The organism is Paenibacillus polymyxa, from assembly GCF_001719045.1.
Lineage (GTDB): Bacteria > Bacillota > Bacilli > Paenibacillales > Paenibacillaceae > Paenibacillus > Paenibacillus polymyxa_B.
Map to the genome: position 1 here is coordinate 4,658,218 of NZ_CP015423.1, position 115,343 is coordinate 4,773,560.

Below are 115,343 nucleotides of genomic sequence, written 5' to 3' on the forward strand. Positions count from 1 at the left end.
TACCGGTAAAGGGAAATTGCTTGAGATTGGATCAGGTACCGGAGAATTTATCCATGCTGCCCTTCAAGCCGGCTGGGATGCAGTGGGCATTGAACCTTCCATAGACTCGCGTGCTTACGCCAAATACAAATATGACGTGGATTTATTGCCGGGTTACTGGGGCGATGAAGCCGAAGAAGAAACTCAAACCCAAGAAGCACATGAAATACAGGAATTGAATGAAAAACAAGAAGCCGAAGAAGATACTGATTTACCACTGGATTACAAATACGAGGCCGTAGCATGCTGGCATGTGCTGGAGCATATTGCGGACCCAGTTGCATTTTTGACAGATTTACGCGAACAGCTTCAACCTGACGGGACGATCTATATTACGGTGCCCAACAAAAATTCGTTCACTAATGAGGCTTATGGCGTTTACTCGCCTTTATTTACGGAGGAAGATCATTTGTATCATTATTCTGAGCATACGCTTGCGCTCTTACTGGCAAAGTCCGGCTTGCGCCCGGTGGCTTTGTTCACCCGCCAGCTTCCCTCTGGTTTAGATGCCTTGCTGCAAGCCCATCCTTTGTACGGTGAGCTTACCCTTACGGAGCAAATGGGATTGTTAGCCAAACTTCAAGGCGAGAAACGGGGTCATGAACTGTGCTGTGTCGCAAGGGTAATTTAGTCATCCCCAAAAGGAGGCAGTATCCATGAACATGTCTGATCCGTATCTGTCTCGCTTTTTTGTATATTCTGACCCCAACTCCTCCAACATGATTTACAGACTCCCCCAAAGCTGGTGGAGTCGCCCCTATGAGTATGAGTGGTGTCTCCAATTTATGTCTGGGCAAGACACAGTACTGGACGCAGCATGTGGAATCCCTCATCCATTCAAATTTGAGTTGGCCCGACGTTGCGCTCAGGTCTATGCCTGCGATCTGGATATACGGATCGTTTCCGTGGATGCCATTTTGGCCGAGGTGCGGCGGGATATCGGAGAGGAGGCTGCCGAACGCATTCAGGAGATTTTACCAGTTCGTCTCCACTCTGCACATGCCAATCTGACGGCTCTACCCTATGATGATGCCAGTTTTGACAAAATTGTATGTATCTCGGTACTGGAGCATTTAACGCCTGATGAATCTTTGGCAGCCTTACGTGAATTTCACCGGACTTTACGGGATGACGGAATGCTTCTGCTGACGTTTGATTATCCTACAGTGGACTTATCAGCGATGGAGCAATGGATAGAGCAGGCGGGATTTTCGTATTGGAATGGTGTGGATCTCAAGCTTCCACGGGGTGCTTTACACACGGATAGGTGGGGCGGTCTGTATTGTTTTAGGACTGTTTTAAAAAAATATAAGAGTTAGCGGTATGCGCAATGAGGTTTACACGGACCTCTCTTATTGCTTATCATGAGAGGGGTTAGAGTTGTAAACCTACATAGGAAAGGAATGACTGATAACTACATGAACAATGCACCTGTGTTGAAGAAACCTGAGGCTATGGTATTTGATATGGACGGTACACTTTTTCAGACGGAGACGCTATTGCTTCCTGCGTACCACAAGCTGTTTGATACGCTGCGCGCTGAAGGGCTTTATGAAGGAGAGACTCCTCCCGAGGAGCTTATTTTGAATAGTTTGGGTATGTTGCTGGATGAAATCTGGAGAAGAGTGATGCCGGATGCCAGCGAAGCGGCCCACAGAAGAGCGGACGAGCTGCTGCTTCAGCTGGAGCTGGAGGGATTGAAGAGCGGAAGTCATGCCCTGTATCCACATGTAAAAGAAACACTCCAGTCCCTTCATGAGCAAGGTGTCCGATTGTTCGTAGCCAGTAATGGCCTGGAGGATTATGTAAAAGGGATCGCTGCTGCGTATGAAATGGTTCCCATTTTTGAAGGACTGTACAGCGCTGGGGAGTACAGCACGCTTTCCAAAGTGAATTTGCTGGAAATTCTGTTGAGCAAGCACGCTATTTCGAATGTATGGATGGTAGGAGATCGCTCCTCAGATGTGGAAGCAGGCAAAAAGAACGGACAGACGGTGATCGGTTGTGCTTATGCTGGATTTGGCGTGAACGATGAGTTGAAGGGGTCTGATGCGATTATTACGGACTTTACGCAACTGCTTACACTTTATAAAAACGCCGAGTAACTGTGAAACACAGGTTAATGGTTATAAATAGGCTTGACGTACCATATAAATAAAACATGCTAGCACTGTCGGGCAGACGAAAAAGAAAGGAAGGCAGCCACTTTACGCGGAGCCTTCCTTTGTCTTATTCTCAGTCTTACTCTCTGCTTTATCTTCTGTTTTATCTTCTGCTTTGTAGTCCGTCTGAGGCTTTGGATTAATTTGTGTGTGGTAGACCCACAAGGCATATTCCATGGGCTTGGCGATAGAACGGCGATAGGTATCTTTTTCTCCAATACGTGAAAATACCTCGCGGGCTGGTTTCGGGTTGACTTCCAGCACGTATATATGACCGTCCTTATTAATTGCCAAATCGAGCGCAAGCTCGCACAATGCCCCGTAGCTTTCTTCCAGATACGCAGCGATGTCCAGTCCGAGTTTTTCCCCCTGCTTGATGATTTTCTCTCTACGGCCCTCATCACGAATCCATTGCGTCAGCAATTGGTTCATCGGTACCGCCTTGCCTCCACCATGCAGGTTGGAAGTGACACTCCGATGTGCCCCGATTCGCCCGGCGCATCCGGTTAGCTCCCATACTCCTTGGCTATTTTTCTGCACCAGCATACGGTAATCATGGACCCTGCCATTGGGCAACTGCACAGGAATGCCTTCCTGAACAATGTAGTTATCCATGTTCCAGCTGCTCAGACGCGGCTCCAGACGGTCTAGACGTACCCGCTGCTGGGGAATAATATGGCGTTTGCGATTGCGGCCTTCAATCAGATACAGGCCCCCTTGCTTGTTAACAGGCTCAATACGTAAAATGCCGCGTCCTCCCGTACCGTTAATCGGCTTGAGGTACACTAATGAATTCTGTTTGAGCATCCGTTTTACACTATGAAATCCATTGAACAGCTCTGTTGCAGGCAAATGGGGGCGAAAGGCAGACCTTCTCGCAAGCTGCTGATGAATGACCCACTTGTTACTCAGCGGTCGGTTTAAATATACAAGGTCTGTATACTGCAATCGAAACTGCTTTAACTGACGATATCGTTCACTTCGCTGTACTCGGCAACGGTCGAAAATCATATCTGGGAACTCTCGCCACTTTCGGCTCCATTTTCCGCTATGTGGATCATAGATTTGGGCAAGGAGCAGCCTGCGATCCTTATGGACATCTGCTGGAGTAAATACATACATATCCAGTCCCAGTCTTTTCCCTTCTGCAATCATGCGCTCATATATATCACGTTCCTCCAATTGCTTCTTGTTATTTAAATACAAGGTCATGATGCCTAGGACAGGTTTTGGCACAGCATTCCACCTTCCTCTGCCGTCTGCTTATCTTGGGATAACTCCCCGTGAAATATCAGCGTGGGTTTCCCTGTCGGTCCAGTCGTCATTTCATGCGCAACCAGTCCAGCACGGAAACAGGTTTTGAGACTGGCCATATTGTCGGCGGCTACGCTGCACGTCAGACGGCGCAGCTGTTTGAGCTGGGCGGACAGCAGTCTAGCGCCCAGTCTGCGGCCCCGGTAAAGCGGACGAACAATTACGATGCAAGCATCCTTCCCGTAATTCAGAGCGAGGGAAAATCCCGCAATCCGCAGTCCCTTCTCCGTGCGCACATATGCGCACAGGAGGGAGGAACCAGGGGTGTTCAATTGCTCCGGCGTCAAAACAGCCAACTGCCGCAGAGCATTACGAGTAATGCGCATGCCCCCTGAGCTGCGGGCCAGAAACAGTAACTGTCGTCGTCTCAGCAGCCAGCTCCGGGCAGGCAATTGTTGAACATCGCTAATTTGCGGCATGATTCCACTTCCTTGATTATGATTTCATTCGTCCGGCCAAAAAGGAGCTGTACTGGAATATGCGTCTAAGCGACTTTTGGCGGATTTCCGGCTCGTCAAATTTCATCGGTTTGGCATTGGCCTCAAAAAACCAGAGGGTTCCGAGCGTATCCACGCCCAAATCCATGGACATTTCGCCATGAGAAAGACCGGATGCGCGTTCAATTTGACGTGCAATCTGTATGGCCGTACTTTTAACTTTGTTCAGTAGATCCGTGCTGTCCTCAGGCCCAAACAGTGAGGACAGTAGCTTGAACGGGTCCTCTACACTCCCGCCACGCGGGACATGTGTGGTAATGCTCCCTTTACCCGCCAGTCTGGCACCGACCCCGGTTATACTCCAGGAGCCACGGATATTTTTTTGTACCAGGATACGCAGGTCGAAGGGTTTTTTCTGATAGGTTGCCAGATCGATACCCTGTTGAATGATATAAGGCGAGTTGCCCGCTTCCCGGCGGATACGTCCCCACAGCCGGGATAGCGATACAGATCTGTAGGTTACACTTTTTTTGTCATGCTGAATGGTCAGTCTGTAAGCCATTAGATGTTCTGGGCGGAATTTAAGAATCATAATCCCTTTTCCGGCCTTACCGTTTTCCGGTTTGAGATACAGGTATGGATACGCAGACAGCATTTTTCCTAAGGAAGACAGGTTGCTTAACCGTTTGGTTGCCGGAACAAGCTGACGAGTGGTTTCCGAGGTACGCAACCACTTGAACAGTTCCCATTTGTTAAAAAAGCCTGGATTGTACAGCTCAATGCCTGAAGCATGTGAAATTTCATCCAACTTTGTGCGTACAGAGGTTTTAAGTTCATAATTACGATTGGGGATGCGATTATAAATGACCTGTGGAGGTGGAAAATTCTGTTCCTCCCACGTCTGTAAGCTCTTGTTGAAAATGTAGCCCTTAACCGTTTCGTCTGCCAGTTTCAGGTCCCTAACGGTAACAATGTACACCTGATAGCCCATCCGTGTTCCCGTTTCAAGAATATCCCTGAAATTGCGCTGATTGCCCTTGAAGAATTGTTCTTCGTCGTGCACTGTCAATACAGCAACGACTGGCTTTTGCTCCGCCCGGGTATTCATAGTTCCTCTTTTCTGCGGAATTTACTGAGGTAAAGACAGTGGTCCAAAATATGCTCCACGGATGCTTTACCCTCCGCACGCAACGATGGATGCTGAAAAATGGATCGGCCTGGCTTGGAGTTGGCTTCAAACATCCATACCTTTTCATCCTGATCAATACCCAGATCAAAGCCGATTTCACCCAGTAGATGCTGGTGATGGTGTTCAATGGCTTCTGCGAGCGTAACTGCTACGTTTTTGGCACGTTGAAGCACTTCACCCGCCCGGTCTCCGAATACCCGGTTCAACGCCTGTTCAGGTGTCATAAGGGAGCCGCCGTTTTTGATGTGGGTCGTGACACTGCCGCGTCCGGCTTTTTTGGCTCCAATGCCGACGACGACCCACTGATTATTTCCATTTTTATGCATGTGAAACCGGAAATCAATCGGACAATTGTCAATCTCGATCAGCTGGATACCCTGTTGAATGACGTAACCCTTTAACATCTGTCCCTGATTGGAGTGAAGCATCCTGAGCATGGAGTTAAAAGAGGCGAATTTTAGCAATACATTGCTATTTTTCTTACGGTACCTCACAAAATAGCCTTGCTTGGGAACATGGGACAGACGGTAGATTCCTTTGCCTAGGCTGCCTCCACTTGGCTTGTAATAAGCAAATTGATGTCGCTCCAACATACCTCGGATACGTTCAGAGCTGGGATTCATATATGATTCAGGGACATAGCGGTTAACATCTGGATTATTTTCCAGCAGATTATAGATATCGGACTTATTGAAAAAGCTCCAGTTAAAGAAGGGAATTCGTTTGCGGGAAAAGCGTTCGCGTAGTTGATTGATCGCCGGGGAAAAATCAGAGCGTCGGCTCGGCAAACGATTATAAATTACGTCCGGCAGAGGTACAAGTTTACGTGTGAATTCCCCGCTGGAAGACAGAAAATAGCCGTTAATCGTATCATTTTGCCAGTTAATATCCCGAGGGGTGAAGGCAAAAATATAAGATTTTTTGCTGCCTTCCTTCAGCAGTTGCTTAATAAAGCCTGTGCGTGATCCGAAAGGGCGAGTGGTGGAGTTGGTACCGTCAGACAGCACGCCAATCAACGGCCCTAGCTGTATATCCCCATCCAGATTTCGCAAATAGATGGCCCCGCTTTTGGGAACACGGATTGCATTACGTAAGCCCGAGGTCAAGTATAGATGGCGTCCCGCCTTCTGAATTGGTTTTACTGTAGCGGGAATCTGATCCTTACCGAGCCGCAGACGTACGGACTTGGCTCCGGATAATTTAAGGCTTTTCAACAAGGAAGTGGATATATACGCCACCTTGTCGGGCTGCTGTGAGAAATGCACATTGCAATGCGTTAAACTCATCTGTTTATCCTCCTATACCGTATGTTCAAGGGAGGCGCCCGCGCCCTTTGGCCCTGTCGCTTTGGAATGGGTCATTAAATATCGAGCATATTCGAGCGGGCGGTTGACCGACTGGAAAGCGCACTCTGGCTGACGGGTCTGAAAAAAGGAGGCCCGGCCAGGTCGGGAATTAACCTCCAATAGCCAGATATTCCCGCTCCGGTCAATACCGTAATCAATTCCCAACTCGCCAAGGCGGCCATAACGTTCCTCCAGCGCCCTGGTAATGGTCAAGGACAGCGCCATCATCTGCCCGATGATGAGACGCGTGGTGTCCGCGCCAAATTGTTCACGAAGGTAAGGCTCAGCTGGATGGGCTTCGCCCCCACCGTGAAGATTAGAAGTCAGAGTTCCTTGTCTGCCTTCTCTTACGGCAAAGCCCGTCAGGCGCCAATAGCCGTTGCCATCCTTTTGCATGAGTGCGCGAACATCAAAGGGATGATTGCTTTGGCTTGTTAATTTCAAATAAGGCTGCACGATATAAGCGCGTTTGTGTGCAATTCCGTGGACCCATGACAATCCTGCATCCAATTCGTAAAACAAGCGCCGGAACGGGCGGTTACGGGAGTCTCTACCCTGTACAAGTAGTCCCTGGCCTCCTTCTGCCAGACGGAGATATAGTGTGCTCTTGCCATGTGTTCCGGTCTGTGGCTTCATAAACAGCTCCGAATGGCGTCGTAGCCATTCCACAAGCTGGATCGTGTCCCGGTATGGCGCCGTAGGCGGCACAAAGGGACGCACTTTATCTACCGCATGCAAAGCTCGATACACCTGCCATTTGCCAGGTAAGTTACGCGACCAGTAGATGAGCTTGCGCGATTTTTGCTCCGCCATATCTTCCAGTGTGCGCCTGACATTCTGGCTCTCGTGAACATGGAGACAGCGGTTATACACAATATCCGGCAACGGAAAGCGGCCGGATGTCCATACTCCGTTACGGTAAACATAACCTCGTATGGAGTGATCTTCAGGTGAAACTCCTTCGGCGGTAAACGCCATTACGCTAAGACCAGAGCGCCTGCCCAACAGACTTAGCCTGCGGCAAAAATCGGCTTCGGTAATAGGGGGAGTGGCGGCCTGATTCCGGCTAACAAGCACGCCCAGCGTGCCTGGCACAACAAGAGACACCGACAACAGCTCCTTTGGCAGCCAGACTCTGGAAGAGATGAATTCATTTGAAGCCGGCTGAATAACAGCAGTATTCAATCATTTTTTTTACGGACGGGCGAGTCTTCTGATCATTTAACGGCGTGTTGTCATTCTTCGATGGCTTCGAATTGACCTCCAGCAACCAGATGCGCCCCGTGCTGTCTATTGCCAGATCTATACCAAATTCTGCGAAATGGGCGGGAATCGCTTTTTCCACTCCGCTTGCGATATCCAGTGCTGCTGTTTTGAGAGAGATATGCCCATTCGATTTAACGGTTGCGGGCAGCGTGGTTTTGGCAAGTGCTTCCTTGACTGTACTCAGCGTGCCGCCTCTTGCCAGATTGGACACAAAGTGGCTGCCTCCTGCGATCCGGGCGACAATGGATGTTACGGTCCAGGTTCCGGACGAATTTTTCTGTACAAGCGCACGAAAGTCGACCGGACGCTTACCATGATCAATCAAGGTAAGTCCCTGTTGGAGTTGAAAGCGTGTTGTTTTCATTTTTCCCGCTAAGCTTTTGTACAGCTTATCGACGTTGGCATACATTTGCTTGCGGGGTGTGCCCGCTGTTGTGGATAGCACCGAAAAGGTACCATCCGTTTGTTTGTTAATGCGCATTATGCCTTTACCTAGGCTTCCGCGCACTGGCTTGAGAAAAACAGCGGGATACTGGTTGCACATTTTTTTGAAAACAGCAAAGGTTTGCAGCAAGTGGGACTCGGGTAAATACTTGCGCAGGGAAGAATTTGATTTAAGCGCATCAAATACTTCATTCTTATCCAGAAACTTTTCGTTAAAAATGGTCGTGCCGTACTGCGATTTTACTTCTTTCATGAAATGCTGTACGCTAGTTCTGTTCTCGAGTTTACGGGAGGTAAGACGATTATTGACGACATCGCCGGCAGGCATGACCGTCTTTTTCCAGCCTCCGTCATACACCCATCCCTGAACTCGCCCGGGCTGACTTCCGATATGCTCCGGGGTGAAAAAATACACATATGCTCCTTGTCTGCGGCATTCCCCGACTAGTTCACGGCAGAACAGGGTGATCGACCCGAAAGGCTTGTCGGGCTGTTCGGGATAGTCCCGACTGACCAGCACGCTAATAAGTGGGCCCACTCGAAGTGTCCGGCGACCTCGGCTGTAGGTTACTCGCAGATTACAATTGGCATGAAGCCCCATTTTTCGGGCTAGCACGCTTCCCACACGTAGGCCGCTGTAGCGGGGCACCGATATGACGGTAACCTCTTGGCGGAACGAACCGAAGGCGAGCTGAACGGGGTGGCCAGCGGATATTTTCCATTTGCGAAGCAGGGACTCGCCGACCATGAGTACGTCATCCTGCAAGATGCCCGATCCGATGATTTGAATCGTTGTTTTTTTGATGGACATCGTGGATCTCCTTCCGGGCAGCAACTTGATGTCTTGAAAGTAACGGGAAACGTGAATGGGCTGTAATAGCACTGATTCATCATATGAGGACATATATCCCTTGGTGATTGACGGACAATGTGAAATGTTGACACTAAACTTGTATTGGAGGAATAAACAATCATGAACATCTATGACAAAGCCCATGATTTAGCGAAAGCATTAAAGGAAAGCAAAGAGGTAGAGGAAATTACGTCAGCGATGAAGCTGATCGAAACCGATCCAGAAGCCAAGAAAATGCTCGACGATTTCCGTGAACGCCAAATGGAAGTACAGCAACGCATGATGAGCGGCGATATGCCAGCACAGGAAGAGATGGAAAAGATGGAGAAGCTGTTTGAGGTACTTAGCTTGAATCTCAACATCCGTCGCCTGTTCGACGCTGAACGTCGCCTGAGCGTGATTATTGAGGACGTTAACAAAATTATTGCAGACAGCCTTCAACATTTGTATGGTTCATCTCTGTAAGTTTGTCTCATATTCCTTCCTGTCCTCTCATAGACTAGATACATAGAGTCACAGGGAGAGGAAGGGATACGATTGGGTTCTTTCAAAAAATGGAAACACGGTTTGTACACACTCATTGCATTGGCTATGGTTTTGGTCGCGTTACCACGCATCTCGCTTGCAGGCGGTTTGAACTGGGTCAACGGCTTTGGGATGGTATGGGTACTTTTTGCGCTGCTAGTCATTGGAGCAAATATGCATTTTTTGCTGGGTGTGGATGAGGAAAAGCGCAAAACGCTGGAGCGTGTGCGACGGGCCAAAATGCAGCAGTGGCAGATGAAATGGGATAAAAAAGCTGACAAAGGCAGCATGTAGTGAGTTTTTTTAGCTTGTCCTGGGCTTGCCTCCCAGATGGCAAATCAATCATAGTAAGAAGCGATTCCTTGTAAAAGAGGGGATCGCTTTTTTTACTATTTGCGAAGCGGAGAACTCAAAATGAACAAGGGTCTAAAATATAGGGATATTGTGCTATAATAGATACAGAATGATACAGATTGAACGTTGGGGGTGTAACAGAGTTGGACGGGCTAGATGAAACAGTTACGAAGCATGAGCAGCTATTGCGACATATCGAGCAGTTGAAAATAGGCTCCAAAATTTCTGTGCGCAGGTTGGCTAAAGAAATGAGTGTCAGCGAAGGAACGGCCTATCGGGCCGTGAAGGAAGCCGAGAACCTGGGAATCGTCATTACCAAGGAACGGATCGGAACAGTACGAGTGGAGAAGCGACCGCGCGGCTTGTCCGAGCAGCTGACCTTTGCAGATGTCGTAAATATTGTAGAGGGACATGTACTGGGCGGAAGTGAGGGGCTGGAGAAGCCCTTGCACAAGTATGTGATCGGAGCGATGCGCGAGGAAGCTATGGCCCGTTATATTGACGCAGGTAGTTTGCTAATCGTTGGTAACCGTGAGGATGCGCATTCACTTGCATTGGAGCAGGGGGCCGGTGTGCTGATTACAGGGGGCTTCGGTACGAGCCGAGAGGTTAAGCAGCTCGCAGATCAGATTAGTCTGCCGATTATTTCCTCACGCCATGATACTTTTACAGTGGCATCTATGATTAATAGAGCCATATTTGACCGCTTGATCAAAAAGAAAATTATGCTGATTGAAGACATTACGGCAGGCAAACCGAAAACGTTGACCTTGAAAATCAACAGCACGCTTACCGAGTTTGAAGAACTTTCGGTGACGACTGGACATCATCATTTTGCAATAGTGGATGAATGGAATCGTTTAATTGGTATCGTCAGCCGCAAAGATGTGGAGGGGCTTCTACCTGAGCATACGATGGATAAATGTCTGATCCGCAATCCGATAACGGTCACCTACCAGACCTCGCTGGCTTCTGCTGCGCAAATGATGGCGTGGGAAGGTGTAGATTATTTGCCGGTCGTGGACCGTAACCGCAAGCTGCTTGGGTCCGTTACACGGCGTGAGGTGCTGGAGGCGCTGCGTAACGCCCAAAAGCAGCCACAACTTGGCGAGACGTTCGACCAGTTGATCTGGAACGGGTTTGCTGAAGAGCGTAATGAGGACGGATCGTTATTTTTTCGCGGTTTTATTATTCCGCAGATGGCGACCAATTTAGGTACGATCTCGGAAGGCGTACTGGTCAACGTGATGACACAAGCGGGCTACCGGGCAGCTAGAGACATGACCGGCAAAGATTATGTGCTGGACAATTTGACGACTTATTTTATTAGACCCGTACAGATAGAGGATGCTGTCGTTCTTCGTCCATTGCTGCTCGAGCTGAGTCGTCGTACCTGCAAGCTAGAAATTGCAATTTCACGGGAAAATCATTTGGTATGCAAAGCAGTGATGACGCTTCAATCCATTGAACATGGTTAGTCTACCTGTGGCTACCTATGGATCGGAGCAGGGTGTGAAGTCGAATAGATCGACTTAGTGGCTTTCAGGCAGTCTTTCTTTTGCTTCCAGCCAAATTTGCAGCACCCCTTCCATTACAAGCATCGTTTTGACCTGGATCGTATACTCCTTGTCACGAACGGTGTATTTTTTTTGGTGCAGCAACATACGTACCAGCTTGCTGTCAGAGTCAATCTCGAACATATCTCTGCCGCGCAGCACCTCCAGATCACGACTGACACGGCGAAGAAGTTCCTTCAGGTTGATAGAATCGATTTTTTCGGCCGAAGCTTCCTCCGCGATCAGCTTGATTTCTTTGACAACGGTTTGGCGCTTGCTGTATTTGCGCAATGTTTTGTTGTCTTCCTCGGCTTGCTGGAGCTGGAATTGAAGATCCTGGTTATTCGTCCACAGCTGATTGAAGCTGGCATGCCAGATGGCATTGTAGATCATTCCTCCCGTAATCATACCGAGTACAAAGACGGAGGATAATTGCATAAAAGGGCGCAGGCGCTCAAAAGGGGGGACTCTCATAGTCGTTTCACCTCACGGTCGTCCGTTGCCGCATACCCACTTGACCAGCTCTGCACCCATATGAGCGCCTAAAAAGGCGAAAATCAAATACAATATCTGCTTAATGGCAGGTGACAAATTACCATCCAACATATTGCTTTCAATGACCCGGATCGGGTCCATCGTTCCCCCCACAGCGGCGGCAAGCGCCCATATTTTAATTCTTCCGGCAACCTCCAGCATCGTCTGGGTTGGCGGCTGAAGCGATACCACAGCCCCCATTCCGCCGAGCATGGCTCCCCCGAGCACGATGCCAAAGGCAATGAAGAAGTCGAGAATCGCTTTGGATATAAAAGTGCTCATGCTCTTTTCCTCCTTAGGTATACGAATCAGGACCGCGCTTGTCCGCCGAGGTCTGTACTTTTATTCTATGGGCGCTACTAACGCGGATATGATAAAATAGTTTGAAGAAAATCTAGCGGTGAAAGGAAGAGAAGCGCATGAGTTCATTTGTGCATTTGCATGTTCATAGCGAGTACAGCCTGCTGGACGGCGCGGCTCGTACCGCGGAGTTGGTCAAACAGGCATCAGCTTACGGAATGAAGGCGCTGGCCCTTACAGACCACGGGGTTATGTACGGTGCCATTCCTTTTTATAGAGCGTGTGTAGAGAACGGCATTAAGCCGATTATCGGGTGTGAGGCCTATATGACGGCAGGATCGCGCAAGGAGCGTGGCAGCCGGAAGGATCAGCCCATATATCATTTGATTTTGCTCGCCAAAAATAAAACAGGCTATCAAAATCTGATGAAGTTGTGCTCCATCGGCCATTTGGAGGGCTTTCACTACAAGCCGCGCATCGACATGGAGGCTTTGGCTGCCCATCATGAAGGCATCATATGCCTGAGCGCTTGTTTGGGCGGTGAAGTGCCGCAGCATTTACTGCATGGTCGGGAAGCTGAAGCACGACGAGCAGCGGAACGGTATCGTAACATTTTTGGCGATGATTTTTATCTGGAACTCCAGGACCATGGTCTTTCGGAGCAAAAACGTGTAAATCCTCTCTTGATCGCACTGGCGAAGGAACTGAATATTCCACTGGTGGCGACGAATGACGTGCATTACTTGACTGAGCCAGATGCGGACGTGCAAGACGTTCTGATCTGTATCGGGACAGGGAAGACAGTTGACGATGAGGAACGCTTGCGTATACCAACACGTCAGTTGTATCTGAAAAGTCAGGAGGATATGGCTCGTTTATTCCCGCATGTGGCAGAAGCCATCGCCAACACGGTGCGTATTGCTGAAAAATGCGAACTAGAGCTGGAATTCGGTCAATCCATTTTGCCTGAATATCGCCCGCTGCCGGAAGGAATGACCTCTTCGTCCTATTTACGCAATCTGTGCGTGCAAGGGCTGGAGCGTCGCTATGGAAGCGATCCCGGATGGGAGCAACCAGAGGAACGGGAAAGGCTGAACCAACGGCTAAACTATGAGTTGAATACCATTGACAGTATGGGTTTCAGCGATTATTTCCTGATTGTATGGGATTTTATTGCCTTCGCTCATAAGCATAAGATTGCAACGGGACCGGGGCGGGGTTCCTCAGCAGGCAGTTTGGTTGCCTATGTGCTTAACATCACGAATGTCGATCCGATGAAATACAACCTGCTCTTTGAACGGTTTCTGAATCCAGAACGAATTAGTATGCCAGATATAGATATTGATTTTAGTGATGAACGGCGTGACGAGGTTATCGACTATGTAGTACAGAAGTACGGAAATGAGCATGTAGCGCAAATTATTACATTTGGAACGCTGGCGGCAAGAGCCGCTGTCCGTGATGTCGGTCGTGCATTGAACGTGCCGTATGGCGAGGTGGACAAGGCAGCCAAGCTGATTCCGGCGCAGTTAGGTATTAATATCCGTCATGCGCTGGAAATCACCCCGGAGCTAAAAACGCTATATGAAACGAAGCCCAAGACACGTGAACTGCTGGATATGGCGATCAAGGTTGAAGGAATGCCTCGTCATGCTTCGACACATGCAGCAGGTGTTGTCATTTCGCGGACTCCATTGACCGATACGGTTCCGCTTCAAGAGGGGAGCGAAGGGGTTCCTTTGACGCAGTACTCGATGGAAAATCTAGAGCGCATTGGTTTGCTTAAAATGGATTTCCTTGGGCTGCGTACGCTCTCCATTATTGAACGGTGCATACACTGGATTGCGGAAGAGCATGGAGAAACGCCTGATTTTAGTCGTATTCCCGATAATGATCCGCATACCTATGACTTGCTGGGCAAAGGAGATACAGGAGGCGTATTCCAGCTGGAGTCGGCCGGTGTACGCCGGGTACTCAAGGATTTGAAGCCGAGTGTATTCGAGGATATCATTTCTGTCCTGGCTTTGTATCGTCCGGGCCCGATGGGCTTTATTCCTAACTTTATACAGGCCAAGCATGGTCAGATTGAGATTTCTTATCCGCATCCTGACCTGGAACCGATCTTAAAGGATACGTACGGTATTATTGTGTATCAGGAGCAAATCATGCAGATTGCTTCGCGCATGGCGGGCTTTTCCCTGGGAGAAGCCGATCTGTTGCGCCGGGCTGTGTCCAAGAAAAAGCGCGAAGTGTTGGATCTGGAGCGCGGGCATTTTGTCGAAGGCAGTATCAAGCAGGGATACACGGAGGAGGAGGCCGGAAGGGTTTACGATATGATTGTCCGTTTTGCTGACTACGGCTTCCCGCGTGCCCATGCAGCTGCTTATGGTGTGCTAGCATTTCAAACGGCTTATCTAAAGGCCCATTATCCGGTACAATTCATGGCTTCAATGCTGACAGCCGTGATGGGAAGTCATCGGAAAGTGGCTGAATATGTCGTCGAATGCCGTCGTATGGATATCGCAGTGTTGCCGCCTGATGTGAATGAGAGCGGGGTGTTGTTTACTCCTTTACAGCAGGGAGGCATCCGCTTCGGCCTAGCAGCGATTAAAAATGTCGGCACACAGGCGATGGAGAGCATTCTCGCTGTTCGCAAGGAACGGCCTTTCGACAGCCTGCTCGATTTTTGTCGACGTGTCGATTTGCGGGTATGTAATAAGAGAGTAATTGAATCGCTTATTCAGGCAGGAGCCTTTGATTCATTGACGGGTCATCGGGCACAATTGCTTGCCATGCTGGATGAAACGGTGGATGCAGCCGTCAAGTGGCGCAAGGAACGAGATGACTTACAAATTGATATGTTTGGTTTTGTGGAAATGCCCAATTGGGATATCGAATATCCCAATGTACCCAAATTCAGTGCCAGTCAGCAGTTAGAGCTGGAACGCGAACTGCTGGGACTGTATTTATCCGGGCACCCGTTGGATGATTTTGAGTCGCTGTTGGAAAGCAGCGAGGCGGATCGTTTGATGGAGCTGGGCGATGTGCCAGATGAAACGGTTGTTGTGACCGCAGGCATGGTAGTGTCACTAAAAACGATTACGACCAAGCAGGGTAAGACCATGGCCTTCATTGAGCTGGAGGATCAGATTGAGCGCTGTGAGGTTGTGCTGTTTCCTGAGGTATGGAAGCGAAGCCAGCAGTGGATTGAAAAGGGAGCTTTGCTTACGCTTCGAGCCAAGATGCAGCAGCAGGACGAGCACTTCAAGCTCCTTGCGGATGAGACCGCCCCGCTGGCAGAAGACTCGCTGGCCCGGCTCCTCCAGCGCCGACGTGCCAGTACGCGCTCGTCCGCCGCTGGAACATCCGTGCCAGCTGCTGGCTCTCCTGCTGGCGGCCCGGGCGGGAGAGCGGCGCGCGTGTCGCCCCCGCCTTCGGCAGCCAATGCATCTGCTTCGCCTCAACCGAAGGCGGCCCGTCCCGTGATGGCTGCTTCACCGCGTGGAGCCGAAGCGGCTCGAGGTGAGCAGGTGCCAGTCCCGCGCAGCTCGGAGCCGACCACTCATCAGCGGGTGTTTGTCAAAATCACCCGCCAGGCCGAGGAGGACGCCAGCTTGCTGGTCAGTCTCAAGGCACTGCTCCAGGAGCATCCCGGTGCTATGCCTACCGTACTTTTTTATGAGAGCAACCAGCGTCTGCTGGCCTTGAGCGATGCTTACAGCATTAAGCCCTCTCCTCAGCTTTTTGATCAAATGGAGTCGATGTTGGGTGAAGGTACGGTGAAAGTCAAATGATAGGCACACAGCAAACCGCCCTTATTGTAACGGTTTAATGAACATTTTCCTTCCTTCCCGCATACACTTGGAAAACTGGCGGAACAGGAGATTCAACACGTACCCTGCACCATAAGGTCCCGTACGGTGAAAGAATAGACTGCACGGTGAAAGCGGGAGGGAAATTATGTCCTATGAATATGCAGAAACTTTGTTAAATCGCAGAGGCATTCGTATCGAGTCCATTGCGGACATTGTTTTTCAGCTTCAGCTAAAATATTATCCTCATTTGACGATGGAAGAATGTATAGACAGTGTCAAAGCGGTTTTACAAAAGCGTGAGGTTCAATATACGTTGCTCACAGGTATTGCGCTCGATGAGCTGGCCGAAAAAAAACTTCTCCCCCAGCCATTGCAAGCCATTATGGAGGCTGACGAACCGCTGTACGGAGTGGACGAGACACTGGCTCTTGGAATTACGAGTGTGTACGGCATGATCGGCTTAACCAGTTTTGGTTATCTGGATAAGGAAAAGACGGGGATTATTGAACAGCTGAACCAAAAAGGCAGTGGTATTCATGTGTTTTTAGACGATCTTGTCGCCGGACTAGCTGCCGCTGCTTCTTCGCGCATTGCACATCGGAGTCTCCATGCCAAGCATTATCCTGCATCATTGGACGCTTAATTGACCTGTGTAGACAGAGTTGATGATTTTCTAGGCCCTCCGACGAACTTGAATGATCAGGAGGGCTTTTGTTGCGGGAAAAAAGTAAGGTATGTTATCATGAGTCTATTATATGGGCTCAAAACTTGAGGCTTAGGGGGTAGAAACAAGGCATGTGGACGGTGATTTATATTGCACCGACGGCCAGACTGGCTGACATGATTAAGCTCAAACTGTCTGAAGAAGGTTTTATGGTGCAGGCCCGGGCCATCAGCGCGTCCAAGCAACAGTTTGAGATACTTGTGCCTTCGGGTGAAGTCGAAGAAATACAGGAAGTGCTTAATTCGATTTTGCGCCCTTGAGTCCGGAACGGCGGAAGTGATACAGCAGCATGAGTGGAACAAAGGATGCACGATCGGCGGTAAAGTTTTAGTAACAGGCGTTGACGTGTGTATGAACATAATGCTTAAAGGTGCCGCATAGACGGCAGAGGACCTTGTATCGGTTACGGCTGACAAATAAACGGCTGGAGAGGTGTAGTTGTGTTTAAAGATTTATTCCAAAAGAAGCGTAAATACGCGACCATCCCTTCGGAACGGGCGCTGAGCGGCGATCAAGCGGACATGCCGGATCGTCCCAAACGGGAAATTCCCGAAGGTCTTATGACCAAATGTGGCAAGTGTGGAAGTATTCAATACAGCAAAGAACTAGAGAAAAATTTGAAAGTGTGTCCGGTGTGCGGATACCATATGCGTTTGAATGCTATGGATCGCATTCGCATGGTGCTCGACGAAGACACGTTTACGGAATATGATGCCGATATGATTTCGGTTGACCCGCTGGACTTTCCGGGATATGCGAGCAAGCTGGAGCAACAGACCCTGAAATCTGGCTTGCGAGAGGCTGTCGTTACGGGCGACGGCCTTATTTATGGACATCCTGTTGTCGTTGCTGTGATGAGCTTTGACTTTTTTACTGGCAGTATGGGTTCGGTCGTAGGAGAGAAAATTACCCGCGCCATTGAGCAAGCAATAGACAAGCGTTTGCCGCTAATTATTTTTTCAACTTCCGGCGGGGCACGTATGCAGGAAAGTATTTTAAGCTTGATGCAGATGGCCAAAACAAGTGCTGCTCTTGCTCGTCTGGATGAGCAGGGCTTGCTGTATATTTCTGTTATCACCGACCCGACTACAGGTGGAGTGTCCGCCAGCTTTGCTACGCTTGGAGATATTAATATCGCGGAGCCAGGAGCTGTATTCGGCTTTGCAGGGCGTATTGTAATTGAACAGACAATCAGACAGAAGTTGCCGGATGATTTTCAAACATCCGAATTTAATTTGCAGCATGGACAATTGGATATGGTTGTACACCGCAAGGAACTGCGTGATACCCTCGGGCAACTGCTTGATCTGCACAGTGTGAAAGGGGTGGAATAGATGGCTGGTGAATTGCCTTATGAAAAGCCCCTGGTCGAGATGCGACAGAAGATCGAAGAACTCAAGCAATTCGGACAGGATAAGCAAATTGATTTTACAGATGAAATCAACCGTCTCGAGGAACGTTATCTCGAGATGGAAGAAGAAATATATTGGAACATTACAGCACCACAAAAAATGCATTTGGCCCGTCATCATCAAAGACCAACGTCTCTTGATCTGATTGAGCAGGTGTTTACAGACTTTATTGAATTGCACGGCGACCGCTTGTTTGGAGACGATCTGGCGGTTGTGGGCGGAATTGCCAAGCTAAATGGTATTCCGGTGACCGTCATTGGTCAACAGCGTGGTAAGGATACGAAAGATAACATTGCACGTTTCTTTGGTAGTGCTCATCCGGAAGGATTTCGTAAAGGCTTGCGTCTTATGCAGCAGGCTGATAAATTCAAACGCCCTATTATTACATTTATTGATACGAAGGGCGCTTATCCGGGTAATACAGCAGAGGAGAGAGGTCAATCGGAAGCGATTGCCCGCAACTTGCGGGAGATGGCAAAGCTTTCGGTGCCTGTTATTTGTGTGGTCATCGGCGAGGGTGGAAGCGGCGGTGCGCTTGCGTTTGCAGTCGGTAACCGTGTGCTGATGCTGGAACATGCCATTTATTCGGCCATTTCTCCAAACGGTGCAGCTTCGATTCTATGGAAAGATGCTTCCAAGGCCGATCAGGCAGCTGAAGCCATGAAGATTACGGCTAATGACCTCCTGCGCATGGAAATTATCGAGGATATTGTGCCGGAGCCGAAAGGGGGCGCGCATCGTAACTATGAAGTGACTGCTGCCGCAATCAAGGAGCTATTGGAACGTCATTTGGCAGACCTTACGAATATGAGCTGCGATGAATTGAGGGAAGATCGGTATCAAAAATTCCGAAAAATAGGTCAATACACCTTCTTGAAGCCTTCGGAATCTGAGCCTATGTTGTAATACGCTGTAAACGGGTAACAATAAATATGACGAACTTCCTATACAAATAGGAAAAAGTGTAGTAGATTTAATTGTTGGAAAAAGATATAAAGAGTAGCACCTTTGAAAACGGAGGAAAAACCCAAATGCGCAAAACTAAGATTGTATGTACCATCGGTCCTTCCAGTGAGTCATTGGAAAATGTGAAGAAACTGATTTTGGCTGGTATGAACGTAGCCCGCCTGAATTTCTCTCACGGTGATTTCGAGGAGCATGGCAACCGGATTAAAAACATCCGTCAAGCTTGTAAGGAGCTTAACAAAAACGTTGCTATTTTGCTCGATACGAAGGGGCCGGAAATCCGGACAGGAAAGCTCGAAGTTGAACCTATTGAGCTTGTTCAGGACGAGTTCATTACGCTGACAACGGAAGAAATTCTCGGTACGCAAGATCGTATTTCCATTACGTACAAAGATCTTCCCTCGGACGTGGAGCCCGGCTCCACCATTCTGATCGACGATGGTCTGATCGGACTCACCGTTATTGAAGTATCAGGCACTGAAATCAAATGCCGCATTGTTAATGGTGGAACGATCAAAAGCAAGAAGGGCGTTAACGTTCCAGGCGTTGCTATTTCTTTGCCTGGTATTACCGAAAAAGATGCTAATGATATCATTTTCGGTATTGAGCAGGACATTGATTTCATCGCGGCTTCTTTTGTTCGTAAAGCAAGTGACGTTCTGGAAATCCGTGAATTGCTGGCGAAACACAACGCAAGTCATATCCAAATCATTTCCAAAATAGAAAATCAGCAAGGTGTTGACAACCTGGATGAAATTTTGGAAGCTTCGGATGGTCTGATGGTTGCCCGTGGTGACCTCGGTGTGGAAATTCCTGCTGAAGAAGTGCCTCTGGCGCAAAAATTGATGATTAACAAATGTAATGTAGCTGGCAAGCCTGTTATTACGGCAACACAGATGTTGGATTCCATGCAACGTAACCCGCGTCCGACTCGTGCGGAAGCAAGTGACGTGGCGAATGCTATTTTTGACGGAACAGACGCAATTATGCTGTCCGGCGAAACAGCAGCGGGTAAATATCCGGTAGAATCCGTATTGACGATGTCACGTATTGCAGAAAAAGCTGAGTCCTCTCTGAACTACCGTGATTTGTTCAAGAAACAAAGAACGGCTCAAGAAATTAGTATTACAGAAGCAATCAGTCAATCTGTTTCTATTTCTGCACTTGACCTGCATGCCAAAGCGATCCTGACGTCCACACAAAGCGGAACAACGGCGCGTATGATTTCTAAATACCGTCCTGAAGCTCCAATTGTTGCTGTGACAACACAGGAAAGAACAGTTCGCCGTTTGGCTCTGATCTGGGGCGTACATGCAGTACAAGGCAGACCAGTCGTTGACACAACAGATAGTCTGTTTGACAACGCACTGGAAGGCGGTCGCAAATCTGGCCTCGTTAAAGAGGGCGATTTGGTTGTAATTACTGCGGGCGTACCTCTTGGTGATTCCGGTTCTACGAACCTGATCAAAATTAGCTGCGTTCCAGCACAAGCGTAATTAAAGTCTCCATGACATAATAACGAAGCTGTATCGTTACAACAAGCAAAAGAGCATTCAAGTCAATAAGACTTGGATGCTCTTTTTTTTATGTTCTCTAGCTTTTCATTTCCAGTCCTTCTCGTCGTATGAAATCAAGAAATGCCTGTTGCATCAAGTTCATGTGTGTATCTTGTTGATACACGATGTTTATTTGATAATGGCTCCTTTGGTTATCAGCCTCGGGATAAGGGAGCCATTCCACCGAGGGAGCAGCATTTTCATTATTATCCACTCCGCTTGCAGGAAAGAAGGCAAGCGCTTCTCCGCCGCTTACGACTTGCTTTACCGCTTCCCAAGAGTTGATTTCCAGATGAGGCTTAACTAGCGAAGAATACTGATCTACAACTGATGAACCGCTATATTTTACCCATGTGTGCTTGTCCAGCACATCGGGTCCAGCGACCTCCTCTAATTTGAATGCAGGTGCAAGTGCAGATGCAGAACGGATAACTCCTACTTGATCAGAAGCCACTGGCTCTGCCACCGTATACTCTGGAAGAGAATCTCTATCGTCGAGAAAAGCAAAATCAATTTCCCCCTGTTTCAGTAGTTGCTTAATTGCATCCGGGGATTGAATATCCAACTGAATACGACAATCTGGATACCGCTCAGCAAACTTAGTCATCAAAGTGGGGAGGAGATACGTACCTGATATCGACTCTGCACTCAGATGTAATTGACCCTGTGACTCTTCTGTCAGTTCATCTACAGCTTGTCTAGCTTCTTGCTCCAGAGAGATGATCTGCTTTGCGTAAGGTAATAATTTTTTTCCAGCTTCCGTTAGTATAATCCTGCCTTGTTGAAGAGAGAATAGGGAAACACCCATTTCCTTTTCCAAGCTCTTCATATGAAAGCTGACGGTAGGTTGTTTGACTTGCAAAGCTTCGGCCACATCCGTCGCCTTATGGAATTTGTCGATCAGCATTAAAATACGCAATTTTAGAATATTCATGGAATCCAACAGCTCTCCTTATATGTCATTCATATGTGAATTTCAAACTATAGATTAATTATATACCGAAAAATAATTTATCTATCAATATTTTATATTTGTTTTACAAAACCACGTCGTTCGTCTAACATTCCAGGCCTACAATGTAAAAGTGTTGATGGTCATAAATAAAAAACCGTCACTTAACTAAGGGGAGGACAATAAAAAATGTTGAAAAAATGGCCGTTCATTCTGATGACTCTCACCATGGTATTTGCACTTGCAGCTTGCGGATCAGGTAACAATGCTGCACCACAAGGAGAAGCTGCTACAGGAACAGACAATAAAGCAGCTGCTGAACTGACAGGAAACATTCTGGCTGTTGGCTCCACTGCACTTCAACCATTGGTAGAGCAAGCGGGACAAAAATTTATGGCTGTCGATAAATATAAAGGCATTGCAGTTCAAGTGCAGGGCGGCGGTAGCGGTACTGGCTTGACTCAGGTTTCCGGCGGACAAGCGGACATCGGTAACTCCGACGTGTTTGCAAAAGAAAAACTGGAGAGCGGCGCAGATGAGCTGGTCGATCACCAAGTAGCTGTTGTAGCCATGTCAGCGGTAGCGAATCCTAAAGTAGGCGTTACAGACCTGAAAAAAGATCAATTGGTACAAATCTTTACAGGTAAAATCACGAACTGGAAAGAAATTGGCGGTGCGGATCAAAAAATCGTTATTGTAAACCGTCCAAGCAGCTCCGGTACTCGTGCAACATTTGAAAAATACGCATTGGGACAAAAAACAGAAGATCTGCCGGGCTCCATTCAAGAAGATTCCTCCGGTACTGTGAAAAAGCTGATTGCTGAAACACCGGGTGCGATTGGTTATCTGGCTCTGTCCTACATCGACAACACAGTAACTGCTTTGAAATACGATGGCGTTGAAGCTAACGTTGAAAATGTAGAACAAGGTAAATATCCAGTGTGGGCTTACGAGCATATGTACACTAAAGGTGAGCCAAAAGAGCATGTGAAAGCATTTCTGGACTACATTCTGTCAGATGAAATCCAAAAAACGGATGTCGTAGACTTGGGATACATTCCAGTAGCAGGTATGCAAGTGAAACGTGATGCTGACGGTAATATCACGAAATAAGGAGAGTCACACCTCCTGTTCGATGAACGCAGCTAACGCGAGTATATTCACGAAGAAGAGGCGGACTAGCGTCCGGCCTCTATTCTTCGGTTAAAGGAGTTACAGTATGGAACCAATTGAAGGGAAGGCATACATGGAACAGAATAAACGATCCCGAGTTATGAAAGAAAGACATTACTGGGAAGAATGGACCGGCCGCATATATACGTCGGTTTGTGTCGTTTTTTTAGTTGCAGTCATTGTCTCCATCGTATATTTTGTTGCCTCCAAAGGTGTAGCTACATTTGCGGTGAATGGAGTCAGTCTGCGAGAGTTTTTCTTTGGAACCAAATGGAGCCCGGATGGCGAACCTAAGTCCTTCGGCGCGCTTCCGTTTATTACGGGTTCTTTTGCAGTAACCATACTGGCGGCTTTAATTGCCAGTCCGCTCAGCTTATGTGCGGCTTTATTTATGACGGAAATCGTGCCGAAATCGGGTAAACGTATCCTTCAACCTGCGATTGAATTATTATCCGGTATTCCGTCTGTTGTATATGGCTTTGTCGGCTTGACCGTGATCGTCCCGCTACTTCGGAACGTGTTTGGAGGACAAGGCATCGGCATTCTGGCAGGCTGCCTAGTGTTGTCAGTCATGATTTTGCCGACGATTACGAGTATTATGGCGGATGCGTTGTCTTCCTTGCCGGGGGGGCTACGTGAATCCTCTTATGCTTTGGGTGCTACCCGCTGGCAGACAATTGCCCGTGTTATTATTCCGACGCTGTTGCCTGCTCTTTTGACAGGAATTATTCTCGGTATGGCTCGTGCCTTCGGAGAAGCGTTGGCTGTACAGATGGTAATCGGGAATGCTCCGCATATACCGCATTCCTTGCTGGAATCCGCTTCGACCTTGACCAGTGTCATTACACTAAGCATGGGTAATACAGCGATGGGCTCCGTTCATAACAATGCTCTCTGGAGCATGGCGCTTGTTCTTCTGCTCATGACATTCATTTTCGTGCTGCTGGTAAGGCTGCTTGAAAGGAGAAACCGGGTTTGATGAAAGCTAAAACGACCGACAAGATCGCTACATTTGTAATCTGTTTCTTCGCCTTGTTCATTGTTGCACTTTTGGTTGGATTACTGGGCTTCATTTTGGCCCGCGGAGTCAGTCATATTTCTTTTGACTTTTTAACCAGTGCTCCCCAAACATTACGTGCAGGCGGTGGTATTGGCCCACAACTATTTAATTCCGTATTTTTGTTAATCTTAACTTTGATTATCACCATTCCGATTGGCTGGGGCGCAGGTATTTACATGGCGCAATATGCAAAGCCGGGGAAAATTACGGACTTTATACGACTTGTCGTCGAAGTATTGTCCTCCTTCCCATCTATCGTCATCGGATTGTTTGGACTACTACTTATCGTAAATACGTTTGATTTTGGCTTTTCCCTCTTATCAGGAGCCTTGGCTTTGGCCGTATTTAACCTGCCGCTGATGGTTCGCACAACTGAGCAGGCTTTCCGAGCTGTGCCGAAGGAGCAAAAGGAAGCTGGACTTGCGCTTGGATTGTCCAAGTGGAAAATTATCACCTCCATTTTGTTGCCAGCTGCGCTGCCAAGCTTGATTACGGGTACCATTTTGGCCGCAGGCCGTATTTTCGGGGAAGCCGCCGCATTGCTGTTTACAGCAGGGATGAGTACGCCGCCGCTTGATTTTACTGATTGGAATCCATTGCATGCTAGATCGCCTATTAACCCGATGCGACCTGCTGAGACATTGGCTGTTCATATTTGGAAGGTCAACAGTGAGGGGATTGCTCCTGACTCTAAAGATATTGCTGCAGGCGCTTCTGCCGTACTGGTGCTGCTTGTGCTTGCATTCAACTTGAGTGCAAGATGGTTCGGAAGAGTTGTATACCGCCGTCTGACAGCTGCCAAACGTATGGATTAGAAAGGGGATGGAGAACAATGGAACATGTGATTACGCGAACGGTAAAAACCGCCGCACCAGCAACATCCGTTCAGTCTACGCGTTCGGAACAGCTTGCGGGGCAACCGCCGCATCCGTTCAGTACTGAGGATTTGAGTATTTATTATGGCAGCTTTGAGGCTGTGAAAAAAGTGAATCTGGCCTTTCCGGAACAGACAGTGACTGCCCTGATCGGGCCTTCCGGCTGCGGTAAATCGACCTTTTTGCGCTCCCTTAATCGGATGAATGATGAGATTGCGTCTTCCTCTACAACGGGGCACATCTGGATGGATGGACAGGATTTGACGGCACCGGAAACGGACGTGATCAAGCTGCGTCAGCAAATTGGCATGGTGTGGCAACGTCCCAACCCTTTTTACAAATCCATTTACAATAATATCGCCTTCGGTCCCAAATACCGTGGGGTGCGCAAGAAGAAACAGCTTGATGAAATCGTCGAAAGCAGCCTGCGTAAAGCAGCATTATGGGATGAGGTCAAGGATCGCCTTCACGACTCCGCTCTGGCGCTGTCTGGCGGGCAACAGCAGCGGCTTTGCATTGCACGTGCACTATCCGTTCAGCCGAAAATTCTATTGCTTGACGAGCCAGCTTCCGCGCTGGACCCTGTGTCTACAGGCAAGGTAGAAGAGCTCATCACCGAATTAAAAAAAGAACTGCGCATCGTTATTGTGACGCACAATATGCAGCAGGCTGCACGAATTTCCGATTATACTGCTTATTTTTATATTGGAAGTCTTGTTGAACATGGGAAAACGAACGATATTTTCACGAATCCTGAAAATGAGCTGACTCAGGAGTACATCATGGGTCGATTTGGTTAAGCGATGTTGCTCATCGACCTACTATATATGAGCTGCACGTAAAATCCTCTTACTAATCCAGCATTAGTAAGAGGATTTTTATTGTGTTCAACGTTTTGTAACTTTTTTAATCTATTAGTAAATTAAAATATATTGATCGTTTGGGTATATTTTCATATAATACAACTAACTATTTATCATGCATAAATAGTGGTTTAGTTCCCCTCGCTATCAAAAAGAATCTTCAGCAAGAATAAATAGGGTTAAACTGAACACAATTACCCAAATCAAAATAAGGGAGAGGTTCAAATGAAGAAGAAGATGTGTCCAACCGTAAAGATGATAGCGCTTTCAAGTTTGGCGATTACAGTAACGTCAGGACTCCTAAGTCCCTCATGGGCTGCGGCACAGGAGATGATGCCGACTACATATGATTCAGGACGTGAATCGGCAACTGCTTCTTATGAACTTACCACAGATTCAGCTGTGGGACGGGACGTTTATGGTAGTGATGTAAATTCAGGTGTTCTGGATCGTGAGCCATTATTTGGGCTGTCGGCTGTGGCGAAGCCAACCGCTGTTGTGAATACAGACAGCCTCCTGAACAAAATGCGCGACTTTAGCAAGTTTTCTACGGGGAATATATCCAAGGATACGACGCTTGCCTTAAATATTGTATCCTGGCAATTGCCGCATGGCGGATTCTTCAAAGCTATGGAAAAGAATTATAAATCCAAATGGGATGGCAAAGCTGCACGCTCCACATGGAAAAGCAAGGATGGTGTTGAACTCGGAACGTTTGATAACGAGGCCACGACAACCGAGATTCGCTTTTTAGCGGATGTATACAAAAAAACCAAAAATAAAGATATTAAGAACAGTGTACAAAAAGCAGTCGACTTTGTACTAACCTCTCAATATTCCTCAGGTGGCTGGCCTCAAGTATACCCTAAACGTGGTAATTATTCCGATGCTGTAACTTATAATGATGATGCGATGGTCAGAGTTATGGTTTTGGCTGACGATATTGTGAACAAGAAGCAGCCGTTTGATAGCGATATTCTGGATAACTCTTACCGCTCCAGACTTCAGCAAGCGCTAAACAAAGGTATCGAGTACACAATTAAATCTCAAATTGTAAATAATGGTACACCAACAATCTGGGGTGCACAGCACGATCCGGCTACTTATGCATCTGTTGAAGCCCGGGCATTTGAGTTACCTTCCAAAACAACTACGGAATCAGTAGGCATTACTGCTTTTCTCATGTCCCAGCCGCAAACCGCTGAAGTGAAAAAAGCGGCTCAGAGTGCTTTGAAATGGTTTGACGCGAACCGAATCGACGGTATCAAATACAATCGTCAAGGTCCGGAGTTCTTCCAAAAGGACGCATCGAGCGTAATGTGGTATCGGTTCTATAATGTGGAAGACAATAAATATTTCTTTTCAGACCGGGATGGCAAAAAGTATACCGACATCATGAAAATTAGTGAGGAAAGACGACTTGGTTACGCCTGGGCGGGAAGCCAGGCTAAGAGCTTGCTCAAGCTGGCTTCGGATAGCGGATATTATAAACTGTCCAAGCCGTTGCCACAATAATAAAGGCATTATTATATATGATTGGAGAGGGCGGACCGTTCGGTCTGCCCTCTTTTTGTTCCCGGGCTGTAAATATGGTTTAATGGAGAGAGGGCAAAATAGAGATAAAGATGCACAAAGATAGGAGAGCTTGTATGACTCAAGAGGAGAAACAAACGGAATTACGCTGGTATGGCGCACCGCTACGCGTCCGTTATCAGGAAAGCGACCAGATGGGGGTCGTATATCATGCAAATTATTTGAACTGGTTTGAGATCGGGCGTACCGAAATGATCCGACAGGCGGGTTTTAACTATCGGAGTATGGAGGAACGAGGAGTCTTGCTGCCAGTTATTGAAATCAATGCGAAATATGCGAGTCCTGCTCGATATGATGATTTAATTACCATTTATACCGCAATTACGGACTTCTCCAGACTGCGTCTAAACTATATCTATGAGGTTCGACGGGTAACGGAAGATGAGCATCAAAGGTATTTGGGAAAGGTATGGACCCAGGCAGACACGCTGCCGGGAGAGCTGCTTGTCACAGGGATGACACGGCACGTATGGTTGAACACCCAATGGAAGCCCGTTCGACTGGATCAGGCGCTACCTGAGCTGTACACTGCATTAAGGTTTGCTTTTACAGGCGGGGAGGGACAGAAGTCATGATGATGCGTAAACGTCTGTGGCTGTTGCTGCTGCTCATTCCTTTGGCGGAGCTGTACGGGTTTATATGGGTAAGTCACTGGATTGGAGCGGGCAAAACGATTTTACTCATCATTCTGACGACCCTAATCGGGGCTGCCATGATGCAATTTGAAGGTCGTAAGGTGATTGCCGATGCGAAAAATGAAATGAACCGGGGACAAATGCCCGGCCGTAAAATGCTGGATGGATTATGTGTCTTTTTCGGTGGGAGTTTGCTGCTTATCCCTGGATTTTTAACAGATATTATTGGTTTTACGTTGGTGTTTCCTTTAACACGAGCGTTGTACCGACGCTTTTTATTGAAGTGGCTGGAGAAAAAAATGAAAAACGGCAGTATTACGTTTCGGCGGTTTTGACGTGAGCTGCCGTTTTCCTATCCATGATCTAGCGGACTCTTCCAGCAAGAATATAGTTGCGCAAGTCCTGAATGACATTCGCGCGATTCAGTGCATCAACGACAATGAGTGATACAGGTCCGATAATTAGTCCTAAAACGCCAAACAGCTTGAGCCCGATGAACATACCGATGAGGGTGGGAAGCGGGTTCAAGCCCACGCTGCTGGCCAGCACCTTAGGCTCCACGATCTGTCGTCCAATCAACAGGATGATATAAAGGATCGACAATCCTACCCCTAGTGCCAAATTACCAGACATATACGCATACAGTATCCACGGAATCATCACAATGCCAACCCCCAAATAAGGTAGCAAGTCCACCAGCCCGATCATCAAACCGATGGTAAAGGCGGATTCCACACGCAATATGAACAGCCCAACAATGACCGTTAATGCCGTAATGGAGATGATAATGAACTGTGCACGCAAATAGCCGTACAGTGCTTTACGCAAATCGTGCCATATATCCGACAATGGCTTGCGAATCGTATCAGGAATCGTGTTTGAGAGCATCCGACTATGTCGGTCCCAATCCTTACTAATAAAAAAGGCTGCTAATACAATAACCATTAGAACTGCTCCCATATTAGGCAGAGAGGTCAGCAAGTTCAAAACTCCATTAAAAAATTGAGCGACTAGCGTAGTGACAGCCGAACTGACAGTTTGAGTTGTCTTATCAATATTACTGTTAATGGTATGTTGGTAATCCGGATTATCTCTGATAAAATGGTTAATTTCAATAATTATATTTTGAATCAAATCGCTTTGTGTCCAATCGATAAACAGACTTTTAAAACGCTCAATATGTCCGTCAAAAGTCATGGCCAACTTTATAACTTCTCGAACCATGCGGGTGATTGCCGCAGATAGGATAATTGCAATTCCACCTAAATATACAAATAATGAGACCGTGACAGCCGTCCAACGTGGCATACGGGCTTTGCTACGCAGAAAACCAACTAGTGGATTCATGGCATAAGCCACAAGCCAGGCGAATAGGAAAGGATAGACGAGAGGGAAAAGCACATATATGCCCAGTAACAGAGCTACAATCACGATTGCCACCCATAGAGCACGAAATATGCGATTCAAGATTAACCGGCTCAAGCTTTCACGGCTCCTTTCTTTTACGATAGTTTTTCATAAAATAAATGCTCTACTATACATATGCGGGAAAGGGGGAAGACAAGACCTGTGTAAAAAAGTGCAAATGAATCAATATTTTTTGTAAGGGGTTTCAAAAATTTATTTATGGAAGCGATAAAACATTTGAATGTGTTGGAATAGCCCTCAATGTTCACATAAACGACAAAATCCAGTATAGTGAAAGAAGGTTTAAATATTGACATATGGCGTTAACATTACTCAGCTATTTAAAAGACATATCTTACTTTTGAAAATGTTTACATTGCAAGTCCGTTCACAATGTTTTTACAAAGGAGAGATGTAACGATGACAGCGACTAAAGGTCTGGAAGGGATCGTAGCGACCACTTCCTCCATAAGCTCTATCGTAGATGGCGTTCTCACGTACCGGGGTTATAACATTGATGATTTGGCTGTTAACGCCGATTTTGAAGAGGTAGCTTATTTGTTGTGGTTTGGAAAATTACCTGATAAAGAGCAATTGCAGGAGCTTCGCAACCAGTTAAGTGAATACGCTGCTATTCCGGATGAAATTGTTACTCAATTAAAGTTATATCCGAAAAATTTGAGTACAATGGCTGCCTTGAGGTCAGCCGTATCGTCTCTCGCTTTGTATGACCCAGAGGCGGATAATATGTCGAGAGAGTCTAATGTGACCAAAACCGTCAAGCTTCAGGCGCAATTGCCTACCATTGTGGCAGCTATAGCACGTATACGCGAGGGCTTGGAGCCGATTGCGCCTAAAAAAGGTATTTCCATCGCTGAAAACTTTTTGTATCAGCTGACTGGCAAGGACCCGGAGGAGACGGCTATTAAAGCGTTCAATCAGGCTCTCGTATTGCACGCCGATCATGAATTAAATGCTTCTACCTTTGCTGCGCGTGTAACGGTAGCCACATTGTCGGATATTTATTCCGGAATCACGTCTGCAATTGGAGCTTTAAAAGGACCACTGCATGGTGGGGCCAATGAGGCTGTGGCCAAAACGCTGGAGGAGATTGGTGGCTTGGATCAGGTGGACTCCTATATTCAGGCGAAACTGGATAACCGCGAAAAAATTATGGGCTTTGGACACCGAGTCTATAAAAACGGTGATCCGCGTGCCAAGCACTTGCACAAAATGTCCCGCGAACTGGGGGAAATGAACGGCGACACAACGTTGTTTGATATGTCAGTTCGAATTGAGGGAATTGTAACAGGGCAAAAAGGTTTGAAGCCCAATGTGGATTTTTATTCTGCCTCTGTGTATACCCAGTTAGGTATCAAGAGAGACCTGTTTACACCTATTTTTGCTGTGAGTCGTGTATCCGGGTGGACCGCACACATTTTAGAGCAGTATGAAAATAACCGCCTGATTCGTCCTCGCGCCGAATATACAGGTCCAATGGATCAAAAATATGTATCACCAGAGTTGCGTTAACCCTTTGTCGAAGGAAGATTGAGGTTGTATACCCTGAATTTAAAAAATAAGGTACAATAGAGGGGACGACGAGAGATGTACGTTTTTGTCTGTGATAAAGATCATGTCTTTCGTCCTGTACCCATTCATATCTGAGGAGGAAAAGGAACTTATGGCGAAATTTGAAAAGTTTGAGCTCCCAACTGAAGGCGAAAAAATTACGATTGATAACGGTCAACTACGGGTTCCGAACCATCCGGTAATTCCGTTTATCGAAGGTGACGGCACGGGGCGCGATATCTGGAAAGCTTCCAAGCGCGTACTGGACGCAGCTGTAGAAAAAGCATATAACGGCAGCAAAAAGATTGCCTGGTATGAAGTATTCGCTGGTGAGAAAGCTTTCAATACATACGGCGAATGGCTCCCTAACGATACTTTGGAAGCCATCCGTGAGTATATTGTAGCCATCAAAGGTCCACTTACAACACCTATTGGCGGTGGTATCCGTTCGTTGAATGTGGCATTGCGGCAAGAACTGGATTTATACGTATGTCTGCGTCCTGTTCGTTATTTTAACGGTGTTCCTTCTCCAGTGAAACGTCCTGAATTGGTAGACATGGTTATTTTCCGTGAGAACACAGAAGATATTTACGCGGGGATCGAGTATGCCGAAGGGTCCGAAGACGTGAAAAAGGTTATTCAGTTCCTCCAACAAGAGCTGGGTGTGAACAAAATTCGTTTCCCTGAAACCTCTGGTATTGGCATTAAGCCAGTTTCTTCCGAGGGTTCAAAGCGTCTGGTACGGGCAGCCATTCAGTATGCTGTTGACCACGGACGCAAGAGTGTCACGCTCGTACACAAAGGTAACATTATGAAATTTACCGAGGGTGCCTTCAAAAACTGGGGTTATGAAGTGGCTGAGGAAGAATTTGCAGATAAAGTATTTACTTGGGCCCAATATGATGTAATCAAGGAAAAAGACGGTGAGGATGCGGCAAATGCAGCTCAAAAAGCAGCTGAAGATGCAGGCAAAATCATTATCAAGGATGCGATTGCTGATATTGCACTTCAGCAAGTACTGACTCGTCCTTCTGAATTTGATGTAATTGCTACGCTCAACTTGAACGGGGACTATCTGTCCGATGCTCTTGCTGCCCAAGTTGGTGGAATTGGTATTGCGCCAGGTGCAAACATTAACTATGTAACAGGGCATGCTATCTTTGAAGCTACACATGGTACAGCTCCAAAATACGCAGACAAAGACGTAGTGAACCCTGGTTCCGTAATTCTGTCGGGCGTAATGTTGCTTGAACACTTGGGTTGGAAAGAAGCGGCTGACCTGATTTACAAAGGGCTGGAGACGTCCATTAATAAGAAGATTGTAACTTATGACTTTGCTCGTCTGATGGATGGTGCTACACAAGTGAAATGCTCCGAGTTCGCAGATACCATTATTAGTAACCTGTAAGGAAGGGGAATACCACTTGTCCATTCAACGTAAAAAAATATCCATTGTTGGCGCCGGTTTTACCGGTGCCACTACCGCATTGCTGCTGGCTCAAAAGGAGCTAGGTGATATCGTACTGATCGATATTCCGCAACTAGAGAATCCGACCAAAGGCAAGGCGCTTGATATTTTGGAGGCCGGTCCGGTACAGGGATTTGACAGCCAGATCACGGGCACTTCCAGTTACGAGGATGCAGCTAACTCGGATATCGTCATTATTACTGCCGGGATTGCACGCAAGCCGGGTATGAGCCGTGATGATTTGGTAAATACGAACGCAGGAATTGTAAAATCCGTTTGTGAGAACGTGAAGAAGTATGCGCCGGATTCTATCGTCATTATTCTGAGTAATCCGGTAGATGCTATGACCTATACTGCTTATCAAACGCTTGGATTCCCGAAAAATCGGGTTATTGGCCAATCAGGTGTGCTGGATACAGCGCGATATTGTACCTTTATTGCACAAGAACTGAACGTTTCCGTCGAAGACGTACGCGGCTTCGTTATGGGTGGTCACGGTGATGATATGGTGCCCCTGGTACGCTATTCCAGCGTTGGAGGTATACCTATCGAAACCCTGATTTCGCAGGAACGTATCGAAGCAATCGTACAACGGACACGCGGTGGTGGCGGTGAGATCGTCAACCTGTTGGGTAATGGTAGCGCATATTATGCACCGGCAGCTTCGCTTGCACAGATGACAGAAGCGATTGTAAAAGATAAAAAACGGATTATCCCGGTCATTGCCTATCTGGAGGGAGAGTACGGCTATCAGGATTTGTTCCTTGGCGTACCGACACTTCTTGGCGGTAATGGTATCGAAAAAGTGTTCGAGTTGGAATTGACAGCCGAAGAAAAAGCAGCGCTCGATCAATCCGCCGAATCGGTCCGCAGTGTGATTAAAATAGTTACCGTATAGATTCAATTTTCTACTAAAACGGTATACTTTTACTTGAAGAGGTGTTCCCAAGCCATAGTCATGGCCACCGGACACCTCTTTTACTTTTAAACGGAAATAAGGAATCTATTCGTTTTCTTCCTTATTCCTTTGCTTTGGACCACTTCCCCGGTATAATAGAGTTCATATGCATTGATAGTTACATGAGGATTTTGCAAAAATCCTGACATAGAAAAGCATGTCCCAAAACACTGAAAAGATGGTAGTCATTCGTTGGAATATGATCGTTCTATGGAAAAAGAGTTTGTAAGAAAACAAAGAAATGGAGGTTGTGAAAAATGTCTTTTATTCACATTATTGGATCACTGGCGATGGGTTTTTATTTATTGCTCCCCTTCGTTGTGGGCAAAATCGACAAATTGGCTCCTAGCGTGCAGGAAGGAACGATATCGGCTGTTCAGCTATTGAATCGTTTAGCTCAATTTGTGCTGATCCTTGTGCTTGTTAGCGGTATCTATATGATTTTTGCCTGGGGGCCATATTCCGCAGCTTGGATCGTGGTCGTTTTATTGTTGTTTCTCGCCATTTCTGGTATCGCTGGGGCCATGGGTAAGCCGTTACGGCTGTCGCTGGAAGCGATTCGTAGCCAACAGCCTATTACGCAATACGCTGGCAAAATGCGAATGTTCAGTACGCTGCTTGCCGTCTTCTTGATCCTGATTACGTTTTTAATGATATATAGCGATATTATTTAATGAAGCATTTGGCGAGAGCCTATAATCGAATGATGATAAATGCTAAATTGAAAAAAACGGTCTGTGCTGAATAAGCATAGGCCGTTTTTTTGTGCGCTCAAATAACTACATTTTTCTTTTTTCGTTTAACGAATAACTTTGTGTGGTAAATCAGGAGTAGAGTGGATGCAAATGTTGCATCCTAAAAAATATCTAATTTTGAAGGGAGAATGTACAATGGCTAAAAGTAACCAACCTCAGCAAACCTTGCCCCCACAGCATCAGGACCAGCAACCGGGGATTGAATCCAAAATGACGCCTGCACCTCAATTTGAAAAACCAACTTACAAAGCAGCTGACAAGCTCACAGGCAAAGTTGCACTTATTACTGGTGGAGACAGTGGAATTGGGCGGGCTGTAGCTGTCACGTATGCCAAAGAAGGTGCGGACGTAGCTATCATCTACTTGAATGAGCATAAGGATGCGGAAGAAACAAAACGTCAGGTAGAGCAGGAGGGGCGCAAATGCGTATTGATTCCTGGCGATATCGGAGATGACCAATTTGCCAAAAAAGCGGTTCAACAGACGGTTAACGAGTTGGGCAAGCTCGACATTGTCGTGAACAATGCGGCAGAGCAGCATCCACAACAAAAGCTGGAGGATATCACCAAAGAACAGTTGGAGCGCACGTTCCGTACGAATATTTTCGGTATGTTCTTCCTGACGCAAGCAGCATTGCCGCATTTGAAGAAAGGGAGCACAATTGTCAATACAACATCGATTACCGCGTACGCTGGGAACAAGACACTCATTGATTATTCATCGACCAAAGGGGCAATCACATCCTTTACTCGTTCCCTTTCACTCAATTTGGCGGATCAAGGTATTCGGGTGAACGCTGTAGCACCAGGGCCAATCTGGACGCCGTTAATCCCGTCTACCTTTGATGCCAAGACGGTCAGCGAGTTTGGAGGAGCACAGCCAATGAAGCGTCCGGGTCAGCCGGAAGAATTGGCGCCAGCCTATGTGTACCTTGCTTCTGATGATTCTTCATATGTAAGCGGGCAGGTTATTCATATCAATGGCGGTGAAGTTATAAACGGATAAGAGGACAAAGGAAAGGCTGGGGCCGTGTTATGCCCTGGCCTTTTTTCTTTTCACAGTGGAACATAATGCAGGTAGCCTGTAGAATGAGACTTAACTTACATAAAGGATGGGCATATTTTATGAAATCGTTTCGTTTCAGGCTTACCCTGATCATGCTGATTTTGATTGGCGTATCTGTCCTTGCTGCTGGAATCACGATGGGACAAATCTTTAAAAATTCGAATATGAAGGTGCTAGAGGAGAACATGGGACGGGAGATCGACCTGCTTCGCGCTACATTCCCTTTTGTGAATGCAGATGCCCTGTCCAGTACGGATTATGTATCTTATTATTCTCAAAAGGCGAAGGAAATTGCCCGTCTGACGGAATCGCGGGTGACCTTCATTCGCAAGGACGGGACGGTGGTTGGCGATTCGTTAAGCGATCCGCGTAAGATGGAAAACCACGCATCTCGTGAAGAAATTCAGCAAGCCTCAACAGAGAGAATCGGACGCACGATTCGTTACAGCGAAACCTTGCAACGGAACATGCTATACGTTGCAGAGCCTGTTGTATCGGACAAGGGCTTTGACGGATATATCCGTTTGTCCATGAGTCTGAAAGCGGTGGAGGAGGGAGTGCGCCGCGGCTGGACGGCTATCGGGATTGGACTCGTGTTGCTATTTCTTGCTGCTGGATTGGTGAGCTATCGTATTGCCCGCAGTCTGACCTCGCCTATTGAGCATATTACAGGGGTAGCCAACCGCATTTCAGGACTGGATTATGACGCAAGGGTTGGTGTGCAGCGTCGGGACGAAGTAGGGCAACTGGGGGAAGCCATTAATCGTATGGCTGACAGTCTCCAAAACCAAATGAAAACGATACGTGACAATGAGGATCTACTCCAGAGCGTCATGAGTAATATGACAGGCGGGATTCTAATGATTGATGCAAGTGAGTGTATTGCGCTTGTAAACCGTGAGTCTGAGCGAATGCTCGGTGTCGTGGGTAAACGGGTTACGGACAAGCCGTATCATGAGCTGAAGAAGCACTATGAGCTCACAAAGCTAATTGAGGGCAGCATACAAAGCCGAGAAAGGCTGCATGGTGAGGTTCATTTGTACAATCCCGAGGAGAGACTCGTGTTGCTAGACGGTGTTCCGATGTATGAGGATGAAGGCGGATACCGGGGGATGCTGTTCCTTTTACAGGATATTACGGCTATTCGACGGTTGGAAAATATGCGGAGCGAATTTGTGGCAAACGTTTCTCATGAGCTAAAAACACCAATTGCCGCAGTCAAGGGTTTTGCCGAGACGTTACTCGGTGGCGGGGTTAAAGATGAGGAGACGGCCCGTTCATTTTTGCAAATTATATATGATGAAAGCGAACGATTGAATCGGCTGATCGGTGACATTTTGGAGCTATCCAAAATTGAATCCAAGCGTTCTCCGCTGGATTGCTCGCCAGTGCACGTTTCGTCGTTCATAGAATCATTGCTGGAAAAACTGAACAATGTAGCTGCCAAAAAAAGAATTACGCTGCACATGGATATCCCGGATGAGCTGTTTATGGAGGCAGATGAAGATAAGCTTCAGCAGATTTTCCTGAACCTTTTGTCTAATGGTATCAACTATACACTTGATGGTGGCAAGGTAAAGATTAAGGTTTTAACGATCCAGCGGGAGAATGACACGGAAAAGGTCGTATTTACAGTCAGTGATACAGGTATTGGAATTCCAAAGAAGGACCTGCCACGTATCTTTGAACGCTTTTACCGGGTGGACAAAGGACGCTCGCGTAACTCTGGCGGAACGGGACTGGGATTGTCGATCGTCAAACACTTGATCGATTTGCATCATGGCACCCTTTCGGTGGAAAGTGAGCTTGGATTGGGTACCACATTTACAGTTGAATTACCGCTATTGCAACAGGAAGAATGAACTATAACCTTTTTTACATTCTGTTAACAATGCCGTGATAAAATAAACGGGTGTCGCATGAGTATGGAAAAGGTTTCAGGATTTTGACCAATGCGCCTTTAACAGGTAAACAGGAGATGAAGTTATTTATGGGACAACGCTTGCTGGTTATTGAGGATGAACCAACGCTTGCCAGATTGCTATCCTACAATTTGATACAAGAAGGCTTCGAAGTGGACACGGAGGATCATGGCAGTGCAGGGTTTGAAAAAGCCTCCAGAGAGTCCTACGATTTGATCCTGCTGGATTTGATGCTGCCGGGAATGAACGGACTGGACATTCTGAGCAGACTTCGCCATCAGGGGCTGACAACGCCTATCATTATTTTAACGGCCAAAAACGGCGAGGCCGAGGTTGTCCAAGGGCTGAAGTCGGGTGCAGATGATTACATCACGAAGCCTTTTGGCGTTTCTGAGCTGTTGGCCCGTGTAACGGCTGTGCTGCGAAGAACTTCCGGCGGGGATGAAGGAGTGCTGTCTGATCAGAAAGATAGCTCCAAAATTCAACTGGGCGAGCTAGAGATTTACCCTGAGAAATATGAGGTCATTCTTGGAGGTCAGTCCATCAGCCTCAGACCAAAGGAATTTGAGGTACTTCTTTATTTGTCCCGCAAGCCGGGTGTGGTATTGACTCGGGATGATCTGATGAATGCTGTCTGGGGTTTTGACTACATTGGCGGTCAACGAACCGTGGATGTGCACGTCAGTTCCTTACGTAAAAAGTTGGAGCTGGATCCCGACTCGGTTCATATCGATTCGATCCGTGGAGTGGGGTACAAGCTGGTTGTAAATAAAAAAAGAAGCGCTTCTCATTTATTATAAATGAGGAGCGTTTTTCTTTATCCAGGGAAGTGTCCGACGACTTTTGTGTCCATTTCGTGATTTTACATTTCATTAACAAAAATAGACGCTAGAATCAACAAATGACCGATATGATGTTCCCGTCACTCCAAGTAGTTAAAAAAAGGGGACTTCAGAACGATGATAACGGAACCAAAGACCCAGCCGAGTTCCACTGCCGTGATTGAACGTGAAGCATACAAGCCGATTACTACCTATGTGCCATGCCGGGAGGTTCCGATCATTGGTACGGATATGTCTTGTAAAGAATTGTTAGCACTTATGAAAACACAGGAAGACATACCTTGTGTCATTGTTGTGGATAAAAATGATCTTCCATTGGGCATTATTATGAGAGATGCGTACAATCGCCATTTTACAGGCAGATTTGCTGCGGCGTTGTTCTATGATAAGCCTGCGGCCATATTTGCCGACCCCGATACATTAATTGTGGATCTAAAAAGCCAGGCATCGGACATTGTGGAACTGGCGATGCTGCGCGAAGATCAGCGTTTTTACGATTGTGTGTTGATTAAGGAAGGAACACGGTTACTCGGCGTACTCACGATTCGTGATATCCTGTCCGTCGTGCAGCGAATGCAAAGAGAAGCAGACGAAGAGCGGGGCGATGTGATTCGGCATAGCTATGACGGAGTCCAGCGTATTCAGCTCACTGTGCTGGATGCAGCTAAAGAGGCCGACGACAGTGTGCGGCTAACCCGCTCAATGAGTGAATTATCCCGTCGTGGCAAAGTAGAACTGGAGGATGTTTTGCTCTCCTATCGTGCAGTCACGGAGCAAATGAAGCGCCAGCATGAGCAGATGACGGCGTTGACCCAATCGCTGAATGACATTGCGCGCATGGCCTCATCCATTCGTGCACTGGCAGATCACAGCGGACTGCTAGCGATCAACGCGTCCATTGAAGCGGCGCATGCTGGCGAACACGGACGAGGCTTCCAGATTGTGTCTCAGGAGGTGCGGAATATGTCACTCCAGACGAAAGCCTTTTCCACGCAGATTACAGGCTTACTCACCCATATCGAGCAAATGCTGCGTGACACCGCTGAACTGACGGATACGAGTATGCAGCAGATTCATACAGGCTCTCAATATATATCTGCCGGAACACAAACTTTTGCCAAACTACTGCGGGCTGTCAATGAAATTGAAGCCAAAAACAGCGAAATGTCCCGTTCCGCAGAGGAAGCGGCTTTGAATGCATCCGAAATTGCGCAGGAGCTTGAGCTCATGCTAAGTTCTTGATCATTTTACATACCGTTAACAAATCCACCACACTAAATTTACACACAGCTTATATAATCTTCATATTGTGCAAATCAGGTGCAATGCTTGAGGATCATAACTGCAACACGAAGGAGATCATAAATCCATGAATGATTCCGTAATCCGGATTGATAAGCTGAATTTATATTATGAGAAATTTCACGCGCTGAAACATATAAACCTCGATATTCCTGAAAAAACGGTAACTGCCTTCATCGGCCCGTCCGGCTGCGGCAAATCAACCCTGCTGCGTACGCTGAACCGGATGAATGACATGATACCGGGAACGCGTATTGAAGGCACTGTGAGTATCGCAGGTCAGGATATATACGGCGATACTATGGAAGTAGAAACTCTGCGTAAGCAGGTGGGAATGGTTTTTCAACAGCCTAACCCATTTCCCAAATCCATTTATGATAACGTGGCCTACGGCCCGCGTCTGCATGGAATTCGGCAAAAGGACAAGTTGGACGAATTGGTTGAGCAAAGCCTGCGGCAGGCGGCACTCTGGGAAGAGGTCAAGGATTTTCTGAAGCGTTCTGCTCTGAGTTTATCCGGTGGACAACAGCAACGGTTGTGCATTGCCCGGGCGCTTGCTGTACAGCCAGATATTTTGCTTATGGACGAGGCGACATCTGCGCTGGATCCGATCTCCACGATGAAAATTGAAGAACTGGTTCAGGAATTGCGAGACACGTATACCATTGTCATGGTGACGCATAACATGCATCAGGCAGCCCGTGTGTCCGGTCGAACTGCGTTCTTTTTGAATGGTGTTGTGGTGGAAGCAGCGGATACAGAGACAATGTTTTCCACGCCGCAAGATTCACGTACAGAAGATTATATTTCAGGGCGATTTGGCTAAAGCCTACCAGATGAATATGCCAGAAGGGGTGACTTCGAAATGATACGTAGAAAAGGTTTTGATGAAGGGTTAGATGAACTGAGAGCCGTACTGCGCGAAATGGGTGCACACGTTTCGAAGGCGCTCGATCAGGCCATTGAATGTTTGCAGACCAAAAATACAGAATTGGCTCAGCAGGTGGTCAAAAATGATGCATCCCTCAATACGCTGGAAGAGAATATTCTCGATATGGGTTCCAAGCTCATTATTACCCAGCAGCCGGTAGCGAAGGATTTGCGCCGGATCATTGTTGCATTTAAAATTTCCAGTGATCTGGAACGAATGGGCGATTTGGCGCTTGATATTGCCAAGGTGACACTTCGCTTGGAAGGGCAGCAGATCATTAAGCCGCTGGTGGATATTCCGCACATGGCTTCCATTGTTAAAGAAATGATAGATGATGCGATCAAGTCCTATTTGGATGAAAATACAGATCTGGCCTACAAAATGGCCAAAGAGGATGATCGTGTGGATTCCATGTATAGCCACATGATCAGCGATCTGTATGCCTTTATGGTAGAAAAGCCGGCAGAGGCTTCACAAGCCATGCTGCAGTTGCTTGTAGGACGATACATTGAACGAATTGGTGACCATGCTACGAATATCGGTGAAAGCACTGTATATCTCGTGACAGGGGAGAGACCAGATTTGAACCAGTAGAGCTTTCAGGTATATAGCGGTTGTTTCTGACCCAGACTTGTCTTTGAGCAAAAGGCAAATTTGGTTAGGAAGCAGCCGTTTTTTTCTGAAAAAGGAGTCTTGTATGTTAAGATAGGAAGAGGAATGCGTAAAACGTAAGAACGTTACGATGCATTGATGAACTTGCGAGGTGCTAAATGGATAAACTCATGCTTATAGATGGTAACAGTATCATTTACCGGGCGTTTTTTGCTATGCCACCGTTAACGAATTCGAGCGGGCAGCAGACGAACGCGGTGTACGGATTTACGACGATGTTATTGCGGCTCTTGGAGGAGCACAAACCAACACATATTCTGGTTGCCTTCGATGCTGGTAAAATAACGTTTCGCCATAAAGGATACGAGGATTACAAAGGTGGACGGGAGAAAACACCGCCAGAGCTGTCCCAGCAATTTCCGTTGCTGAAAGAGCTATTGACCGCTTTTGGCATTGCTCAGTTTGAACTGGATGGCTATGAGGCGGACGATATTATAGGCACCCTCTCCAAGACAGCGGACGAAGCCGGTTTCAATGTGCTGGTCGTGACCGGGGACAAGGATATGCTTCAATTGGCTTCAGATCATGTCACAGTCGGCTTGACCCGCAAAGGGGTTACTGAGGTGGAGACGTATGGACCTGAGCAAATTCAGGAACGATATGGCCTGAAGCCGCTGCAAATTATTGACCTTAAGGGTCTGATGGGCGATACGTCGGACAATATTCCTGGTATTCCCGGCGTGGGTGAAAAAACAGCGCTCAAGCTGCTGCATCAATACGGTTCAGTTGAAGAAGTGCTGGCGCACACGAATGAGCTGAAGGGCAAAATGAAAGAACGCGTTGAGACACATGCTGACGATGCGCGAATGAGCAAAGATTTGGCGACCATTTATCGGGATGTAACGTTGGACAAGCAGCTGGAAGATGTGGCCTTTGGTGGGCTGCAGGCAGAAACGGCCGGGCCAGCTCTGGCGAAGCTAGAGTTCAAGTCCTTGCTGGAGCGTTTATCCTTTTCAGGTGAGGTTGGCAGTACTGGGGTAGACGTAGAGGAAGCCGCGGCTGACGTAACAGTGCTGGATGAGCAGCGGATTAGCGAATTGGTAGAAGTGTTGGATCATGTGGATGTGCTGCATGTAGAGACGCATGGTGATAATCCGCATCATGCTGACATCGTAGGTCTGATATTCGCTGCAACGGGGCAGCAGTATTTTATGACGCTGGATGTACTGCAAAGCGATGCAGCTTCATCTATTCGCGAATGGCTTGCTGACCCTGAACGCAAAAAACGTGGTCATGATCTGCATCGTACGGATTTGGCTTTACACTGGCATGGAATTGAGTTTGCAGGGGCCGAGTTTGATGTGCAACTGGCAGGGTACTTGCTGGACCCGACCGATGCAAACCAGACATTGAGCGGATTGGCAGCCAAATATGGTTTGTCTTCGATCCGTCCAGACGAAGAAGTGTTCGGTAAAGGAGCTAAATATAAAGTCCCTGACGTGGATGTACTGTCCGATCATGTGGCGCGTAAGGCAGCGGTGATTGAAGCTTTGGTGCCTGTACAGCAGGCGGAGCTGGAAAAAACGGAAATGCACAAGCTGTTTCATGAGCTGGAGATGCCGTTGTCCCGCATTTTGGCGGATATGGAGAAGCAGGGCATTTTGGTGAACGTAGAAGAACTGCGCGCTTTGGGGAAAGAATTTGAAGCCCAGATTGCAACATTGGTGGGTGAAATCTACAGCATTGCCGGTGTAGAGTTCAATCTGAATTCGCCCAAGCAGTTGGGTGAGATTTTGTTTGATAGACTGGGTTTACCTGTCATTAAAAAGACGAAAACGGGGTACTCGACCGATGCGGAGGTATTGGAAAAGCTGGCCCCCTATCATGATATTGTGCAAAATATTTTGCAGTACCGCACCATTGCCAAACTCCAATCGACGTATGTCGAAGGATTGCTGAAAGAAATTTCGGAGAAAACGGGTAAGGTGCATACGTATTTCCGGCAGACGGTTGCAGCAACTGGACGCTTGAGCAGTCAATTTCCGAATTTGCAAAACATTCCGATTCGTCTTGAAGAGGGTCGCAAAATCCGCAAAGTATTTGTTCCGTCCGAACCGGGCTGGTCTATTTTGGCGGCAGACTACTCACAGATCGAGCTGCGGGTGCTGGCTGATATTTCGGATGATGAACGTTTGAAGGAGGCCTTTGTCCACGATATGGACATCCATACCAAGACCGCATCCGATGTGTTTGGGGTAGCAGCGGAAGATGTGGACTCCAATATGCGGCGTTCTGCGAAGGCAGTCAACTTTGGGATTGTCTATGGGATCAGTGATTATGGTCTGTCACAAAATTTGAATATTACGCGGAAGGAAGCGGCTCGTTTTATCGACCAGTATTTTGATGTGTTCCAAGGCGTTCGCCGTTACATGGATGATATTGTGAAGGATGCGAAGCGGGACGGCTACGTAAAAACGCTGTTGGAACGCAGACGCTATTTGCCGGAGATTAACGCCAGCAATTTCAACCTGCGTTCATTCGCTGAGCGTACAGCGATGAATACGCCGATTCAAGGTACCGCAGCCGATATTATCAAGTTGGCGATGGTACAGATGGATGAGGCCTTACGTGAACGTAAACTTCGCAGCAGAATGCTGCTCCAAGTACATGATGAGCTTGTGTTCGAGGTTCCGCCTGAGGAAATGGAAACGATGAAAGAGCTTGTCCCGGCTACCATGGAAGCCGCATTAAAGCTGGCTGTGCCGCTCAAAGCCGAAGTAAGCTATGGCAGCAATTGGTATGAGGCCAAGTAATATATTTCAATGAGTAGATAGTCCCAATTTGACGCTGCTTCCGTTATAATATAGGGTGAGGTGAAGACATCATGCCGGAATTACCGGAAGTAGAAACCATTAAACGAACGCTAAACGAGCTTATCGTTGATAAACATATAGATCATGTCACCGTTAATTTGCCGCGGATCATTCAACGGCCCGATGATATCCACGCTTTTGCGATGGAATTGGCCGATCACCGGATTACAGGGGTTGAGAGACGCGGAAAGTTTCTGCGGATTTTGCTGGACGGGCTGGTGCTGGTCTCCCATCTTCGAATGGAAGGGCGATATGGATTGTATTCGCAACATGATCCTGTGGAAAAGCATACCCATGTCATCTTTCATTTTAAAGATGGTACGGAGCTGCGTTATCAGGATGTGCGCCAGTTTGGCACAATGCACTTATTTCCGGCAGGACAGGATTTGCTGGAAAAGCCGCTGAACAAGCTCGGTTTGGAACCGATGGACGAGGCCTTTACACCCGAAATGCTGCGTGTCGCTGTTGGAACTCGTTCGACTTCGATCAAGGCAGCGCTGTTAAACCAGTCATATGTGGTGGGCATTGGGAATATTTATGTAGATGAATCGTTGTTTAAGGCGGGGATTCATCCAGCACAGCCAGCCAAAAGCCTAACGGATAGCCAATTTCATGTCTTGCATGAAGCTATTGTCTCCACGCTGGGTGCGTCGATTCAGGTTGGAGGCTCGTCCATTAAATCGTTCGTTAATGGACAGGGTAAAACGGGCGACTTCCAGCATCAATTGCAAATCTATGGACGTAACGCGAAGCCTTGTGTTAACTGTGGCACATTGATCGAAAAATCTGTCGTAGCCGGACGTGGCACACATCATTGTCCGGTCTGCCAGCCTCTGCGCTAAACAGGCACAGTCACCCCAAGCCCATCCCTCTCATATATTGTTCCAAGTACCAATACTGCGGAGGGTTTCGGTTGTTATAAGGCCCTGCCTTCGCAATGGGAGGGAATTGGAGTGGCTAATCATTGGGGAGCCCTGCTGTTACTGGCATTTGCGCTAAGTTTGGACAGTTTCGGAGTCGGTGTTACATATGGTCTGCGCAAAATGAAAATTCCACTGTTGTCGATTGCTATCATCTCCGTATGTTCAGGTTTGGTGATCGGCATATCCATGCAATTGGGCGCATTACTATCTCATGTTCTGTCTCCTGTATATACGACCGTTTTCGGCGCTGTCATCCTGATCTGTATCGGCTGTTACTCTTTGATTCAAGCTCTGCACCGCAAAGAGGATTCGCCAGAGGATTCAGCGGAAGCCTCTCGGCGGCTGCTTCTTACAGAACAGACTGATCCAGTGAGCAGATCTGTTCTTGGAGAGAAGAAGAGTATAGAGGATGCTGATACAGAGTCTTTCCTTAGCTCAAGAAAAGATCTGTCGGCAGAAGCTTCTGTGGAGCAGCAGGAGCGAACGCTATTTTCTCTGGAGTTCCGCAAATGGGGACTTGTTATTCGGATTCTTCGAAGTCCGTCTGCTGCGGATATGGACCGTTCCGGCAGTATATCTGCTACCGAAGCGGTTTGGCTGGGCATTGCATTATCGGTCGATGCGTTCGGAGCGGGACTCGGGGCAGCTATGCTTGGTTTTCAACCACTGTCTACTGCGCTGGCTATTACGTTATTCAGTGGAACATTTTTAATTGCAGGGATGAAGGCAGGCTTCTTTCTATCAGCATTTCGATTTATGAAGGCGCTGGGTGTATTGCCGGCATTATTACTGATTATGATGGGCATATTGAAGCTGTTATGAGGTGAAAGAGCATGAATATCGGATTAACCGGAGGTATTGCTACCGGAAAAAGCACCGTGTCGGCTCTTTTGGTCGCCAAAGGTGCGCTGCTGATCGACGCAGATGCCATTGCCCGGGAAGTCATGCTTCCGGGGCATCCGGTGCTGGCGGCGGTCATACAGCATTTTGGACAAGCTATAGTGAACAATGACGGAACCCTGCACCGCAAAAAACTGGGTGAGATTGTATTCGGAGACCCTGCCCAGCGGCAGGCACTTAACGATATTACACATCCTGCTATTCGTGAGGAAATGCGTATGCGCATGGAAGCATATGAACGGGAACAGCCGGACAAGCTTGTTTTGGCAGATATCCCGTTACTGTACGAGTCCGGGCTGGAGAGCTTGTACGAGGAAATTATGGTTGTGTACGTACCACGTGATATTCAGCTCCAGCGTCTGATGCTCAGAGACGGTCTGACGGAGGAGCAAGCTGGACTTAGGCTGTCCGCACAAATGGATATTGAACAAAAGAAAAGCTTGGCCGATATCGTTATCGATAATAGCGGAACACAGACTGAGACGAAGCGACAAATTGATCAATTTTGGCAGCGGAAGGGACTTGCATGAATATTTTGCGAAAGAAAAGAGTCCTGCTCACTTTGTTTGTCGGGTTTGTCCTGATCCTGTTCCTTAATTCAAATTGGATGTCCTGGTTTTATCCAATTCAATATAAGGATGAGATTCGGCAGTATTCACAAACGTATGAAGTGGACCCATTTTTGGTGGCGTCTATTATCCGTGTAGAAACCAATTTTAAAACCAGCAAGCAGTCGCATAAGGGTGCACTGGGCCTGATGCAGATTATGCCGAATACGGCAAATTGGATTATGGACAGCGCCCAGATTCAAAAGGTTCCGCTGGACAGTGTCAAGCACGAGCCTGGCACCAATATTGAGCTGGGAACCTGGTATTTGCATAACCTATCCATAAAGTTTCAGGATAATCCTGTAGCAATCGTAGCTGCTTACAATGCAGGGCCGGGTAAAGTTCAAGAGTGGCTGGATAAGGGAGTGTGGGATGGAAAAGAAGAGTCCATTAAGCAAATCCCTTTTGGTGAGACACGACATTATGTACAGCGGGTCATTTATTACTACAGGCAATACACGAAAATTTATAATGATTTTTAAATGACAAGTTAATGACATGATGAGCCTTTTCGCTTTAAAATGAAAAAAGCGCAGGACAGGCTGTTTTTAGCAGCCCATCCATACACTTTATCTTGTTATTTCTGCATTATTACCGCGATTATTGGTATTGACCTGCCAATTGTTGTTCGGCGATCGTTACGAGGCGTTTTGTGATGTAGCCCCCGATCGAACCGTTCTCATAGGAAGTCATGTTACCTTGGTAACCATCTTGAGGAATGCTGATACCCAGCTCTTGAGCGATTTCATATTTCATTTGCTCCAGAGCGCCGGAGGATCTGCTGACTACCAGATTGTTGGAGTTGCCATTGTTTCCTTGTGCCATTGTTGTTCACCTCCTCGCGATATGGTAAACATATTATGATCCGTTTTGACAAAATTATTACTAAGAATCTTCGGGAATTTATTGGAAAAAGAAAGTGGTGAGATTATGAAATGTCCGTATTGTGCCTACAACGGCACGAAAGTGTTGGATTCGCGACCTGCGAATGATAACAAGTCCATCCGTCGTCGCCGTGAATGTGAACAGTGTGCCAGGCGTTTTACCACCTTTGAAATGGTGGAGGAAACCCCGCTCATGGTTATCAAAAAAGACGGCAGCCGTGAAGAGTTTAGTCGTGATAAAATGCTGCGCGGTCTCATTCGGGCCTGCGAGAAGCGCCCAGTATCCGTCGAGCAACTGGATATGATCGTATCCCAGGTAGAGAACGCTATCCGCAACACAGCAGCCACAGAAGTGGATAGCCAGCAGATCGGTGAGCTGGTCATGGAACAGCTTTACCCAGTGGATGAAGTCGCCTACGTACGTTTTGCTTCCGTCTATCGTCAGTTTAAAGACATCAATATGTTTATGAAGGAACTGAAAACACTATTATCTAAAGATACAGCCAGCGACTGATCGCTGACTGTATCCTTCTTGGGACAAAGTGGGAAGATGATTATATTTTTTTTATAAAAGTATTGACACAGGAATAAAAATTTTATATGATATAGAAGTCGCTTGAAACGTTGAAAAAACTTACTTACGATGGGGCCTTAGCTCAGCTGGGAGAGCGCATCGCTGGCAGCGATGAGGTCAGGGGTTCGATCCCCCTAGGCTCCACCAAACTTTTATTATGGACTCTTAGCTCAGTTGGTAGAGCAGTTGACTCTTAATCAATTGGTCCAGGGTTCGAGTCCCTGAGAGTCCATCCTTTAGAAAAAACGGCAGAGATGCCGTTTTTTTGTTGTTTATAGATCTTTTCCCAGTCTAACCGAGAATAGTTATGGGGTTTCCATTGATTGACATAATCGGCAAGGATTTTGAGATACTCGTCATTCACCAATTTTCTTGGGGCGAATACGGCTGTTAAAAAAGTTAGAGATTTTGAACGCGCGATTTTTTCATCCATCATGGAATGGTCGGCTTCAGGTAAATGAATCACGGACAGTAGCTCTGCGGGTATTTTCTGGCGGTAGACTCGCTCGGTATCCTTTACATCAACATTAATATCTTTGCCAGCCAGAACCAAGAGTACAGGAGAATGGAAGTGACTTAATTCTTCGGTGGAATCAGACCGAAAATTTTTGCCTATAAAGCTCCATCTTTCTTTGGAGATCATATCCTCAGGATCGGCTATGCTTAGGTATTCTTCGTAAAAAGCATGTTTTTTCAGTAACTGTAGAATCTCTTGATCGTAGTTCAATGTCTTTTGAATTTCTTGAGGAGTAGCTCCTTCTTGCTCCATTTCTTTTCTGGTATTAAATTGTCCTTGGGAAATCCAGTTCACGGCAGGCGATACAAGGATGCTGAATGCAATATCATGTTCCTCTTTAACGATCTTCGGAATGACCCATCCTGCTTGACTGGCTCCCCATAGGCCGATTTTTTGCGTATCAATCATCGGCAAGGTTCTCGCCCAGTCTATTGCATATCGGATCTCCTGTGCGCGGTCCTCCATGCTTTGATCCAGCCAATTGCCAGGGGCACTATTAATACCGGGCTTATTCAATGACAGGGAGGCATAACCCTTGGAGGCGAACTTTTCCCACAGTGGTTTGTATCCATCATCATATGTGTCATTAATAGGACCATCCCCATGGACAAAAACAACCAATCCAACCTTTTCCGAGTAGTTCTTAGGCAAAGCTAATGTACCTGTTAACAGCCCTTTAGGTGTCGTGATTTGTATTTTTTCTTCTGTCATCTTGTAGGAATTTTGATATAGAACAATGAGTATCAAGGCAACAGCCAGAGCTGCCGCAATATCCAAAGTAAGCTTGAATGTTTTTTTCAATGGTGCTCTCTCCTCGATTGCAATTTCGTTCCTTTCCAACTCATCAGATGCCATACAGGCTCCTTGAACCAAAAATGCCGTAACCCATTATACTTGGATTGTTCTACTTCAAACGCCAGTTTGTGATACAAACGGATAGCCCCTTGGTTCTTATGCGCTACATGAAGCGTCAATGTATGAAAACCAGATTCAACCGTAAATTGCTGTGCGAAAGCTAGAAGACGGCGTCCTATTCCCTGGTTACGATGACTTGAACGAATTGCCAGATGATCAATGTAACACTCATCTGCAGCGGGGGGATACTCCAGCGCATGCATACCTGTCAAAAATTTAAATATATTAAAGCAACCAAACTGTTTTATGAGCGGAGCCAAAGAAATGGGGGTTGTTTCAGGAAGTGAAGAGGAGGAGGGTTTCCATTTAAGAGAAAGAACACCGATAACTTCTTCGTTTTCTTTGGCTACAAATTGTTTCATAGATGTAGAATAAGGATTTTGAACCCAAACCTGCATTAACAACTGCTGTATAGCTTGATCCTCCAGTGTAACAAGAGATTGAAATTTTGCTTTAAACGATTCAACTAAAAGACTGCAAACAGCTTCATGGTCTTGTTTCTGGTATGCAACAATGTCAAAGGATTTTGCACTCATGTAACGCCCTCCAAGATTTATTCTACTTTAACCTGAATTTCGTATTGCAGCTTATTGCTGTCGAACATCGAAAGATAAGATTTTTCTACTAGGACAATCTTGCTTTGGCAGTTATATTGGTGATGAGCTACATATCGTTCCAATTGTTTGATTTCATAATCAATCTCAGGCTCTTCAATGACGGAAAGATGCTTATAAAGATAGCTGCCTTCTTCCAGAATATAGTCAGCCACATCCACCGTTTCATAACACAGCTTCACCTGTCCGGCATCAGACAAGTAATGCAGGTCATTTTCAAATAATCGAGGTGGGGCAGGGCGATGTTTAAATAAGTTTCCGGCAGTAAGCTCTTGACCATTCTCCAATGTAAACCATAGCTTTAAATGACGGGGACCTAATCGTTTTACCTGATATTCATCATTTCGCTGAGTCAGGCTATCATGTTCTTCTAGCACTTTGTGAATAAACTGTTCATGCATTTTCAAGTTAGCTATTTCAGCCTGTACCTTCTGCAACGAATGCTCTAAAAGCCGGTTATAATCATCGGCAGCATAGGAAGTCATACATTCTAGAATCTGGCCGACAGGGACGTTTAATTTGCGTAATAATAAAATATGCGAAAGCTGATAAATCTCATGAAGCCCGTACATCCGATATTGATTTTCTTCTGTATGTGATGGATACAGGATTCCCTTTTCTTCAAAATATCGCAGTTGATGTACAGATACATTCATGAGCTGAGCAAGCTGGCTGATCGTAATGTGTTCTTTCAATGACAGGACTCCTTACTGATAGTTGAATAACTCCACTATAAACCTTAGGTCAGACTTAAGGTCAATAGAAAATATCAAATCAAATCTTGGATAGGCATAGGTGTCGAGCATTTGATGCCCACACCAAGGGGAGGCTGGAGAGTTTACCTGTCGGTGATAACCCGTTATAATCATAAGATTAGTGAGCATAAACAAGATGCTCAGGATGAAGGTTAGAATGGGGAAATCATGTTGAAAACTTTTAAAAAGGTATACATTGAGATAACGAGCATTTGCAATCTTGCATGTAGCTTTTGTCCTCAAACACAGCGTGTCAAAAAATTTATTGATCCGGAAGTCTTTCGAAATGTGCTTGATCAGGTCAAACCACATACGGATTACATCTATTTGCATGTAAAAGGAGAGCCGTTGCTCCATCCGAAAATTGATCTTTTGCTGGAAAGTGCTCATGAGAAAGGCTTGAAGGTCAATATAACCACCAATGGTACCTTGCTGCCGAAGACCGGACATAAGCTGCTTGGGCAGCCAGCGCTGCGTCAGATGAACTTCTCTCTCCACAGTTTTGACGGGCATGAAGGCTCCGTGGATCGAGAAGGATATTTGGGTAATATTTTCACGTTTGTAAGAGAAGCGGTGAAACACAATGTCATTATTTCGTTCCGTCTCTGGAACCTGACTCAGGATAATTTGACTAATGTGCAGCGTCAGCGCAACCGGGAAACGCTTGAACGACTGGAGCAAGAGTTTGGACTGGACTATCGGATTGAGGAAAAGGTGATACCGGGCAGTGGGGTCAAAATCGCACCAAATGTTTATTTGAATCAGGACCATGAATTTGAATGGCCGAGCCTCAGTGCCCCGGAAGATGACGGAAAAGGCTTTTGCCATGCACTCCGTAGCCAGGCGGCGGTATTGGTGGATGGAACAGTGGTCCCTTGCTGTCTTGATGGAGAAGGTGTCATTAATTTAGGTAACGTCCACGAACAATCTTTTTCCGACATTGTGGAAGGGGAGCGTGCAAACCGTCTGTACTTCGGATTCTCCAAGAGAGAAGCGGTAGAAGAGTTATGCCGAAAATGCGGGTACCGCAAACGATTTGGAACATAATCATACAGGTGAGCTCTAATCAACAGTAGAACGAATCGCAAGAAAGATGGCCCTTTTGCAGGGCTTTTTTACTTATATTTTGATATATACATACATAATCAATGGTTTTGAACTGTTCAGAGGAAGTTAGATACAATCGATTGCTTGTGAGAATGATTATCAATTATAATAAATTTAATTCTGATAGAGCGGAATAAGAAGTGAAGGAACGGTTTGGATGGAGGCTGAGCAGTAGTAATGAAGTTGAACGATCACATTTTGCTGTGGAATCATGTTTTTATACAGGTGATGGATGTTCGTCATTAGAAGATCGAAAAAGGGGAGGAGCTACGAACCTATCGACTTCCTGTTAGTGCGTTCTTGTATGCTGTGCGTGGAAGCGCACGGGTACGGTTGGATAACAGTATTCACAGGGTAGAGCGTTTCTATGTACTGCATGGCGGAAAAGGAATGTGCCTGAGTATCCTGGCGGAAGAGGGGCTTGAATATTTCATCATTTTGTACAAGGCAACGTTGGCCCTGCCTAGTCGTAAAGAGATTGCACAATTGCTGGAAAAGGAAAATCCCTTTCAGAATCAGTATGCTTTCGCACCTCATTACCCGCTGCCCCTGTACGATCAAGTGAAGCTGTTGGAGCAAGAATGGCGTGAAGCTTCTGAACTTGGCAAACTGCATGTTAAAGCCTTATTTCATCAATTTGTATATGAGTTGTTGCAGCAGTTGTATGGGCAGGGCATCGAACCTCTTAAGCCCGACCTTGTATCGCAGGCTGTAGTCTATATGCGTGAGCATTTTAGTCGGCCTATGACACTTGATTCCATTGCGGAGGAGCTGGAATGCAGTACTGGACATTTATCAAGGTTGTTCAAAAGTAAAATGCATACCAGTCCGATTCATTACTTGGGCCAAGTAAGAGCAGATCGAGCGGCAGAACTGCTAATGCAGACGGACGCCACTTTTATTCATGCACGGAAGAGTCAAAATAACGGTCATGATGATTATGTTGTGTTTATCATTGATGCTGGGAGCTTGCTCGGCTCCGACGAATACAAATGGAAGCTCGCAAACGAAGGCTAATCATACAGCGACATCATCCAACAGCGATGGACAAGCGGCAGTGCAAGCACAGACAAGAACGGTTAAGACATTAAAAGGCGATGTGGAAGTACCTGCAAACCCGAAACGAGTGGCATCGGATCAGTATATGGGGCATCTTTTGAAGCTGGGGATTATTCCGGTGGGGGTCAGAAGCTATATGCTGAATGAGGCTTGGATTGATCGATCGGGATATCCCAAAGAGAAGTTGGCCGGAATCAAGGATCTCGGTGATTTTCCTATGGATTTAGAGGAACTGACCGTTCTGCAACCGGATTTAATTATCGGTTCAATCGAAAAGAACATCGACAGCTACCAAAAGGTGGGAACGACTGTGTTCTTGCCGTATTGGGAGGGCGAATCTACAGCGGGGCCACTGGATAAATTCCGTAGAATCAGTGAAATCTTTGGCAAGCAGAAAGAAGCCGAGCAGTGGATTACTGAATACGAGAAGAAAGCTGCAGAGGCCAGAACGAAAATTCAAGGTATCGTTAAGGACGGAGAGACGGTTTCAATTGTACAAATCGCCAATAAATCGATATATGTTTTGGCAGCGAAAGGCGGCAATTACGGAAGTCCGACCATTTATCAGATGCTAAAGCTGCCACCTACCAAAAAGGCATTGAACATGAAAGAAGGTTTTGAAAATATTTCGCTTGAGGTTTTACCCGAGTATATGGGAGATCACATCTTTGTATACGGTTCAGAAGATGAAGGGGCTAATCAGATTCTGCATAGTGAGCTATGGAAAGACCTTCCGGCTGTAAAAAAAGGACGGGTTTATATGTACGGTTCATTCAGCGATAAAGAGGATGAGTTTGTGATGGAAGATCCTTATTCATTGGAACTTCAATTGGATACGATAGTTAATCTCTTATTAGCCCACAAAAAATAAAGCTGAATACAGCTATAAAAATCGAAAATACGTTACCGATGAAACACATGATATATAGAAAAATAAACTGCTAAAAACGAGGGTAAACCTCTGTGTTTAGCAGTTTTTTTGTCGTAATTTAACAGAGGGCACTCTCTCACCTCAGTCGCTTATGGTAGTCGTTACCGCGCCATTAATGACGGCCGTTCGCTGCAACGCTCCCGTTTACAAAAAACAGTGACTATTCTCACAAAAAACGACATATTCCGACACTGGAATGCCATATTATAGGAAGTGTTGATAGGCTATAATCGTAGCAGTGAAAACGGATGGTCACAAAAATTTATTAGAGTCAGGATTGGTGGTTCAAATAATGAAGCTGGCAACAAAATTAACCTGGATGATGTTCATCATACTGCTTCTCGTAGGTTCCTCCATTGGATACTTCGGATATCGTACCGCTTATCATCAAGTGGATGAAGCTGCTGGGATCGAGCTGGTGGGTTGCGCCAATATTACGACTGGCCTTATAGATCCTGCGGATATATCGGCTCTGGTCAGTGGAGATAACAGCAAACTTGCTGCCATTGAAAACCGGATCGGCTGGATTGTAGCACATAAGCCTATTTTTAAAGAGGCTTTCATTATCTCCTTGGATGGAAAAATTCTGGCCGCCGATGCCAACTTCAAGCAAAGAGGCTATCAAGCTGGCGATTCCTTCTACTTCACAGACGAAGACAAAAAAATGATAACTACCATGAAGCATTCAGCATATTCCAAGGTTTATACATATGAAGGAACCTCGCTCAAAACCGGATATGGCCCCATTTATCAGGACCATGATCCCACCAAGCCCATTGTTGCACTGATGGCCATCAATTTTGACGGTTCGTTAATTCAGGAACGGACGTTGGATATTATTGTTCAGCCCTTTATTATTGGCGGCTCCATTTTCATCGTGGCTATCCTTGTTGTTTACCTGTTGATTCGCCATATGGTAAGTCCGCTTACCAAGCTGTCAGCCTCTGTGAATACCATAACCAAGGGCAACCTTACTCATGAACCGCTTCTTTTCAAAAGCAAGGATGAAATCGGGACGCTGGCCCGCGACTTCAACGATATGACAATGAACCTGCGCAACCTGATTACTCAGGTCAATGACACCTCTATGCTGGTCGCTTCTTCCTCTCAAGAGCTGTCTGCCAGCGCACAGGCAACGAACCGTGCTGGAGAGCATAGCGTGAATGTTACCATTGAGTTGGCCGATGGGGCGCATACCCAACTGGAGAATCTGGAAGGAAGCTATAAAGCTGTTCAGGATATGTCACGCTTCATCAGCGATATTGCCAGCAATGCAGACATCGCAATGAACAAGGCCGCGGATAATGTCCAGAAAGCACGTCTTGGCCGGGAATCGATGGATTCCACCACCTCCCAAATGGGAGTTGTCAGCGAAAGCATCGGCGATCTCTCAAGCATTATTCATACGCTTGGCAGCCACTCTAAGGAAATTGAGAACATTGTCGGCACCATCGCCAGCATCGCCGAGGAGACCAACTTGCTGTCTTTGAATGCAGCGATAGAAGCTGCGCGCGCCGGAGAAGAAGGTCAGGGGTTTGCCGTTGTCGCTGGCTCTGTCCGCAAGCTGGCCGAACGTTCTGCCAATTCTGCCACACAAATCAGCGAGCTGATCAGTCTGATTATCGCCCAAATGGACAAGGCAGGAGAAACTATGAAGCGTTCCACGGACGAAATGATGCAGGGCAAAGAGTTGATCATATCAGCCGGACGCTCCTTCTCCGAGATCGAGGTCTCCATCTCCGATATGTCTTCCCAAAGCGAGCAAATATCAGCCACAGTTCGGGATCTGGCGCTGATCTCTGAAGGGCTCGTTGAAGCCATTCAGAATACCGTAATGGTCTCTAACCATACGGCTGAAGGGGCAAAGTCCCTGTCAGCCTCTTCGGAGCAACAGCTTGCTGCCATGCAAGAAGTGGAATCCTCCGCAGCGCTTCTCTCATCACTTGCCGAGAAGCTTCAGGTGCTTGTGGAGAACTTCAAGATTTAAATATTCGGGGTTCAAAGAGAAATAAACCGCTAAAAGACGAGGGTAAACCCTGTGTTTGGCGGTTTTTTTATAGTGATTTTACCATTGCATTCTCTCAGTCGCTTATGGTAATCGTTACTGCACGCAGTCGTGGCTCTTGTTATTTTAAAATACAGCGCTAGTGTACACAGGTGGCTAATGCTCATCAGGAATGGTTACGTATGAGTTGAATGAGATTTAGAGTAGCGGTAGATAGGGGTTCGTTTTTGCGGGTACAGATGGCGATTGAATTGAGAAGCTGGATGTCTTCTACGTATACCCGGCACAGCTCGCCACGTTCTACATATTCACGCACGACCAGTGAGGACACAAAGTTGGCACCATATCCGGCAATAACTGCGGTAATCGCCTCATGAAGCCCTGTGAAGTTTAGGGTGACCTGGGGGGCGGGGGCATTATAGGTTCGACATAAGGAAAATAATCTCTCCCGTGTCGAGCTCCCCTTTTCACGCATAACAAAGGGTTCATGCATCATTTCCAATAAAGAAACCTGCTGATTTGCATACCGATGATCTGGAGCCACCACGAACCACAGCTCATCACGAAATAATTCTTCAGTCTGAATCGTATCGGGGTACTGCTCAGGCAGTCCTCCGTAGATAGCCAAATCCACTTCTATATTTAATAGCTGCTGCAAAGCATCGTTGGAATTTGTAGTGTTAATCGTCATTTCAACATGTTCATATTGTTGTTTGAATTTTGCAATCCAGGCCGGAATGAGAAAATGAGCCGGTAAATAAGTAGCCGCTAGCCGGATATGACCATGAGCTCCATCACGATAATCTTGTGAAAATTGTTCGATTTGCTGTTCGACAGCAAAGAGCCGTCTGGCGAGTACAGCAAGTTTTTCACCAGCATCCGTTAAGGCAATCCCTCTTCCTAGCGGCATGAGCAGTGTGAGAGATATTTCTTTTTCAAATTTTTTAATCTGGGCAGTAATCGCAGGTTGACTAATATTTAAAAGTTCAGAGGCACGTGTCACACTCCCTGTAGAGGCGACCACGTGAAATAAGCGTAATGCATGCAGGTTCAAGACCATACTTCCTTTCCGACAGATTCATATATGTAGATTATGAATAGAGCAAAAACATATATTATTTTTATAATAATAATTCATTTACAATCAAATTGTAAGTTAATCCAAAGGAGAGTGGAGCGAATGAATCAAACGAACACGTGGGATCAAGTAGACCAGTATATCTCGGAGTGTCTCATTCCGCATGATGCTGTCTTGGAACAAGTATTGGCTGCTAATCAAAAGGCGGGATTACCTCCGCATGATGTATCCCCCAATCAGGGAAAGCTATTAAATATCCTTGCTCAAATGCAGGGAGCGCGACGTGTGCTGGAGATCGGTACTTTGGGAGGCTACAGTACAATCTGGTTGGGAAGGGCGTTGCCGGAGGATGGAGAAATCGTTACGCTGGAAGCCAATCCGATCCATGCTAAAATTGCCCGGTCGAATATATCGTTGGCTCAGTTGGATGGAATAGTGGAACTTCGGGAGGGAGACGCTTTAGAGCAGTTAGCACAGATGAAAGAGGAGAGAGTTGACCCCTTTGATCTTATTTTTATCGATGCGGATAAACCCAATAATCCATTTTATCTGGATTGGGCACTTCGTTTTTCACGTCCTGGCACCGTTATTATCGGTGATAATGTTATCCGTGAAGGAGAAGTGGTTCAAGCTTATAGCACAGACCCTCGTGTGCAGGGAGTAAGAAAGTTTTATGATATGCTAGCTGAGGAATCAAGAATTACAGCTACAGCTATCCAAACCGTGGGGAGCAAGGGGTATGACGGTTTCGTCATTGGAATCGTTAAAGGCTGAACGCTAAGCGTCTCGATTGGCTAAACACAAAGGGGAGCAGTCCTCGTGTTTAGCCTTTTTCTGAGCAGTAGAGAAGGTGGGGACGAATTGTGCGCATAATGGTAAAATAGTACTGCTGGAAGCTTTAGAACGTTTTTGAACGTTTACTGCTGAATTCCTATGTAAGAAGAATGAATTTACATAAAAGCAGATGAAATTTCTTTGAAATGTAAACGCAATCATGCTGATTAGAGCAGGAATTCACCATTTTGTAAAAAAATGAAGTCGGAATGAATTTTTTTGAATCTTTTTGAAGAAAAATGATTGTTTTTTGTCAAGTTTGTGGTACGATATGAACAGTTGGGGGAATGATGATGCTGACGGAAGAAAGATACAAGTTAATAATACAGCGCTTACAAGAATGTGGGGTTGTAAAGTTGCAAGAATTGGCTGATCTGTTGGGAGCTTCTGAGTCAACGATTCGGCGTGATTTGATAGATCTTGAGAGCCGTCAGTTGCTCAAGCGGATTCATGGCGGGGCAACCTTGCTGAATCAGAAAAGTCAGGAACCTGGCATGGAAGAAAAAACATTCAAAAACGTTCAAGAAAAAAATGCAGTGGCCCGTATAGCAGCCAAAGAAATTTTGGATGGCGAATGTATTTATCTGGATGCGGGAACAACAACGATGGCGATGATTCCTTACATTGAAGCTAAAGACGTGACGGTCGTGACGAATGGACTATCCCACGTAGAAGCACTGGTAAGCAAAAGAATCAGAAGCTATCTACTGGGAGGGATGATGAAAATTCATACCAAAGCCGTAATCGGGAGTATTGCCCTACAAAATTTGGACAATTTTCGATTCGACAAGTGCTTTCTGGGAACGAACGGGGTGGATATGGAAATGGGGTATACAACTCCTGATCCCGAAGAGGCGCTGATCAAGCGACGTGCTCACCAGCTGTCTGGCAAAACGTATGTGTTAGCCGATTCCAGCAAAATTGGAGAAGTAACCTTCGCCAAACTGTTCGAGCTCAAGGAAGCTATACTTATTACTGAATCGATGCCAGAACGGTCACGCCGATCCATCGCTCAGAAAACTAAGATAATCGAGGGATAACAATGATATATACAGTAACGCTGAACCCTTCCATTGATTATATCGTGGAAGTTGATGATTTGAAGCTTGGTGATTTGAACCGGATGAAACGTGATTTAAAACTGCCAGGTGGTAAGGGAATTAATGTATCACGTGTACTGAACCAGTTGGGGGCAGATAGCACGGCGATTGGTTTTCTCGGAGGATTCACAGGCAGGTTTATCGACGATACATTGCGGGAAGAATCCATTAAAACTGATTTTGTAATGATCGAAGATGACACGCGGATTAACATTAAGCTCAAGCATGGCGATGAAACGGAAATTAATGGTTTGGGACCTGCGATTCGTGAGCAAGAGGCCGATGCGTTGGTGCAAAAGCTGGCGGGACTCCAGAAAAATGACATTGTCGTCTTGTCGGGAAGTATTCCACCGTCACTTGGAGGAGACTTCTATGATCGGCTGATTAGCGTATGTCAGCAAACTGGCGCTGAATTCGTCATCGACACCACAGGTGAGGCGTTGATGAAGGCACTGGTTCATAAACCGCTGCTCATCAAACCGAATCACCACGAGCTGGCTGAGTTGTTTGGCGTAACGATTCATTCAAAGGAGGAGATCGTCACTTACGGTCGTAAGCTGCTGGAAGCAGGCGCAAAAAATGTACTGATTTCCATGGCAGGAGAAGGGGCTTTGTTCATTACGGCAGATGAAGTGTATCACGCAAATGTACCAGCAGGTACGGTGAAAAATTCTGTAGGCGCAGGTGATTCAATGATTGCTGGATTCGTGGGTACGCTGTCTCTTCATGGCGATCCGATCGAAGCATTCCGTGCAGGAGTGGCATCCGGAAGCGCAACTGCGTTTTCCGATGATCTGGCTACTAAAGAGAAGATTGAACAATTACGGCCGCAAGTCACGATTTCAAAACGGTAATTCGGCTGCATCATGAGCTTATTATGCGTGTATCGACACGCTGATCGAACTTAGGAGAGTGTGAAAAATGAGAATAACAGACCTGATGATTAAAGAAACGATGATCATGGACCTGCAGGCGACGACAAAAGACGAGGCGATTGAGGAGCTTATCGCTAGTCTCGAAGCAAGTGGACGTATTAATGACCGTGCCTTGTTTAAAGAAATGATTTACAAACGTGAAGCAGAGTCTAGCACTGGAATCGGCGGCGGCATTGCGATGCCGCATGCCAAGACTAAAGCCGTGAATGAAGCGACTGTCGTTTTCGCCAAAAGCAGTAAAGGCGTAGAATTCGAATCGTTGGACGGTGAGCCGGCAAAAGTGTTCTTTATGATTGCGGCTCCAGAGGGAGCAGCAAATACGCATCTTCGCACACTAGCGGCTCTTTCCCGGCTTCTAATTGATACCGATTTCATTGACAAACTGATGAATACGCAAACACCGGATGAAGTATCCGAGCTGTTTGATACCAAGCAGGCGGAAGAAGAAGCAGCCAAGAAAGCAAAAGAAGCAAAGAAAGAGGCTGCCAAAGCACAGAAAACGCCGGATGTTATCGTTGGTAACCCGAATTCAGACGAGTTTGTGGTTGCGGTGACTGCCTGCCCTACAGGCATTGCGCATACGTTTATGGCTGAAGACGCTCTCATTAAGAAAGCGACAGAAATGGGTGTTAACATCCGGGTAGAAACGAATGGCTCGGAAGGTGCGCAAAACGTACTGACAGCGGATGAAATTCGCCGTGCCAAAGGTGTAATCGTTGCTGCTGACAAAAAGGTTGAAATGGCCAGATTTGACGGTAAACCTGTATTGCAAAGACCGGTAAGCGACGGTATCCGTAAATCTGAGGAACTGATCCGCAAAGCGCTGAACGGCGATGCCCCCATTTATCGTAGTGAAGGTAAAAGCAGCGCTGAAGAGTCGAAAGCGGAGAAGAGCAGCGTGGGCAGTAAAATCTATAAGGATTTAATGAACGGTATTTCTCATATGCTGCCATTCGTTGTAGGCGGGGGGATTTTGTTAGCAATTTCCTTTTTGATTGAACAAGTGGCAGGAGAAGACAATGCATTGTTCCAACTGTTGCAGACAATTGGCGGTGGAACAGGTGCGTTCCACTTCCTGATTCCGATACTGGCCGGATTTATCGCGATGAGCATTGGAGACCGCCCGGCACTGATGCCAGGTATGGTTGGGGGTCTGATGGCTGTAAACTCTAATGCAGGCTTCCTTGGCGGTCTGGCAGCTGGTTTCATGGCTGGTTATGTGGTGATCTTCCTGCGTAAAGCTTTTGCAGGTCTGCCGAAAGCACTGGATGGTTTAAAACCAATCTTGTTATACCCTGTATTTGGACTTCTAATTTCAGGCGCGATTATGTTCTACCTGTTCGATCCAATTTTCGGTGGTATTAATACGTGGCTTGTTAATGTTCTGAACAATTTGGGAACAGGTAATGCAGTTATTTTGGGTCTGATCCTGGGCGGAATGATGTCGATCGACATGGGTGGTCCTTTTAACAAAGCAGCTTACGCATTTTCGATCGGTGTCTTTACTTCCAGCGGTAACACGAACGGTGCCATGATGGCGGCTGTTATGGCGGCTGGTATGGTACCTCCGCTGGCGATCGCATTAGCTTCGACGTTCTTCAAAAATAAGTTTACTGAGCAAGAGCGCAAGTCTGGCTTGACGAACTATGTACTTGGATTGTCCTTCATTACAGAAGGAGCCATTCCATTCGCAGCTGCCGATCCTCTGCGTGTCCTGACCTCTTGTATTGTAGGTTCAGCGATTGCTGGTGGTCTGACGCAGTTCTGGCAAATCAATCTTCCAGCTCCACATGGCGGAATTTTTGTAGCAGCTCTTGCCAATCATGCTTTGCTGTTCTTGCTTGCAGTCGTGATCGGCTCCGTGATTTCCGCGCTCATTCTGGGACTGTGGAAAAAACCGCTCGAAGCGAAATAACGGGTATGTCAAGAGTATAAAAATTAAAAGAGGGCCACATTTCTTTAGGCCATCAAAATAGTAAAGCCGCTAAACATCAGGTTTTCTGAGTGTTTAGCGGCTTTCTTTATGCAAAGGTGTCGGCTTTGCCTATATAGCTTAATTAGTAGTTATTGCATTGGAGCTATAGCCTATAAAGCCCCTTAACCAGCTGTATAAACAGCTTTCGGGCCGAAGACATATACTGCTGGTGATGGTTGTTTTGTAGCAGTCCAATAGGAATATTCGGGTCTGTTAACTGGAGGGGGACGGTAACCAGTTCCTCCGGCAAAGGCATTGACGATAGAACCACTCCAACTGATGGAATCGTTTTTACAAATGTGGCGATCGACGAGATTTGACTGACAGTATAAAAAAACGGCATCGATGGAAAGCGGGAAAGCTCTTTCTCCAGTCGTATATGGTACAAGCAGTTCTTACCTCCGACGATAAGCGGGTACTCGTACAGATCTTCGAGATAAAGCTCACTTTTTACCGCAAAAGGGTGATTACGGGACACAATAAAGGCGATGTGTTCGTGATATACGGGTTCAAAGTGTAAGGAAGGAATCGAGTGAGGTTCCCCGGAGATTGCAAAATCCAGCTTACCGTCCACCAAAGCATTTGCGAGTGCATCCGTGTTTCCAACTGTAAAATGGCACGTAATATTCGGTTTATGCTCTCGAAACTGCTGCAGAACCAAGGGCAGTACGGTAGCCGCCACCGTTTCAATCACACCGATATGGAGCGTGCCAATCTCCTCCTTTTTCAGAGACTTCGCCTGGTCCATCACAAAATTCCAATGCTGAATAAGCCCGTTTATCTCCTCGGCATATAGTTTGCCTGGGGACGTTAACTCTGCATCCCAACCCCTTTTAAAAAGCTGAAATCCCAGCTCTTTCTCTAGCCTCTGGATTTGGTTCGTGACTGTAGACTGAGCGTAGTTTAATTTGGCAGCAGCTTTTGAAAACGTTCCTTCTTCGATTATGGTACGAAATGTAGTTAATTCTTTCAGATCCACGCATGTTCATCTCCATCGGTAAAATTGAATATATTTATGATTATTTTCAATTATACAGATGAAAATAAGAGGAGTACAATCATCTTATCCCAGCGAATAGGAGAGATGAACATGCCATTTGTACGAATTGGCTACATGGAGCAGCAATACACAGAGCAAGAGTTGCCTTGGATTAGTCGCTGTATCATGAATGCTTTGATCGAACATTTTCAGGTTCCGGAAAAAGATTACTTTCAGGTTTTTCATGCCCATAAGCAGAGCGAGTTTTATTTCAGTCCAGATTATTTGAATGTATCCAGAACAGACAAGCTACTGTACATCCAAATTACGATGGGATCGGGTAGAAGCACGGAACAAAAAAAGAGATTTTACCAAATATTAGCCGAACTCTTATCTATTGAATGTGAGATTAGACCGGAAGATGTATTTGTGACACTGGTAGAGACTGAATTAGAGGATTGGTCCTTTGGCAACGGACTTGCTCAGATGATTGTATGAAGCATAAATTGATCAGATCGAGTGTTCGGGAAACGATCGGTGATTTTGCTCCCGCTTTTGTAGGTTATACGGAGGATGTCCTTTTTGGAGATGTATGGAGAAGAAGTGAGCTATCTCTAAGGGAACGGAGTCTCATTACAGTTGCCGCTCTGGTAGCGGGTGAGCATATAAATCAACTCCCTTATCATCTGATGCTGGCCAAGGAGAACGAGATTTCGGAGGAAGAACTGGTTGAGGTCATTACACAGCTTGCCTTTTATGTAGGATGGCCCCGGGCAGCCTCAGCCATTCAGGTTGCCAAAGAAGTGTTTTGCAAAGAGAAAGAGAGTTAAGCATGAACCTAAAAAACTGCTAAGCACAAAGGATTGCGAGTGTTTGGCGGTTTTTTGGCATGATTGTATTGTTATTCTGCATTGTTACTGATAAGCAGGCGATACCCAAATAATGACTAATTGAATCGAGCAGATTCAACTGGCAATTACAGACGGTGTAGAAGTATTCGGCTTCTGTCCGTGGTCTGCGATTGACCTTGTTAGTACCAATCAGGGCTTCAGCAAACGTTACGGGTTTATCTATGTGGATCGTGAGGAGTTTGATCTCAAGGATCTGCGTCGTATTCGTAAACAAAGCTTCTATTGTTATCAAAAGCTGATTTCCACAAACGGTGAAATTCGTTAATTAAAGCCGCCGTGAAAAAGCACCTTGAGGGGGTGTTTGTATTTATAGCCTTGGGGAGAGTCTGAATTCATTCAAGCATCCAATTACTCCTTTCCCAGAAGTGTGATCGTGTATTATATAATAGAAGAAACACAAACGGAAAGGACATCATGCATTGACTTTACAACAATTAAAATATGTCATTGAGGTTGCCAATCGCGGTTCCATGAATGAGGCGGCAAAGCGGTTGTTCATTTCCCAGCCCAGTCTGTCGAACGCGATTCGTGATCTGGAGGAAGAAATTCATATCACCATTTTTGAGCGTACCAATAAGGGGATTTCTTTGTCCAAGGAAGGCGTGGAATTCCTCGGTTATGCACGTCAGGTCGTTGAGCAGGCGGAGCTGCTGGAAAGTCGCTATCTGGATGCCAAGCCTTCACCACAGCATTTTGCTGTGTCCACGCAGCATTACGCTTTTGCTGTAAATGCATTCGTAAATCTGGTAAATCAATATGGTCAAGAAGAGTATGAATTGGCTTTGCGAGAGACCAAAACCCATGAAATCATACAGGATGTCAAAAGCCTGCGCAGTGAGATCGGAATCCTGTATCTGAACGAATTTAACGCCAAGGTCATTAACAAGCTGCTAAAAGATGCGAATCTGCAATTCAACAGCCTGTTTACGGCTAAGCCACATATTTTTATCAGTGCCAATAATCCGCTATCCCGACAGTCTATCGTGACCATTGACCAGCTTCATCCGTATCCGTATTTGTCCTTTGAGCAAGGAGAGTACAATTCCTTTCACTTTTCCGAGGAGATTCTCAGTACGTTATCGCATCCCAAAAGCATTCGTGTCCATGACCGGGCTACCCTTTTTAATCTGCTCATTGGCTTGAACGGCTATACGATTTCTACCGGGGTGATCAGTGCGGATCTGAACGGTAACGATATTATTTCCGTCCCTCTGGAATGTGATGAGTCTATTAATGTGGGATGGATTTGCCATAAAAACGCTGCGCTCTCCAAGCTGGCCACTGTCTATGTAGAAGCGCTGCATGAGGCGATAGGGGAATAAAAGGTTTGGTATAGCCTTAGGCTATAACTAGCTATAGTTTATTGGAGTTACCTTATAACTGAAAATGTATGTTATCTTTCTTACAAGAACTTCACTACAGAAGCGAAAAAGGAGATAACCTTAATGAGCAGCATCCTTGATAATGCATCCCAACGTAAAGTGACCCCTTTTAGACACGATATGGTCGGCAGCTTTCTGCGCCCGCAAGCGATTAAAGACGCCAGAATTCAATTTCAAAATAATGAAATCTCTGCGGACGAGCTGAGAAAGATTGAAGATAACGAAATTATCAAGCTAGTGGAAAAGCAAAAATCCGTAGGACTTCAAGCCGTGACAGACGGTGAATTCAGACGCTCCTGGTGGCATCTTGATTTTATGTGGGGTCTGGACGGTGTGGAAAAGGTACAGCTTTCGAACGGCTACCAATTCCAAGGTGTGGAAACAAGAGCGGAAACCGCACGCTTGTCCGGTAAAATTGGACATTCCCGTCATCCTTTCATTGAAGATTTCAAATTCCTGAAGCAAGCCGCAGGTGAGGATGCGATCGCACGCCAAACGATCCCGGCACCTGCGCAATTCCTGGCCGAGCTGTTGCGCGGAGAAAATAAAGAAACAACCGATACGTATTACAGCAATCTGGATGAGCTGGTGACGGATATCGCTAAAGCTTACAAATCCGTGATTCAAGCGTTGTACAATGAGGGCTGCCGCAGCTTGCAACTGGATGATTGCACATGGGGTATGCTCTGTGATAAAAACTATTGGGAAGCTAGACAGCATGCGGGTGAGAATGTGGAAGATACCAAAAAGCTGTTTGCCCGCGTCAATCAGGAAACGGTGAAGGATCTTCCAGCCGATTTGGTCGTTACGACCCACGTATGTCGTGGTAACTACCATTCCACCTGGGCATCTTCTGGTGGCTATGAGCCTGTAGCCGAAACCCTGTTCGGCATCGACAACATCGACGGCTACTATCTCGAATTCGATACCGACCGTGCAGGTGACTTCACACCGCTTAAGCATCTGAAAGATCAAAAGCAGGTCGTACTGGGCCTCGTTTCCTCCAAAACGGGTGAACTGGAAGACAAGCAGACGGTCATTAACCGCATTAAGGAAGCGACTCAATTCGTCGACATCAACCATATCTGCCTCAGCCCACAATGCGGCTTCGCTTCGACAGAAGAGGGCAATATTCTGACAGAAGAGCAGCAGTGGAAAAAGCTTGCTTTCATTAAAGAGATTGCGGACGAGATTTGGAAATAAGGGGTTAGTTTAGGGGAATTGAAAGGTTCTATTAGTTAAAGATATTTTATTAAAAAACACGTCATATATGACGTGTTTTTTGATCTTTACAAGATTAGGTGGGCGTATTCTTTGGATTGAATTCCATAACATAAACAACATGGTCATATGGTTTCGCCAAACTGATAGCGGGAAACTCTAAAAAAGCATAATTTCTGAATATCCTAAAAAAAAGGTTAAGACTCTTTTATGTTTGTCCACTTCCCTTTTACAACTCTTGCATACAATGGATTGTAGAATGGCATTAAGAGGGAGTGAAAAAAAATGAGTCTTTATTTTCGAAACAGCACCAATTCTACCGTACAAGTAGCCATTTTCTATCACGCGAGTAGGTGTGGGTTTGTCTTTGTGGGACAAACTGGTATATTGGCTACCTGGTACCGTTTGGCGCCTGGTCAAACGAGGGAAGTTGTTACTAGCAACGTAGGGGATAGAACAATATATTATTACGCTGAGAGCGTATCAAGAAATCTTGTGTGGTCAGGTAATTTCCCCATACATGTTCCTAATTATAATTTCAGTGGATGTTGGATCTGGAATATTAATGGTAATCTATGCAATAATTGTAGAAGAGTTGGTTTTAAAACACTTAACATCCAACGCGGTTTCGTGAACTTTACAGTCAACCTTATTACAAATAATGCTCAAAGAAAAACGAAGCTAAAAAATGTTCGTATGGTATTGCCCACAAAAAGGGTAAAAAGAAAATCTAAATTGAATGACCGCAAGAAACTACCTAGAAGCCAATAATTTCCTAATGGATGGGAATCCTTTGTGATTTCGTATTCAATTCAGTTCGCGCTTTTATATAAGAAACTTGAAATTAAGTTAATAGTGGCTATATATATATTATTTTAATTTTCGATAGGGTATTGAACTTACGTAAAACAATAGTGCAATAGGAACTGCCTTGTTAACTAAAGGTGGCTCCTTTATTTTTGCTAAAAAATCCTTTTAATTTGTAATCTCCCGTATCACATTCCTCGCCAAGCGTACTTTCTCTGGACTCGACTTTTTGAGCATCGTAATAATTTCTATAATATCTTCATCAGACTCCACAATTTTGGGGTCCTCGCTTACATATGAAAACAACTGAACTAAGTTTACGTCTAGTGCTTTTGCAATTTTAGCTACATTTATCAAAGAAACATTTTTTTCTCCACGTTCGATCTGTCCAATGTATGTAAAATGGAATCCACCTTTTTCCCCAAGAGCTTCTTGTGAGAGGCCTTTTTCTTTGCGTAACACTCTTATTCTAGCCCCAACTAGCTTTAGTACTTCTTTGTCCTGCATTTATCTACACCCCTTCATACTAAAAAGTGTAGACAAGATTTTATTGGGTAAACATGAGATTAAAAATCGTATATTTAGCATGTATTATATCTATAAGTATTATTTTAGAGTATAATAAGACTAATCTTTAAATTCTCTGGAGGAATAGATATGAAAGAAGCTCCTTCTACCTTTATTCCAAGTCCCACTCAACCGTCCAGACCCTCACAACACCTACATAATTCAATAACGGATTTTCACACTCTATCCCAATACCACATGAAACTAGCCCAAATCCTGTACAAGCACAATCAAGTCCAATGCTGCATTATCCTATGTGACTGGGCTTTGACCTCCATGTTAAAAGCACTATATATGAAAGAAAATAACAGCCGTTTCCCTCCCGGATTACTGTCTATGACTGATCTGCTGCACTTATTACATACCGAAACCAACCCGGGATTGGATGTTGTTGTATTTATAGGCACCACTCAATTTCTTTCATCCCAGTTAGAAACCCCGCTCCTTCAAAAGATGAAGCACAAGGATGTGAGCAGGCTACTGCGAAGAACGGACGACATTCTCTGCCAGTTGTCATCCAGAGTCATTAGCGATCTATCTCAAACGTATCAGTCCATTTTCTGAGTAGTCCTTCCATGGCAAATAAACTTGCCGATTCGCCCTGTCGTTATCCGCTTTTCTTCATACGATAAAAGTAAGCTTTAACGCAAGGAGGGATTCAGACATGGGTGAAGTAGGTTACGGTGGAGCATGGACATCCACAGGAGCGATTTTGGTATTGTTCATTTTGTTGGTAATTATTACTAAGTCTTTTCTGATCTAACAGCAGGTTAGCATCGCTTAAATCCACAAATCGGCCTTCTTTCACGACATCGTGAGGGAGGGCTTTTTATGCAGAATAGGTGTTAGCCCAACATGTTGTCTGGCCCTGCAAGCATTGTTATACTTTACATACAGGGAGATTTTCCCTCAAATATATGGCAATACGGATAGCGTAAGACGTGGAAAAACAGAAATTCGTTGACCACAATCAGGAGGATCGCATGATGAATACGGCAAGCAGTCCATTTCAATTTACGACAGACACGGCGACTCTTTGCTTATTTGATACGCAAGCTCTTAAGCACCGTTTGGACGATGATCCGGATTGGTGGTCCATCGAAGAGGACGAGCTGGGCGAGTTGAACAAAGGAAATGTAGCTTTTTTGAATCTGGGAGCGGACGGGACCTATGAGGTTGTGATGACAGATCATATCGACAAGCCTACTGTGCGGCTGTTTTTGAAGGTTCCCTCAGGCAACCTATTTATTGGAGCAGGGGAGGAAGCCACAAGTGGTGGACTGGAGCCTGAATGCGTATGGGGAGGGACGTTCCTTTCTGTGCAACCGGGATTTTATGAATGCTTGGCGAGCAGAGAAGACAATCGTATTTATCTTTCTTTAAAAAAAGGAAGCGAAGGCAGCAATAGCTTTACAGGTCTGATTCGATTGTAGGTTGTAGGCAACCCGTAACGGCCCATACAAGCCGCCTGAACAGGTGGAGGCCGGACAACCTAAACTGGGGAAATAGAAAAAAGGCTATCCCCACGGCTTACACATCCGTGAAGACAGCCCTTTATCTGTCTATTGATACTTTACAATAATGGCATTGCTGATTTGGCGGCCGGGTGTGGTGAGGTAGGAGCCGTTGTAATACAGCCCGCTGGAAGCACCGCCGTCCAGATTCATGGCCTGATAAGCGCCAGCCTGCTTCATCATTTGGGCGAGCTGCGGTATAGTCGCTCCACTTGTGGTCAGGAGGATCAGCTTATGATCCCGACTCATCCCGAGTGCGCTGCGGGCGCCGCCGCCTGTTAATATTTTAGGGTCCTTGAAGCCTTCGGCTTTGACATTTAGGGAAACCTGACCGTTCGTGACCAGACGAGGCCCGGCTTGAAGGGCACCTTCGACGCTACCTTGGCTTAAGCGTTGTTCAAAGGCAGAACCCGACATTAACTCGGATAAATGGTTGGCATCGTAGGTGAAGACCGTCCGTTGGTCGCCAGAGCTTTTTTTCAACATCTTTCCGTGACTGACCAGGTAGCCGTAAGGCGTTTTGTAAGAGCTTTTGGTATAGGCATCAAAGAATGTACCATTGATGGCTACAACCGCTTGGTTACGTTTGGCGAGACTACTTAAGTCTTCCACTTTACCAATGGAATCGCCTGCCAGTGCCACGTCCAGGCTTACCTTGGGATGGAGCATAGAGATGGTGACCACCTTAGCGGAAAATGTACGAGACCCGACCTTGAAGCTTTTATGAGCTGTCGTAATGGGTGTAGTGTTTCCGGGTAGCTTGCCAGTATGTACCGGAAGCGTGACGGACGTTGCACCTTGCTTAATGCGTACTGCTGAGGTTTCCTTTTGCCATGAGACTTGCAGGTTTAGATATTGACTGATGAACTGCAAGGGGACATAGGTCGAACCGTTATCGGTAAAAGGAGCATTTTGCAAATGGACCGTTTGATCATTCACTTTGGCAGTAGATTTCCCGGCAAATAGGGTGATCCGAGTATTGCCTTGCGCAATTTCTATTTTTTTGTCCGCTGCCGTTAAATTGAATGTGATCCCTTCATAGCTGTTCAGAAGACGAAGCGGGATGAAGGAGTGGTTACTCTGGTCCACATAGACCAGCATAGGTGCTGGGGCAGCAGCGTAGATCGGGGATACCAGTAATAGCAAGGACAGGATAACAAGTGCGGTGATTCTTTTCATGAATAGATCAATCTCCTTATGTAGTCTTGACACTTTACGAGGTGCTTGTAATTATATCGGGTTTTATAAGTTGTAAATGTATGTTATGCGAATTTTGAGTGTTTAGCTGATATAGGAAGCGGGAGGTTGGAGATGAGCAGGTATGAGACAAGACTTGAGGATTACCGTCGCAGAGAGCGCCCGTCTTATCGTGTATTTGAAGGATTGCAGGAATTGGTGCGTAGCGTGGGGCAACTGCATAATAACTGGTTATATGTGAATGTGGATCAATGGGATCAAGACCCTGTTCACACACCGATTTATTATTGGGATGAGCATTGGCTAGAGGAATGTGCAGAGGAGGGTACAGTCGTAACCAACGAACAGGACGAGTATATTCCCAAGTGGGTGCCGGATCGTCAGGTTCAAACCTGGTTTGAGTTGGCGACCTTCGAAAGTATTGTGGAAGTCCTTAAGGCTGCCGGACAGCCAGTGACGCTTCAGATGGTGATTATGGCGGTAAAATACTATGACAAACGAGATGCCTATCTGGACTATGAAGAGGTGAAGGCAGTGACAGACCTGTGGTCTGTGCTGACAAAGGTGAGAAACCACCTAACAGAATGAACAAAGTCTGTAGAACAAACAGGGCATACATACACTGGATGGGAGAAGCAAATGAGTTGGTTGAATCATGAAATGGCAGCAAAGTGGCGACAGGAAGGAAAAAGGTATGCCGCAGATGTGAATGAATTTGTCAGAGTCGGCAGGAAAGTGAATGGCAGCAGGAGCAATCAGAGCCAAACCAGGACGAACGCCCCAAGATGGCCAAAGATATTTTTCGTATGATTCAGGAGGCGAATCAGGCTGGTGAAATGGAGCAGTTACGTCGAGAGATTCCAGCCGCGTCTTGGCCGCTTACACCAGCGTTCGAGGAGGCTTTGCAAGCCGTTAGGCCGATAGCTTTTGTGAATGGAGGCAATGAAGTCATTCTACATGCGGGCAATCCTCGGGAACGTGGGACGATCTATGTGACGGGAAAAGATAGAATCTTGCAAATCCCCGGACTGCATCGAGTAGGCTGTTCGCCGGACGGGACTTATTTTGCGTTGGTGGATGGACAGGGGATTCGGATTGTTCGTCAACCGGACTTAAATCTGCAAGGAGAAGAGACAGCACATTTTCAGTGGAAGGATATACAAGGCCGCTTAAAAGCATCCATTCCTGATCTGGAGTGCTTGGGAGATGAGGAGCATCCTGAAGATATATTAGATGAAGTGATTCCGTTTGGCGATGGACAGCGACTTCTGCTGGTTTGCGGTTACGGCGTTTATTTGCTGGCTGGTGATCTGGTGGATTTGATCCATCCCAAGGCGTCTGAACGAAGAAAACTAGAGTTGGAAGACACGATTGTGGATATGGCGCATGGAGCTGTGTCGAAGGATGGACGTTGGATTGCTTACGGTAGCCAGATGAGTGAGCATATGCTTATGGATCTGTCTGATAAGACGGTGCATACATTGGAGCCAAGTTCTAGTTATCCGCATTATGCTCTATTTTCCAAAGATGATCTGGACGTCTGGTACAATGCCTGTCATTTCTACAACGGTGCCACCATTCAAGTGTCGATTGCTGAGGTGGAGCAGGGTCTTGCTCAGAATAAGGAAGAATGGCCGATGATGAATGAAGAAATGCGAGTATACGCTGCAACAGCGCTGACACAAGGATCTATTTTGGGTGATGCCTACGGTTATCTCCGTCTGATTGACAGGGAGGGCCGTGAACTTTGGCGCTATTTTGTCGGCAGTACGATATCCGGGCTGGCAGTTACACCTGATGAAAGTATGTTGGCGGTTGGAACGTATGGCGGTATGCTTCATTTGATTGATTTGCAGAGCGGCACGAAGGACGAATATAGCATTGGCACCGCGCCAATTCACGAGACAGCGCGTTGGGTGATCTGGCGGAACTATGAGCCCTTGCGCTGGTAATACTAATATTCCGCAAATGGTGATAAAAGCAAGTTCTGATAAGCTGAACTTAAAAAGCGTAGCAGCACATGATTACAATGCTATTTTCAGATAGAGGGCATTTGGCATTAACCCATGATGCAAAATGTGAATAGAGAGGAAAGAGGTGTGAAGACATGGACAAGAAAGCGGATATTCGTACATCCATGAAGGAACTATTTGCTCAGATGGATGAAGCCTTTTTTATGGATGTGGAAGAAAATGTACCGATGGAAATGCGTGATGGGAATGTTGACGAGGAGGGATGGATCAAGTGGAAGCCTCTCCTTTCACAGATTACTGAACAGGAAGTTCGGGAGATGGAGGAAAAATACCATTTTGAGCTGCCGCCCCTGCTGAGGAGTTTTATCATGTCCTACCATTATGTATCTTTACAATTCGATAATGAGTCTATCCCGGGAGTATACTGGAGCGATTGTACGTTTGTTGAGTTCCCACGTCTGCCTGTAGGTCAAGGCTTAAAGGCATTTTATGATTTGCTTGATCAATGGTCACCTCTTCTGTCAGCAGGCTACATTCCTTTTGCAATAGCAGAGGACGACCAGGGTCCCGTTTGTTTAAATGCAGGCAGCAGACATAAGGACGGCGATTATCCTATTGTTTGGTTCTTTCATGAGGACCTACAGCATTTGAATGAGGATGAGCTACGGATCAGGAGTAATCTGCTTCCCCATGTACAGGGGCTGTTTCCATCTTCTGTCGAAATGTTTAACGTGATGTTTAAGCACATTAGACACTAACGATTTCCTGAAATGTAATTTTAATGTTTAGTCGACCGAGATATTGACATAAAAAATGAGGAATGATATAAAAAAGGTAGGCTAGCACTCGAATGATGGGAGTGCTAACAAAGTTGAATCGTTTGCATAGCTCATATCCGCTGGCCTTACATAGGTTCATATTTGAAAGGAGATATCCGAATGGAGAAAAAACAGTTTCAGGCTGAGTCCAAGCGTCTGCTCGAAATGATGATTAACTCGATTTACACGCAAAAGGAAATTTTCCTAAGAGAGCTGATCTCCAATGCAAGTGATGCGATTGACAAAATTTATTACAAAGCATTGACGGATGATCAACTGGTCTTTGACAAAGAAAATTATTATATCAAAGTAACTGCCGATAAGGATAACAGAACGCTAACCCTGCGTGATACCGGGATTGGTATGACCAAGGAAGAGCTAGAAAATAACCTGGGTGTTATTGCTAAAAGTGGTTCACTGGCATTCAAAAATGAAAATGAATCCAAGGATGGTCATGACATCATCGGTCAATTCGGCGTTGGCTTCTATTCAGCTTTCATGGTAGCAGATGTGGTTACAGTGACTACCAAGGCTTTGGGAAGCGATACTGCATATAAATGGGAATCCACAGGTGCAGACGGGTATACCATTGAGGCAGCTGAGAAGGACGAGGTCGGAACAGAGATAGTTCTGAAAATCAAGGCAAACACCGAAGATGAGTCCTACGACGAATATTTGGACGAGTACCGTTTAAAAGCACTGATTAAAAAATACTCCGACTTTATCCGCTATCCGATTAAAATGGATATTACAGGCAAGCGTCTGAAAGAGGGAAGCGACAACGAGTTCGAGGATTACGAAGAAGAACAGCGTATTAACAGCATGGTTCCTATCTGGAGAAAAAACAAAAGCGAGCTGACCGACGAGGATTATCAAAATTTCTACGCGGAAAAACGCTATGGCTACGACAAGCCGCTCCAGCATATCCACGTCAGTGCGGATGGCGCGGTAGTGTACCAAGCTATTCTGTTTATTCCTGAAAATATTCCGTTTGATTTCTACTCCAAGGAATATGAAAAAGGGCTGGAGTTGTATGCCAACGGTGTGCTGATTATGGAAAAATCTTCTGATCTGCTGCCGGATTATTTTAGCTTTGTCAAAGGTATGGTCGACTCCGAAAGCCTGTCGCTCAACATTTCCAGAGAAATGCTGCAGCATGACCGTCAGCTGAAGCTGATTGCTAAAAATATCGAGAGCAAAATCAAAGGCCAATTGCTGACCTTGCTCAAAAATGATCGGGAGAAATATGATCAATTCTACAAATCATTTGGCAGACAATTAAAATTTGGTGTCTACAACGATTACGGCAGACATAAAGAAACTCTCCAGGATCTGCTCATGTTCTACTCTTCTACAGAGAAAAAGCAGGTTACTTTGGACGAATACGTATCGCGTATGCCAGAGGATCAGAAGTATATTTATTACGCTTCCGGGGAGTCCAATGAGCGTATTGAAAAACTGCCGCAAACCGAAATGGTGGCTGACAAAGGCTACGAAATTCTGTATTTCACCGATGATATTGATGAGTTCGCTATTAAAATGCTCTTAAGCTACAAAGAGAAAGAATTCAAATCTGTATCGAGCGGCGATCTGGGCATTGAGCCTGACGAAAACGAGAAAGAATCAGAAGCAGAACAAAACGACAACAAAGAGCTGTTCGAGTACATGAAGGGCTTGCTGGAAGGCAAGGTATCCAGTGTTAAAGCCTCCAAGCGCTTGAAGACACATCCGGTATGTCTGTCCGCAGACGGCGAAGTGACGATTGAGATGGAAAAAATCTTGAACGCCATGCCTAATAACGCCGATGTCAAAGCGAATAAAGTGCTGGAAATCAACGTAAACCATGCGGTGTTCAACTCTTTGAAAGAAGCTTTTGACAAGGATAAGGAGAAGGTAAACCTCTATACGGCATTACTGTATAATCAGGCTTTGCTGATCGAAGGCTTGCCACTGCAAGATCCGGTTGAATTCACGAACGATATTTGCAAAATCATGGTTTAACAAGCTTTATTATTGTATAGAGCCGTTCCCATACTGGGGACGGCTTTATTTATCATAAACACTTCTTAAAGCCCCATAATAGGTCATATAGCGCTTACAGAAGAAGGGATGGGCCCACACAATGCCGATCATACTCAATTAAAGGAGGGCAATTATATGAGTCTGGATCAAGCCAACCAGGAACTCCAAAATTTAGACCGAAATGAGCTTATAGAGTTAGTGGAAAAAATCATCAGAGGTGAGGGAACAGAAGAGGAAATCGACAGCATGCTGACCATAGTGATGCAAAATACGCCCCATCCGGGGATCAGTAATTTGATCTACTGGGATAATCGTGATTTGAGTGCGGCAGAGATCGTAGATGAGGCATTACGCTATCAGCCCATTATTTTACCACCCCATGAATCTTCTCCATAGGATGCGGAGGGGTGGTCTTTTGTTTAGAAATAAGATAGTATTAACTCTTTAGGACTATGAGCATTAGATTCAAAAAAACTTCCGTTAAATGCGTGCTGACTTCCCTGGAGTGTATGGGGTAATGTTGGTTTTCTGCACACTTTACGGAGTTTTTATTCCTAATTTTGGCATTTGTAAAGTTTTTGTGACATGTTCCTGTGAATTTTGATACAGCAAATTGTCGTTTTTCTTGATTATTTGGTGGGATGTCTTTATAATCATTTTGTTTGCAAGAATGATTAGCGATTAGCGTATGGAATAAGGAGGTTATTTATTTTGGGAAAAGCATTGATTATTGGCGCCGGTGGCGTGGCCAGCGTTGTGGTGCATAAATGTTGCCAAAACCCAGATGTATTTGAAGAAATTTGTATCGCAAGCAGAACTGTTGAGAAATGCGATGCGCTTAAAGAGAAGCTGGGTGGAGGTCGTACGAAGATCCAAACGGCTCAGCTTGATGCTGACAACACCGACATGGTCATTGACTTGATTCGAAGCTTTCAACCGGATGTAGTTATCAATGTGGCTCTCCCTTATCAGGATTTGACGATAATGGATGCTTGCCTTGAGACAGGTGTTCATTACGTTGATACGGCGAACTATGAACCGCCGGATACGCCGAAGTTTGAATACAGCTGGCAATGGGCCTACAAAGAAAGATTCGAAAAAGCAGGAATTACAGCTCTGCTGGGCAGCGGTTTTGATCCAGGCGTAACTGGAGTATTTACGGCTTATGCTCAAAAGCACTACTTTGATGAAATTCATACGATTGATATTGTGGATGCGAATGCAGGGGACCACGGATATCCTTTTGCAACTAACTTTAATCCGGAAATCAATATTCGTGAAATTACGGCGAAGGGCCGTTACTTTGAAAACGGAGAATGGATTGAAACTGAGCCACTTTCTGAGAAAAAGGTATACGACCTTCCTGAAATTGGACCGAAAAATATATATCTTTTGTACCATGAAGAACTGGAATCTCTTGCAGTGAATATTAAAGGCGTGAAAAAAATCCGCTTCTGGATGACGTTCTCGGACAATTATCTGAATCATTTGAATGTACTTCAAAACGTAGGCATGACTTCGATCGAGCCTATTGATTACGAAGGACAACAAATCATTCCACTGCAATTCCTGAAAGCTATTTTGCCAGACCCGGCTTCTCTGGGACCAAGAACAAAAGGCAAAACGAACATTGGTTGTATCATCCAAGGTGTGAAAGATGGAAAACCAAAAACGTATTATGTTTACAATGTTTGTGATCATGAGGAATGTTATGCAGAGGTTGGCTCCCAAGCCATTTCTTACACAACTGGTGTTCCTGCCATGATCGGCGCAATGCTTATCATCAAAGGTATCTGGAAAAAACCAGGCGTTTACAACGTTGAGGAATTTGATCCAGATCCATTTATGGAAGCACTAAATAAACACGGATTGCCATGGCAAGAGAACTTTACGCCAACGTTGCTTGATTGAGGTCTGCGATGAATATTGATATTACAGGACTTCCATCACCTTGTTATCTTGTTGACGAAAGACTTCTTGTCAAAAACCTTGAGGTCTTAAATTCCGTTCAAGAGCGGACAGGCTGCAGTATCTTGCTCGCTCTTAAGGGATTTTCGATGTTTTCGACCTTTCCTCTGGTTGGCAAATACTTAAAAGGCGTAACCTCCAGTTCGTTGTTCGAAGCACGACTTGGTCGCGAAAAAATGGACAAAGAGGTTCACGTATACGCACCTGCTTATGTTGACAGTGAATTTGATGAGCTATTGGAGTATGTTGACCATATTGTTTTCAACTCCTTTGATCAACTGAAACGCTACAAAAACAGAGTGCAAGGCGTAACTTCCAAAAAAATCGACATCGGCATTCGGGTTAATCCAGAATATTCGGAAATCGAAACGCCGCTGTATGATCCTTGCTACAACAACTCCAGAATGGGTGTGACCCTGGCTAACTTTAGACCTGAGGATCTGGATGGCGTGGACGGTATTCATTTTCATACGATGTGTGAACAGAATTCAGATACGCTAGAGCGCACCATTAAAGTCGTGGATGAGAAATTCGGGCCATACATTAAGAACATGAAATGGCTCAATTTCGGCGGCGGTCACCATATTACCAGAGAAGACTATGATCTGGACACGCTGGTACGCTGTATTCAATATTTTCAGGATAAATATGGTGTGCAGGTTTATCTGGAGCCAGGCGAAGCTATTGCTTTGAATACTGGGTATCTGGTTGCTACCGTATTGGATACGATGAAAAACGGAATGGATATTGCCATTCTGGATACTTCGGCTGAATGTCATATGCCTGATGTGCTGGCTATGCCATATCGCCCGAACATCATTGATGCAGGCCAGCCTGGCGAGTATGCTTACACCTACAGACTTGGTGGACTTACGTGCTTGGCCGGAGATGTGATTGGTGACTATTCCTTTAAAGAGCCATTGAAGCCGGGAGACAAGCTTGTATTCTGCGACATGGCCCATTACACGATGGTCAAAAACCACATGTTCAACGGAGTCAACCTGCCAGCCATCGCCAGCTACAACGACGAAGAAGGCATCAAGGTAATCCGTCAGTTCTCCTACGAGGACTTTAGCTCACGTTTGTCGTAAGACTTACACAGGGGTAAAAGAACTGAGTGCACCAAATGGAATGACTGAACCACAAAAGCCTCGCCCCTTGAGAAAGGGGTGAGGCTTTTTGGCGTAGTTAGGGATTTTTTAGTTTTTATATGTGCCTGTTGCATGTATCCAATACGACAACGGGCATTAAATAATGATTCAATACTTGAAAAGTTATATAAATTTAGTTAGTCTACCTTACAGCTTCAGAAGAGAGTTTATAGTCAAACATTTTTCCTCCGAATTGAAGCCCGAGCGCATTGACGGCTAGGTAGTAATCTTTACCTTGCTCAAGAGTTGCATTTAAAAAATATTGACCATTTTTTGAACTTTTAATGCTTTGACCATTACTATCGAAAAGGGTTAGTTCCAACCAAGAGTCGGGATATCTGTGTCCCTGAATTGTAAAGTGAACTTCGCTTGATTTATTTTCTGCCATTATTTTATATACATCGTAGTTTTCCCACATCCCATGCTTCTCTTCACCGAGGGTTCCAATGACCGCATCACCTATAAAATAATAGTTAGCTTGTTCAAAAGTATCATTTGGCTCTTGTTCATCATATTCAAGTAAAGGGGCAAGAGTTGATTCCTTGGCGGCTGGTACGGAATTTGCTTCTTCGGCTAAAGCGACACTGGCAGAAGTACTTAGCAGAAGTGTAAGACCTAATGAAGCTAACAACGTTTTTTTCATGAGTAAACTACCTCTCTTTTTTGGGATTTATATTCATTTATATGAATATATTAGTAATTTGTTCCAAAATTATTTTTGTATATTATTAACTAGCTAAAATGATATACAAGAAGGAACAGTGTTCCCCTACGAGGATATAGCAGCGTTTGTGTAAGACAATAGGTGTTCAAGAATGTAAAAACGTGGTCCCTGAGGAAGGATCACATTTTTTGTTATACTCCAATTCAGCTTTTAATCTATTTAATCGTAGAAGTAATTTTATAGTCGAACAATTGTCCTAATTCAGCGTTGGGTGTTTCTACTACCAAGTAGTACCATTTACCAGCTTCAAGATTTTTGCCTAAAGAGTATTCACGATCATTTGCGTATCTAATGAAATGTCCGTTACTGTCAGCCAAACCAAGTCTCAGCCATGTGTTGGGATATATGTCTCCTTGAATGTTAAATTGATACCATCCAGACTGAAAAGCTTTAAATTTATAATAATCGGTAGTGTCATAATAACCTGCATAGCCTCCATCAAAGTGTCTTCCTATTTCCCCATAGATGTCAACTCCTGCTAGTATTTCACTGGCTTGATCAAACCAGTCATTAGGCTCTCTGTCGGTCCCATTCCCAGAAAGTTGGATAGGTTCCTTTTGTAATGCGGGTGCTGCTTCTTGAGCGGATGCAACGGCGGTGGATGTGCTTAATAGAAGTGCAAGACCTAGTGTGGAAAAAATCGCTTTTTTCATATTTATGAATTCTTCCCTTCTTTTATTTTGGGATTTATAGAATATGTATAACCAATCCCATCCAGTATTATATAGTATATTCCAATGTATTGGAACGTAAAAAGGATAATAATCAAAAAAATATATTTTTTTGTCACAATTATGTGTTTTTACAAATTTATTCACTAAACTTCGACATAAGAATTGATCAATTTACTTTATACTATAAAGTTCCATCTTAATATGATTTCGTGAAAAGGGGCATCCTATTTTAGGAGTAACAGAAGCTATGTTATACTCCATAATTGGAGGTGAAAAATATATGTTCGATCCGACGGTTTTTGATAATTTAAAAGTGGCCATGGAAAATACAGTATACGATCTGGATAATCTGGATTCACGTATTGACATTACGCAGCGAATCGACAGATTGGAAATGTCCGTGTTGTCACGTGAATTTGCTGTCCAATTCAGACTGAGAGAACACCCGAGTGTGACAGCAGAGATTCAACTGAAGGCGGATTTAAACAACTTGGCTGCGGAAATTTTGGAAATCAAAGATCAAATTCCGGGATGTGTCTTGTTGCTGAGTTTTTACATGGAAATTCGTGAGATTGGGTCACAATGCAGCCGGATTGAAAATATACTGACCGAAATTTGGAAGCCCGATCTTCGACCGGTACAAACGCTTAGTCAGATTTACGGAGAAAAGATGTCTACATACCAAAACAGGATTGAACTCCGATTTTCCAGACAAATTAACGAAGATCAGATGGAAGACATTCCAGAGCTGTTGGAACACATATTGCTGACGCTTATGGAATTAAACAAGGTCTAAAGGGTTAAGGCCCTAATGTAACTGACATTAGTAGACCGACAAGTTATGTTAGAGGAGTTGAAAGTATATGAATGAACTTGAATTCTCTCAAGTGTATGCGATTATGGAAGCTTCTTTTCCTAAAACGGAATGCAGGACATTCGAGTCACAGAGGACTCTGCTTCATCATCCGTGTTATCGTTTACTTACCAAAATGGACGAACAAGGGCAAACAATTGCTTTTTTGGCGGGATGGGAGTTTACAGATTTTCGGTTTGTAGAGCATATTGCCGTAGATTCGGCTATACGAGGTGGCGGGTTAGGTAAAGAGCTTATGAGCAAGTTTATTTCACAGTCCGGTAAACCGGTAGTACTGGAGGTTGAGCCACCCGTGGATGAATGGACTCGGAGAAGAATTGGTTTTTATGAACGTTTAGGGTTTCATCTGAACCATTTTGACTATGTACAGCCCCCTTTAAGAGAAGGACAGGCTGATCTGCGGCTTCAAATAATGAGCTATCCAGGTGCGCTGGCTGAACAGGATTTTGCTCCGTTTAAAGAGATTTTATATGCCGAGGTTTATGGCTTAAATAGGAGACTAGACACTTAGTTGTAATAGATAAAAGTAAAAGGCTCTGCTTACGCCGTATTTCTACGGGAGCAGAGCCTTTGTACTACTAGGCTAAAGGTGCTAGGTGCTTCAATATCGTTAATGTTTTTTCCATCCCATTACAAATTCTTTCTCGTCAGTTTCGGCATCAACAGATTCCGCTTGAATGGTAAATCCATTTTTAGTATAGAAGTTAAATGCTTTCGTGTTCGACTGGTATACCTTTAATTGAATCTCATTATGTTGCTTCTTCACCCAATCTAGTAGTAACTTGCCATAGCCTTTCCTTTGAGAACCAACACGAATAAACAGAGCCGCCAAGTATCCATCCAACATGGAGACGAAGCCGCCAATGCTATGATCATCTTGTATGATTACGTAGTTTTGAGCGAGAGGAAGGTACCTGTTTTCCATCTCGGTAACTTGTGATGCCCAATACTGCGGAGCAATAAAATGATGGGCTTCTATGGAAGCATCTAGCCAGATGGCTGCCAACTCGTTGAGCTCTTCCACATTTGCGGGTCTAATCGACATCGTATCTCCTCTTTCACAGTGCAGTATGTAATCTTATAGATGATGCTGAAATAAAAAAGACCGTCCGAGGACGGTCTTTCTACCCGTGGCGCTTATTTAAAGCTTTGATCCGTATCCCGCGCCTCCGTCAACTCTGTAAATTAGAGAATAACGGACCGGGTAAGGGATACGCTCAACATGTGATTATTGATGTTGACGCACCTCCTTTCCTGATGGACCCATTTTACCATATCTGGTTTGTGATATCCAGTGATTTTCTTATATTTACGGAAATGACTCATAGAAAATATAAGATAAAAATAACTTGATTTTATGTTCTATGGAAGATATAATCTAAATTACCGTGATTGAAAAACATCGGTGTGAATACATAATATGCGGTCGTGGCGGAATTGGCAGACGCGCACGGTTCAGGTCCGTGTGGGCTAACCCCCCGTGGAGGTTCGAGTCCTCTCGACCGCATCATAGCCTAACATTTACAGGTTCTTGGATTGGCTGGATGCCACCAAGAGCCTGTTTTTATATGGTTAAGATGCGCGTACCATTATAACTATTTTATTTATACTGAAATATATATTTAATATAGTCTTTTGCACTCTGATCAATGTCTTCGTCGCTTGCTTGAAACGAGGCTCCGAAGACAGCGAAATAGGGTAATGGTATCGCGCCAACATGCACTGCGCTTGCCTTAAAAGGTGCTATAACTTCATCTACAGTAAAAGAAACGGAACCAGTAGATAAGTAATTTTCTTTTTTATCGCCAATGGACATGGCTATCCCTAGCTTCTTTCCTTCTAACTTATCACCCTTTGAACCATAAGCCCATCCATGGGTAAAAACATCATCGAACCACTTTTTTAATAAAGGAGGGTAACTATACCAATACAAAGGGAATTGAAATATGACATTATCGTATGCTTCAAGTAGCTGTTGTTCTTTCAAAACATCAATGCTCCAGTTTGGATACTCTTTATAAATCTCATGAATTGTAATTTCATTGGTATATTGAAGTAATTCTCGTTTCCATCTGTTATTTACTCTAGAATCTTCGATATTGGGATGAGCTAAAATCACAAGAGTTTTCATCATAAATCACCTTTCTTACGTAACATATTTGCCTTTGTAGATGCTCTATTATTATTCTGTATGCTTCAAAAAAAGTAAATACACACAATAAAGTAAGATAGTTACTTGAAAGTATGCATTGGACTTAAAGTGAAGATATGCGATTATAGAATTAATTAGATAAACGTTGTTATTTTTAGCGTTGAAGAGGTGGTACTATGAAACAATATAATTTAGGCATAGAAGCAACACTTGAGATCATCGGAGGTAAATGGAAATCATTAATCATATGTTTATTAATGTCTGGTAGAAAAAGGACAAGTGAATTACAGCGTAGTATTTCAGGCATTTCTCAAAAGGTTCTTATACAGCAACTTCGCGAACTTGAAAAGGATGGTATCATAGGTAGACATGTGTATAATCAAATGCCTCCAAAAGTGGAGTATTATATAACGGAATATGGAATTACAGCAAATGAAATTATTGACTTAATGTGTTCTTGGGGAAGGGCTAATATCCAAATAAGACAACAGCAAGGAGAAGATGTGATGATGTTAGAAAATGATTCAAAATGAATAGTGGAGTAAAAAAGCGTTGCAGACTATGATGTTTACGGTAGTTTTCTTCGGCTGTCTTCAAGTGTTATGTTATGTGTTGAGCCGCAAGCTGATTTGCTATATAGTTATGACTGGACAACCATTACATCCATATTAAATGAATGCTAAAGTAGGGGGACCCTTGCAATGATTATTAAACCGAAAATCCGTGGTTTTATATGTACGACTGCACATCCTGCAGGATGCGCGGCTCATGTTAACCGTCAGATCAACTACATCAAAGACAGCACATCAATACAAGGAGCTAAAAAGGTGCTTGTGATCGGAGCATCTACTGGATACGGGCTGGCTTCTCGTATTGCTGCGAGCTTCGGTCTGGGAGCGGACACCATAGGGGTATCCTATGAACGTCCCGCATCTGAGGGGCGCACGGCTTCAGCAGGCTGGTATAATACGGTAGCCTTTGAAAGAGCGGCCAGAGCAGCTGGCTACATAGCAGAAAGCATTAATGGAGATGCTTTTTCTCATGAAATTAAGCAGGAGACGTTGAAGCTGGTAAAGGAAAAGCTGGGCAAGGTAGACCTGATTGTATATAGTGTCGCTTCACCGCGACGGACACATCCCGATACAGGTGAGACCTTTAATTCCGTTCTCAAGCCTATCGGACAGTCTTTTTCTAATAAAACAGTGAATACGAATACAGGTGTCGTATCAGAAATTACGCTAGAACCGGCTACGCAGGAGGAAATCGAGAACACCATCACGGTAATGGGTGGCGAAGATTGGTCCTTGTGGCTAAAAGCGTTGGAAGAAGCTGATCTGCTGGCTGAAGGGGTAACCACACTGGCATACTCGTATATTGGTCCCGAAATTACGGAGGCTATCTATCGTAAAGGAACCATTGGCCAAGCTAAAAATGATTTGGAAGCTACAGCACATACTTTAACAAAGCAACTGGAGCGTTATCATGGAAAAGCTTACGTTTCTGTGAATAAAGCTTTGGTTACACAATCCAGTTCGGCTATTCCAGTCGTACCTTTGTATATTTCTTTGCTGTTTAAGGTCATGAAGGAAAAGGGACTGCACGAGGGATGTATTGAGCAGGCACAACGTCTGTTCGAGACGCTATACAGTGGGTCCACTGTGGAAACGGATGAAGAAGGACGCATTCGGCTGGATAACTGGGAAATGAGAGACGATGTGCAGCAGGCTGTCAAAGCAGCTTGGTCCGAAATCACTACAGAAAACGTATCTGAATTGGGTGATCTCGAACAATACCGTCTGGATTTCCTCCAATTATTTGGATTCGGGTTTGATGAAATTGATTATGAATTAGACGTTAATCCAGAGGTTGATACACTTTCATAAGTGATATTTGTAAAACAAAAACGGGTACTCTCAAGCGATACAATTGCTTAAGAGACCCGTTTTTTATGTATATTGGCAAAAAAACAAGTTGCACTCGTTTCACTAACGGCATTTATCGAGAATTAGATGTGGAAAGTGACTTACGGTGCAGCAAGCGAAAAACGGCAATGGTAATGACAATCCCCACAACGCCAAAGACTGCAACAGAAGTCAGGGCCCGATAAGCTTGCCAGCCGAACAAAAAAGCAATACCACTGCCAAACGTTGTACCTGCCAGTAACCCAAGTGCGCAGGCAATATCCGTTCCAAATTTCATAAACATGTTCCTTTCGAATGTATAAATTAAAAAGCAACTTGTACTTTTTCGCTGGACTTGGACACACACTTGTGCGTACAATTAAATAGTAATCGTTTTCAAACGGAATCTATTAATCATTATGGATCATTCTTGTGCAAATTATTCCTTTTTCAGGAGGCTGATGAAATGAATATGAATGAGCAGATCAAGCTGTGGAACGAAGAGGCGCAGGCTAGTAACGCTGATCATCCTCACCGAAAGGTTGAATTGTTTATTGAGGTACAGGATGGAGCACTGGAGTCTGTTGTTCCTTATCTGAACCAACAGGATTATCGTCATGTAACTCTGGTAGAAGATGAGCATACTTCGGCGGCGGCTGGAACAAAAGTGGCTGAGCTGATTCGTGAGGCAGGTTTGACAGTTGATGTAGTCCGCTTACCTCCGAATGCTGTAGGGGATGTCATTGCTGATGAGACCTACATTATGAAAGTGCTGCTGGGTGTGGCGGATAAGAGTCAGGCTGTACTTGCTGTAGGCTCTGGCACGATTCATGATCTGGTTCGCTTCGTATGTTATAAAATGAATCGTCCGTTCTTGTCAGTACCGACGGCTGCTTCGGTGGATGGTTTTACCTCCGCAGGCGCACCACTAATTGTGGATGGCAGCAAGCAGACATTCCAAGCAGTTCCGCCAGAGGCGATCTTTGCTGATTTGTCCGTGCTGGCAAATGCGCCACAGACGATGACTGCGGCCGGTTTTGGCGATATGCTCGGTAAGTTCACCTCACTAGCGGACTGGCATGTTTCCAGAGATTTGGGAAACGAGCCATATTCACCTGTGGCTAATCGCATTACCGAGGAGGCTTTGCGTGCCTGTATAGAACATGTCAATGAGATTGCGGCAGGTAGCAAGGCTGGGGTCGAGGTATTGATGAATGCGCTGATTGCATCCGGTATTTCGATGCTGATGATAGATCATTCTCGTCCAGCGTCAGGGGGAGAGCACCATATTTCCCACCGAATTGAAATGGATTTTATTGCAGAAGGACGCAAGCAAGTTTTGCATGGTGCCAAAGTAGGCGTAGCATCCGCATTGCTGTCTGACCTTTACAGGGATTTAGCAGTTAGTCAGGATGTAGAGGTATTTAAGGTGTATCGGGAATTGCCTACGTCGGAGCAGATGCGTGCATGGCTGGCTCAGGTCGGAGGCCCATCTACCATTGCCGAGCTGGGGGTTACGGAGGAACAGCTTGCTCGTGCATTGCGCACGGCTCATACCTTGCGTGATCGCTACACAGGACTTAAGTATATGAATGAACATCAATTGCTTCGTTCGTAATGTGCAACCTCTACACATTGTCCTTTAGATATTCAGCTACTCATGTGTGGCAAGGAAGGGATAAGCGAATGGGTTTACACCTCCGGCAGCAATACGACGATATCCTGTTCCTGTAACATTTGTATGTACAAATGAACGGTATGCTATAATCGTGGAATATGAACAGGTACACGATATTGCAAGTACGGAGGAAATTATGGCGCCCAAATATATACAAGTTAAACAGGAAATTTTGTCCTGGATTCATTCATCCAAACTGGAACCACAAAGCCAGCTTCCATCTGAGCATGAAATGTCTGAACAATTTGCCGTTAGTCGGCAAACGGTGCGTCAGGCGCTGGGTGAGCTGGTGCAGGAAGGCTGGCTGTTTCGGATGCAGGGCAAGGGGACCTTTGTCGCGACACGGGACAGCAAGCAGCCCGAAGATCCAAAGACGATTGGAGTCATTACAACCTATATATCGGATTATATTTTCCCATCCATTGTACAGGGAATCGAATCCAAATTGAGTCGTCAGGGCTATAAGATGCTGCTGTCAAGCACAGGTAATGACCCTGAGCAAGAGAGTCAGTGCCTGGAAATGCTGTTGAGTCAACCGCTGAGCGGAATTATTATCGAACCGACCAAAAGTGGAGAGCGTAACCCCAATCTGAACTATTATTTAACCGTGGAAAACCGCCAAATCCCTTATTTGATGATCAATGCGCGTTATGAGGAAATGGATGCGCCATGTCTGCGAGTAGATGATGAAAAGGGTGGTTTTTTGGCGGCCGAGCATCTGATTAAGCTGGGACACCGACGCTTGGCCGGATTTTTCAAAACCGATGATATGCAAGGGATTCTTCGTATGAAGGGATTTGTGGCCGCTCACCGCAAATATGGTGTGACACTACACCCGAACGCAGTAACGACTTACCGGACAGAAGAAAAAAATGAGATTCCGCTACAACGTGCGTCGAGGCTATTGGCGATGGAGGCGGGAGAGCGTCCTACTGGATGGGTGACCTATAATGATGAGCTGGCTGTTCGACTCCTGGATATTGTACGTTCGGTGGGCCTGAACATTCCCAATGATCTATCGTTGGTTGGGTTTGATGATTCATTTTTGGCGACAGCAACGGAAATCAAGCTAACGACAATTCGGCATCCAAAGGAAGAATTGGGGTTACGTGCTGCCGATACCATGCTGTCGATGATTGAAGAGAAGGGGTACCATGAAGAAGATCGTCAGTTAATTCTACCGCCTGAGCTCATCGTTCGTGAATCTACGGGGCCTGTCCAGGTCATGCCTGGAGAACACTATCCTGGAAGATCAGTCGGTTTTATTTCTTAACATGTAAGGACAAGTTAGTAAGTATACAGCTTTAACGCTTAATATTTGATGGCATGTTTCTCGTCATACCGAACAGTCTGTTTTCTGGATTGCAGAAATAGGCTGTTTTTGTTATATTTTTTCTGAAAATGAGTACATAAATCTATCTAGAAAATACATAAAAAAGACTAGCTAAGTTGTACGTACAAGCATATAATGAAAGCGTAAACAAGGTTAAAGGGTCGTTAAGACCTTCCTGTAATTTTCCATTTGAAGTTAGTTTCAGTCACCTCCTCCATTGCAGATTTCAGAAATGATAGTAAAAGGTGTGTCTTATACATATTAGAACAATTGAAAAAGGAAGTGGATCTGGCGCTGCTGGGTAAGCATTTTCTGCACAAGCATGGGCGAATGCTTATTATGGTCAAACGAAAAAGGAGGAGGCACAAATGAGCAAGTATACAATTGGTGTCGATTATGGAACGGAGTCCGGCCGTGCGGTCATTGTTGACCTGTCTGACGGAGCTGAAATTGCTACACATGTAACACCTTACCGTCATGGAGTTATGGATGAAGTGCTGCCTGGTAGCGGACGCAAATTGGAAATGGATTGGGCGCTGGAACATCCGGCTGATTATATTGAAGTGCTGACTATTTCTATACCTGCCGTTATGAAGGAGACAGGGATTTCTCCAGACGATATCATCGGGATCGGAATTGATTTTACAGCATGCACGATGCTGCCGATTGACGCGCAGGGACAACCGTTGTGCTTTGACGAGAACCTGAAAGATAACCCGCATAGTTGGGTGAAACTGTGGAAGCATCATGCAGCACAGGATGAAGCGGACCGTTTAAATGCCATTGCCTCGCAGCGAGGAGAGGTGTTTCTGCCCCGCTATGGAGGGAAAATTTCTTCCGAATGGATGATCGCAAAAATTTGGCAAACTCTGAACGAGGCACCAGACATTTATAATCAAACAGACCGCTTTGTAGAAGCGACCGACTGGGTAATTTCCCAGCTCAGTGGGGAACTGAAACGGAATCAGTGTACAGCTGGCTACAAGTCTATTTACCATCATCGCGAGGGTTATCCGGATCGTGAATTTTTCAAAGCGCTCGATCCGCGTTTAGAAAATTTGACGGATACAAAGCTGCGCGGTGAGATTTATGATTTGGGTGCCCGTGCGGGTGGATTAACAGAGGAGATGGCTGCAAAACTCGGACTGAATCCGGGAACGGCAGTAGCGGTAGGCAATGTGGATGCACATGCGGCTGTTCCGGCAGTAGGCGTCGTCACACCAGGCAAGCTGGTGATGGCGATGGGAACTTCCATTTGCCATATGCTCCTCGGTGAGGAAGAAAGAGAAGTAGAGGGGATGTGTGGCGTTGTAGAGAACGGAATTATTCCGGGCTATTACGGGTATGAGGCTGGACAATCGGCGGTAGGAGACATTTTCGCATGGTTTGTGGATCATGCTGTTCCCGGCGAAGTGAAGGAGCAGGCAGTTGCGGAAGGTGTGAACGTCCATGTATGGCTGGAGCGTAAAGCGGCTGAATATAAACCGGGTGAAACCGGGTTGCTGGCGCTGGACTGGTGGAACGGTAACCGTTCTGTGTTGGTTGACACCAACCTGACGGGGCTGATTGTCGGGTATACGTTGCTGACGAAGCCAGAGGAAGTGTATCGTACATTGCTGGAAGCAACTGCGTTCGGAACACGTAAAATTGTCGATGCGTTCCATCATAACGGCGTGCCAGTAGACGTATTGTATGCGTGCGGTGGATTGCCGCAGAAAAATCGTCTTTTAATGCAAATTTATGCAGATGTAACCGGACGTGAGATTAAGGTGGCAGCTTCCACCCAAACTCCTGCATTGGGTGCGGCCATGTTCGCAGCAGTGGCTGCGGGAGCTGAAGCTGGAGGGTACGACGATATCGTCGAAGCAGCGCTTCATATGGCTCGTGTACGGGACGAGAGCTTCAAGCCGATCCCTGAGAACGCGGCCGTGTATGATAAGCTGTACGAGGAATACAGCCGTCTTCACGACTACTTTGGACGTGGAGGCAACCCGGTGATGAAAAAGCTAAAGACCATCAAGGAAGAAGCCAGACGTTCAACTGAAACGGCAAGCATTCATTTTTAAGAAACTGACAAAATATAAGCAAGAAGTATTTAAAACTCTGTTATCTAAAAAGCACAGTACACCGAGGAATCGGCAGACTGTGCTTTTTTTTGCATTTTATATTCTGTGAATTACACGATGTGAAAGTCTCAGTGGATGAAAGATGGTAATGCGTTCCTTTCAAAGACTTTCATGAAAATTACAATCGTTTCGGTTTACGGACATTTTTACTTTTTCAGCATGGCATCAGCAAACAAAATGGATTTTGGAATACGGAAAAACTGTTCCGCCTGATCCTGGAAGGTTTGCGAAGGAACGGTACCCTGATGCAACCATTTCCGAAATGTACCGGGGTGAACGCCAATCCAATGACTCACATCGGTCACCGAAATATCATGTACCATGCACAGACCCGCCAAGATCCGATTTTTAACCGGAGAACGAGTCACAGTCCGTTTCATAAAACGGGACGGCGATGGTTGACAGATGAGTGGTGAACGCCGGACAACCTCTTCATTAAATAGAATATGGTGCGGATAACCAAGTGTATTACACGTCTTTTCCAGATTAGTGTTGCCGGGAATGCGACCTTCATATACCCACGCACTGACACTACGGGAGGAAATGGAAAGCTCCTCGGCAAGTTGGGACAGTTTAATGTCATTAGCCATCAAAACGGCAAGCAAAACGCGATTGCGCACTTGACAGCGTGTTGGTTTACGAAAACGTTTGACACGCACGCCTTTTCCCAAATATTTGCGATTGATCAGAGACCACGCCTGAATGGAATGTTTATCTTGTTGTTTAGGCATATACCCTCCGATTTTTTTTAACCACATACTACTATACCCGAAGGGGGCTTTGCAAGTGACTCCTCTCCTGATTTTCTTTTAATCCCATGGGCTTAACCGGTTTATGGAAAATAAGGTCCATTTGGCCTATAAAAATGGAAGTTTAAGGTGCCGATATATTAAATTGTGACATTTTTTATGGAAATGGAGGTAATATGTTCTTTCTTATGATTGTAAGGATGTACAGAGAGAAAAGTGGGTTTTTGCAGCCCAACATGCAATTTTTTTGACGAGAGAAAGGGAGGTTATACAGTTAGATGATTTGTAAAAAGGTAATGGTATGGTTTCTGACGGCACTTTTGGCAACGAACACTTTGCTGTGCTTGCCTAGTGTGGCAGGAGCGGAAAAACAAGATGTAAAGGACGGAATGCAACTGGACCAAGCAGATTTGGTACAGAAGGAACAGGAGATCACTAATGAAACAGTTTCTTTTGATCCGCCAACTTCTGTAACAAACAGCGTTTATAATGCACTCATGATGAGCTTGGCGGCAACGGTGGAGTATACGTCAATCGTTATCGAACCTGGGGAAACCTATGAATTCGAGAATACAGATACGATCAGTAAGTCCATATATAGCAACGCTTCTCAATCAAAAGGCATTTTGTACGATAGTGTAAGTTACAAAGAGGACGGAGACATCAGCACTGTCCATATGGACTATGGCATTAGCCCCATTGGTGTTCCTGGGGGAGGCACAGCGTTTATTACGAATACAGGAACAGCAGCATTAACCGTAAAAGTAACGGACGTCTTCACCTACAGTACATCGGAGGACCCGGCACTAGAGCGAGTTACGGTCTCTAAAAATGAAAGCTATCGGATTGTGAATGAAGGATGGACTGCCCGTTCGATTCAGCATGATGGGTCAAATGCAGACAATCGCCGTTTTGATTACGCAAAATACAAGGCAGACGGAACTTTATCCGCATCTGATCTTAATAGCATTGCTCATCCCTCTTTGGGTGATGGAGAGGAACTGATTATTACAGGTTCCACTGCCAATGCGGTGACCTTCGGATTTCCATACGGCAAATACAGTATAGAAAGCACCGGCGAGCCGGCTTATGCGCGGGTTACCTTAAATCAGGGGGAAAGCTACCAGTTTATCAATGTGGGAACCCGATTGGATACGGTGGAAAGTGACGGTACATCTAAAGATAAACTTGACTATGTTGTTTATCTGGCAAACGGAACAGAGGCTTCACGCGGCAGCAGCACTACGGCGAAGCCACAGATTGCTGTGGACAGATATGCGGTAGTTACCCAGGTCACTGCAAATCCGGTTACATACGGGGCTCCATATCGCAATTTTATTGCTCGTCCTGTGGGTGGTGATGCAATCAGCCGTGTGGAGCTTGAGGTGGGCAAGAGCTACATTTTCCACAATAATGGTACGCTAATGAATCCGATCTACAATAACTCCAAAAAGGTAGGAAGCTTGTTCGACTATGCTATTTACAAGCCGGATGGAACGGTAAATTCCTCTGGTTTTAACAGCCAGTCTGGTCCCATGATCCCGCCTTCGGGATATGCCATTGTGACTGTGATCGGTCCGAGTCCTATTATCTTTGACTATACAGATGATTTTTCCTGGGAAACGAGTAGCCATCCTGCTTTCTTGCGGGTAACACTTTCGAAAGGTGAAAGTTATGCTTTTACCAATATTAGTGATCATTTGAGGAATCTGCACAGCACAGCCAAAACCGTTAAAGGAAAATTTGATGTAGTCCTGTATAAAGCAGATGATACAGAGCAATCCAGGCGCAATACCGGGAACTCAACCTTTTTGGTTGGTGCAGGTAAAAAGGCCAGTGTAACGGTAACCAGTGACACGCCAATCACGTTTGGTGGTATCTATAGGAGTTTTAAGGCCAGCGAAGATGATAATGGTATCGGGCAAACGACGCTGGAGCCAGGGGATTCGTACATTTTCCGCAATCATGATAGCAAATCGAATTCATTGCGGCATGACAAAAGTAGTGGAAGTGCACGCTTTGATTCGGCAAGCTATCGAGGGCTTCGTTTACTGACATCAGATCATTTCAACAATACAGTGGACCCAGAGATTGTTGCAGGCGGTGAAGCCATTGTCACCAATGTATCCGATCGGCCAATCACCTTTAGTTACAGCAGTAAGGTAGAGGCTATGCTTAACGCACAGGCAGCCTTCCATCGAATTACATTGAAACGCGGTGAAAGCCGGAAATTTATCAATGTAAGCACTTTGGACAAGGCTCTGGATGTCATTTCAGTCAGCGGTATGAAGTGGAATTACATGAATTACAAGGCAGACGGTACGGTGTACAGTCAGGCCAGTGATACGACTCAATTGCCGTTGGTACAGGCTGGTGGATATGCCATTGTAACGACGGTTTCGGATGTGCCAGTGACTTATGGAGCTGTGTTAGGAATATTCGACGTTGAGGATGCTCAGGTGCCGACAGGCAATCAAGTCACTGTCAAGCAGGGAGAAAGCTATGTATTCCATAATACTGGTTCACAGGCTTCCTCATTAACGACAGATGCTTCAAACGAAAGCCGCCTCTACGACTATGCCATATATGAAGAAGGTAGCGGTGTAAATTCCAAGGTGGATAGAGCAGGTATGGATGCTTCTCTACCTGAAATCTCACTTGGAGCCGGAGATACGCTTGTTGTGACTGTCACTTCGCCGCAAGCCGTGACCTTTCATTTCAAGAATGAAATTAAAGCGGAGCCAAGCACAGAACCGGCGTTGTTAAAAACGTCCTTGTCTGGCGGCAAGCAGGAGATATGGATCAATCGCGGAAGTCAGGAGGCCCCTATCGTGACGAATGCGAAGGCGGCTGGTGGAACGTATCAATATACCGTTACGGATCAGGCTGGAAAAGTGATTCGTGAACATAAAGAGGCGATAGATAATCAACAGCAAGTGCCAGCTAATGCAAATATTCATCTTGCCGTAGCTGCAGCTGCTCCTGCTGTTAACTTTGGAGCGCCTTATCGTGTGTTTGCCGTAAAAAATAACGATGACAGCAAGCTGGACGAGCTAATTGAGCTCATAGATAAAGAAGCTGACTTTACGGCAGGCCAACAAGGGAAATATCGGTTTACACCCAAAGAAGACGGGATTTACCGTTTTGCTGTGAAGGAGAAATCAAACTTTGCTGCGCAGCAACCCATTGTAAGCTTGTTTACGGACCCTGATTTTAGTAACCAGCTTGTCTCTTCAACAGAGCAAGCACAAATATATGGTTGGGATTACACGGTCTTAGAGTATGAGATGAAGGCAGGCCAAACGATTTATGTGAAGTTGACAGAAACCAATAGCGGCGCATTACAAACCGTAATTAAGGCAGCACATATGGCGCTTGGTAAGGATACTTCATATGAATATCGAAAAGGGAACCGACTGAATAAAGTTATTTTGTTCACCGGTGATCAAATTCAACTGGATTATGACTTAAACGGAAACGTCATTAGACGGACGAAGAAGGTATTTCCTTTTACAGATTAAAAGGATGTCTTTGCTTCGAAAAAACATAACAGATAGTTAGATGTACAGGCATTATTAAATAGGGGTGAGCGAGTGTTTAAACGTTATATTTGTAGTCTACTATGTATGGCAATGTTGCTGGGTCCATGGAGCACATGGGCATATGGAGAAGAAGGGCACGGAGAGGCGGCAGCTTCTCAGTCTTCTTCGTCTTCCACTCCACAGATTATTACCAGAGCATGGCTTGCGCAGCAAACTGGTAAAGATCAGGCTTGGGTCAATGCACAGTTATCCAAAGGCTATACTTTATATGATATTTATAAAGCTTGGCAAAAAGATGGTGGAGAAAATTCATTACCGGAACAAAGTCCAAGCTTGTGGGTACAGCAGAATGGGCTGACATTGAGCACAAATGCAAAGGCGGAACCGTCTGATGAGTCGGCTGAGCTGAAGGAAGGTGAAAAGCCCACTCAGGCCGCCCAGGATGAAAAGGCAACTCAACAACCGCTAGATAAGGAAGAGGATAAAGCGCCGGCTCCAGACACGACTGAGATGGATATACCATCCATCCCCCGTGTAATTGATTCCGTATATGCGCCGACTCCAGGAGAAAACAGTCTGATCGGGCAGAATTTACTTCAACAAAGTTTGTTGCAGGTATCTGCTACAACAGATGTGTATGCTCCTTTTGATCAAGCGGCGCTTGCACAAAGCAGGCTAAGTGATGATACTTCGCGTTATGGGCTGGATTACGGTGACAACAGTGTGTTCACCGCTTCTGGACAGCTTGCCGTGCAAAATACGGACTTGGTGTTGCCGGGTTCATTCCCCTTTGCACTGACTCGTGTGTATAACAGTTCATTGGCAAATAACCAGATTGGTGTGCAGCAAAATGGAGGGTTGTATACAAACGCCAGTGCCATCCGTGAGGAGGAAGCAGCTTCTGGTCTGGGAAGAGGCTGGAAGTGGGATCTTCCTCATATACAGAAACTGGATGGTAAGCGGTATTTGTATATGCCGGGAACAGGCTCATATGAGGTAAAAGATGATTTTCAGCTTGAAGGATATGCCTACAAAGATCTCAAGATCAGTACAGATCAAAGCGCAGACGTGCAGGGAGTAAGCAGTGCGTACAAAATAGCAGTGCTGAATGGAAATAACTATTATCTGGATCAGGACGGTTATTTGATTTTAATCCAGGATGCGTATAAGAATCGGGTGGAATTTGATTATACAAGTTCTGGTGGAGCAAAGCTCATTCGTTCGATTCGAAATAATGATGGCAGAGAGCTTGATTTCACTTACAATGCTGGACAGCTTGTTGTTAAAGAGCAGGGCACAGACCATCAGTACACCTATCGTCAAAGTGGCGAGGGAAGCAGCAAGGTGCTGTCAGAAGTGTTGGATTCTCTTTCCAGAAGCACAAGCTATGCGTATACATTCATGGACGCTCCTTTTAATGTAGTCGTAGATGGTGAAGGAAAGACTGGAGCCCTACAGCAAAATGCATCGGCGTTGCTTACACGAATTGTACGACCTACTTCATCGATCACAGACATTCGTTATGAAGCATTTAACAAGCAGATAGGTGTATACGGTACACAAGGCGTGTTCAAGGTGGTTTCACGCGCTGATATGTACAGTACAACCGCAGGCAATCGTTTTTTAAATAAAATTGATTTCACCTATTCCGGAGAAGATCTAGCCAACTATGGGAAAAACGCTGAATGGACGGTAGTTGCCAAAGGGACACGTACAGCGGAAACCTTCCATTTCGGTAAAGTCTTTAGAGGAGATAACGCACCGGACAAGCTTGTTCTAAACAGCTATGATCAAGAGGGAGATTCTACCGGCTATCATATAGATTACACGTATAATGATGCCATGGACTGGAATTTGCCTGTGCAAATGCGAGAGTCCTATACGGAGGGAGGTTCTTCATCAGAACCTGTAACGACCTTCTATGACTACAATGAATATGGTCTTCCTTTGAAAATATCCCAGAGTACGGGATCGGAGACTGTTCATACGTATAGAACCTCTAATGAGCCTTTTTTCTGGGTTCAACCCGCTCAGACGGTCAACAAAATAAGTGAAGGAAAAACGTTGACGACGGTTCGCACCTACAAGTCAGAAGGCAATTTGTATGAGCTAAAAAACTATGAAGGCACAGAGCAAGGAAAGCTATTATCGCACAGCTCTACTTTTTACAATACAAAAGGGAATGTAAGCAGCCAGAAAATTCAAATTGATGACAGAAGCGATGCTAATGTGTCTATTGATTATGATTCTCCTTATGGTTCTTACCTCCCAACAAGGCAGCTTTTGCCTAAAGGTGTTGAGTATACGTATGATTACTATCCGACCGGAGAAATCAAGTCCCAAACAGATGCCAAGCGCAAAACGGAGTCTTATGTGTATGACGCAATGGGGCGTGTAACAAAGGTTACTTATCCGGACGGCACTCAAACTGTCGTGGTGTACAAGGATGATACGAATGATGTCACTGTTACCGGACCCGATGGCGTAAGCGTTGAAAGATTGTATAATCCGTTCGGGCAGATGCTCCAGCAGCAGGTGGATGATGCAATCTATGGTTATGGTTATGATGATAATGGAGATATGGTAGAAAGCACGGATGCTGAACAAGCAACCACTCGCTACGCCTACGATGCTTTTGGGCGACCTGTAAAGACGAACTATGCGGATGGAACAACAGATACCGTGGCGTATAATGCGGTGGATCGTACCGTTACTCAGACGGATGCCTCTGGCTACCGTATACGTGAAGTATCGGATGCTCTAGGTCGTGTGACCTCCACACAAGAAGCTAAAAATGGATCATTTCAGCCGCTGGAGTCGCTAGCTTACAATCATGCGGGTATGGTCACTAGCCGGACGGACGGTAACGGTCAACGCATGATCTATGATTACGATGCTCTGGGACAAATGACTTCGGTCACAGATCCATCCGGGCAGCAGGTTAGCTATATGTATGATCTGGCCGGAAATTTGAAGACCGTTCAGTATCCTGATGGGCAAAAGAATGTGTATTCGTATGATGAGCTGGGCAGACGTACGTTACTTGAGAAATCAAGCGGAGGAACCACGTTAAATATTTACGATACGGATGGAAACATCACCCGTATGCTGACGGGGAAATCGGACGCAATCACCTTTCAATATAACGCTGACGGATTGGTTACCGAAGCGGCGGGTCCCGATTTTAAAACCAATTATACCTACGATAACGCAGGACGAAGAAAAAGTATGACAGATGGGCAGGGAACGACCTCCTATGCCTATGATCCAGCAGATGGGTCGTTGACTGGACTGAAGTACCCGGACGGCACGCAAATAAACTATGAGTATAACAAGCAGTCTCGTACAGGATATGTGCTGACAGATGCTTTCGGGACGTCTATGCATGTTCAATCCAAGCTGGACAGCTTGGGCCGAGTTACTCAAATGGACGTTAGCAATGGAGCCGGTACAGCAAACATACAGAGTCTTTCAGGAGCTACGACGGCTGCTGCGGGTGGATCATTAGATCGCATGACGTTTGAGTATGCACCGAATGGTTTGCTGAAAAGTCAGGCTTCAAGCAGAGGGCTGAGTACGCGATTCAGCTATAACGGACTGGATTTGTCCGGGGTTACGGTGGAGCAAGGTGGTACGGCATTACACCAATTTGGTTATGAACGAGATGGGAATAAAAACATCATCGGACGTACACAAAACGGAACAACAGACCAATTTGGATATGATCCGTCAAATCGAATTGCCAGCGAAGCCGCAGGTGAGAAGAATAAGACCTATGGCTACGATCCGAATGGAAACCGAAGCGCCGAAGGCAGTGGCAAAGTGTTCGGTATGAAGAACGCTGAATATACGTATGATTCTGTCAGCCGTCTGACAAAGGTGAGCGGTGAAGGCAAAGAGGTTGGGTACAGCTATAACGGAGACGGGCTACTGTACGAGCGTACAGAGGGCGACAAAACGACCCGGTATTACTATGACGAAGAAGCGAAGCTGATTGCAGAAGCCGAGGTCCAAGGTGGAACAGCGAAAATCACCTACGCTTATGTGTATGACTTGTCCGGTCAACTGTGGGCCAGACAAGACAAAGCAAGTGGACAACTGCAATACTATCAGTTGAATGGTCACGGTGATGTGGTAGGACTAAGTGATAGTTCGGGCAAGGAACTGAATAGCTACAGCTACGATATCTGGGGCGGCCCGGAGAAGGTCAAAGAGACCGTACCGAACGTGCTGCGCTACGCTGGCGAGTATTGGGACGACACGGCTGGACTCCAGTACCTGCGGGCTCGCTGGTATGATCCGGGCACAGCACGTTTTATGGGCGAGGATACGTATCAGGGCGAGATCAGCAATCCGCAGAGCTTGAATTGGTATGCGTATGTGGCCAATAATCCACTCGGATATGTAGACCCTAGTGGGCATGAACTTATGCCTACGACTAAAGGCGGTATATTTTATACTAACCAGAAGACGATTATTCATTGTCAAAGAGTAGGCATGGGGACATGCTGGAATGAGTTTAAAGCAGGAACTATTCAGGCATCCACGGCTGTAGCCAATTTCTTGATTGTAGATGATATAAACACGATACTTGATCCCAAATCGTCCACATATGACAAAACACTTGCTCTAGCAGGATTTATACCTGTTGGTAAGTTTGTTAAAGGTGGAAAATTGATCATACAGCTGACGAGTAAGGAGGGAAGATATGTTGAACGTTCTGTTAAATTGACAGATAAAAATCTGAAATCAGCCAAGGCGCTCCCTTGTAACTGCTTTACGGCGGGGACTAAAGTTCAAACAGACAAAGGGGAGAAAAATATCGAAGACATTAAAGTCGGAGATAAGGTTCTTTCCAAGGATGAAGATACGGGCGAGATAGACTACAAGGAAGTAGTCCAACTACATCAAAATGAGAAGGATACGACTTATAGTTTGTCAGTTGGAGACCAAGTCATAGAGACAACCGACAATCATCCCTTCTGGGTAAAAGGAAAAGCATGGGTACTCGCTGTTGACCTAAAGGTCGGCGATGAACTAGTTCAAAGTAATGGAGAACATATAACGATTGATAACATAGAAATTGTTCATCACAATAAGAAAGTGACGGTCTACAATTTCACTGTTGCAGACTTCCATACTTACTTTGTTAGTAGTTTAGATATTTGGGTTCATAATATTAATTGTGGTTTCACTTTAAGTAGTAATAATATCCAACACATCGGCAAGCATATTGCGAGTGATTTTGCCAACCAGGTAAAGTATCTTTCGGACGACGCTCTAAAAAGTAAATTAAATAAAAACTCTTTCTTTAATCCTAGTTGGAAAAAAGATGAAATAGTAACTGGCGTTCAAAATGGTGCAAATGAAGCAATCAGTAAAGGATTTACAAATGGCTACTATAATTACACTTATAAGGGTGAGAATATTCGAATTTTCTTTAAAGATGGAAAATTCGATACAGCATTTGGTCAACATAAGTTAACCCCGACTGATTTTGGGAGGTAGGTTTGCATTGTTTGAGATAAAATATCGTATTATTGTTGACGAGAGTTACTGGAAAAGTTTGAATCTAGAGCAAATTGAAATTGAAGGGGGAATTGAGGGTTTCTTTCTGTTAATACTTCACTCAGTTGAATATGGCTATTATCATAATAGGGAATTGGCAAAGGGGGAACAAGGTTTTGACATTATTTCGACTTGGTTATCTAACTTATTAGAAGTATCTCTACTAATAGATGACACAAAATATGTGGCAATAAGGGATACAGAATCTTACAATACGTGGCTTGAGTTTATTTCTGTTAACAATGAAATATTAGTGAGTATGATTCAGTCAGATAACTTCATTAGTCAGTATGTCATTACCAAACCTTTAGAACATCGAATTTACCCTGAATGGAGAGATATCACAGTTAAAAAGGAGGACTTTACCAAAGAAGTAATTAATAAAACGACAGATTTTATTGCAGAACTAGCTCTAATAAACCCTTCCTTACGACTGAGCCAACGAATAGTTCAACTTGAATCATTTCTTAATAAAGCAAGTCAGTAAATAGAAGAGAAGTTTGACCTTGGGGCAACACTCCAAGGTCTTTCTTTTGTCCCCACCCAGTGCCGAATGAATCTGACGGCACGTACCTCTTAACATTTGGGTTCATAAGACTAACTGTGTGCAAGTATGATAAAAAGACATAACTTTACTGATAACCAGAATGCATTCGGGAAAGAAGATGCTAATTAAATTCTTAAATGCAATGAAGAAAGGGTTTATAAGTAGTGCAAAGAATGATAATGGTGTAAAGGAACTATCTGGTAGTGGAGAAAAAATAGGCAGCATTTATTATAAATATGAAATTGAATCGGTTGGTAAATATGTAAATTGAAGAGTATACGGTAATCTTGACCAAAAATCGGGCCGTATTATATTTACCAAATTTGTTAAAGCACATTAACTAGGGAAGGCTTGTGTTTGATGGAAGTTGGAAAACTGAAGGAATGGATAGATAATCATCAGGTTAAAAAAAAGAACTCTAGAAAATTAAATTTCGATAATTATATGAAAGAACAAGCAGAAGAGTTTCACATGTTATTTGTAGCTTATAATGATAAATATTTGGATGTATATCTGAAAAAAATGCTTTAATGTTAGGTAATTTTCCGGTGCTTGGTTATGTTCATGTCATTTCTTATTTACTAATTGAATATAAAGGGAAAGTGGTAGGTGAATATAGGCTACTCCTTACTTTGGATGGAGAGATCTATGATTTCTTGTTAACTTTATATTAAGCTGGAGGGTGGCAGCAGAAAGTTGTCACCTTACAACCAACCAGGGAAAATATTAAAATTTACTAGTTTTTATTTATTGTTAAATAAGGTTAGTATTTGAAGTGGTGAAGTAGCAGTTTATTTGCAATGTGATTAAACATTTTAGTGAGACTGGATGGAAGGAAATGAAGATGCCTATTTGGTTTAGAATAATATGGATGATTCCTATTGTTATAAATATAGCGGCGTTCATATGGTTTATTTTAGGTTCAACAGGGGGCTTTCAACGTGGGCATGATATCTTGGCAACTGCTACATTAGTCATATTTGGAGTCCCGTCTATTATTATCGTATTAATATCATTAACGTATATATGGCAAGGATGGCCACCGTTTAATGGTGTGAAATATTTAGTATCAGCGATATTGATGGCATCATTATTATTTTGTTCTTATTATTTGGTTGACGGAACTCCTACACGAGGATGGTTATATGATGATGTTAGAAGTGATCCTGTGCGATTAACATCAGATCATAAATACGAGTATCGTATTGATCTAATCAATCCTTTTCAAAGAAATAGTCGGGAGCAATTACACTTGAAAAATGTATCAACAGGAGTAGAAGTGGACATTTCTATCGTTATAAGAGCAGAAAAGGATATCTACTCTACTGGAGGTAGCGAGGGCTGGGATTGGGGTATTTTAAAACCGACAAAAGTAACGAATCAATACGAGTTGTCTACATTGGATGAAAATAATAACGGTAGGTATGGTATGGATCCGAGAGTTTTTTTAATTGATGTAAAAGCTGGAACTGCACAAGTATTGAAGTAGAATTTGAATTATTTAACCACAATACGAGATAGTTTCGTATTGTGGTCTTTTTTTCGTTATTAGTTCTGAACTAATAATAATCACTAAATATTCTCGATACAAATGAAATATCAACTGCGTGCTACACGGGCTGGTTACTGAACCTGCAGGTACAAAGGATAAGACCTACGACTACGATTCAAACGGCAACCGAAGCGTCGAAGGTAGAGCAGCGAAGATCACGTAAGCTTACATATATGACTTGTCCGGTCAACTGTGGGTTAGACAAGACAAGGCAAGCGGGCAGTTGCATTATTATCAGCTCAACGGTCACTGGTGATGTGGTAGGCCTAAGTGATAGTTCGGGCAAGGAACTGAATAGCTGCAGCTACGATATCTGGGGCGGCCCGGAGAAGGTCGAAGAAACCGTTCCGAACGTGCTGCGTTATGCTGGCGAGTATTGGGACGACACGACCGGGCTTCAGTACCTGCGGGCTCGCTGGTATGATCCGGGCACAGCACGTTTTATGGGCGAGGATACGTATCAGGGCGAGATCAGTAATCCGCAGAGCTTGAATTGGTATGCGTATGTGGCCAATAATCCACTCGGATATGTAGACCCTAGTGGGCATGAACTTATGCCTACGACTAAAGGCGGTATATTTTATACTAACCAGAAGACGATTATTCATTGTCAAAGAGTAGGTATGGGGACATGCTGGAATGAGTTTAAAGCAGGAACTATTCAGGCATCCACGGCTGTAGCCAATTTCTTGATTGTAGATAATATAAACACGATACTTGATCCCAAATCGTCCACATATGACAAAACACTTGCTCTAGCAGGATTTATACCTGTTGGTAAGTTTGTTGAAGGTAGAAAATTGATCATACAGCTGACGAGTAAGGAGGGAAGATATGTTGAACGTTCTGTTAAATTGACAGATAAAAATCTGAAATCAGCCAAGGCGCTCCCTTGTAACTGCTTTACGGCGGGGACTAAAGTTCAAACAGACGAAGGGGAGAAGAATATCGAAGACATTGAAGTCGGAGATAAGGTTCTCGCCAAGGATGAAGTAACAGGTGAACAGGCTTACAAGGAAGTCACGCATCTGTATCGAAATGATAAGGAGATCACCTATGAACTTACGGTAGGCGATCAAATTATCGAAACAACCGAAAACCATCCGTTTTGGGTTGAAGGTAAAGGTTGGGTCTTAGCAGCTGACTTACAGGTAGGGAATAAGCTACAGCAAAGCAACGGAAATACCTTGACGGTGGATAAAATCAATATTGTAAAGCATGATGAGAAGGTTAAGGTGTACAATTTTACAGTCGATGACTTCCACACCTGCTTTGTTAGTGATTTGGGGATTTGGGTTCATAATATCAACTGTAATCCTTTTGATCTAACAAATTCTAACTTGTCAAAATGGAATAAAGGAAGTTTCGATTCCGTAGGGGATTCGGCAATCTCTCACTTTAAGAAGCATGGGACAGAGGTAGGGGCCGAAGATGTAGCCCAATATATCAGAAAAGCTGAAGGGTTTGCTCAAAATCTGCGTGGTGCTACAAAAAAACCTGTGGATGGAAAAGTACAGGGAGTAATTAGATACAAGAAGAATGGAAAGTATATTGATTTAGCCCCGGATGGTACAATTATTTCGTTTGGAAAACAATAAAACGGTGGGTGGTATTTTGGAACATTGGAAAACTATGAATATTACAGGTATTTCCAGAATTGAGAAATGCGTTGCGGAATTTCAAGTTTGGGAGTTGAATAAGATCCCATTTGGAAAATTTAAGGTAAAAGTCTACGAGCGACCGAATGGTACTTTCGCAGGTTTCACGAATATCCAACTTAAAAGTCTTGAGGATGATTCTGCGGAGAGTGGAGTTGGGTTTGGTAAGACAATCTCAGAAACATTAGAGGATACAGTTAAATATTTTATGGGTATGCTTAACGCAAGAGATAATCTTTCCGAAGATGATTTTGATTGGTCTCATCCCGATGATTTTTAATATTGTTGACCTCAAGGGGAAATCTTCTTGGGGTTTTTTTGTGATTCACATTATTTTCAATTAGGAATTCTCTCTCATTAAAAAAACACGAGCAGGTTCGAGAAATATTATAAATGATAACACAGACAGTTTCCTAACGGGTAAAGGGCAAGTGATCTGTTCTAGCCATTAATACTGTGTACAAAATACAAGAAAGACTTGTTTCATAGGTTCTAGTTCCAATAAAGCAATTTATTAATTGTTTCCATCCTCTAACTCAATAGATTTATTCACAACTTTGTAACCTTCTCTGGCAGGGGGGTTGCGAGATTGTTTTCAAATTGTTTTACTATATTTACCTACTATAGTCTGGTAATCTATTAATATATATAGGGGGAACGAAAAGACGTCCGGTTCAGTCGGTTCATACGCGTTTATGTTCTATATGTTGAGTGAATGTCTATATTGCCATGTCTATATCGTCATGTCTGTATAACTTCATAGACAAGCTAGAGATAGCTCCCGCACATTATAAAATACAGCACAGGATGGTGTAATGAATGAAGCTTTTAAATGCAAAATGGATGGCTGTATGCTTGATGGCAATCTGTTGTTTGGGTTTGCTAGGTATACATACGAATACGGCGAGTGCACAAGCGAAGGCTCCTTTGCTGGGGGTCAATGATGTGTTGCTAGATTCGAATACCATTCAGCCCGTAATGAAAAATGATAAGTTGTATGTTCCTATCGTTACATTAGGGCAAAAGATGGGGATTTCTACTTCGGCCAACGGAAATACATTGGTACTGACTGGACATAATCGCAGCTTTACGCTGGATTTGAACAAGGGGGATGTGTTCGAGCGTGGAGATCGTACAATGGTGCCCATTCGTACTTTGACCGATGCGTTTGGCTTCACTATTACGCTTCCAACAAGTAATCTGTATCGAATTCAGAACGCAAATGCTAGTTTGTCTGATGCTCAGTTCTTGAATACATTCGCGGCAGAAATTAAACAATACGCAGCTGTCAAACCGGACAAAGCCAGCAATACTGGCAACAAGGGAACTGCCTCATCATCCAGCCGTACGATTTATTTGAGCTTCGATGATGGTCCTACGGCGCATACGCCGCAGTTGCTGGATATCTTGGACAAATACAATGCGAAGGCTACTTTCTTCATGCTGGGACCTGAAATTCGTCAACATAGCGCAGTGATGAAAAGAATGGTAGAGGCGGGTCACGGTTTGGGCTTGCATGGGATGACGCATCAGGTGAAGAAAATCTATGCATCTCCTGCAGCAGCATTGGCAGAGATGAATCAGGATAACGAAATTTTATCTAAGGCTACAGGAAAACGCACTTCTTTGATTCGTACACCTTATGGCAGCAAACCATATTTGAAGAAAGCATACCGCGATCAACTGACGGGCGCAGGCTATCATATTTGGGACTGGAACATTGATTCCAATGATTGGCGTTATACTAAAAATCCAGAGCATTTTGTACAGACTGTCCTAAGTGATATTAAGAGATTGAAAAAGCAAGGCAGAACACCAGTCGTTCTTATGCATGATAAGCCATCTACGATCAAGGTGCTTCCACAAATCATGGCTGCTTTGCAGAAAGAAGGCTATTCGTTCGAGCCGTTGAATGATAACCTGACCCCGCTTAATTTTTGGAATGATCATCGTTAATTGAATAGCATGAAAGAAAAGACACCTTTTCAACCATTTATATAGTGGTTTTGAAGGTGTCTTTTTGTTGTATTTGCTCGGAGTTGTGAAGTTTGCAGCACGCTTTATATGAATCTATGAATTCATGTCTATGCACAGGTCATATGACTTTACGGGTTACCATGTCGCTGCATATATTACAGTAACCGCCCCGAGAGGAGGAGAGGTATGAATATTAATCCGAATATGTTTAGTATGATTTGCGCTACCGCAGGAGCCCTTATTACGTTTGCCTTTGGCGGCTGGAATCAGCTAATGGTGCTATTCACGGTTGCAATGGCTGTTGATTATGTGACTGGAGTCGCCGCAGCAATTAAGACTGGGCAAGGTTTGAGCAGTAAAGCCGGCTTTTGGGGGCTGGCGAGAAAGGCTTTAATGCTAATGGTGATTTCTTTGGCTCATCACGTGGATCTCCTGATGGGTACCGAAATCATGAAAGGGGCGGCGACGTATTTTTATTTATCCAATGAATTAATCTCTATTACGGAAAACTGTTCACGAATGGGTCTGCCGCTCCCACCGAAGCTCAAGAATTTTTTTGCCCTATTAAAGGACAAGGAGTCTGATGGTAAAAATGGCGGAAAAGATCGCTAGAATTACAAAGTTTCTTTCCGTATGTGGGGCGTTATGATAAAATTTTCAAGAGAACATTTTTAAGATAAGGAGCCTATACGCATGATTAAACATATTGTTTTGTTCAAATTGAAAGACCGCTCCCCTGAAAGCATTGAGCACACAGCATCCATTTTGCGCAGTATGAACGGCAAAATCAAAGAGCTGCTGTCACTCGAAGTAGGTACGGATGTGATTCGTTCGGAACGTTCTTATGATATTTCCCTTACCGCTGTTGTCGAAACACTGGAGGATTTGCAAACGTATCAGGTACACCCTGTGCATCAGGAAATTATTGTACACATGAATGAAGTGAAGGATGTATCTATCGCAGTTGATTATGAAATCTAAAGCGATTACTGGAGGTGCAGGACCTTGTATTATGTCAACCGGGAACAAATTGAGCTTCGACTAGGGGCTGTTCCCGACATTGTCGCCGGACTTCGCCAGACTTCTGCTGCCTGGAACGGCGATCTGTTGCAGGGACTAGTGCAGGAGCGCTGCCTTCATCTGGCGATTGAGACGGTAACGGACGTAGGAAGCTATATCATCGACGGATTTATTATGCGTGACGCTAGTAGCTACGAGGATATTATAGGTATCATTCATGAGGAAGGTGTACTGGATGATACCGTATTTCATTCGCTAGTAGAGCTGGTAGGCTTACGTAAACCCCTAGTACAGGAGTACTTTCATTGGGACCGGACAAGCCTTCACCCGCTTACACCAAAGCTGCCTGGGTTGCTGGAGCTTTTTGCATCTAACGTGCATGATTATTTAAATAAGGAATTGGGTCCCCAGCCCGAGGGAGTGTAAAGGCAAAAGTGACGGATAAGTATATCGTACCCGAAATGCCCACTAGGCGCATGATCATGACATTATTGAAAACCCAGGGACCTGTGGGCGTCGGAAGCTTGGCAGCTCAATTGGGCATTACCGAAATGGGAGTGCGCAGGCATCTCAAATTGATGGAGCAGGATGGTCTGATCGTGGCTACGATCGTGAGACAGGCGATGGGACGCCCGACGTTTTTATACAGTCTGAGCGAGCAGGGAAGCGAGCAGTTTCCTCGTAATTATGATCATCTGTTACTGGAACTGTTAGAGGAGCTGGATGAAGAACAGGGAATGGAAGCTGTTTACTCGCTGTTTGATGGTAGAAAACGTAAAATGATGAAGCGCTACGCCCCTCACATGGAGGGGGAGACTACACTGGCTTCACGTGTGGAAAAGCTTTCGGGTATCCAAAATGCTTCCGGATATATGGCAGAGTGGCGCGAGGAAGAGGATGGTAGCTACTCTATTGTGGAATACAATTGTCCTATCTCTCAAATTGCAGGCCGTTACCGCAAGGCTTGTGAATGCGAGCAGCAAATGTTTGAGGAGCTGCTTGATGCCGAGGTTGTTCGTGAGGATTGTTTAGCGGATGGGGGTCGCTGTTGCCTGTATCGTATCCGCTCTAAAAAAAAGTAAAACTTTTCAGGCTTGTTTTCTGTATCATGACAAGCTCTCCATGCTTATAATGCACTAACAGATGGGCATTCGCCCGGGCACAAGGGAGAGATGATGATGAAGGAGAACTGCAAAAGTTTTATCCGAGGCGCGTTGGCAGGCAGCATTGTTGGTTCGGTTGCTGCTTTGTTATTTGCCCCTAAGTCAGGTCGTGAGCTGCGTCAGAATATTACAGATCAGGCGCGCAACGTAAGTGATAAGGGACAGGAGCTAGCGGGGAAAATTTCAGACACCTCAATTGAGTATACTGACAAAATTAAGGAGACAGCCTCAGCCGTCATTCATGAAATCGGGCAATGGCGTAAAAAGGGTGAAATTGTTCCTGAGGTTAGTATTTCATCAGCGACTGTTCAAGAAGATACGGAAAAAGATGCTCTGTAACGGTCTGTAAAAACGTAGGCGAAATACTGAATACAGTTTGAATTCGTGGCTTCTCCCGTTGGGGTGGAGCCTTTTTATTGATCACTTCCTCGTTTTAGGGTAATCTTTTGGGGTACCTTTTACACGAATACGACATAAGGTATGTAGCAACGGATAGCTTTCCGAGATGAAACAACTCATATTTGAACAAAAAAGGAAGCGGTGTGCACGTGCAGCAAGCGATTGCAATATTGGATTCCGGTGTAGGAGGTTTGACGGTTGTAAAAGAAGTCATGCGTCAGCTTCCGCGGGAAAAAATCATTTATTTTGGAGACACTGCGCGCACTCCGTATGGCCCCCGACCATCGGAAGAGGTTAAAAAATTTACAGAGCAAATGGTTGATTTTCTGATCCAATTTGATCCGAAAGTCATTATTATTGCTTGTAACACGGCTACTGCCGCGGCATTGGACTATATAAGCCAAAAGGTATCCATTCCGGTGATCGGAGTCATTCACCCCGGGGCTCGTGCTGCGATCAGCGCGACTGCTACCGGGCATGTCGGGGTGATTGGGACTGTCGGTACGATTCGAAGCGGGGCGTATACAGCTGCGCTCAAGCAATTGTCTCCTTATGTAGACGTGGTGAGCCATGCTTGTCCTGCGCTTGTTCCATTAGTGGAACAAGGGTTATTCCGCTCCAAGACGACATCGCAGGTTGTGGAGGAGACATTGAGACCTATTCAAACGTATCCGATTGATTGTCTGATTCTTGGTTGTACGCATTATCCTTTTTTGAAGGAAACGATTCAAGAAGTCATGGGACCTGCAGTAAAGCTCATTAGCTCGGCAGATGAAACGGCGCGTGAGACGAGCACCATTTTGTATAACAAAGGCAAGTTGGAAGCTGGGGACGAAACGCCGGTACATCAGCTTTTTTGTTCCGGCGATCCTGAATTGTTCCAGCGCATTGCCGCACAGTGGCTCGGGGAGCAAATTTGCCAAACGCCTGTCGTCTGGCAAGTCACCAATTTGGATTAACGAGACAACCGACTTTTTTTGTCATTGGACAAATGAAGTCGGTTGTTTTGCTTTTCGCTACATCAAGACACGCCGCGTCTGCATAACATGCAGTAAGGCAGATGGAAGGGGCGTAGTAAGATGAGGGAATATATCGTTCAAAAAGGAGATACATTGCACCGGGTCGCCTCGGCTTTTAAACTATCGGCGGATACTTTGATCGTAGATAATCCGTGGGCCGCCACGCAACCCTATCTGATTAGTGGTCAAGTGTTATATATTCGTCCGTCTACGGATCGTAAATACGTTATTCAGCCTGGTGAGTATGCAAGACAGATTGCCAAGCAGTTTGGTGTGGAGCTTGATGAGTTACGGCTAGCCAATCCAGGACTTGCGGAGCATGATTTTACGGAAGGAAAAACAATTGTTATTCCTGAAGACCATCAGGATCAGATTGTACGATTACGTGGAGAGTATGGATATGAAGATTTAAAGGAAGACCTAGCGGCCTTGGCCCACAGATATCCATTTATTGAAGTTGGCAGCATTGGCACCAGTGTCATGGGGAAGGATATTCCTTATGTACGTATTGGGCAGGGAACGCGTAAAATTCATTCCAATGCTTCTGTTCATGCTAATGAATGGCTGACGACGCCTTGTTTGCTGCGTTTTATAGAGCAATATGCACAAGGGATCGATGGGACTGAAGAACATGTAGGGACCTCTCAATGGGTGTATGGAGGTTCTCCGCGGGATTTGCTGGAGCATACATCCTTATGGGTGGTCCCGATGGTCAACCCGGATGGGGTAGAGCTGGTGCAACAAGGTGTACTCCCAACTCATCCGTTGTATCATGACCTCGAAAAGTGGAATGAAGGACGTGCTGATTATCGCGGTTGGAAGGCCAATATTCGTGGTGTTGACCTCAACGATCAATTTCCGGCATATTGGGAAGAAGAGGTACGCAGACGCGGTAAAACAGGTCCGTCTCGACGAGACTATGCAGGACCTGCACCTTTGTCTGAACCAGAGTCCAAGGCGCTTGCCGATCTGACGGAGCGCGAACAGTTCGACATGGTGTTATCCATACACAGTCAGGGACAGGAGATCTATTGGAATTATCGGGATCTAGAGCCTAAGGAGAGCCGAGGTTGGGCCTTACGGCTAGCTGCCGCAACAGGGTACCGGGCAGTAAAACTGGGTGGTAGCGATGCAGGGTACAAGGATTGGTTTATACAGCGATTTGGTAAACCAGGGTTTACCGTTGAAGTCGGTCTAGGTGTAAATCCGCTGCCCATGCGTGATTACGATGATATTGCAGCAGAAGTGGGTATGTTAATGGCAACAGTGCTGTCATGGTAAAAAATTCGGCCTACTGAAACGTATCGAATCATTTGCGCGTATTAGGAGGAACACGTTTTTTATAAGTGTTCCTCTTTACATGTCCCTTCAATGGGGTATATATACTTAGGAGCATTGGAAATGGAGTGAACAACCTATGAAGTGGAAAAGACTACTATCTCTCCGTCAATGGTCACATGTATTTCGTCGTATGCCCCGATTGATTACTTCATCAAGGATTCCGCTGGGAGAAAAATTACTCTTTGCGGTGCCTGTGTTGCTCTATTGGGTATTACCTGATGTCATGCCGTTTATGCCCATCGACGATATTGGTGTGACGCTATTGCTTATGAATTGGTTTGTCACCCGTGCCGAACGAAAATATCCAGATGTGCTTGAAAAACAGCATGTACGTGTTCGGTAGATAAGCTTATGAATTTCGTGATTGCGATTTTTCACGATTTTCTTTACAATAGGAATATTGCCTTTTGCTATGCTGAACATAATTGTGATCTATCGGCTCATAATGATGTTTCAGGCGCAGCTGTGCTGCCGTAGTACCTCTTTCCCTCTGGGATAGAGGCTAATTATTTGAGTTGTTGATTTTACCCGCTAGGTTGTGTGGTGTGGATATGTATCCAATGAACCACATTTCATTTAATGAATATGAAGGAGATGAAGTTTGATGAACTGCAAAATTACTCGTAACGCAGCTAAAGTATTGAAACTTGAACTGGATAAGGAAGAGAACCAAGGGAAGAGCCTGCGCGTTGTTATTACTCATGCTCATGGAGATCATGCTCATTACGGGCTGGATTTGGACACGCCTAAAGAAACAGATACTGTTGTATCTACAGATAAAGGCATTGACGTCATTTTGGAAAACGGCCAGCCGCTGTTGGATGGTGTAAAAATTGATTACTTGTACTTCCCCGAAGAAGGATTTGTCATTACTAACCCTTCCCAAGGTAATCACGGCGACCACTAAGCCGGAGCTCGGAGGGATGACAGATGGCCAATGATATTCGCGTATGTGATGAATGTAATCATATCCGCTTGAAAACGATCTTGCCCAAGTTGCAAAAGATGGCACCAGATGCCGAGATCAAAATCGGCTGCAAATCGTATTGCGGTCCTTGTGGGAAACGGGCGTTTGTGTATGTGAACGGACGTTATGTGAGTGCGGCCACAGAGGATGAAGTATTGGAGAAAGCTGCGCGCTTTATCAAATAGTTCCAGTACGCAGCATTTGCAATTTTTGAATAGTTCCCCTTCTTCTGATCCATGCTAATGGATGTAGAACACTGCCCAGAAGGAGGTGTGACTCATGGCCCAATATGATTCCAATCTCGACAATCACAGCGTTGAGGCTCAAACACAAAACTCGGTGGACAGGCTGCACAATGCCGTCTCTCAAGCATTGTCACATCCGGCTGAGCAACTGATTGAACAGGCGGAGCAATCTCGCACTCATGCGGAACATGCCATACAGCAGGCGAAGGATAGCCTTGGTGACGATGCAGTAGAAGTTGCGGAGGACATGCTTGGTGAAGAGGTACAACGGCTTGAACAGGCTAAAAAAACGTTGCGTTCCTAAGCATTTGTGAATGGTAACGAGCGCAGTCGAGTGACAATCCATATAAAAAAGCACGATCCACAGCACTTACAAGCTGATGGATCGTGCTTTTTTGTTATATGCAGGGCGGTTATGCGATCGGCATCCTTAAAAGAGTTCGGGGAGGATGTTATGTCAGCAACCTCCCACAGAAAGTCTATTAGATACAGAAGGAGTTACTTCTTTGTTTGTGGTTCCCATTCGCGAATAAGATCGTATGTGATAACCTGATCAGATATGTTCAACCGATTGAGAGCTTCGGTATATCCCGGTCCGCAGGCGTTGACATCTGTAGGCTGGCCTGTACTCAGGTTGTAACAGGTTCCTTTGGAGAATGTACCGTCCTCCGATGGAATGTAGTACACTCGTCCATCGGTGAAAGCACCAGTACGCAGTACAACCATACGAGGCTTCCCGCTAAACAGATCGTTTCCCATAAAATGATATGGTTTTGTAGAAATCCCAAGTAGGTGCATTACGGAAGGCGTCAGATCCAACTGACCTGCCGGTTCCGAATACGTGCCCGCCTGACTTCCATCAGGAAGATGCACAAGCAATGGTACCTGATTCATGATTTTCTGCATGTCGAGATCCGTAAGTGGCTTGTCTAAAAATTTCTCATACAGTGCTTTGTCTTTAATAGAATTGTCATGATCCCCATAAAACATCAGGATCGTATTATCCCATAATCCGTCTTTCTTCATCTGATCTACCAATTCGCCCAGAGCTTCATCCACATAATGGACGGATTTCAGATAGTCTCCGAATATCGTGCCTTCAAACTCGCCAACATCTAAATCTACCGCGTCAGGTGACAGGTTGTACGGATGATGGCTCGAGATACCGACCATATAGGCGTAGAACGGCTGCTTAACTTCGGTGGTGAGATCATTGAGCGTTTGACGGAAAAAGGATTTATCTCCCAGGGACCAACCCAGTGGCTCATCTATTTTAAAATCTTTTTTACTGTAGAACTTGTCATAGTTCATTGCCTTATACATGGTGTAACGGTTCCAGAAGCTGCTGTCGTACACGTGAAACGCATTGGGACTATACCCAGTATCCTTCAAAATGGAAGGTAACGTATCGAATTTATGGTCCGCATAACGGATAAATACGGAGCCTGTAGGGAGCGGATGCAGCGAAGCATGTGTAGAGAAGTCCGCGTCCGAAGTACGGCCCTGCGCAGTTTGGTGAAAATAATTGTTGAAATACATGCTTTCCTTCGTCAGTTTGTCAAAATTAGGCGTAATCGCTTGACCGTTGATCTGTTTGCCGATAAAAAAGTTCATGAACGCTTCAGCTTGAATGACCATCACGTTTTTGCCCTTATACTTGCCAGATAGATCATTTTTAACCTGAAGCAACTTTTGATGCTGATTAAACCATTCCTTATCCTTATCGGATTCTGCTTGAGCCAGTGTAGGCTGGGGACCAAGGTGATCCTGACCATAGCGGTAGATGTCATATCCATGAAATCCGATCAATCCAGTTACGTTGTACAAGGCCATCGACCACCAGTTGCCGACAAATATGCCAGTTGCCCACGTGGAGGTATAATATTTGATCGGACCAAATGTCAATACATAGCCAATCAGGAAGGCCAATGCTCCTTTGGAGAAGCGAAGCAGAAATCTCTTTGTGAACGAGCTTCGGGATGTTTCTAAATAAGTATCATTCGTTGTAAGTCGACGTCGTAAGGAAGCCACAAATATGACATACGGAATGAATAGAATCCAGTCTGCAAAAAAGAAAATGTCCCACCAGTACATAAGGGATGCGATACTTCCGCCCAGAGAATCAACTTGTCCGGCTTGAAGTAAGACGGGAATCGTAATGAAATCCTGGAAATAACGATAATAAACCATGTCGGAATAAATGAGCGCGGTGAGCAACATATCGAGCACCACAAGAGCAATCAAACGTCCGCGACGTGGCAGCCATAAGGTCCAGAAGCTCACAAGTAAAAGCGAACCAATAGCGATGACATAATCCAGCGGATTCATGTCAATATTTTGGGCATGCAAGTTATAGTGAATCAGTACGAGCTTGCCGATCATAAGTACAAAAAACAGACCTAATCCAAAATATCGAGACAGCAGCATTCTGCTGAACGTGTTACCAGTGCGACTTGCACTGGACGTGCGAATAACCAACACTTTACCCCCTCTGGCAGAAATGTTCGGCTAGTATAAACTACATATTAACGTAATGTTAAAACCGAAATGCCTTTAATTATTATAGCGCTCATCTCGCGCATTTCAATGATTAAGTAAAGAAAATACAGCACAAATCAGGCCAGAACAACGAACAGAGGGTTCGTTTCCTGGCCTAGGCTTCATCATATTTAAGGCTGCAACGGCGAAGTATCTTTGCGGCGCGGAGGCAGAGGGCCTAGATACTGATAGTATTGGCATTCGATCCGGCCGTTAAACAACTTCCGGCGTTTGTCTGCTTTACGGCCCCAATAATGCTCAAATTGCTTGGTGGAGCTGATGGCAAAGAAGGACCAAGTCTTCATCTCGGCTGCCGTGCGAGCGAGCGAACGGATCAGCTTTTCCACCTCGGATTGCTCGCTCAGTCTCTCGCCATAAGGTGGGTTTGTAATCATCACACCATATTGTCCTTCGAGTCTGACTTTAGTTACAGGCATCACCTTAAGAGGGATGTCTTTAGCAAAGCCTGCTGCTTTTACAGCTGCCTCAGCAACTTGTATGGCATTTGGGTCGATATCGCTACCTGCAATTTCAAAAGGAATGTCATCGCGGGTCAAATCCATCGCCTCGTCACGAGCTTGATCCCATAATTCTCTGCCAATGACAGGCCAGTCTTCCGAGTTAAAGGTACGTCTCAGGCCTGGCGCAATGTTCCAGGCTTGCATGGCAGCTTCGACCAACAAAGTACCGGAACCGCAGCATGGGTCATAGAATGGTCGGTCAGGGCTCCAGCGACTAAGCTGAATAAGAGCAGAAGCCATCGTTTCTTTGAGAGGCGCCTCTGTAACGAGCTTACGGTAGCCGCGTTTGTGCAGTCCTGGACCGGTTGTATCAAGTGTCAGCAACGCACGATCATTCAATAGAATGACCTCAATGACGTAACGAGGGCCATCTTCAGCAAACCAATCTGTGTGGTAGGTTTCCTTGAGCTTCTCTACAATCGCCTTCTTGACGATTCCCTGACTGGCTGGTACGCTACTAAGCTGTGATTTGTGCGAACGTCCCTCTACGGGAAATTCACCATCTACAGGAATCCAATCCTGCCAAGGCAATGCTTTGGTACCCTCGAACAGCTCGTCGAAGGTAGTTGCAGCAAATTCACCCATTTTTATAAGCACGCGGTCTGATGTGCGAAGCCACAGGTTACACCGGCATATATCCATATAATCTCCGGTAAAAACGACGCGGCCATTTTCAACGGTCAGATCTTCGTACCCGAGTTCTCTGAGTTCCCGGGCCACGACGGCTTCAAGTCCCATTGGCGCAGTTGCAATTAGTTGCAGTTGAGTCATTAAACGTATTCACTCCGTCCCCATAATCATGTAAGCTTGGTTCAATCCCTATAGTATAGGTCATTGTACTCGAAGAGACAAATCATTAAGGTGAAAAATTTACGAAGGACACCACGTCCAACCTACGTTATGATTAAGCAAGAAGGAGAGATGAACCGTGGAAATTACACCAAATATGACGCCTGAACAATATGTAGACCAGCTGGTACAAGAGGATGAAGCACTGCGCAGTATCAGGGAGGCTATCGTTAAAGAAGGTATGCCGGAAGTATCCGTTGCCCACCCTTACGGAAAACTGTTGACCTTTCTAATTGAAGTATCTGGCGCACAGCATGTACTGGAAATCGGCGCATTAGGCGGCTACAGCGGATTATGTCTGGCCCGTGGGCTGGGAGAAAAGGGTCGCATTGTGTCACTGGAGCTGAAAGAA

The 115,343-nt window shown here is 45.3% G+C and carries 110 protein-coding genes, 3 tRNA genes and 3 pseudogenes (2 of these 116 only partly in view); 90 read left to right on the plus strand and 26 right to left on the minus strand.

Annotation, left to right across the window (positions count from 1 at the left end):
* The 3 genes from AOU00_RS21040 to AOU00_RS21050 form a co-directional block, all read left to right on the plus strand.
* Window positions 1-670: the 3' end of a bifunctional glycosyltransferase/class I SAM-dependent methyltransferase gene (locus tag AOU00_RS21040; RefSeq protein ID WP_069291584.1), read on the plus strand. Its footprint begins 2,138 nt before the window's first position; 670 of the gene's 2,808 nt are visible here — the last part of the coding sequence; the start codon falls outside the window, past its left edge; it ends in the stop codon at window positions 668-670.
* A 25-nt stretch (window positions 671-695) separates the two neighbouring features.
* The gene (locus AOU00_RS21045) at window positions 696-1,358 is read left to right on the plus strand and encodes a class I SAM-dependent methyltransferase (protein ID WP_069291585.1); all 663 of its coding nucleotides are present in this window, start codon (window positions 696-698) and stop codon (window positions 1,356-1,358) included.
* Between the two features lie 84 nt (window positions 1,359-1,442).
* The gene (locus AOU00_RS21050; protein WP_081330743.1) at window positions 1,443-2,144 is read left to right on the plus strand and encodes an HAD hydrolase-like protein; all 702 of its coding nucleotides are present in this window, start codon (window positions 1,443-1,445) and stop codon (window positions 2,142-2,144) included.
* A 102-nt stretch (window positions 2,145-2,246) separates the two neighbouring features.
* Here AOU00_RS21050 and AOU00_RS21055 read toward each other — a convergent pair whose 3' ends face one another.
* From AOU00_RS21055 to AOU00_RS21080, 6 genes are read right to left on the minus strand one after another with little or no spacing between them, the layout of a single operon-like run.
* On the minus strand, window positions 2,247-3,437 hold the full coding sequence (locus tag AOU00_RS21055) for a YheC/YheD family endospore coat-associated protein (RefSeq protein ID WP_061831700.1): 1,191 nt from the start codon (window positions 3,435-3,437) through the stop codon (window positions 2,247-2,249).
* Window positions 3,419-3,934 (minus strand): GNAT family protein, encoded by a 516-nt coding sequence (locus AOU00_RS21060; RefSeq protein ID WP_069291587.1) that lies wholly within the window; start codon window positions 3,932-3,934, stop codon window positions 3,419-3,421. Before AOU00_RS21060 ends, AOU00_RS21055 begins: the two co-directional genes overlap by 19 nt.
* 16 nt (window positions 3,935-3,950) lie before the next feature.
* Window positions 3,951-5,060 carry a YheC/YheD family endospore coat-associated protein gene (locus AOU00_RS21065; RefSeq protein WP_069291588.1) on the minus strand — a complete coding sequence of 370 codons (1,110 nt, stop codon included), beginning with the start codon at window positions 5,058-5,060 and terminating at the stop codon, window positions 3,951-3,953.
* Window positions 5,057-6,427 (minus strand): YheC/YheD family endospore coat-associated protein, encoded by a 1,371-nt coding sequence (locus tag AOU00_RS21070; RefSeq protein WP_069291589.1) that lies wholly within the window; start codon window positions 6,425-6,427, stop codon window positions 5,057-5,059. Before AOU00_RS21070 ends, AOU00_RS21065 begins: the two co-directional genes overlap by 4 nt.
* Window positions 6,428-6,439: 12 nt before the next feature.
* Window positions 6,440-7,594, minus strand: coding sequence for a YheC/YheD family endospore coat-associated protein (locus tag AOU00_RS21075; protein WP_069291590.1), 1,155 nt, complete (start codon window positions 7,592-7,594; stop codon window positions 6,440-6,442).
* A 43-nt stretch (window positions 7,595-7,637) separates the two neighbouring features.
* Window positions 7,638-9,008 (minus strand): YheC/YheD family endospore coat-associated protein, encoded by a 1,371-nt coding sequence (locus tag AOU00_RS21080; protein ID WP_069291591.1) that lies wholly within the window; start codon window positions 9,006-9,008, stop codon window positions 7,638-7,640.
* Window positions 9,009-9,170: 162 nt separating this feature from the next.
* On the opposite strand from AOU00_RS21080, the gene AOU00_RS21085 reads away from it, so the two are divergent.
* From AOU00_RS21085 to AOU00_RS21095, 3 genes are all read left to right on the plus strand, one after another.
* A complete protein-coding gene (locus tag AOU00_RS21085) occupies window positions 9,171-9,515 on the plus strand; it encodes a YlbF/YmcA family competence regulator (RefSeq protein ID WP_025685398.1) in 345 nt (114 codons plus the stop codon).
* Between the two features lie 72 nt (window positions 9,516-9,587).
* Complete coding sequence (locus AOU00_RS21090) at window positions 9,588-9,869, plus strand: hypothetical protein (RefSeq protein ID WP_069291592.1); 282 nt, start codon at window positions 9,588-9,590, stop codon at window positions 9,867-9,869.
* Window positions 9,870-10,072: 203 nt separating this feature from the next.
* A complete protein-coding gene (locus AOU00_RS21095; protein ID WP_069291593.1) occupies window positions 10,073-11,407 on the plus strand; it encodes a DRTGG domain-containing protein in 1,335 nt (444 codons plus the stop codon).
* 54 nt (window positions 11,408-11,461) lie between these two features.
* Here the strand turns inward: AOU00_RS21095 and AOU00_RS21100 are convergent, their stop codons facing one another.
* On the minus strand, window positions 11,462-11,959 hold the full coding sequence (locus AOU00_RS21100; protein ID WP_061831708.1) for a sporulation membrane protein YtrI: 498 nt from the start codon (window positions 11,957-11,959) through the stop codon (window positions 11,462-11,464).
* Window positions 11,960-11,971: 12 nt separating this feature from the next.
* Window positions 11,972-12,301, minus strand: coding sequence for a YtrH family sporulation protein (locus AOU00_RS21105; protein ID WP_013309582.1), 330 nt, complete (start codon window positions 12,299-12,301; stop codon window positions 11,972-11,974).
* Window positions 12,302-12,438: 137 nt separating this feature from the next.
* Here AOU00_RS21105 and AOU00_RS21110 point away from each other — a divergent pair, with 137 nt between their 5' ends.
* From AOU00_RS21110 to pyk, 6 genes are all read left to right on the plus strand, one after another.
* Window positions 12,439-16,113, plus strand: coding sequence for a DNA polymerase III subunit alpha (locus AOU00_RS21110; RefSeq protein ID WP_069291594.1), 3,675 nt, complete (start codon window positions 12,439-12,441; stop codon window positions 16,111-16,113).
* A gap of 166 nt (window positions 16,114-16,279) precedes the next feature.
* Window positions 16,280-16,777, plus strand: coding sequence for a phosphatidylglycerophosphatase A family protein (locus AOU00_RS21115; RefSeq protein WP_023987905.1), 498 nt, complete (start codon window positions 16,280-16,282; stop codon window positions 16,775-16,777).
* Between the two features lie 152 nt (window positions 16,778-16,929).
* Window positions 16,930-17,118 (plus strand): hypothetical protein, encoded by a 189-nt coding sequence (locus tag AOU00_RS21120; protein ID WP_013309585.1) that lies wholly within the window; start codon window positions 16,930-16,932, stop codon window positions 17,116-17,118.
* Between the two features lie 180 nt (window positions 17,119-17,298).
* The gene (gene accD / locus AOU00_RS21125) at window positions 17,299-18,192 is read left to right on the plus strand and encodes an acetyl-CoA carboxylase, carboxyltransferase subunit beta (RefSeq protein WP_013309586.1); all 894 of its coding nucleotides are present in this window, start codon (window positions 17,299-17,301) and stop codon (window positions 18,190-18,192) included.
* A complete protein-coding gene (locus AOU00_RS21130) occupies window positions 18,193-19,176 on the plus strand; it encodes an acetyl-CoA carboxylase carboxyltransferase subunit alpha (protein WP_069291595.1) in 984 nt (327 codons plus the stop codon).
* A gap of 125 nt (window positions 19,177-19,301) precedes the next feature.
* The gene (gene pyk, locus AOU00_RS21135; RefSeq protein WP_023987907.1) at window positions 19,302-20,732 is read left to right on the plus strand and encodes a pyruvate kinase; all 1,431 of its coding nucleotides are present in this window, start codon (window positions 19,302-19,304) and stop codon (window positions 20,730-20,732) included.
* Between the two features lie 97 nt (window positions 20,733-20,829).
* On the opposite strand, the gene AOU00_RS21140 is transcribed toward pyk, so the two are convergent.
* Entirely contained in the window at window positions 20,830-21,726 is an 897-nt protein-coding gene (locus AOU00_RS21140; RefSeq protein ID WP_069291596.1) for a LysR family transcriptional regulator, read from the minus strand.
* Between the two features lie 207 nt (window positions 21,727-21,933).
* On the opposite strand from AOU00_RS21140, the gene AOU00_RS21145 reads away from it, so the two are divergent.
* The 7 genes from AOU00_RS21145 to AOU00_RS21175 all read left to right on the plus strand — a co-directional run bounded on the left by AOU00_RS21145 (window position 21,934) and on the right by AOU00_RS21175 (window position 28,278).
* Window positions 21,934-22,857 (plus strand): phosphate ABC transporter substrate-binding protein, encoded by a 924-nt coding sequence (locus tag AOU00_RS21145; RefSeq protein ID WP_069291597.1) that lies wholly within the window; start codon window positions 21,934-21,936, stop codon window positions 22,855-22,857.
* Between the two features lie 106 nt (window positions 22,858-22,963).
* The gene (gene pstC / locus AOU00_RS21150; RefSeq protein WP_013370343.1) at window positions 22,964-23,896 is read left to right on the plus strand and encodes a phosphate ABC transporter permease subunit PstC; all 933 of its coding nucleotides are present in this window, start codon (window positions 22,964-22,966) and stop codon (window positions 23,894-23,896) included.
* The gene (pstA, locus tag AOU00_RS21155; RefSeq protein WP_023987910.1) at window positions 23,896-24,792 is read left to right on the plus strand and encodes a phosphate ABC transporter permease PstA; all 897 of its coding nucleotides are present in this window, start codon (window positions 23,896-23,898) and stop codon (window positions 24,790-24,792) included. The genes pstC and pstA overlap by 1 nt, the downstream gene beginning before the upstream one ends.
* A gap of 17 nt (window positions 24,793-24,809) precedes the next feature.
* Window positions 24,810-25,652 carry a phosphate ABC transporter ATP-binding protein PstB gene (gene pstB, locus AOU00_RS21160; protein WP_061828683.1) on the plus strand — a complete coding sequence of 281 codons (843 nt, stop codon included), beginning with the start codon at window positions 24,810-24,812 and terminating at the stop codon, window positions 25,650-25,652.
* A gap of 288 nt (window positions 25,653-25,940) precedes the next feature.
* Complete coding sequence (gene pelA / locus AOU00_RS21165) at window positions 25,941-27,230, plus strand: pectate lyase (RefSeq protein ID WP_069291598.1); 1,290 nt, start codon at window positions 25,941-25,943, stop codon at window positions 27,228-27,230.
* Between the two features lie 134 nt (window positions 27,231-27,364).
* The gene (locus AOU00_RS21170; protein ID WP_069291599.1) at window positions 27,365-27,883 is read left to right on the plus strand and encodes an acyl-CoA thioesterase; all 519 of its coding nucleotides are present in this window, start codon (window positions 27,365-27,367) and stop codon (window positions 27,881-27,883) included.
* Window positions 27,880-28,278: an FxsA family protein gene (locus AOU00_RS21175; protein ID WP_013309596.1), complete on the plus strand. Its 399-nt coding sequence runs from the start codon at window positions 27,880-27,882 to the stop codon at window positions 28,276-28,278. The genes AOU00_RS21170 and AOU00_RS21175 overlap by 4 nt, the downstream gene beginning before the upstream one ends.
* A 28-nt stretch (window positions 28,279-28,306) precedes the next feature.
* Here the strand turns inward: AOU00_RS21175 and ytvI are convergent, their stop codons facing one another.
* The gene (gene ytvI, locus AOU00_RS21180; RefSeq protein ID WP_069291600.1) at window positions 28,307-29,425 is read right to left on the minus strand and encodes a sporulation integral membrane protein YtvI; all 1,119 of its coding nucleotides are present in this window, start codon (window positions 29,423-29,425) and stop codon (window positions 28,307-28,309) included.
* Window positions 29,426-29,770: 345 nt separating this feature from the next.
* On the opposite strand from ytvI, the gene citZ reads away from it, so the two are divergent.
* From citZ to AOU00_RS21255, 15 genes are all read left to right on the plus strand, one after another.
* Window positions 29,771-30,883 carry a citrate synthase gene (gene citZ / locus AOU00_RS21185; RefSeq protein WP_069291601.1) on the plus strand — a complete coding sequence of 371 codons (1,113 nt, stop codon included), beginning with the start codon at window positions 29,771-29,773 and terminating at the stop codon, window positions 30,881-30,883.
* Window positions 30,884-31,034: 151 nt separating this feature from the next.
* Entirely contained in the window at window positions 31,035-32,330 is a 1,296-nt protein-coding gene (gene icd / locus AOU00_RS21190; RefSeq protein ID WP_069291602.1) for an NADP-dependent isocitrate dehydrogenase, read from the plus strand.
* A gap of 16 nt (window positions 32,331-32,346) precedes the next feature.
* Complete coding sequence (gene mdh / locus AOU00_RS21195; RefSeq protein ID WP_061828678.1) at window positions 32,347-33,288, plus strand: malate dehydrogenase; 942 nt, start codon at window positions 32,347-32,349, stop codon at window positions 33,286-33,288.
* A 317-nt stretch (window positions 33,289-33,605) separates the two neighbouring features.
* Window positions 33,606-34,022 (plus strand): hypothetical protein, encoded by a 417-nt coding sequence (locus tag AOU00_RS21200; RefSeq protein WP_069291603.1) that lies wholly within the window; start codon window positions 33,606-33,608, stop codon window positions 34,020-34,022.
* 216 nt (window positions 34,023-34,238) lie between these two features.
* Window positions 34,239-35,108, plus strand: a complete 870-nt coding sequence (locus AOU00_RS21205; RefSeq protein ID WP_069292098.1) for an SDR family oxidoreductase — start codon at window positions 34,239-34,241, stop codon at window positions 35,106-35,108.
* 119 nt (window positions 35,109-35,227) lie between these two features.
* Window positions 35,228-37,030, plus strand: coding sequence for a two-component system histidine kinase PnpS (pnpS, locus tag AOU00_RS21210; RefSeq protein WP_069291604.1), 1,803 nt, complete (start codon window positions 35,228-35,230; stop codon window positions 37,028-37,030).
* Window positions 37,031-37,158: 128 nt separating this feature from the next.
* Entirely contained in the window at window positions 37,159-37,890 is a 732-nt protein-coding gene (locus AOU00_RS21215; protein ID WP_013309604.1) for a response regulator transcription factor, read from the plus strand.
* Between the two features lie 159 nt (window positions 37,891-38,049).
* Window positions 38,050-39,174 (plus strand): methyl-accepting chemotaxis protein, encoded by a 1,125-nt coding sequence (locus tag AOU00_RS21220; RefSeq protein ID WP_069291605.1) that lies wholly within the window; start codon window positions 38,050-38,052, stop codon window positions 39,172-39,174.
* A gap of 127 nt (window positions 39,175-39,301) precedes the next feature.
* Complete coding sequence (pstB, locus tag AOU00_RS21225) at window positions 39,302-40,060, plus strand: phosphate ABC transporter ATP-binding protein PstB (protein ID WP_013309606.1); 759 nt, start codon at window positions 39,302-39,304, stop codon at window positions 40,058-40,060.
* 39 nt (window positions 40,061-40,099) lie between these two features.
* On the plus strand, window positions 40,100-40,759 hold the full coding sequence (gene phoU / locus AOU00_RS21230) for a phosphate signaling complex protein PhoU (protein WP_025721993.1): 660 nt from the start codon (window positions 40,100-40,102) through the stop codon (window positions 40,757-40,759).
* A gap of 176 nt (window positions 40,760-40,935) precedes the next feature.
* Window positions 40,936-43,590: a DNA polymerase I gene (gene polA, locus AOU00_RS21235; RefSeq protein WP_069291606.1), complete on the plus strand. Its 2,655-nt coding sequence runs from the start codon at window positions 40,936-40,938 to the stop codon at window positions 43,588-43,590.
* 71 nt (window positions 43,591-43,661) lie between these two features.
* On the plus strand, window positions 43,662-44,492 hold the full coding sequence (gene mutM / locus AOU00_RS21240) for a DNA-formamidopyrimidine glycosylase (protein WP_061828672.1): 831 nt from the start codon (window positions 43,662-43,664) through the stop codon (window positions 44,490-44,492).
* 111 nt (window positions 44,493-44,603) lie between these two features.
* On the plus strand, window positions 44,604-45,395 hold the full coding sequence (locus AOU00_RS21245; RefSeq protein ID WP_069291607.1) for an MntP/YtaF family protein: 792 nt from the start codon (window positions 44,604-44,606) through the stop codon (window positions 45,393-45,395).
* Window positions 45,396-45,406: 11 nt separating this feature from the next.
* On the plus strand, window positions 45,407-46,003 hold the full coding sequence (gene coaE, locus AOU00_RS21250; protein ID WP_061828670.1) for a dephospho-CoA kinase: 597 nt from the start codon (window positions 45,407-45,409) through the stop codon (window positions 46,001-46,003).
* Window positions 46,000-46,563, plus strand: a complete 564-nt coding sequence (locus AOU00_RS21255; protein ID WP_061828669.1) for a lytic transglycosylase domain-containing protein — start codon at window positions 46,000-46,002, stop codon at window positions 46,561-46,563. The genes coaE and AOU00_RS21255 overlap by 4 nt, the downstream gene beginning before the upstream one ends.
* Before the next feature lie 118 nt (window positions 46,564-46,681).
* On the opposite strand, the gene AOU00_RS21260 is transcribed toward AOU00_RS21255, so the two are convergent.
* Complete coding sequence (locus tag AOU00_RS21260; protein WP_013309613.1) at window positions 46,682-46,906, minus strand: alpha/beta-type small acid-soluble spore protein; 225 nt, start codon at window positions 46,904-46,906, stop codon at window positions 46,682-46,684.
* A gap of 105 nt (window positions 46,907-47,011) precedes the next feature.
* On the opposite strand from AOU00_RS21260, the gene nrdR reads away from it, so the two are divergent.
* The 3 genes from nrdR to AOU00_RS21275 all read left to right on the plus strand — a co-directional run bounded on the left by nrdR (window position 47,012) and on the right by AOU00_RS21275 (window position 47,771).
* Window positions 47,012-47,479, plus strand: a complete 468-nt coding sequence (gene nrdR / locus AOU00_RS21265; RefSeq protein WP_013309614.1) for a transcriptional regulator NrdR — start codon at window positions 47,012-47,014, stop codon at window positions 47,477-47,479.
* 131 nt (window positions 47,480-47,610) lie between these two features.
* A tRNA-Ala gene (locus AOU00_RS21270) sits at window positions 47,611-47,686 on the plus strand.
* A 12-nt stretch (window positions 47,687-47,698) separates the two neighbouring features.
* A tRNA-Lys gene (locus tag AOU00_RS21275) sits at window positions 47,699-47,771 on the plus strand.
* Between the two features lie 87 nt (window positions 47,772-47,858).
* Here AOU00_RS21275 and AOU00_RS27610 read toward each other — a convergent pair.
* The 3 genes and pseudogenes from AOU00_RS27610 to AOU00_RS21290 form a co-directional block, all read right to left on the minus strand.
* Window positions 47,859-48,857 (minus strand): annotated as a pseudogene (locus tag AOU00_RS27610) (alpha/beta hydrolase family protein); the annotation flags it as partial.
* Window positions 48,854-49,507: a GNAT family N-acetyltransferase gene (locus AOU00_RS21285; protein ID WP_069291608.1), complete on the minus strand. Its 654-nt coding sequence runs from the start codon at window positions 49,505-49,507 to the stop codon at window positions 48,854-48,856. The gene AOU00_RS21285 and the pseudogene AOU00_RS27610, both read right to left, overlap by 4 nt.
* Window positions 49,508-49,524: 17 nt before the next feature.
* Entirely contained in the window at window positions 49,525-50,280 is a 756-nt protein-coding gene (locus AOU00_RS21290) for a helix-turn-helix domain-containing protein (protein ID WP_155765260.1), read from the minus strand.
* 228 nt (window positions 50,281-50,508) lie between these two features.
* On the opposite strand from AOU00_RS21290, the gene AOU00_RS21295 reads away from it, so the two are divergent.
* The 4 genes from AOU00_RS21295 (at window position 50,509) to AOU00_RS21305 (ending at window position 55,424) form a co-directional block, all read left to right on the plus strand.
* The gene (locus AOU00_RS21295) at window positions 50,509-51,387 is read left to right on the plus strand and encodes a radical SAM/SPASM domain-containing protein (RefSeq protein ID WP_061828666.1); all 879 of its coding nucleotides are present in this window, start codon (window positions 50,509-50,511) and stop codon (window positions 51,385-51,387) included.
* A gap of 369 nt (window positions 51,388-51,756) precedes the next feature.
* Window positions 51,757-52,464 (plus strand): AraC family transcriptional regulator, encoded by a 708-nt coding sequence (locus AOU00_RS27225; protein ID WP_237166411.1) that lies wholly within the window; start codon window positions 51,757-51,759, stop codon window positions 52,462-52,464.
* A complete protein-coding gene (locus tag AOU00_RS27230; protein WP_237166219.1) occupies window positions 52,406-53,377 on the plus strand; it encodes an ABC transporter substrate-binding protein in 972 nt (323 codons plus the stop codon). Before AOU00_RS27225 ends, AOU00_RS27230 begins: the two co-directional genes overlap by 59 nt.
* A 352-nt stretch (window positions 53,378-53,729) precedes the next feature.
* Window positions 53,730-55,424, plus strand: a complete 1,695-nt coding sequence (locus AOU00_RS21305) for a methyl-accepting chemotaxis protein (RefSeq protein WP_061828665.1) — start codon at window positions 53,730-53,732, stop codon at window positions 55,422-55,424.
* 184 nt (window positions 55,425-55,608) lie between these two features.
* Here AOU00_RS21305 and AOU00_RS21310 read toward each other — a convergent pair whose 3' ends face one another.
* A complete protein-coding gene (locus AOU00_RS21310) occupies window positions 55,609-56,496 on the minus strand; it encodes a LysR family transcriptional regulator (protein ID WP_061828664.1) in 888 nt (295 codons plus the stop codon).
* Window positions 56,497-56,622: 126 nt separating this feature from the next.
* On the opposite strand from AOU00_RS21310, the gene AOU00_RS21315 reads away from it, so the two are divergent.
* The 4 genes from AOU00_RS21315 to AOU00_RS21330 all read left to right on the plus strand — a co-directional run bounded on the left by AOU00_RS21315 (window position 56,623) and on the right by AOU00_RS21330 (window position 61,304).
* The gene (locus AOU00_RS21315; RefSeq protein WP_061828663.1) at window positions 56,623-57,294 is read left to right on the plus strand and encodes an O-methyltransferase; all 672 of its coding nucleotides are present in this window, start codon (window positions 56,623-56,625) and stop codon (window positions 57,292-57,294) included.
* Window positions 57,295-57,647: 353 nt separating this feature from the next.
* Entirely contained in the window at window positions 57,648-58,394 is a 747-nt protein-coding gene (locus AOU00_RS21320; protein WP_061828662.1) for a DeoR/GlpR family DNA-binding transcription regulator, read from the plus strand.
* A 2-nt stretch (window positions 58,395-58,396) separates the two neighbouring features.
* Window positions 58,397-59,308: a 1-phosphofructokinase gene (gene pfkB / locus AOU00_RS21325; RefSeq protein ID WP_061828660.1), complete on the plus strand. Its 912-nt coding sequence runs from the start codon at window positions 58,397-58,399 to the stop codon at window positions 59,306-59,308.
* 67 nt (window positions 59,309-59,375) lie between these two features.
* Window positions 59,376-61,304, plus strand: coding sequence for a PTS fructose transporter subunit IIABC (locus tag AOU00_RS21330; protein ID WP_061828658.1), 1,929 nt, complete (start codon window positions 59,376-59,378; stop codon window positions 61,302-61,304).
* Between the two features lie 163 nt (window positions 61,305-61,467).
* Here the strand turns inward: AOU00_RS21330 and AOU00_RS21335 are convergent, their stop codons facing one another.
* Window positions 61,468-62,343: a LysR family transcriptional regulator gene (locus AOU00_RS21335; RefSeq protein WP_061828656.1), complete on the minus strand. Its 876-nt coding sequence runs from the start codon at window positions 62,341-62,343 to the stop codon at window positions 61,468-61,470.
* Window positions 62,344-62,454: 111 nt separating this feature from the next.
* Between AOU00_RS21335 and AOU00_RS21340 the strand changes: the two genes are divergently transcribed.
* The 6 genes and pseudogenes from AOU00_RS21340 to AOU00_RS27745 all read left to right on the plus strand — a co-directional run bounded on the left by AOU00_RS21340 (window position 62,455) and on the right by AOU00_RS27745 (window position 66,628).
* Window positions 62,455-62,841: a tautomerase family protein gene (locus tag AOU00_RS21340; protein ID WP_061828654.1), complete on the plus strand. Its 387-nt coding sequence runs from the start codon at window positions 62,455-62,457 to the stop codon at window positions 62,839-62,841.
* On the plus strand, window positions 62,838-63,173 hold the full coding sequence (locus AOU00_RS21345; protein ID WP_061828652.1) for a carboxymuconolactone decarboxylase family protein: 336 nt from the start codon (window positions 62,838-62,840) through the stop codon (window positions 63,171-63,173). Before AOU00_RS21340 ends, AOU00_RS21345 begins: the two co-directional genes overlap by 4 nt.
* A gap of 124 nt (window positions 63,174-63,297) precedes the next feature.
* Window positions 63,298-63,519: pseudogene (locus AOU00_RS25960) on the plus strand (family 1 glycosylhydrolase); the annotation flags it as partial.
* Window positions 63,520-63,673: 154 nt separating this feature from the next.
* Window positions 63,674-64,576, plus strand: coding sequence for a LysR family transcriptional regulator (locus tag AOU00_RS21350; protein ID WP_023987954.1), 903 nt, complete (start codon window positions 63,674-63,676; stop codon window positions 64,574-64,576).
* 123 nt (window positions 64,577-64,699) lie between these two features.
* Complete coding sequence (locus AOU00_RS21355; RefSeq protein WP_061828650.1) at window positions 64,700-65,839, plus strand: 5-methyltetrahydropteroyltriglutamate--homocysteine S-methyltransferase; 1,140 nt, start codon at window positions 64,700-64,702, stop codon at window positions 65,837-65,839.
* Window positions 65,840-66,142: 303 nt separating this feature from the next.
* Window positions 66,143-66,628 (plus strand): DUF1036 domain-containing protein, encoded by a 486-nt coding sequence (locus AOU00_RS27745; RefSeq protein WP_061828649.1) that lies wholly within the window; start codon window positions 66,143-66,145, stop codon window positions 66,626-66,628.
* 204 nt (window positions 66,629-66,832) lie between these two features.
* Here the strand turns inward: AOU00_RS27745 and AOU00_RS21365 are convergent, their stop codons facing one another.
* A complete protein-coding gene (locus AOU00_RS21365) occupies window positions 66,833-67,171 on the minus strand; it encodes a helix-turn-helix domain-containing protein (RefSeq protein WP_023987960.1) in 339 nt (112 codons plus the stop codon).
* 396 nt (window positions 67,172-67,567) lie between these two features.
* Between AOU00_RS21365 and AOU00_RS27235 the strand changes: the two genes are divergently transcribed.
* The 3 genes from AOU00_RS27235 to AOU00_RS21375 all read left to right on the plus strand — a co-directional run bounded on the left by AOU00_RS27235 (window position 67,568) and on the right by AOU00_RS21375 (window position 68,664).
* Window positions 67,568-67,795, plus strand: coding sequence for a hypothetical protein (locus tag AOU00_RS27235; protein WP_237166220.1), 228 nt, complete (start codon window positions 67,568-67,570; stop codon window positions 67,793-67,795).
* A 100-nt stretch (window positions 67,796-67,895) separates the two neighbouring features.
* Entirely contained in the window at window positions 67,896-67,994 is a 99-nt protein-coding gene (locus tag AOU00_RS26810) for a hypothetical protein (protein WP_014599622.1), read from the plus strand.
* A 223-nt stretch (window positions 67,995-68,217) separates the two neighbouring features.
* Window positions 68,218-68,664: a DUF6386 family protein gene (locus AOU00_RS21375; protein ID WP_235307995.1), complete on the plus strand. Its 447-nt coding sequence runs from the start codon at window positions 68,218-68,220 to the stop codon at window positions 68,662-68,664.
* A gap of 129 nt (window positions 68,665-68,793) precedes the next feature.
* On the opposite strand, the gene AOU00_RS21380 is transcribed toward AOU00_RS21375, so the two are convergent.
* Window positions 68,794-69,924, minus strand: a complete 1,131-nt coding sequence (locus AOU00_RS21380) for a phosphodiester glycosidase family protein (protein ID WP_061828646.1) — start codon at window positions 69,922-69,924, stop codon at window positions 68,794-68,796.
* A 132-nt stretch (window positions 69,925-70,056) separates the two neighbouring features.
* On the opposite strand from AOU00_RS21380, the gene AOU00_RS21385 reads away from it, so the two are divergent.
* The 7 genes and pseudogenes from AOU00_RS21385 (at window position 70,057) to nspC (ending at window position 77,814) form a co-directional block, all read left to right on the plus strand.
* Window positions 70,057-70,530 carry a DUF7716 domain-containing protein gene (locus tag AOU00_RS21385; RefSeq protein ID WP_061828645.1) on the plus strand — a complete coding sequence of 158 codons (474 nt, stop codon included), beginning with the start codon at window positions 70,057-70,059 and terminating at the stop codon, window positions 70,528-70,530.
* Window positions 70,531-70,581: 51 nt separating this feature from the next.
* A pseudogene (locus AOU00_RS21390) lies at window positions 70,582-71,894 on the plus strand (hypothetical protein).
* A 155-nt stretch (window positions 71,895-72,049) separates the two neighbouring features.
* The gene (locus tag AOU00_RS21395) at window positions 72,050-72,673 is read left to right on the plus strand and encodes an SMI1/KNR4 family protein (protein WP_061828644.1); all 624 of its coding nucleotides are present in this window, start codon (window positions 72,050-72,052) and stop codon (window positions 72,671-72,673) included.
* Window positions 72,674-72,853: 180 nt separating this feature from the next.
* On the plus strand, window positions 72,854-74,734 hold the full coding sequence (gene htpG / locus AOU00_RS21400; protein ID WP_061828643.1) for a molecular chaperone HtpG: 1,881 nt from the start codon (window positions 72,854-72,856) through the stop codon (window positions 74,732-74,734).
* A gap of 156 nt (window positions 74,735-74,890) precedes the next feature.
* Entirely contained in the window at window positions 74,891-75,151 is a 261-nt protein-coding gene (locus tag AOU00_RS21405; protein WP_061828642.1) for a bacteriocin immunity protein, read from the plus strand.
* 315 nt (window positions 75,152-75,466) lie between these two features.
* Complete coding sequence (locus AOU00_RS21410; RefSeq protein ID WP_013309649.1) at window positions 75,467-76,666, plus strand: saccharopine dehydrogenase family protein; 1,200 nt, start codon at window positions 75,467-75,469, stop codon at window positions 76,664-76,666.
* Between the two features lie 8 nt (window positions 76,667-76,674).
* Window positions 76,675-77,814 carry a carboxynorspermidine decarboxylase gene (nspC, locus tag AOU00_RS21415; RefSeq protein ID WP_061828641.1) on the plus strand — a complete coding sequence of 380 codons (1,140 nt, stop codon included), beginning with the start codon at window positions 76,675-76,677 and terminating at the stop codon, window positions 77,812-77,814.
* Between the two features lie 202 nt (window positions 77,815-78,016).
* Here the strand turns inward: nspC and AOU00_RS21420 are convergent, their stop codons facing one another.
* Together AOU00_RS21420 and AOU00_RS21425 are read right to left on the minus strand one after the other, a co-directional pair.
* Window positions 78,017-78,517: a hypothetical protein gene (locus AOU00_RS21420; RefSeq protein ID WP_061828640.1), complete on the minus strand. Its 501-nt coding sequence runs from the start codon at window positions 78,515-78,517 to the stop codon at window positions 78,017-78,019.
* Window positions 78,518-78,753: 236 nt separating this feature from the next.
* Window positions 78,754-79,251 (minus strand): hypothetical protein, encoded by a 498-nt coding sequence (locus AOU00_RS21425; protein WP_061828639.1) that lies wholly within the window; start codon window positions 79,249-79,251, stop codon window positions 78,754-78,756.
* A gap of 301 nt (window positions 79,252-79,552) precedes the next feature.
* On the opposite strand from AOU00_RS21425, the gene AOU00_RS21430 reads away from it, so the two are divergent.
* A complete protein-coding gene (locus tag AOU00_RS21430) occupies window positions 79,553-80,068 on the plus strand; it encodes a hypothetical protein (protein ID WP_061828694.1) in 516 nt (171 codons plus the stop codon).
* Between the two features lie 67 nt (window positions 80,069-80,135).
* On the plus strand, window positions 80,136-80,657 hold the full coding sequence (locus AOU00_RS21435) for a GNAT family N-acetyltransferase (protein WP_061828638.1): 522 nt from the start codon (window positions 80,136-80,138) through the stop codon (window positions 80,655-80,657).
* 99 nt (window positions 80,658-80,756) lie between these two features.
* Here AOU00_RS21435 and AOU00_RS21440 read toward each other — a convergent pair whose 3' ends face one another.
* A complete protein-coding gene (locus tag AOU00_RS21440; protein ID WP_061828637.1) occupies window positions 80,757-81,191 on the minus strand; it encodes an N-acetyltransferase in 435 nt (144 codons plus the stop codon).
* Between the two features lie 377 nt (window positions 81,192-81,568).
* On the opposite strand from AOU00_RS21440, the gene AOU00_RS21445 reads away from it, so the two are divergent.
* Window positions 81,569-81,653, plus strand: a tRNA-Leu gene (locus AOU00_RS21445).
* Between the two features lie 93 nt (window positions 81,654-81,746).
* On the opposite strand, the gene AOU00_RS21450 is transcribed toward AOU00_RS21445, so the two are convergent.
* Window positions 81,747-82,277 carry an NAD(P)H-dependent oxidoreductase gene (locus AOU00_RS21450; RefSeq protein WP_061828636.1) on the minus strand — a complete coding sequence of 177 codons (531 nt, stop codon included), beginning with the start codon at window positions 82,275-82,277 and terminating at the stop codon, window positions 81,747-81,749.
* Window positions 82,278-82,474: 197 nt separating this feature from the next.
* On the opposite strand from AOU00_RS21450, the gene AOU00_RS21455 reads away from it, so the two are divergent.
* Together AOU00_RS21455 and fabV are read left to right on the plus strand one after the other, a co-directional pair.
* Window positions 82,475-82,831 carry a winged helix-turn-helix transcriptional regulator gene (locus tag AOU00_RS21455; protein WP_061828635.1) on the plus strand — a complete coding sequence of 119 codons (357 nt, stop codon included), beginning with the start codon at window positions 82,475-82,477 and terminating at the stop codon, window positions 82,829-82,831.
* A 168-nt stretch (window positions 82,832-82,999) separates the two neighbouring features.
* On the plus strand, window positions 83,000-84,181 hold the full coding sequence (gene fabV, locus AOU00_RS21460) for an enoyl-ACP reductase FabV (RefSeq protein ID WP_061828634.1): 1,182 nt from the start codon (window positions 83,000-83,002) through the stop codon (window positions 84,179-84,181).
* Between the two features lie 112 nt (window positions 84,182-84,293).
* On the opposite strand, the gene AOU00_RS21465 is transcribed toward fabV, so the two are convergent.
* Window positions 84,294-84,497, minus strand: a complete 204-nt coding sequence (locus AOU00_RS21465) for a hypothetical protein (protein ID WP_061828633.1) — start codon at window positions 84,495-84,497, stop codon at window positions 84,294-84,296.
* 168 nt (window positions 84,498-84,665) lie between these two features.
* On the opposite strand from AOU00_RS21465, the gene AOU00_RS21470 reads away from it, so the two are divergent.
* The 3 genes from AOU00_RS21470 (at window position 84,666) to AOU00_RS21480 (ending at window position 89,276) form a co-directional block, all read left to right on the plus strand.
* The gene (locus AOU00_RS21470) at window positions 84,666-85,817 is read left to right on the plus strand and encodes a sn-glycerol-1-phosphate dehydrogenase (RefSeq protein ID WP_069291609.1); all 1,152 of its coding nucleotides are present in this window, start codon (window positions 84,666-84,668) and stop codon (window positions 85,815-85,817) included.
* A gap of 196 nt (window positions 85,818-86,013) precedes the next feature.
* A complete protein-coding gene (locus AOU00_RS21475) occupies window positions 86,014-87,150 on the plus strand; it encodes a GntR family transcriptional regulator (protein WP_069291610.1) in 1,137 nt (378 codons plus the stop codon).
* A 428-nt stretch (window positions 87,151-87,578) separates the two neighbouring features.
* Window positions 87,579-89,276: a ribulokinase gene (locus AOU00_RS21480; RefSeq protein WP_069291611.1), complete on the plus strand. Its 1,698-nt coding sequence runs from the start codon at window positions 87,579-87,581 to the stop codon at window positions 89,274-89,276.
* A 206-nt stretch (window positions 89,277-89,482) separates the two neighbouring features.
* On the opposite strand, the gene AOU00_RS21485 is transcribed toward AOU00_RS21480, so the two are convergent.
* Window positions 89,483-90,067, minus strand: a complete 585-nt coding sequence (locus AOU00_RS21485; RefSeq protein WP_013370447.1) for a helix-turn-helix domain-containing protein — start codon at window positions 90,065-90,067, stop codon at window positions 89,483-89,485.
* Window positions 90,068-90,381: 314 nt separating this feature from the next.
* Here AOU00_RS21485 and AOU00_RS21490 point away from each other — a divergent pair, with 314 nt between their 5' ends.
* The 20 genes from AOU00_RS21490 to AOU00_RS21575 all read left to right on the plus strand — a co-directional run bounded on the left by AOU00_RS21490 (window position 90,382) and on the right by AOU00_RS21575 (window position 111,387).
* Window positions 90,382-93,606, plus strand: coding sequence for a hypothetical protein (locus tag AOU00_RS21490; RefSeq protein WP_172828308.1), 3,225 nt, complete (start codon window positions 90,382-90,384; stop codon window positions 93,604-93,606).
* 105 nt (window positions 93,607-93,711) lie between these two features.
* Window positions 93,712-99,135, plus strand: a complete 5,424-nt coding sequence (locus AOU00_RS21495) for a polymorphic toxin-type HINT domain-containing protein (RefSeq protein WP_237166221.1) — start codon at window positions 93,712-93,714, stop codon at window positions 99,133-99,135.
* Window positions 99,136-99,142: 7 nt separating this feature from the next.
* The gene (locus AOU00_RS21500) at window positions 99,143-99,682 is read left to right on the plus strand and encodes a hypothetical protein (RefSeq protein WP_069291613.1); all 540 of its coding nucleotides are present in this window, start codon (window positions 99,143-99,145) and stop codon (window positions 99,680-99,682) included.
* 202 nt (window positions 99,683-99,884) lie between these two features.
* Entirely contained in the window at window positions 99,885-100,013 is a 129-nt protein-coding gene (locus AOU00_RS27510; protein ID WP_257785352.1) for a hypothetical protein, read from the plus strand.
* A gap of 86 nt (window positions 100,014-100,099) precedes the next feature.
* Window positions 100,100-100,273: a hypothetical protein gene (locus tag AOU00_RS26400; protein ID WP_155765261.1), complete on the plus strand. Its 174-nt coding sequence runs from the start codon at window positions 100,100-100,102 to the stop codon at window positions 100,271-100,273.
* A 340-nt stretch (window positions 100,274-100,613) separates the two neighbouring features.
* The gene (locus AOU00_RS21505) at window positions 100,614-101,231 is read left to right on the plus strand and encodes a hypothetical protein (RefSeq protein ID WP_172828309.1); all 618 of its coding nucleotides are present in this window, start codon (window positions 100,614-100,616) and stop codon (window positions 101,229-101,231) included.
* A gap of 236 nt (window positions 101,232-101,467) precedes the next feature.
* On the plus strand, window positions 101,468-102,892 hold the full coding sequence (locus AOU00_RS21510; RefSeq protein ID WP_069291615.1) for a polymorphic toxin-type HINT domain-containing protein: 1,425 nt from the start codon (window positions 101,468-101,470) through the stop codon (window positions 102,890-102,892).
* The gene (locus AOU00_RS21515) at window positions 102,861-103,232 is read left to right on the plus strand and encodes a hypothetical protein (protein ID WP_237166222.1); all 372 of its coding nucleotides are present in this window, start codon (window positions 102,861-102,863) and stop codon (window positions 103,230-103,232) included. Before AOU00_RS21510 ends, AOU00_RS21515 begins: the two co-directional genes overlap by 32 nt.
* A gap of 539 nt (window positions 103,233-103,771) precedes the next feature.
* Window positions 103,772-104,908, plus strand: a complete 1,137-nt coding sequence (locus AOU00_RS21520) for a polysaccharide deacetylase family protein (RefSeq protein WP_069291616.1) — start codon at window positions 103,772-103,774, stop codon at window positions 104,906-104,908.
* Window positions 104,909-105,115: 207 nt separating this feature from the next.
* Entirely contained in the window at window positions 105,116-105,541 is a 426-nt protein-coding gene (locus AOU00_RS21525; protein ID WP_028542844.1) for a phage holin family protein, read from the plus strand.
* Between the two features lie 81 nt (window positions 105,542-105,622).
* Window positions 105,623-105,910: a Dabb family protein gene (locus AOU00_RS21530; protein ID WP_013309679.1), complete on the plus strand. Its 288-nt coding sequence runs from the start codon at window positions 105,623-105,625 to the stop codon at window positions 105,908-105,910.
* Between the two features lie 24 nt (window positions 105,911-105,934).
* Window positions 105,935-106,375 carry a DUF86 domain-containing protein gene (locus tag AOU00_RS21535; RefSeq protein WP_023987986.1) on the plus strand — a complete coding sequence of 147 codons (441 nt, stop codon included), beginning with the start codon at window positions 105,935-105,937 and terminating at the stop codon, window positions 106,373-106,375.
* Window positions 106,376-106,383: 8 nt separating this feature from the next.
* Window positions 106,384-107,031: a helix-turn-helix transcriptional regulator gene (locus AOU00_RS21540; protein ID WP_023987987.1), complete on the plus strand. Its 648-nt coding sequence runs from the start codon at window positions 106,384-106,386 to the stop codon at window positions 107,029-107,031.
* 96 nt (window positions 107,032-107,127) lie between these two features.
* A complete protein-coding gene (locus AOU00_RS21545; RefSeq protein ID WP_061828623.1) occupies window positions 107,128-107,451 on the plus strand; it encodes a YtxH domain-containing protein in 324 nt (107 codons plus the stop codon).
* A gap of 209 nt (window positions 107,452-107,660) precedes the next feature.
* Window positions 107,661-108,470, plus strand: coding sequence for a glutamate racemase (gene racE, locus AOU00_RS21550; RefSeq protein ID WP_069291617.1), 810 nt, complete (start codon window positions 107,661-107,663; stop codon window positions 108,468-108,470).
* Window positions 108,471-108,590: 120 nt separating this feature from the next.
* Window positions 108,591-109,811: a M14 family metallopeptidase gene (locus tag AOU00_RS21555; RefSeq protein ID WP_069291618.1), complete on the plus strand. Its 1,221-nt coding sequence runs from the start codon at window positions 108,591-108,593 to the stop codon at window positions 109,809-109,811.
* Between the two features lie 136 nt (window positions 109,812-109,947).
* Window positions 109,948-110,214: a hypothetical protein gene (locus AOU00_RS21560; RefSeq protein ID WP_029516685.1), complete on the plus strand. Its 267-nt coding sequence runs from the start codon at window positions 109,948-109,950 to the stop codon at window positions 110,212-110,214.
* A gap of 261 nt (window positions 110,215-110,475) precedes the next feature.
* Complete coding sequence (locus tag AOU00_RS21565) at window positions 110,476-110,778, plus strand: iron-sulfur cluster assembly accessory protein (protein WP_013309686.1); 303 nt, start codon at window positions 110,476-110,478, stop codon at window positions 110,776-110,778.
* 23 nt (window positions 110,779-110,801) lie between these two features.
* Window positions 110,802-111,023 carry a YuzB family protein gene (locus AOU00_RS21570; RefSeq protein WP_007429791.1) on the plus strand — a complete coding sequence of 74 codons (222 nt, stop codon included), beginning with the start codon at window positions 110,802-110,804 and terminating at the stop codon, window positions 111,021-111,023.
* Between the two features lie 94 nt (window positions 111,024-111,117).
* A complete protein-coding gene (locus AOU00_RS21575) occupies window positions 111,118-111,387 on the plus strand; it encodes a hypothetical protein (protein ID WP_061828621.1) in 270 nt (89 codons plus the stop codon).
* A gap of 194 nt (window positions 111,388-111,581) precedes the next feature.
* Here AOU00_RS21575 and AOU00_RS21580 read toward each other — a convergent pair whose 3' ends face one another.
* Complete coding sequence (locus tag AOU00_RS21580) at window positions 111,582-113,564, minus strand: LTA synthase family protein (RefSeq protein WP_069291619.1); 1,983 nt, start codon at window positions 113,562-113,564, stop codon at window positions 111,582-111,584.
* Between the two features lie 188 nt (window positions 113,565-113,752).
* Window positions 113,753-114,913 (minus strand): THUMP domain-containing class I SAM-dependent RNA methyltransferase, encoded by a 1,161-nt coding sequence (locus AOU00_RS21585; RefSeq protein WP_023987994.1) that lies wholly within the window; start codon window positions 114,911-114,913, stop codon window positions 113,753-113,755.
* A 157-nt stretch (window positions 114,914-115,070) separates the two neighbouring features.
* Here AOU00_RS21585 and AOU00_RS21590 point away from each other — a divergent pair, with 157 nt between their 5' ends.
* On the plus strand, window positions 115,071-115,343 hold the start of the coding sequence (locus AOU00_RS21590; protein ID WP_023987995.1) for an O-methyltransferase. The gene runs 372 nt beyond the window's last position; 273 of the gene's 645 nt are visible here — the first part of the coding sequence; the start codon lies at window positions 115,071-115,073; the stop codon falls past the right edge of the window.

Excerpts from the sequence above, each read along its gene's own strand:
- AOU00_RS21045 (WP_069291585.1), top strand. The coding sequence starts at position 696 with ATGAACATGTCTGATCCGTATCTGTCTCGCTTTTTTGTATATTCTGAC.
- AOU00_RS21050 (WP_081330743.1), top strand. The coding sequence starts at position 1,443 with ATGACTGATAACTACATGAACAATGCACCTGTGTTGAAGAAACCTGAG.
- AOU00_RS21060 (WP_069291587.1), bottom strand. The coding sequence starts at position 3,934 with ATGCCGCAAATTAGCGATGTTCAACAATTGCCTGCCCGGAGCTGGCTG.
- AOU00_RS21065 (WP_069291588.1), bottom strand. The coding sequence starts at position 5,060 with ATGAATACCCGGGCGGAGCAAAAGCCAGTCGTTGCTGTATTGACAGTG.
- AOU00_RS21070 (WP_069291589.1), bottom strand. The coding sequence starts at position 6,427 with ATGAGTTTAACGCATTGCAATGTGCATTTCTCACAGCAGCCCGACAAG.
- AOU00_RS21080 (WP_069291591.1), bottom strand. The coding sequence starts at position 9,008 with ATGTCCATCAAAAAAACAACGATTCAAATCATCGGATCGGGCATCTTG.
- AOU00_RS21085 (WP_025685398.1), top strand. The coding sequence starts at position 9,171 with ATGAACATCTATGACAAAGCCCATGATTTAGCGAAAGCATTAAAGGAA.
- AOU00_RS21100 (WP_061831708.1), bottom strand. The coding sequence starts at position 11,959 with ATGAGAGTCCCCCCTTTTGAGCGCCTGCGCCCTTTTATGCAATTATCC.
- AOU00_RS21105 (WP_013309582.1), bottom strand. The coding sequence starts at position 12,301 with ATGAGCACTTTTATATCCAAAGCGATTCTCGACTTCTTCATTGCCTTT.
- AOU00_RS21110 (WP_069291594.1), top strand. The coding sequence starts at position 12,439 with ATGAGTTCATTTGTGCATTTGCATGTTCATAGCGAGTACAGCCTGCTG.
- AOU00_RS21115 (WP_023987905.1), top strand. The coding sequence starts at position 16,280 with ATGTCCTATGAATATGCAGAAACTTTGTTAAATCGCAGAGGCATTCGT.
- AOU00_RS21120 (WP_013309585.1), top strand. The coding sequence starts at position 16,930 with ATGTGGACGGTGATTTATATTGCACCGACGGCCAGACTGGCTGACATG.
- AOU00_RS21130 (WP_069291595.1), top strand. The coding sequence starts at position 18,193 with ATGGCTGGTGAATTGCCTTATGAAAAGCCCCTGGTCGAGATGCGACAG.
- pyk (WP_023987907.1), top strand. The coding sequence starts at position 19,302 with ATGCGCAAAACTAAGATTGTATGTACCATCGGTCCTTCCAGTGAGTCA.
- AOU00_RS21140 (WP_069291596.1), bottom strand. The coding sequence starts at position 21,726 with ATGAATATTCTAAAATTGCGTATTTTAATGCTGATCGACAAATTCCAT.
- AOU00_RS21145 (WP_069291597.1), top strand. The coding sequence starts at position 21,934 with ATGTTGAAAAAATGGCCGTTCATTCTGATGACTCTCACCATGGTATTT.
- pstC (WP_013370343.1), top strand. The coding sequence starts at position 22,964 with ATGGAACCAATTGAAGGGAAGGCATACATGGAACAGAATAAACGATCC.
- pstA (WP_023987910.1), top strand. The coding sequence starts at position 23,896 with ATGAAAGCTAAAACGACCGACAAGATCGCTACATTTGTAATCTGTTTC.
- pstB (WP_061828683.1), top strand. The coding sequence starts at position 24,810 with ATGGAACATGTGATTACGCGAACGGTAAAAACCGCCGCACCAGCAACA.
- pelA (WP_069291598.1), top strand. The coding sequence starts at position 25,941 with ATGAAGAAGAAGATGTGTCCAACCGTAAAGATGATAGCGCTTTCAAGT.
- AOU00_RS21170 (WP_069291599.1), top strand. The coding sequence starts at position 27,365 with ATGACTCAAGAGGAGAAACAAACGGAATTACGCTGGTATGGCGCACCG.
- AOU00_RS21175 (WP_013309596.1), top strand. The coding sequence starts at position 27,880 with ATGATGATGCGTAAACGTCTGTGGCTGTTGCTGCTGCTCATTCCTTTG.
- citZ (WP_069291601.1), top strand. The coding sequence starts at position 29,771 with ATGACAGCGACTAAAGGTCTGGAAGGGATCGTAGCGACCACTTCCTCC.
- icd (WP_069291602.1), top strand. The coding sequence starts at position 31,035 with ATGGCGAAATTTGAAAAGTTTGAGCTCCCAACTGAAGGCGAAAAAATT.
- AOU00_RS21200 (WP_069291603.1), top strand. The coding sequence starts at position 33,606 with ATGTCTTTTATTCACATTATTGGATCACTGGCGATGGGTTTTTATTTA.
- AOU00_RS21205 (WP_069292098.1), top strand. The coding sequence starts at position 34,239 with ATGGCTAAAAGTAACCAACCTCAGCAAACCTTGCCCCCACAGCATCAG.
- pnpS (WP_069291604.1), top strand. The coding sequence starts at position 35,228 with ATGAAATCGTTTCGTTTCAGGCTTACCCTGATCATGCTGATTTTGATT.
- AOU00_RS21215 (WP_013309604.1), top strand. The coding sequence starts at position 37,159 with ATGGGACAACGCTTGCTGGTTATTGAGGATGAACCAACGCTTGCCAGA.
- AOU00_RS21220 (WP_069291605.1), top strand. The coding sequence starts at position 38,050 with ATGATAACGGAACCAAAGACCCAGCCGAGTTCCACTGCCGTGATTGAA.
- pstB (WP_013309606.1), top strand. The coding sequence starts at position 39,302 with ATGAATGATTCCGTAATCCGGATTGATAAGCTGAATTTATATTATGAG.
- phoU (WP_025721993.1), top strand. The coding sequence starts at position 40,100 with ATGATACGTAGAAAAGGTTTTGATGAAGGGTTAGATGAACTGAGAGCC.
- polA (WP_069291606.1), top strand. The coding sequence starts at position 40,936 with ATGGATAAACTCATGCTTATAGATGGTAACAGTATCATTTACCGGGCG.
- mutM (WP_061828672.1), top strand. The coding sequence starts at position 43,662 with ATGCCGGAATTACCGGAAGTAGAAACCATTAAACGAACGCTAAACGAG.
- coaE (WP_061828670.1), top strand. The coding sequence starts at position 45,407 with ATGAATATCGGATTAACCGGAGGTATTGCTACCGGAAAAAGCACCGTG.
- AOU00_RS21255 (WP_061828669.1), top strand. The coding sequence starts at position 46,000 with ATGAATATTTTGCGAAAGAAAAGAGTCCTGCTCACTTTGTTTGTCGGG.
- AOU00_RS21260 (WP_013309613.1), bottom strand. The coding sequence starts at position 46,906 with ATGGCACAAGGAAACAATGGCAACTCCAACAATCTGGTAGTCAGCAGA.
- nrdR (WP_013309614.1), top strand. The coding sequence starts at position 47,012 with ATGAAATGTCCGTATTGTGCCTACAACGGCACGAAAGTGTTGGATTCG.
- AOU00_RS21285 (WP_069291608.1), bottom strand. The coding sequence starts at position 49,507 with ATGAGTGCAAAATCCTTTGACATTGTTGCATACCAGAAACAAGACCAT.
- AOU00_RS21295 (WP_061828666.1), top strand. The coding sequence starts at position 50,509 with ATGTTGAAAACTTTTAAAAAGGTATACATTGAGATAACGAGCATTTGC.
- AOU00_RS27230 (WP_237166219.1), top strand. The coding sequence starts at position 52,406 with ATGCTGGGAGCTTGCTCGGCTCCGACGAATACAAATGGAAGCTCGCAA.
- AOU00_RS21305 (WP_061828665.1), top strand. The coding sequence starts at position 53,730 with ATGAAGCTGGCAACAAAATTAACCTGGATGATGTTCATCATACTGCTT.
- AOU00_RS21315 (WP_061828663.1), top strand. The coding sequence starts at position 56,623 with ATGAATCAAACGAACACGTGGGATCAAGTAGACCAGTATATCTCGGAG.
- AOU00_RS21320 (WP_061828662.1), top strand. The coding sequence starts at position 57,648 with ATGCTGACGGAAGAAAGATACAAGTTAATAATACAGCGCTTACAAGAA.
- pfkB (WP_061828660.1), top strand. The coding sequence starts at position 58,397 with ATGATATATACAGTAACGCTGAACCCTTCCATTGATTATATCGTGGAA.
- AOU00_RS21330 (WP_061828658.1), top strand. The coding sequence starts at position 59,376 with ATGAGAATAACAGACCTGATGATTAAAGAAACGATGATCATGGACCTG.
- AOU00_RS21340 (WP_061828654.1), top strand. The coding sequence starts at position 62,455 with ATGCCATTTGTACGAATTGGCTACATGGAGCAGCAATACACAGAGCAA.
- AOU00_RS21345 (WP_061828652.1), top strand. The coding sequence starts at position 62,838 with ATGAAGCATAAATTGATCAGATCGAGTGTTCGGGAAACGATCGGTGAT.
- AOU00_RS21355 (WP_061828650.1), top strand. The coding sequence starts at position 64,700 with ATGAGCAGCATCCTTGATAATGCATCCCAACGTAAAGTGACCCCTTTT.
- AOU00_RS27745 (WP_061828649.1), top strand. The coding sequence starts at position 66,143 with ATGAGTCTTTATTTTCGAAACAGCACCAATTCTACCGTACAAGTAGCC.
- AOU00_RS21365 (WP_023987960.1), bottom strand. The coding sequence starts at position 67,171 with ATGCAGGACAAAGAAGTACTAAAGCTAGTTGGGGCTAGAATAAGAGTG.
- AOU00_RS27235 (WP_237166220.1), top strand. The coding sequence starts at position 67,568 with ATGACTGATCTGCTGCACTTATTACATACCGAAACCAACCCGGGATTG.
- AOU00_RS26810 (WP_014599622.1), top strand. The coding sequence starts at position 67,896 with ATGGGTGAAGTAGGTTACGGTGGAGCATGGACATCCACAGGAGCGATT.
- AOU00_RS21375 (WP_235307995.1), top strand. The coding sequence starts at position 68,218 with ATGAATACGGCAAGCAGTCCATTTCAATTTACGACAGACACGGCGACT.
- AOU00_RS21380 (WP_061828646.1), bottom strand. The coding sequence starts at position 69,924 with ATGAAAAGAATCACCGCACTTGTTATCCTGTCCTTGCTATTACTGGTA.
- AOU00_RS21385 (WP_061828645.1), top strand. The coding sequence starts at position 70,057 with ATGAGCAGGTATGAGACAAGACTTGAGGATTACCGTCGCAGAGAGCGC.
- AOU00_RS21395 (WP_061828644.1), top strand. The coding sequence starts at position 72,050 with ATGGACAAGAAAGCGGATATTCGTACATCCATGAAGGAACTATTTGCT.
- htpG (WP_061828643.1), top strand. The coding sequence starts at position 72,854 with ATGGAGAAAAAACAGTTTCAGGCTGAGTCCAAGCGTCTGCTCGAAATG.
- AOU00_RS21405 (WP_061828642.1), top strand. The coding sequence starts at position 74,891 with ATGAGTCTGGATCAAGCCAACCAGGAACTCCAAAATTTAGACCGAAAT.
- nspC (WP_061828641.1), top strand. The coding sequence starts at position 76,675 with ATGAATATTGATATTACAGGACTTCCATCACCTTGTTATCTTGTTGAC.
- AOU00_RS21420 (WP_061828640.1), bottom strand. The coding sequence starts at position 78,517 with ATGAAAAAAACGTTGTTAGCTTCATTAGGTCTTACACTTCTGCTAAGT.
- AOU00_RS21425 (WP_061828639.1), bottom strand. The coding sequence starts at position 79,251 with ATGAAAAAAGCGATTTTTTCCACACTAGGTCTTGCACTTCTATTAAGC.
- AOU00_RS21430 (WP_061828694.1), top strand. The coding sequence starts at position 79,553 with ATGTTCGATCCGACGGTTTTTGATAATTTAAAAGTGGCCATGGAAAAT.
- AOU00_RS21435 (WP_061828638.1), top strand. The coding sequence starts at position 80,136 with ATGAATGAACTTGAATTCTCTCAAGTGTATGCGATTATGGAAGCTTCT.
- AOU00_RS21440 (WP_061828637.1), bottom strand. The coding sequence starts at position 81,191 with ATGTCGATTAGACCCGCAAATGTGGAAGAGCTCAACGAGTTGGCAGCC.
- AOU00_RS21450 (WP_061828636.1), bottom strand. The coding sequence starts at position 82,277 with ATGAAAACTCTTGTGATTTTAGCTCATCCCAATATCGAAGATTCTAGA.
- AOU00_RS21455 (WP_061828635.1), top strand. The coding sequence starts at position 82,475 with ATGAAACAATATAATTTAGGCATAGAAGCAACACTTGAGATCATCGGA.
- fabV (WP_061828634.1), top strand. The coding sequence starts at position 83,000 with ATGATTATTAAACCGAAAATCCGTGGTTTTATATGTACGACTGCACAT.
- AOU00_RS21465 (WP_061828633.1), bottom strand. The coding sequence starts at position 84,497 with ATGAAATTTGGAACGGATATTGCCTGCGCACTTGGGTTACTGGCAGGT.
- AOU00_RS21470 (WP_069291609.1), top strand. The coding sequence starts at position 84,666 with ATGAATATGAATGAGCAGATCAAGCTGTGGAACGAAGAGGCGCAGGCT.
- AOU00_RS21475 (WP_069291610.1), top strand. The coding sequence starts at position 86,014 with ATGGCGCCCAAATATATACAAGTTAAACAGGAAATTTTGTCCTGGATT.
- AOU00_RS21480 (WP_069291611.1), top strand. The coding sequence starts at position 87,579 with ATGAGCAAGTATACAATTGGTGTCGATTATGGAACGGAGTCCGGCCGT.
- AOU00_RS21485 (WP_013370447.1), bottom strand. The coding sequence starts at position 90,067 with ATGCCTAAACAACAAGATAAACATTCCATTCAGGCGTGGTCTCTGATC.
- AOU00_RS21490 (WP_172828308.1), top strand. The coding sequence starts at position 90,382 with ATGGTATGGTTTCTGACGGCACTTTTGGCAACGAACACTTTGCTGTGC.
- AOU00_RS21495 (WP_237166221.1), top strand. The coding sequence starts at position 93,712 with ATGGCAATGTTGCTGGGTCCATGGAGCACATGGGCATATGGAGAAGAA.
- AOU00_RS27510 (WP_257785352.1), top strand. The coding sequence starts at position 99,885 with ATGAAGAAAGGGTTTATAAGTAGTGCAAAGAATGATAATGGTGTAAAG.
- AOU00_RS21505 (WP_172828309.1), top strand. The coding sequence starts at position 100,614 with ATGATTCCTATTGTTATAAATATAGCGGCGTTCATATGGTTTATTTTA.
- AOU00_RS21510 (WP_069291615.1), top strand. The coding sequence starts at position 101,468 with ATGACTTGTCCGGTCAACTGTGGGTTAGACAAGACAAGGCAAGCGGGC.
- AOU00_RS21515 (WP_237166222.1), top strand. The coding sequence starts at position 102,861 with ATGGTACAATTATTTCGTTTGGAAAACAATAAAACGGTGGGTGGTATT.
- AOU00_RS21520 (WP_069291616.1), top strand. The coding sequence starts at position 103,772 with ATGAAGCTTTTAAATGCAAAATGGATGGCTGTATGCTTGATGGCAATC.
- AOU00_RS21525 (WP_028542844.1), top strand. The coding sequence starts at position 105,116 with ATGAATATTAATCCGAATATGTTTAGTATGATTTGCGCTACCGCAGGA.
- AOU00_RS21530 (WP_013309679.1), top strand. The coding sequence starts at position 105,623 with ATGATTAAACATATTGTTTTGTTCAAATTGAAAGACCGCTCCCCTGAA.
- AOU00_RS21545 (WP_061828623.1), top strand. The coding sequence starts at position 107,128 with ATGAAGGAGAACTGCAAAAGTTTTATCCGAGGCGCGTTGGCAGGCAGC.
- AOU00_RS21555 (WP_069291618.1), top strand. The coding sequence starts at position 108,591 with ATGAGGGAATATATCGTTCAAAAAGGAGATACATTGCACCGGGTCGCC.
- AOU00_RS21560 (WP_029516685.1), top strand. The coding sequence starts at position 109,948 with ATGAAGTGGAAAAGACTACTATCTCTCCGTCAATGGTCACATGTATTT.
- AOU00_RS21565 (WP_013309686.1), top strand. The coding sequence starts at position 110,476 with ATGAACTGCAAAATTACTCGTAACGCAGCTAAAGTATTGAAACTTGAA.
- AOU00_RS21570 (WP_007429791.1), top strand. The coding sequence starts at position 110,802 with ATGGCCAATGATATTCGCGTATGTGATGAATGTAATCATATCCGCTTG.
- AOU00_RS21575 (WP_061828621.1), top strand. The coding sequence starts at position 111,118 with ATGGCCCAATATGATTCCAATCTCGACAATCACAGCGTTGAGGCTCAA.
- AOU00_RS21585 (WP_023987994.1), bottom strand. The coding sequence starts at position 114,913 with ATGACTCAACTGCAACTAATTGCAACTGCGCCAATGGGACTTGAAGCC.